This window comes from Enterococcus sp. DIV2467a (assembly GCF_050532945.1).
Lineage (GTDB): Bacteria > Bacillota > Bacilli > Lactobacillales > Enterococcaceae > Enterococcus > Enterococcus faecalis.
In genome coordinates this window covers 2,473,701-2,589,043 of the sequence record NZ_CP172896.1, presented here as the reverse complement: position 1 = coordinate 2,589,043, position 115,343 = coordinate 2,473,701, and the positions used below count along the sequence as shown (strand labels likewise).

Here is a 115,343-nt window from a genome sequence, read left to right as displayed (position 1 = left end):
CCGGTACGTTCTTGACCTACAAGTAAACTAGGATAAAAAATCACTGCTTCGGCGACTTCTTGGTGGATTAGTTCCTCCGCTGCCAATTTGGCATCCATATATTTTCTCAAAGGGAAAGGAACAGTATTGGCTGAAATAAATAAAAACTTAGCTGGCTTTTTTTGTTGTGCTAAAAAAGAGCTGATTTTTTTCACTGGCGTCAGAATTAGCCGTTGATAGGTTTTCTTTTTTCGTGGATTTTCAAATAAAATACCTACTGTATCAATGACCCAGTCAGCACGCTGGACTTGTTCTTGCCAATTCGTGTCACGAGTAACATCGGAGCATACCCACTGCACTTGGTGGCTCCAAGATGCGGAGAGCGTGGCAGGCTTTCCATGACGTGAAACACTGATGACTTGATGTTGGCGTTGGACTAAAATTTTCGCGATTTGTTGACCTAAAAAACCGCTACCGCCAAAAATAATGACTTTCATGGCAAGCCCTCACTTTCAATTGTTTCTTCTAGTGTACCTTAAATAAAAAAAGAAGCAAAAAATCTCGATTGCGCATAGTTTAGTTATAAATAACATAAAAATAACCTTTTTAGATTGTTGAAATACAAAGACCCAACAATGGTTATTTATTGTCGTGAAATAAATAAAAAAATGAACAAAAATGAAATAAATCAGACTAAAGGCCTAGAGAAATGCCCTTGTTTCTTGAATTCAAGCATGGTTAAATAGTTATAAGTGAACGACCGAGCAATTTAGTTTGTTGGGGAAAATAGACAGAATGAGGAGATGAAACGAAGAAAATGAAGAAGAAAACGATAATTATATTGGGGGCAGTTGCTGTAATTGCGGTTGGGGGCATCGTAACTGTGAATGCGTTAAATAAAAATGCACAACAAGTAGCTGTCAAGCAAGCGCCTAAAGATGACTGGGGAATTGACTATTTTGATGTTCCTGACTTGCAACAAATTTATATTAACGGTGTCATCCAACCGGAACAAATGGAAGCCTTTGCGCGCGATCAAAAAATAACAAAGGATCCAGAGATTAAGGTGAAAAACGGCGATGTCGTAGATGCAGGCACAGAATTATTTACTTATGAAGATGAGGCGGTCACAAAAGAAATTGAGGCACAACAAAATAGCTTAGCCAAATTAGAAACGAAGCGGGCGAATATCTATAATAAGTGGAATCGGGCCATTGATAAATTTAATAAAACTAAAGAAGAAGACCGCACGATATCTGGTGATGATTTAAATGAACAATATCAAACAGAAGTCGATGCGGTAGATGAAGAGATTACCTTTACCAATGAAACCTTAGCGGATTTAGGAGCGAAGCAATATATTTCCACAAAGGCTAATTTCAAAGGTCGCGTATCAATTCCAGAAGTAAAAGATGCCAATTCACCGATTTTACGGTTAACTTCAGAAGATCTTTATTTAGCTGGAAAAGTGAATGAAAAGGACTTGACTAAAATTAGTGTTGGGCAAAAAGCTAAACTAACTTCTGTTTCCAACGATGTGGTTGTGGATGGCTCAATTTCTTACATCGATGATAATCCTCCTGAAGGCAACAGCGATGCCGCGAGTGGCAATCCAGAGGGCGGCACGACGATGTCTAGTTATAGCGTCAAAATTGCGTTGGCCAATTTAGACAAAGTTAAAAATGGCTACCATATGCAAGCAACCATTGATTTAGGCGATTTAGGGGCGATTGAGTTACCGAAAAAAGCGATTCAAAAAGAGGGTGAACAGGCCTACGTTTTAGTGAATGATTTTGGAACCATCATTCGTCGTGATGTCCAAGTCGGGCAAGAAAATGGCGACAAAATGGCGATTGAATCTGGCTTAGAATCAGCCGACCGAGTGGTTATTTCTTCAAAAAAACCAGTAAAAGTCGGTGATATTGTGGAATCAGATGCAGCGATTGCTTCTGATGAATCAGCAACCAACGAATCAATGACTGATGCGTCGAAATAGGAGGGCTTGATGGTGGAAGCAAACAATACAAATCAACCCCTCATTGAATTGCGGGGCATTAACAAGTTCTATCCAGTAGGTAAGGAAAAACTACATGTTTTAAAAGAATTGAACTTGACTATCCATCAAGGAGAGTTCATTTTAATCATGGGGAAGTCCGGTAGCGGTAAGACAACGCTGATGAACATTATTGGTTTCTTGGATCGCTTAACAGACGGAAGTTATCATTTCTCAGGAACAGATGTTTCAAAATTGTCTGAAAATAAAAAATCAGCCTTTCGCAATGAATATCTAGGGTTTATTTTTCAACAATTTTTCTTGATTAATTCCTTAAATGTTAGTCAAAATGTTCAATTGCCCTGTGTTTATGAAGGAAAAAAAAGCCGCGCTGAGAAAAAAGCGATTGCTGAAAAATACCTAAAAATTGTCGGTTTGGAAACAAAAGCCAAATCAAAAGTTACTGAACTTTCTGGAGGACAGCAACAAAGAGTAGCCATTGCTCGTTCCTTGGTGAATGATCCATTATTGATTATGGCTGATGAACCGACTGGGGCATTGGATAGTGAAACGGGTACAGAAATCATGGAATTATTGAAAGAATTGAATGAACAAGGCAAAACAATTGTCATGGTGACACATGATGAAGATATGAAAAAATATGCCTCACGAGTGATTCATATGAAAGATGGTCGCTTTTTGGAAGAAGAGGTGATTAGATGATTGCTAATTTATTTGTTAGTACTTTTTTAAGCTTAAAGGCACATAAGTTGCGGGTATTTTTAACGATGGTCGGGATTATTATTGGGATTACATCAGTCGTAACGATTTCTGCGCTAGGTGAAGGGATGAAGCGTCAAGTTGTGAAGGCATCCAGTGCAGTGAACGCGGATGTTTTGAAGATTCATTATACAATGTCGGATGGTAGCAGTGACAATTTTATGTCCTATGAAGAGCCAGATTATACGTTTAGCCGAGTGGACTTGAAAAAATTACAAGACATTCAAGGAATTGAAAGTATTTATCCTCAATATGGTGAATCAATGATGGGGGGCGGAGACAATTTGTTTGTACCAATGGATTATTTTGGGGCGCAGGCGAATTTATCCATTACGTCGGCTAAAGGGCAGAATGATATTTTATATGGTCGTGATTTTCAACCGAGCGATGCAAATACAGATGCGATTGTCTTAAATCATGATATCTTTGAAGCGCAAATTCGGCTTGATGATCCTAGCCAACTCATTGGAAAAGCTGTTTCAATTGGTGGTTATATGTACAAGGTGATTGGTATTTTAGCACCAAAAGATTTAGATAGTTTGGGTATGAATGATGATTGGGCAACTGCTATGAGCAGTTTTGTTTCTCGAGAATCATACAATAAATTAGCGAAAACAAAAGCAATTAGTGGCATCAATATTAAGGTTCGTGAGGGAGCGGACCGGGAAGCAATTTTAGGACAGGCAATCACCATTTTAAGTGAAAATCATCCTGAAGTGAAAGGAACGTTTAAAGAAAATGACCAAGACCAACAACTCCAACAACAAATGGAAGAAATGGTCACGGGTATGACGATGTTTCTGATGGCAATTACTGCAATCTCCCTATTAGTCGGGGGAATTGGCGTCATGAACATCATGTATGTGTCTGTCACGGAACGGAAACGAGAAATCGGGATTCGTCGGGCCATTGGTGCTAAACCACGAGTCATTTTATTCCAATTTTTAATGGAAGCAGCGTTTATCACATTGATTGGTGGTTTGATTGGTGTCGGCTGCGGCTACTTATTGGCAACTGTGGTCGGTGGGTATATTTCGATTACGCCAATTATTACGCCGTCCATCTTTGCCATTTCAACATTGGTTTCGGTCTTCACAGGTATCTTTTTCGGAATTATTCCAGCAATTGGTGCCTCGAGGATGGATCCGATTAAAGCGATTTATAATTAAAAAGATATATTTTTGGTTTTTTCTAAACAGTTCAAATAATCTGAAATTAGATTGTTTGTTAAAAAAGAATGTGGTATGCTTTTATTGTGACTGTAGTCATAATAAAAGCATATTGTTTGCTTAGGAGGAAAGTGAATGAAAAAAAGATTGGTATGTTATTGGTATGTTGTGTAGGATTACCTGTTGTTGCGAATGGAGAAGAAAATTTTGATATCCAAAATATGGAAGCGGTTTCTATTGAGTATACACCAGAGCAACAACAAATATTAGAGCAATTGAAAGAAAAGGAACAAGAGTATCTAGAATATGGGGAAAATGCTCCTATTGAAGCGGATGTGAAAAGTAGACAAAGAGCTAGAATTGGTTCTTGGAGTTGGCGGGATGGTGTTATTTGCGTAACAGATGCTGGCTCTAGTTTATTAGTTACAAATTCATGGCACGCGGCAATTGTTGCACCTCAAAAAAATTATGTAGTTGCTGAAGCAGAAGGTGTTGGAAAAAAAGTTAGGTTAGCTAAAGGTGATTGGGGAAGTAGGTTTTCAAGGAATAGAGTTTGGCAAGTAGGGGTTAAGAAAACTAGCGTTGCACAGGATTGGAATGCTGGTTATTGGGCTGGTAGACAAGTAGGAAAGCCTTATAATTTGAATTTTTGGAATATTAAGCAAACTAAAAGTTTCTATTGTTCACAGTTAGTTTGGGCAGCTTATTATTATACTGCTGGTGTCGATTTGGATAAAACAGATAATAATATCGGTTCATCTTGGGCAGTGCATCCAGGTGAGTTTATCAACAATTCACAAACAGCTATCACGTATAGGAATAAATAAATGTTTCAAAGTAAAAGAAGGTGTTTAATGATAGCTGGTGTTTTTCTGATTATAATAAGTAGCATAGGAATAAAACTTTTTTTATTTTCGTTCAATCGACAAAATTTTTCAATAATAAAAGCAACCGATTTATATATAGTAACGAGTAAACGAATCATCAGCTTGCGAAAAGAGAATCAACGATTGGAAAAATTAGAGGAACAAAAGATACAAACGTTGGATGCTGCGTTACCAGATTTTTCAAAGGCGGAGTTTTCTGGACAAAGGCTGATTTTTTCTAATGGTTATTCCAAAAGTTCTACGCAAAGACAAGGAATTGTTTCGATGGATTTTAAGAAAGGTGGTATTCATTTAAATAAAACACCTTATTATGCATATACAGGGAGCGGTTTCACTCTTAATTACTATTACACTTTTCAGGCAACAACAGAGGACGGTGGGTTATATTCTTTTGATACTGAAGGGAATCCAGTTAGTTCATACGTGTTTAATGAATCTACAACACCAGTTACGCAATTTTCAGGAACACAAAATAAGCTATATGTCGTCGCTAGTCAGGAAGCCAAGGAAAAACAACTTTATGAGAATACGTTGTTCATTTTTAAAGAAGGAGAAAATTTGACATTAACAGACGAAATATTTTTAGATACAAACCCAGAGTATGTTTATGGTTTTACTTCTTCTGTGATTGTAAATAATCAAATTTACTTGCCGATAACGGCTCATAGAAACCGAGTAAGTTATGAAAATGTGCCAGATAATCGAATTATGCAAATGGGTTTAGATGCTAAAAATCAACGTTTTATTCAATTGACAGAGAATTTTCCTAACCTAATTTACAAAAGTAGAACGTCCGAATATTTGATTATTGATCACGAGCCAAATGCATTAGGGAAAGTGGGGCTGTCAATTGTTAATCTTGCCACGGAAGAAAGTTATTTTTTAAATATTAATGGACAGTTAAAGACGGAAGAATTAGAAGAATCTATGATTTATAGTGTAAATACAACGAAAGATAATCAGTTGTTGGTTTTAGCTGGTCAGACGCTTCTCAGATATGATTTGGTGACAGGAAATTTGCTTTCGGAAACAAAAGTTCTTGAAAAAGAAGAACAAGGTATTTATATTTGGGTTAATCATTGAAAAAGAAGGACCGCCTGATAAGTTTCTCAGGCAGTCCTTCTTTTTATTTCATGTCACTAAGAATTTTCTGAATCAATTCTTGTTGAAACTCTTTGGTATATTGTTCGGTGAGTTTCGCTTGTTCTTCTTGGGACATTGATGGATTCGCCATCATAGCAGCCATCATTTTTTTGCCAACTGTTTCAGTCCCTTCTTTTTTGATATCAGCGGCATGTTGTTCCATATATTCGCCTAATTTTTTGGCTTGATCAGCACTTAAAACTAGCCAGTCACTAGCAATGTTGAAGGTGTTTTCTTGTTTTGCAAATTGGTTATCGTTGTCAGCAAGGCCAAATAGTGTTTTGGCCCAGGACTCTTGATAGGACCATTTCGTCGTTTTTTGGACTAATGTGGCTTTTTGAGCATCTTTTTGAACTGTGTTTGTGACGTTTTCCGTTCCTGTTTTTTGTAGTTTCTTTTTATCTGGTGTGTTGTACAAATAAACTTTTTCGGAACCATCGCCCAACGGCTGGTACAATAACATGTTGGGGCCATCTATGCTTGAACTACTGCTTTTTAGTTCAAACGTTTTGTCCTGAGTAACTTCGGTCATACCAAAATGATCTTTATCGTTTAAAACGATAAGACTTAACGAAGCTAAGAAGCCTAAACCAAAAATAACCATACAGCATTTATGCCAAACTTTTCGGCCAAATACATTTGTGTAGGCAAAGCCTAACACGCAAAGGATTAAAAGGAAAATAATCATTATTTCATTGCACCTACTTCCTTAACAGGCATCGCTTCTTTTTTATTTAAGAAGAAAGTAATCGCCAAGCCGAGAACGCCAAAGATTGTTGCCACGAAGAAGGCTGCGTGATAACCGTTTAGTGTTGCGTTTGTTGCTTGGTCGCGATAAGTGAGTGGGGCTGTTTTTAATAAGTCCGATGCAGGTAAGCCGTCTTTGGTAACATTTGTTAAAACACTAATCAAAACAGCTGTTCCAATTGAGCTGGCTACTTGTCGGAAGGTGTTGTTTACAGCAGTTCCGTGACTTAATAAATTCATTGGTAAAGCATTCATGCCAGAAGTTGTCACAGGCATCATGACCATCGAAATACCAAACATCCGAATCGCATATAGGACAATGATATAAATAATAGGTGTTGCTTTTGTTAAGAAAGCAAACGGTAACGTTGCAGCTGTTAAAATAAACATCCCAGTAATCGCAAGACGACGGGCACCAATTTTATCAAAAATGCGACCAGTTACTGGCATCATAAGTCCCATGACTAACGCTCCTGGTAAAAGCATTAACCCTGAATGGAAGGCAGATTCGCCACGAATATTTTGGATATACAAAGGTAAAACCATTTCGGCGCCAATCATTGCCATGTTGGTTACGCCAGATAAAATGGCTGCAACAGTAAAGACTTTTGATTTAAAAACGCGTAGTTCTAAGAAAGGTTGTTCTAAATGCAATTGTCGATATGTAAAAAGACATAAAACAATCGCACCAACAATTAAGAATCCATAGACTTGTGGGCTACCCCAACCTTTATCACCAACGCTTGAGAAGCCGTAAAGTAAGCTACCAAAGCCGAGAGTAGAAAGAATGACCGATAAGACATCGATACTTGGATTAGATAATTGGATGACATTTTTCATTAAAAATGAAGCTAAAATTAGGACTAAAACGACAATTGGAATGACCATCCCAAAAAGGTCACGCCATGTATAAGAATCAATAATCCAACCAGATAATGTTGGACCTAAAGCGGGCGCTAATCCGATAACAATTCCCGTTGTGCCCATGGCAGCGCCACGTTTTTCAGGCGGGAAAATTGAAAGCATAATTGTTTGTAAAAGAGGCATAGATACGCCGACCCCTGCGGCTTGAACAAGGCGTCCAGTCAATAACATGCCGAAGTCTTGAGCTACAAAACAGATGATGGTTCCGATTAAGAACGTTGACATCGCTGTTATGTATAATTTTTTTGAACTAAATTTGTTAATCAACCAAGCACTGATGGGAATCATAATGCCGTTCACAAGTAGGAATCCAGTGGTTAGCCACTGTACACTTGAAGCTGAGATATCAAATTCTTTCATTAATGTAGGTAAGGCCGTCGTTAAAAGTGTTTGGTTTAAAATCGTACAAAATGTTCCGATTAGTAAAACACCGACTAGTAACGACCGGTTATAAGGTTTTCCGTGAATATCCACAGGTTGTTGTGAAGTCACATATATCGCTCCTTTTTCTGTAAGTTTCAAATTAAATTGCATTAACTACTTTACAACTAATTAGAATCTTTGTCAACTTACTTGACAAAGGTGTAAAAAAAACTACAATTAAGGAAAGGATAAGGGAAAGGAAGTTAAACTAATGTGGTCAAAAATGATTCAGCGTTTGTTAAATGAAGAAAATTTGTTGATAGGAATTAGTGAACTAAGTGAAATTGCTGAAGTTTCGCCACGTCAACTTCGTTATTGGGAAGAAAAAGGGTATATTTCTTCCATTGCGAAAGACGCAAACGGTCCACGGAAATATCGGTTACATACAGTCGTCAAAGTGCATTGGATCAAGCGTTTTTTAGATGAAGGATATACGTTACAAAGTGCGGTGGAAAAAGCAGAAGAGCAGCATCGTAATGTGGGGATGACGAAAAAAATCTTTAGTCAAATGTTTCATGGTATCTCAGAAGTTTGTCCCAATTACGTAGCGATTGATTTGGGCGATTTCGATGAAGAACAAAAATTATATGTCGTATTTAATGAAACCACAGAAGTCAGTGAGTATCTTTTAATTCCTAAGGATGCAGATGTTTCTGATGAGTTAAAGAAAAGAAAATAAGAATGAAATAGGACTGGGAGAAAGACCTGAAGTGAAAGTAAAACGTTACTGAATGAATCTTCGAGTTCTTTTTTTCTTGCAATTTCTTTATTTTTATATATAATTTCTTATATGGAAAAGGAGGGTTTCGATGAAAGAAACAAAACCTTACGGAACAGTCTTGTTAAAAGCGGCTAAAATCATGGACTGTCTAAGTTTACAACCCGATCAAACCTTACAGGAAATTGCAAAGAATACCGAAATGACAGCATCAACGGCAATCAAAATTTTAGAAACCTTAACATTAATTGGCTATGTTCAAAAAGACACGAACAAGACGTACCGCTTAGGAACAAAATTGATTCGCTATGCGAATCAAAGTGTGGAGCAAATCGATTTAGCTGAAATTGCGGTACCTTATTTAGAAAACCTTCAAAATACGGTCGATGAAACCATTCATTTAGGGATTTTAAATAATAATGAAATTCTGTATATCAATAAATTAGAACCGAAAAATCAAACGATTCGCATGTCCTCGAAAGTGGGAATTACTCGACCTTTGTATAATTCGGCCATGGGTAAAGCCGTTTTAGCAGAATTTTCGGAAGAACAAGTGCAACAATATTTAGACACGCAGACATTAATTCCCTATACCGAAAATACGATTACCAATCCCTTGCGTTTGAAAAAAGAATTAAAACAAGTGCAACAAACGGGGGTTGCTTACGATGATGAAGAAATTGAACAAGATATTTTCTGTAGCGGAGTATCTTTAATGAAAGATGGCGAAATTGCGGGTGCTTTTAGTGTAAGCATGCCGAAATATCGTTTGACAGAGGAAAATAAAACGACGATTAATCAAGCCCTTTTGGCAACAAAAGCAGCGATTGAAGCGAAATTATAGTAGAAAAAGAAAGACAAACAAAAGTCGATTGGGATTTTTGTTTGTCTTTCTTTTTTTATTTTTGTAAAAACGTTTGCATTTTCTTTTTTTATCTGTATAATGAAGTTGTGAATTTCTTTATAATAAATATATATTTCTAAATAAGAAATGAGGGAGTCTGTTGAAGCGAGTATCAATTTTACAAAAATTAGAAAATGCTGGCGTGATTGCTGTGGTTCGCGGAAAGACAAAAGAAGAAGCACTAAAAGCTAGTCAAGCCATTGTAGCAGGCGGTATGCGGGGGATTGAGTTAACCTTTACTGTTCCTCAAGCAACAGAAGTGATTCAGGAATTAGTTGCGTTATACCAAGAGAATCCTGACGTAGTCATTGGTGCGGGGACAGTTTTGGATGCTACGACTGCTCGTTTAGCTATTGTAGCAGGGGCTGAATATATTGTGAGTCCAAGCTTCGATGAAGAAACCGCTAAAATTTGCAATTTATATCAAGTTCCTTACTTGCCAGGCTGTATGACCATCACAGAAATGAAAGAAGCACTGAAAAGCGGAGCAGATATTATTAAACTATTTCCGGGAAGTGTTTATGGACCGAGTGTTATTTCGGCATTTAAAGCGCCATTGCCTCAGTTAAATATTATGCCAACGGGTGGTGTCAGTTTGGAAAATATGGCCGAGTGGTTTGCTGCAGGTGTGACGGCCGTCGGTGTTGGTGGCAATCTGTTAGCGCCAGCAGCAACTGGGGATTTTGAAAAAGTTCGTGAGGTTGCCCAAGCCTATATGGAAAAATTCCAAGCAATCAAAGGGGTGTAGGCACATGGGGAAAGTCGTAACATTGGGAGAAATCATGTTGCGTTTGTCAACGCCTGTCGGAATACGCGTAGCACAAACAGAAAATTTCGCTGTACATTACGGCGGTGGTGAAGCGAATGTAGCGATTTCGTTAGCGAACTATGGCCACCAAGTGACTTTTGCTAGTAAAGTGCCCGATAATTCATTAGGAGAAGCCGCCAAAAAGCATTTAAGTCGTTATGGGGTTTCAACGGAATTTGTACGAACTGGCGGAACACGCCTAGGAACATATTACTTGGAAACTGGTACAGGAGAACGAGCAGCCAGTGTTGTCTATGATCGCGCCTATTCAAGCTTTGCTCAAATCGAAGAAATGGAATGGGACTTACATGAGCTGTTTTCAGGAGTAGAGATCTTTCATATTTCAGGAATTACAGCGGCGTTATCAAAAACGTGGCAAAGTATGACGGTTGCGCTAGTTAAAGCAGCGAAGCAAGCAGGGTGCCAAGTAAGTTTTGACATTAATTATCGAGGGAAACTTTGGTCCCAGAAAGAAGCGAGCGTGGCATTGAAGTCCATTCTTCCATTTGTTGATATTTGTTCAGCTGGGGTATTAGATGCTCGTTATTTATTGGAGATTCCAGAACCAGAGGAAGAACTTGAAGACGCATTAACGTGGTACTACCGAAAAATGCAAGAACGTTATCCCAACATTCAAGTATTTTATTCAACCAAACGTCAAGTTCATTCAGCGACAGATAATGAATTAATCGGAACGCTATGGTACAAAGGTGCGTATTATACGTCCAAATGTCATCGATTACAACCGATTGTTGACCGTGTCGGTGCCGGTGATGCGTTTGCTGGTGGGGTTTTACATGGCATATTAGCTGCCTATGATCCACAAACCTGCATTGATTTTGCGACAGCGGCTAGTGCGTTAAAACATACTGTCCATGGTGATTGTAATCAATTTAGTCAAAAAGAAGTCCTTGCTTTTTTGGCAACGGGCTCAGGAAAAATAAATAGATAGGAGATTTTAGTTATGCAAAATATGGAAACACGTTATACACATAGTCCGGCGGATATCCGTCACTATTCAACAGAACAATTGAGAGATGAATTTTTAGTAGAGAAAGTTTTTATTCCAGGTGCAATCAGCTTAACCTACACACATAATGATCGGATGATTTTTGGTGGTGTGACACCGACCACAGAAGAATTAGAAATTATTTTGGACAAAGAATTAGGGGTTGACTATTTCTTAGAACGCCGTGAACTAGGGGTTATTAATATTGGGGGACCAGGCTTTATTGAAATTGATGGCGCCAAAGAAACAATGAAAAAACAAGATGGCTATTATATTGGGAAAGAAACAAAACATGTTCGTTTTTCTTCAGAAAACCCTGATAATCCAGCGAAATTTTACATTAGTTGTGTGCCAGCACATCATAAATATCCCAACGTAAAAATTAGTATTGATGAAATTACCCCAATGGAAACGGGTGATCCATTAACATTGAACCAACGTAAAATTTACCAATACATTCATCCGAACGTTTGTGAAAGTTGCCAGTTACAAATGGGCTACACCATTTTAGAACCAGGTAGCGCTTGGAATACAATGCCTTGTCATACACATGAACGTCGTATGGAAGCGTATGTTTATTTTGATATGGAAGAAGATACGCGGATTTTCCACATGATGGGTAAACCAGACGAAACGAAACATTTAGTAATGAGTAATGAACAAGCAGCTATTTCACCAAGCTGGTCAATTCATTCTGGGGTTGGTACAAGTAATTATTCCTTTATTTGGGCCATGTGCGGAGAAAATATTACGTACACAGACATGGATATGGTTGCAATGGATCAATTAAAATAAACCAAAGAAAGAGGAGAAAACATGGAATTTAAAATGAATGATTTTCAATTAGATGGAAAAGTAGCGTTAATTACAGGTGCTGTTTATGGGATTGGCTTTGAGATTGCGAAATCCCTAGCTGAAGCAGGAGCAACAATTGTTTTTAATAACTTATCTCCTGAATCAGTTGAACAAGGCTTGGAAAATTATCGGGCCGCAGGGATTGAAGCACGTGGTTATGTGTGTGATGTCACTGATGAAGAGCAAGTTCAAGCGATGGTCGCTCAGATTAAAGAAGAAGTCGGCTCTATTGATATTTTAGTCAATAATGCGGGAATTATTAAACGAATTCCAATGGTGGATATGTCAGCAGAAGAGTTCCGTCAAGTGATTGATGTTGACTTGAATGCGCCATTTATTATGGCAAAAGCGGTTATTCCAGATATGATTGAAAAGGGTCATGGCAAAATTATCAATATCTGTTCAATGATGAGTGAACTAGGTCGTGAAACAGTTAGTGCGTACGCGGCAGCAAAAGGCGGACTAAAAATGTTAACGAAAAATATTGCTTCTGAATATGGACAATATAATATTCAATGTAATGGGATTGGACCTGGCTACATTGAAACGCCACAGACGGCGCCATTAAGAGAAACAGGGCATCCATTTAACGAATTCATCTTGGGACGAACACCTGCTAATCGTTGGGGCACACCAGCAGACTTAGCTGGCCCAGCAGTTTTCTTAGCATCTAACGCTTCTGACTTTGTTAACGGACATATCTTATATGTCGATGGTGGAATTTTAGCTTATATTGGAAAACAACCATAAATAAGTAACAAAAAGCGGACATACCTAAAAAGGATGTCCGTTTTTTGTTATTTACTCATTGATTGAATTGGTAAAAACCGTATCTAATTTTAAAAAAAAGTCAATTTTTGACAGTAATTCGTCAAGATTAACTATATAATTTGCTAACATTCCTTGCTAAACTAAAATTACAAAAAAATGAAAGCGTTTCATTTGCGCTGGTGGGATGGAAAAGGAGTTTTGATTGCCGATGATTATTAAACAGGAACAATTCATACCAAAAGATACAGTAGAAACAACGATTGACTTATTAATTAGAAATTTAACAACGATTAAAGATAACACAGGTGAATTTCTGTTAGATTTTGATGGTTTAAAAGTTGATGACAAAAGTTGGACGATTTGGAACTGGCCGCAAGGCGTTGGGTTGTATGGTATATATAAGAATTATCGAAATACTAAAAGTGAAAAAGCTTTACAAGTAGTTAACGACTGGTTTGAAGGTCGGATGCAAGAAGGCGCGCCGCCTAAGAATGTGAATACGATGGCTCCGCTTTTAACAATGGCTTATCTATATGAAGACACTAAAGACTCTAAATATATACCTTACTTAGAGCAATGGGCGGAATGGGTGATGGAAGAAATGCCCCGAACGAATGAAGGGGGCTTGCAACATGCGACATATGGACCAGAAAATAAAAATCAATTATGGGATGATACGTTAATGATGACTGTCTTACCTTTGGCAAAAATTGGTAAGTTGTTGAATCGACTCGATTATTTGGAAGAAGCAAAGCATCAATTTTTAATCCATATTAAATATTTACAAGATAAAAAAAGTGGTCTATGGTATCACGGTTGGACTTTTGAGGGAAATCATAACTATGCGGAAGCACTGTGGGCAAGAGGGAACTGCTGGATTACGATTGCTATTCCAGAAATTATTGAAATCTTAGAGTTGCCAAAAGGAGATAGTTTACGGGAATTTTTATTAAGTACCCTCAATGCGCAAGTGGCAGCTTTAGCGAAATACCAAGATGAATCTGGTTTATGGCATACATTAATTAATGATTCAAATTCGTATTTAGAATCTTCTGCTACAGCGGGATTCGCTTATGGGATTTTAAAAGCGGTTCATAAAAAATATATTTCTTCTGAATATGAAGAAGTGGCAAACAAAGCAATTGCTGGCTTACTAAATGAGATTGATGAAACGGGAGAAGTACAACATGTGTCAGTTGGTACAGGAATGGGTGATAATTTAGATTTTTATCGCACAATTGGAATGACAGCGATGCCTTATGGTCAATCATTAACAATCCTATGTTTGACTGAATTGCTTGTTTCTTATTGCTAGAAAAGTAAGGAGAAAAGTTCATGAAAAAAAGAAAGGTTTTATTTACAGCAGTTATGGTATTGGCAGGATTACAGTTGCTAAGTGGTTGCGGCAAAACAGAAGCTTCGGCAAATGATACGGTAGTCTTGCGCTATGCGTATGCTAGTAATAGCCAACCAGTTATCGATTCTATGAAGAAATTCGGGGAATTGGTAGAGGAAAAAACAGATGGTAAAGTTCAAATTGAATACTTTCCAGATGGTCAATTAGGGGGAGAAACAGAACTAATTGAATTAACACAAACAGGTGCAATTGATTTTGCAAAGGTCAGTGGATCAGCATTAGAAAGTTTTTCTAAAGATTATTCTGTATTTGCCATTCCGTATATTTTTGATAATGAAAAACATTTTTTTAAAGTAATGGATAATCAAGCGCTAATGCAACCAGTGTATGATTCTACAAAAAAATTAGGATTTGTTGGTTTAACTTATTATGACTCTGGTCAACGAAGTTTTTATATGAGCAAAGGGCCTGTTACATCTCCAGATGATTTGAAAGGTAAAAAAATTCGGGTCATGCAAAGTGAAACCGCCATCAAAATGGTAGAACTTTTAGGAGGTTCGCCAGTACCTATGGGTAGTTCGGAAGTATATACTTCTCTACAATCTAATCTAATCAACGGTGCAGAGAATAATGAGTTCGTTTTATATACAGCTGGTCATGGTGGTGTGGCTAAGTATTATTCTTATGATGAGCATACTCGAGTGCCAGATATTGTGATTATGAACGAGGGAACAAAAGAACGTTTGACAGCGAAACAAGAACAAGCGATTGAAGAAGCAGCAAAAGAATCGACCGCTTTTGAAAAAACGGTCTTTAAAGAAGCGGTTGAAGAAGAAAAGAAAAAAGCACAAGCAGAATATGGTGTTGTGTTCAATCAAGTAGACAGTGAACCATTCCAAAAACTTGTTCAACCGTTGCATGAATCATTCAAAAATAGCTCAGAACATGGCGAACTGTATCAGGCTATTCGCCAGTTGGCGGACTAATTAAGGAGGTAATTATGACAGGTTTTAGAAAATTTTTAAATCGACTTTTAGAAATACTTGGATCAATCATTCTTGCTGCAATGGTTTTGGTCGTTTTGTACCAAGTGTTTGCCCGGACAGTGTTAAAAAATCCTAGTACCTTAACAGAAGAATTTGTTCGCTTTGCATTGGTCTGGCTGGCGATGTTAGCTTCTGCTTATGTGGTTGGAAAAAAGGGACATTTAGCAGTAACTTTGTTAAGTGAAAAATTACAAGGGAAACAAAAACGTTTTTTAGAATTTATTGTTCAATTGTTGTTCCTACTTTTTGCAGGAGTGATTATGATATTTGGCGGTTGGAATGGTGTAGTAATTACGTTAGGACAAATTTCACCATCTTTGGCAATTCCTATGGGTTATGTCTATTTAGCCGTTCCAGTAGCAGGTGTTTTGATGTTTATTTATAGTTTGATGAATTTGCTAGAGTTATTCACGCAATCAAAAGATTCTTAATGCGTTTATAGAAGAAAAAGAATAGGAGTAAAAATATGGCTTTAGAAGCAGGCATTATCTTATTTGTAGTTTTTGCAGTCTTATTGGTAGTTGGTATGCCAATTGGTATGAGCATTGCGGCATCTTCAATTGCAACATTGTTATTAGTAATTCCTTTTGAAGCAGCTGCATTTACCTCAGCTCAAAAAATGGTCTCTAGTTTAAATAGTTTCTCTCTCGTAGCAATTCCGTTTTTTATTTTTTCTGGTGTGATTATGAATAATGGGGGAATTGCCCAAAAGTTGGTAAATTTTTCTATGTTATTTGTTGGTCGTGTTCCCGGCGCGCTAGCACATACTAATGTGTTAGGGAATGCATTATTTTGTTCGATTTCTAGCTCTGCAATTGCAGCATCGACTGCTATTGGTGGCGTACTAATTCCGCAACAAGTAAATGAGGGCTATGATCGGAAATTTGCAACGGCTGTAAATATTGCCTCTGCTCCTACAGGAATGGTTATTCCACCAAGTACAGCGTTTATTATGTATTCATTGGTGGCTGGTGGGGCCTCTATTTCTTCTTTATTTTTAGGAGGTTATTTGGTAGGTTCTTTGTGGGCGTTAGGAATTATGGTGGTAGCTTATGTTATTGCAAAACGTCATAATTATCCTACTGTGGCAAAAGCAAAAAAAGGAGAAGTCAGCAAGGTTCTGCGAGAAGCGGTTCCCAGTGTATTGTTAATTGTCATTATTATTGGTGGTATTTTGACGGGGTTATTTACAGCGATTGAAGCATCAGCAATTGCTGTTGCATACTCATTATTGATTTCAATGTTTTACTACAAAACAGTGAAAATAAACGATTTACCTAAAATGTTAAAAGAGGCTGTCTTGATGAGTGGAACCATTATGTTCTTGTTGGCAACTTCTTCAATGATGTCTTTTGCGATGGCTTTTACAGGGATACCAGAAGCAATCAGTACAGCTATTTTAGGAATCACAGACAATAAATACTTAATTCTACTATTAGTAAACGTTGTCCTATTGTTTGTGGGAATGTTTATGGATGTTGGTCCAGCTATTTTGATTTTTACGCCAATCTTTTTACCAATTGTTATGAATGTTGGGGTGGATCCAGTTCATTTTGGTTTATTTGCGATTATGAACTTGTGTGTTGGTTCAATTACACCACCTGTTGGAACAGGATTATATGTTGGTGCTAGTGTTGGGGGTGTTAAAGCTGAGCAAATGCTGAAACCACTAGTTCCATTTTATCTGGTAATCTTAGCAATTTTACTTTTAATCACATATGTACCTGAACTTGTCATGTGGTTACCAAATCTAATTTCTTAATTCAATACAAATTGTCTAACAACCCCAATTGAGCGAAATATAAGTTGTTCAATCAACTAGATTTGGTAATTTACTATAAAATATTGAGTTTAGGAGGCATAGAAATAAAAAATCTCTCTATGACATTATGTGTCATAGAGAGATTTTTTAGAAGCCACTTTTACGGTATTGACTAGGAGTTAATCCAGTTCGCTTTTTAAATAATCGACTAAAGTAGGCATAGTTTTCTAAACCAACATCTACAGCAATTTCTTTCACTGTTTGATTAGAATAGCGTAGTAAATCTTTTGAATAAGAAATTTTTTTACTAATTTGATATTTAATTGGCGGTAATCCAATGTATTTGGAGAACTCTTTGTTCAATTGATATTTATTTAAATGAAAGAGTTGAGCCAAGTCTTCTAAAGAAATTGTTTCTTTGAAATGTTGATCAATGTAAGCTTTCATTTCCAAAACCAATGATGGAATCGTTTCGTAGGTAAAGTCTTGACGATACTTTTGCAACAATAATTCGTTCAGTAATTGATGAATTAAGACGGAAGATTGGTAATCAGTTTGCGCATGTTGTAAATCTTGTAATTGTAATAATTGCTGAATGATTAAATGAATAGGATTATCTTCTGGAAGCTGATTAGTGGAGAAAACTGGTGAACCATTTTTCATAAATTCTTGGAAAAAAGCACCAGAATTTCCTCCTTCAAAATGAATCCAGTCCATTTCCCAAGGATCTTCGCTGGTTGCTTGATAGTATTGATAATCCCGACAGTCAATAAAGAATAAATCACCTCTCTGTAAGCTGTATGTATGATAACGATAGCGTAATTCCCCAGTACCATTTAGCGTGAATTTAATTAAGTATGATGGTAAATGTGCCCGCTCCGTATAATAAGGGCGCGAGGCTTTAAACTGTCCAATTTCCTGTATGTAATAAAAAAGTGTGCGACTTTTGCTGCTAGGTGTCAAAATATGTCGCTTAGAATCGTCTGACCAAGAGTAGTCGGCTTTTTCCCAATAATCCATAAGAACCTCCTAATTACCAAGATAGTACAATTATATCTCAAAATTGTGAGAGGTGAAAGCGCTATTTTTTGTTTATGATGAATACATAAAGTTAGTCTAACGTACAAAAAATAAAAATAGTGAAAGGATTGACAACTATCAACAAAGTGAAAAAAGAACAAGTTGAAAAACGAATCTATTTAGCGGTTGATATTGGCGCTTCTAGCGGTCGCATAATGAAAAGTCAATGCTTAGCGAATGGTCAGATAACAATAGAAGAAATTCATCGTTTTAAAAATGGTTTTCATCAAAAAGATGGGTATCAGCGTTGGGATATGGCTAGTTTAGTTCATGAGTTACTGCTTGGTCTGCAAAAAGTTAAACAATTAGGTATCAAGGAATGCTTTATTGGAATTGATACTTGGGGTGTTGACTATTGTCTGCTGGATCAATCTGGACAACTTTTGGACGAACCGATTGCTTATCGAGATGGACGGACAGAAGCAGCTGTAACAAATTTTTCAAAAGGCTATTCATTAGAAAAATTGTACCAACAAACGGGGATTCAAGTTCAACCTTTTAATACCATTTTTCAGTTATTTGTAGAGGAAAAGGAACGTTTGGCTGCAGCCAGCCAATTGTTGTTAATCCCTGATTACTTAGGTTATGTCTTTACTGGAAAAGCAGTCATCGAAGCCACCAACGCCTCCACCACGCAACTGTTGAATGCTGGAATGAAACAATGGGAAAGTGAATTACTGGATTTCCTAGGAATTGATGAAACACTATTTCCAACATTAGTAGAGCCGGGCACGATTTTAGGCGACCTGCAAACAGCGGCTTTTCCAGACTATGATTTACCAAATGCAACGTTGATTACGATAGCTAGTCATGATACAGCTTCAGCAATTTTAGGTACGCCAGGCATTGGCGATGACTGGGCGTACATTAGCAGTGGTACTTGGTCTTTATTAGGCATTGAAACGACTGTTACAACAATTTCTGCTGAAGCTTTCCAAGAAAATTACACGAATGAATGGGGCGCCCAGAACACAATTCGTTTCTTAAAAAATATTATGGGTATGTGGCTAATTCAAGAAGTGGCACGGCACCAAAACTACCAATATAGCTATGCTGAATTGGCCGCCTTAGCTGAAAAAGAACCAGCATTTCAACAATTTATTGATGTAAATGATCCTCGTTTTTTAAATCCGGGAAATATGATTACTGAATTACAAGCCTATTGCCGTGAAACACAACAAACAGTTCCTGAAAGCCCTGGTGAACTCGCTCGTTGTATTTATGATAATTTAGCATTGTGTTACAGCGTAGAACTAGAAAAATTAGCTCAATTAACAGGAATCGAACGGAAAATTACAACTTTACATGTTGTCGGTGGTGGTTCCAATAATCGTTTATTGAACCAGCTAACTGCTGATGTTGCTAATGTTACAGTGAAAGCGGGACCTGGGGAAGCAACTGCTTTAGGTAATCTTTTGATGCAGATGATTGCAACAGGTGAACTTAAAGATATTCCAGCAGCTCGTACTTGTATCCAAACATCTTTTCCCACGGAAATCTATCAAGCAAATCCAATTGATTCAACAATAAAAAATCGCTATCAAGCATTTATGAAAAGGAGTTCATTATGACAACCATTACACAAAAATATGAAGAAGCGAAAGAAAAATATGCCAGTATTGACGTAGATACCGAAGCTGTATTGGAAAAAATGGCTGATGTCAAAATTTCAATGCATGTGTGGCAAGGAGATGATGTGAGAGGCTTCTTAAGTGAGGATGAACTTTCTGGCGGTATTTCAGTTACAGGGAATTATCCAGGCGTTGCTCGAAGTCCCCAGCAACTACGTCAAGATTTAGAAAAAGCGTTTTCTTTAATTCCAGGAAAACACAAATTGAATTTGCATGCTATTTATTTAGACACAGAGGAAAGGGTAGATTTAAACGAACTGGAACCAAAGCATTTTGAACCATGGGTGACTTGGGCAAAAGAAAATGGCTTAGGATTGGACTTTAATCCAACCTTTTTCTCGCATCCAATGTACCGCGATGGCTTTACTTTAGCTCATCCGAATCCGCAAGTTCGAGACTTTTGGATTGAGCATGGGAAACGTTCACGAAGAATTGCTGAATATTTTGGAAGAGAATTAGGACAAGTAGCTGTCAATAACTTTTGGGTGCCAGATGGCTTTAAAGATAACCCAGTTGATCGTTTAACGCCGAGAAAGCGGCTAATGGCTTCGCTAGATGAAATTTTTTCAGAGGAAATTGATCCAGCTTATACAGTCGATGCAGTGGAAAGCAAGCTCTTTGGGATTGGTTCAGAAGCCTATACAGTTGGGTCTCATGAATTTTATATGGGCTACGGTTTAACGCGGAATAAATTAATTTGTTTAGATGCTGGTCATTTTCATCCAACAGAAGTGATTTCTAATAAGTTATCTTCATTATCCTTATTTGGCGAAGGAATGCTATTACATGTCAGTCGTCCAGTTCGCTGGGATAGTGACCACGTTGTCATTATGGATGATGAATTGCAAGAGATTGCCAAGGAGTTAGTTCGCAATGATTTATTAGGAAAAACACACGTGGGCTTAGATTTCTTTGATGCCACAATCAATCGTGTTGCCGCTTGGGTGATTGGCACCCGCAATACACAAAAAGCGTTAATGAAAGCGATGCTTGAGCCAACAAACGTCTTAAAAGAAACTGAATTGATGGGAGATTTTACCACACGTTTAGCCTTAACGGAAGAGTTAAAAGACTTTCCATTTGCCGATATCTGGAACTACTACTGTCAAGAAAATCACGTACCTATCGGCTTAGATTGGTTAACGGATGTTCAAGAATACGAAAAAGTGATTTTACCAACTCGTCAATTGCCAACAGGTAAAGATAGTTGTCGTTTTTCATAAAATTAACAAACGAGAGGAACTTCTAAAATGAAAAAAATGAACGTGTTACAAGCACCATTTGTGGAAGAAATGGTCAAAACGACCAAAAATTTATATCGTTTAGGTTGGGATGAACGAAATGGCGGAAATATTTCGTATTTATTAAAAGAGGAGGAGATTTTACCTTTTCTAAATCCAACACAAGTGCTCCGAAAGATTCCAATGAAATTTGATGCAACGAAATTAGCAGGAAAATATTTTATCGTGACAGGCTCAGGAAAATATTTTAAAAATGTCTGTGATGCACCAAGCGAAAACTTAGGGATTTTACGAGTTAGTGAAAATGGCCAGGAATTAGAACTATTGTGGGGCTTAGAAGATGAAGCTGTGCCAACGAGTGAATTACCTAGCCATTTTATGAGCCATATTGCTCGTTTAGCTGTTGATCCAGAAAATCGCATTGTCATGCATAATCATGCGAGTCATTTATTAGCAATGAGTTTTACCCACGAATTAGATGAAAAAGTCTTTACTAGAACATTATGGCAAATGTGTACCGAATGTTTAGTAGTATTTCCAGACGGTGTTGGTATTATTCCGTGGTTGGTTCCTGGAACGAATGAAATTGGTGCAGCAACGGCTGAAAAAATGAAAGAATCTCGTTTGGTTTTATGGCCGCAACATGGTATTTATGGTACTGGCCGTGATATGGATGAAGTATTTGGTTTAATTGAAACTGCCGAAAAAGCCGCTGAAGTGTACACTTATGTTTGTGCGCAAGGAGGCGTTCGCCAAACAATTTCAGATGCAGATTTATGGCGCTTAGCAGAAGCGTTTGGTGTGACACCGAAAGTTGGCTATTTGGAAGAGAAAGTATCAAAACGGAGAAAGCTATGATAAAAAAAGCCTTTTGTATGCAAGTATATCCTGATCAACATGCCGAATATCAACGACGTCATGAGAAGTTATGGCCAGAAATGCGTCAAATGCTGAAAGAACATGGGGTAATTAAGTATCAAATTTTTTTAAATCCTGAAACCAGTACACTTTTTGGTTATTTAGAAATAGAAGATGAAGCTCGCTGGGAGCAAATAGCACTGACGCCAATCAATCAAAAATGGTGGAACTATATGGAAAATATTATGGAAACAAATCCGGATTGCTCGCCGGTGATGACTGAATTAAGAAAAGTTTTTGAATTATAATTTAAAATAGAACAGTTTGTTATAGTGAATCGTATGGTTGTGCACAAAACAACTTACTTGAGTGGAGTTGATTTTAAGAAATTGTTCTGGAACTTACAAAGAAAGCCTTTGTGGTAACAGCTGTTCCAGAAAGTAATAAATTGTACCAACATTAGCTGTAACTGTTTATTCAAAAAATAGTTAACTTCTAAAAAAAGAGGTGAATCTTGTTGAAGAGTGTAAAAGAAATCCGGAAATCACAAGTAAATAGTATGATTTCAGATCAATATGAGATCTTTCATGTAAAAGATATGGTTAGTCCAGAAAAAACCATCTATCATTACCACGATTTTTATGAAGTCCATTGTACGTTAAAAGGGGTAGCAACGTTCTTTTTAGATGGACATCAATTTGATGTTGAAGCAGGGACCGTTTTACTCATTCATTATCATGATTTACATCGAATTATTAAGCAGAGTACTGATGATTTCGAACGAATGTATATTTTTTTAACACCTGATTTTTTACAACAACGGTCTAGTAAACGGACAAACTTGTCTGCTTGTTTTCAACATTTTGGTCAGCGTCGTAGTAAAGTTATCAAAGTGGATGTAGCAAAATTAGCAAACTACTTGACCCCGTTAGATCATTCTCCTTTGCCAGAAGAATATGGTGCGGATGTTCGTTATGAACAACAACTGTTAGACTTTTTAATTTACTTAAATCAATTAGTTCTGAAAGAAGAGAATGAGAGCCAACCAAAACAAATGATTGAAAATGAACGAATTGAAGCAATGATTACCTACATTTCTCAAAATTTGGATCAACCATTAACCTTAGAACAGATGGAAAAAAATTTTTTTGTGACTAAGTATTATGTAACGCGGGAATTTAAGAAACATACAGGATTTACTTTCCATCAATTTGTGCTGAAAAAGAAATTACTTTACGCTAAACAGTTATTAAAAGAATATCGCAGTGCTAGTGATGTTTACCTGAAATGTGGATTTAAATCATATCCACACTTTTTGAAATCCTTTAAAAAAGAGTTTAATATGACACCAAAAGAATTTTTGGTGCAACATAAGAATAATCAGATCATTCATTTTGATCATTACGAAGAATCTATCAAGAAAGTGAGGCTTGAATAAAATGTTGACACTTGCAGTACGTGCCCATGATGTTGGCACCAAAATATCTCCTGTGGAATTAGCTAAAAAAATTGCTGAAACGAACATAACTTCAATTCAATTTACCTTAGGTATTTCTTATCCAGAATATGCAAGTGCTGCTGTTCTATCTCCAGGACTAGGAAGCCAATTGAAGAATATTTTCGAAGATGAAAAGATTACGATTAGTGTCCTAAGTTGTTATATTAATCTGATTCATCCAGATTTAGAAGAGCGAGAAAAACGACTGCATCAATTTGAAACATACATTCGTTACGCTTCAATGTTTGGGGCAAAAATCGTTGCAACTGAAACAGGCAGTATATATGAAACGATTTATTACACTGAAGATAATTATACAGAAGAAGCCTACGAAGAAGTTTTATTTTCTGTTAGAAGATTATGTCGAGAAGCTGAAAAGTATGGGATAATTGTTGGGATTGAACCAGGAATCAATCATCCAATTCATACAATTGAAAAAATGCAACGATTGATTGACGAGGTTGCTTCAACTAATTTAGGCATTATTTTGGATCCTACCAACTTAATTCGAGTGGATATAGATAAAACGTATTTGGAAATAGTAGAAGAAGCGTTTGAGTGTTTTGGTGAAAAAATCGTTGCTTTTCATTTGAAAGATTTCATTATAAGAAATCAGCAGATATTTCCGGTAGCCATTGGCGAAGGGCAGGTACCTCTTAAAGAAACCATTCAATTTTTGAATAAACATAAGCCCGGACTGTTCACTATTTTTGAGGAAACACCATTTGAAAAAATAGCAAGTGCCTATCAAAAAGTTTCGCAATATCATTCCATTTAGATAAAAATGTGCAACAAAAAACATCTCGATTTTTTGAGATGTTTTTTGTTGCTTAATAAGACAAAATATAAAGTATACTTGCCTTAAAAACTCACATAAAAGAAAGAAGCAATCGCCACAGCAAATGAAATAATAGCAAACACTAAGCTACTCCATAGTCCTAACAGAATAAATGGTGAGGTTCTTTTGCCGCCCTCTTTCTTTAAGTAGGAAAATGTCCGTCCAGTAACAATGAATTGCCAGATACTAATCAATAAAAAAATACCGCCAATTAAGTAACGCATGTCCTCGTCCTCCTTCTATTTAGTATACCACTTGATGAAAACGTTATCAAAACGCTGTATAAAAAAGTTGCCTTTCAAAAAAGAGAAAGGCAACTTTTTTGACGGTTTAACGGACGTCACCCATTAAGTTTTGGATTGGTTTTTTCACAATGAATAAGAGAATCCCAGCAACGACAGCTACAAGTCCGACAATCCCAAAATATGCTGACTCTGTTCCAGGTGTATAGAAACGAGCAATTTGAGCGTTAATGGCTTGTGAAGCGGCATCTGCTAATAACCAAATAGCAACGGTTTGAGCTTCGAAAGCTTTCGGTGCTAATTTTGTAGTAATCGATAAGCCAACGGGAGATAAACACATTTCTCCGACAATCATAATGAAGAAACTAAAGAATAACCAAAGTGGACTCACCCGTCCTTCGGTACCATAAAGTAGACCTGGCAACATTAATAAGACAAAGGAAAGACCAGCAAAGACTAGCCCTAGTGAAAACTTCACAACTGTTGATGGTTGACGTTTACCTAGTTTTGTCCATAATGTAACAAAAATAGGGGTCAAAATAACTACGAATACAGGATTTAATGATTGGAACCAGCTAGCGGCAATCGGGAAGCCAAACAAACTCGTTTGCGTCCGTTCATTTGCAAATAGAGCAAGAATAGACGAACCTTGTTCTTCCAATGACCAGAAAACAATTGCTGCTAAGAATAATGGCAAATAAGCCAGAACTTTTGGTTTTTCTTCAGCAGTGACATCTTTAGACGTTAACATTTTGCTGAAATAATAAACTGGTAACAGGATTCCTAACACGCTGATGGTATTAATAAAGAAATCAATTGTTAAATGTCCTGTGACATAGGCGCCACCAAAAATAAGTAAAGCAACGACAATTGCCAACATAAATGCTTTAGCAAATTTCTTTTGCTCTTCTTTAGACATTGGATTAGTTGGGGCCTGACCAATCCCAGCAAGAGATTTACGTCCTTGGAAATAATATTGTAGTAGCCCGAAGAACATCCCTACTGCGGCAACTGAAAAGCCTAAATGATAATTATATTCTTGTCCTAAAGTTCCGACAACAAGGGGAGCGATTAAGGCTCCGATATTAATCCCCATGTAAAAAATGGAGAAGCCTGCATCTCTACGTAAGTCAGTTTTTGAATAAAGATGGCCAACCATCCCTGAAACGTTTGGTTTTAACATCCCAGTCCCAAACACAATCAACATAATAGAAACGAATAAGGCGGGGACACCAAATGGGGTAGCGAGAACAATATGTCCAGCAATGATTAGCAAACCACCAATAAAAACAGTTTTCCTTGAACCTAAGACACGGTCAGAGACCCAACCGCCAATGATACTGGACATGAAAACCATTGATCCATAAATGGACATGATGGCTAAGGCAGTTGCTTTGGGGAGACCTAAACCGCCATTGGCTACGGTATCGTAAATGTAATACATTAGAATAGCACGCATGCCGTAGTAACTGAAACGTTCCCACATTTCTGTGAAGAACAGTGTTGCTAGTCCTTTCGGTTGTCCCAGAAAGGATTTGTCTAATTTCTCAAGTTGTTCTTTGTCACTCATAGATAAAACTCCAATTCTTATAATATTCAGAATATTTGATAATAAAATGACTTAAATGTAGATTCATATATTTTATTACTCATAGATTGGAAAATAGAAAGAGAAAAAACTGATTATGTTTTTAAATAACAAGCGTTCGAGCGATTGTTTGTTTTTTATTCGTGAATTATGATAAAAATGAATATTTATTCTGCTTTACTTTCAATAATTTGTTTTCACAGTCGTTTTAGCTGTTCTTTTTTTGAATAAGATTAAAATGAATAAATAACAAGCAAAATATAAGATTTTTTTGTTTAACTCTTTTTGTTTCAATAGGAAGTGCTTAGTGTTTTTTCAGAATCGAAAAATGAATACGACAAAAAATTTAACTATATATAGAAGGAAAAATAAAAATAGTGAATGATAAAAAAATTCAAAGAAAACACCTGTTCTTTTTAGGCGTGAATTTTTGAAAAAAACATTCTCATGTCTAGTATCTTTAACATTTTGTTACTTTTTGACTGAAACGAATGTAAAAAAACCGACATTTAATGGCTAATCAAGGGTTAGAAAACGGTTTCTCGAAAATAAAATCCTGTTTTTTTAACTTTTTTTCGCAAAATATAAACAGGATAATATCAAGCTTCCAGCAGCTTTTTATTACAAAATGTAACAAAACCGACATTCTAGTAATAAATTGTCACGAGATATTCACCTACGGCCGGCCATTCGATGATAAAGTATGTGAAGTCGTTTCGATAAAGCGAAGCAGACGTGGTTGTTGCCGAGTGCTAAGAGCAACAATCAAATATTTTTAATTACAAAGGAGAAACATACATGAAATCAATCAAAACGATTTTACTTGGAACAACTTTGGCCGCAGGTTTAGGATTATTCTTAGGAACAGACGCAAACGCAGAAAGCTTATATACAGTTAAAGCAGGAGATACTTTATCAACAATTTCTCATCAATTTGCAGGAGACAATAGCTTAATTCAAAAAATTGCTTCTGATAACAAATTGCCAAACCTTGATTTAATTTTTGAAGGAGAACAATTAGTTATTCGTTCAGAAAAAGAAGTTGCTAATACTCCAGCACCAGCTGTAGAAGTTGCACCAGTTCAACAAGTAGTTGAACAACCTGTTGCACAACCAGTACAACAAGAAGTACAACAACCTGTTGCTCAAGAAGTAGCGCAACCAGCAGCACCTGCCGCAAGCAGTGATGCAAAAGAATGGATCGCACAACGTGAATCTAGTGGTTCTTACGATGCAACAAACGGTCAGTATATCGGTCGTTACCAATTATCTGCCTCTTATTTAAATGGTGACTATTCACCTGCCAACCAAGAACGCGTGGCAGATCAGTACGTAGCAGGTCGCTATGGTTCATGGGATGCAGCTAAATCATTCTGGTTAGCAAATGGTTGGTACTAAAATTAAATAAACGAAGTAATCTAATTACTTATTAAAAACCATAAACAAAAAAACAGTAACCTGTAAAGATTACTGTTTTTTTTGTCGATTTGTTAAGGTACAACGCCCCACGCTCGTCAATTGGTGGTCTGCGTTATATATTTTTGCTTCCCAAACTTGAAGGGTCTTTCCCGAGTGTTCGGGCGTCGCAATCACGGTAAGGCTACCATCATGGACACTACGAAGATGATTTACTTGTAAGTCTATGCCGACAGCAAAAGTGTTTTCAGGAACGTTTTCGTTCGCACCTAAACTACAGGCAGTTTCAATTAAGACGCCGTTTAAGCCCCCGTGGACAAGGCCATAGGGTTGTTTATGCACGTCTTTTACCGCTAAAGTAAGCTGACATTTCTCAGCAGAAACATGTTGAATCGTGATGCCTAAATACTCTAAAAGATGAATAGTAATCAGTCCTTTCTAATAAAAGAGAGAATAAAAGGTTTTTTATTTATTATACAGGAATGAAGAAAATTTGAAATAGCCATGTTTTTTCTTAAAATTCAAGCGACTTTTTCTCTAAAGTGCCGATTCTTGTGTATAATAGAAAAGATGAGATTAATGAAGGAGGTTTCCTAATGAGAAACTGGACAACAATTAAAGAATATGATGAAATTTTATTTGAGCAAGCAGGCAAAGTAGCAAAAATTACTATCAACCGCCCGCATGTTCACAACGCATTCACACCAAAAACAGTCATGGAAATGATTGATGCATTCAACATTAGTCGTGATAAAGACGATGTCGGGGTTATTATTTTAACAGGCGCAGGTGACCAAGCATTCTGTTCTGGTGGCGATCAAAAAGTTCGAGGTAATGGTGGTTACGTTGGCGAAGACAATATTCCACGTTTAAATGTGTTAGATTTACAACGGTTAATCCGTGTCATTCCCAAACCAGTCATCGCAATGGTGAAAGGCTGGTCCATTGGCGGCGGCAATGTTTTACAATTAGTTTGTGATTTAACAATTGCGGCTGAAAATGCTAAGTTTGGGCAAACAGGACCAAATGTCGGTAGCTTTGATGGTGGATACGGCTCAGGTTACTTAGCGCGTGTTATCGGCCATAAAAAAGCAAAAGAAGTTTGGTTTATGTGTAAACAATATTCTGCTCAAGAAGCTTTAGATATGGGCTGGATTAATACAGTTGTTCCATTGGAACAAGTAGAAGATGTGACAATGGAGTGGGCAGAAGAAATGTTAACCAAAAGCCCGATTGCTTTACGGATGATTAAAGCCTCTTTAAATGCCGATACAGATGGCTTGGCTGGTGTGCAACAATTAGCTGGTGATGCGACACTTCTTTACTATACAATGGCTGAAGCACAAGAAGGCCGAGATGCATTTAAAGAAAAACGGACACCAGATTTCGATCAATTCCCTAAATTCCCATAAACCAATGACTTGGTTAAATAAACAAGTACAAAAACGTCCCGATCATCCTGCTTTTTATTTTCAGGATGAATCTTGGACGTTTTTAGAAGTGCAACAAGAAGTCAGCCAGTGGGTAGCCACATATCAACAGGTGCTTGCACCAGAAGAAAAACGTGTGGCTTTATTCAGTAAGAACAGCAAAGAGTTGTATTTTTCAATTCTAGCCTTATGGGAATTGGGGAAAGAGTTATTATTTTTAAATACGCATTTGACACTTGCTGAACTGACTTTTCAGTTAAAAGATGCGCAAGTTAAAACGATTATTGGTGCGCCTGAAACGCAGGCTTTGTTAGAGGAGATTTCTTTTGTCGACGTTCAGCCAATGATTAAAAAACAGCATAGTCTTTCACATCAGGAGTTTCAACAGCCAAGTGACTTAGAGTCGGTGGCTTCTATTATGTATACATCTGGAACTACAGGACAGCCTAAAGGGGTCTTGCAACGGTTTAAAAATCATTTGGCCAGTGCTAGAGGCACTCAAGAAAATATGGGGATTACTGCTGAAGATTGTTGGTTGTGTGCAGTCCCATTATTTCACATTAGCGGATTGTCGATTGTTGTTCGACAACTCGTCTTAGGTTGTAGTATTCGCCTTTACGATAAATTTGATGAACAGCAAGTGACACAAGATTTACAAGAAGGCCGTGGAACCGTCATTTCAGTGGTTGCGACAATGTTACAACAATTATTGTCTGTCTATCCTGAAGCTGGCTACAGCGCCAGCTTTAAAGGAATGCTATTAGGCGGCGGACCGATTGCTCCGGATAAATTAGCGCAGTGTGAGGAAAAAGGGATTCCAGTCATTCAATCTTACGGGATGACGGAAACGTGTTCGCAAGTTGTTGCCTTGAAATTTGAAGATGCGGCGCTGAAAATCGGCTCTGCTGGGCAACCGTTAAAAGATATGCAGATCAAAATTGTTGATGAACTAGGACAAGAACAGCCAGAAAAGCAAGTCGGGGAAATTTTACTTAAGGGACCAAACGTTGTTTCAGGTTACCTTAACCAGCGTCAACCTGAAAAATGGACAGCAGATGGTTGGTTTAAAACAGGCGACATGGGCTATTTAGATGCACAAGGGTACCTGTATTTGGTTAGTCGTTTAAGTGAACTCATTATCTCTGGTGGTGAAAATATTTACCCCACTGAGGTTGAACAGGTGTTACAGGCGATAACAGGAATTAAAGCAGCGGCAGTTGTAGGAGAACCAGATGCGCAATGGGGAGCCGTCCCAGTTGCATATGTGATTAGTGACCAAGAAATCACCTTAGCGCAAATTCAAGACCAGTGTTCACGAAAACTGGCAAAATATAAACGACCGAAACGCATTTATTTTTGTCATTCTTTCCCGCAAACAGCAAGTGGAAAGATTGCCAAACATCGTTTCATGACAGAAGAAAGAGAGGCGTTTTTAATCAGATGAAATTGCCTGATGAATTACGACAAGCCTATCAGAAGAATGCCCGTCAGTTCAGTTGGGTTTTTCCATTAGAAACAGAACAAACAGCCTTGGCAATTTTTGCCGCTGGTGAAAAGGCATACCAAGGAGAACGTTTTTTTTGGCAAACGCCGAAAAAAGATTTTGCTTTGGTTGGCTTCGGATATGAAACTATCTTAAAAGGCGCAGAAACAGAAACGCATCAATTGAACAACTTTTTAAAAAAAGATGCGGCAACTCGTTTTCAAAATATGTCTATTTCTGGTACGGGGGCTCTTCTGTTTGGCGGTTTGCCTTTTGATACAGAACAAACGCCTACTGAGGCCTGGGGAGAGTTAGGGGAAGGTTGGTTTTATCTACCAAGTATTCTATTTACTTTTTCAGGTTCACGTATTTATGGAACGCTGAACTTTTCAGGTTCTAGTGAACAAGAAGTCGAGGAACGTTGGTCGACTTTGGTGGCTCAGTTTGATCGCTTGTTAGCTACCTGTGAGGAGTTGCCAGCTGTAGCGGAAACAAAGATTGACAAGGAAGAAGTTGCCGTGACTGAATGGCTACAAGCTGTCAACGAAACAGTAGCAGTCTTAAGAGAAGATGGCCCTTTAAAAAAAGTGGTTTTGGCTCGACAACTTGCTGTGAGCAGTCCTGAAAAAATTCGAAGTAACCAAGTGCTCGTTAATTTAATGGCACAACAACAAAATACGTATTTGTTTGCTTTAGAAGCCAAAGACACAAGTTTCATTGGTGCAACACCAGAACGACTTCTGTTGGGTACTAAAGAAACGTTTGCGACCGCTTGTATTGCAGGAACCATTAAAACGGGTCAAACACCAGAAGAAACGAAAGCTTTAGGAGCACAACTTTTACAAGACCGCAAAAATACCGGAGAACACCAAATTGTGGTGGAACGTTTAGCGAAAGAGTTGGCGAAGATGACGACTTCTGAAAACAGTATTCAAGCACCCATTATTTTGGAAAATCGAGATGTACAACATCTTTATGTGCCAATCTCGGGTCAACGTAAACCGGGAATTTCGTTCTTGGAAAGTGTGATGCAGTTACACCCAACGCCAGCTTTAGGCGGTGAGCCCAAAGAGTTGGCAGTCGAATGGATTCGACAATATGAGCCAGGGAGTCGTGGGTTATATGGTGCGCCAATCGGTTGGATTTCAGGGAATGATGATAGTGGCGAGTTCGCTGTGGCCTTGCGTTCAGGTGTCTTTGCTGGTCAGCAAGGCGTTCTTTATGCAGGTTGTGGTATCGTTGCTGATTCTCAAGCAGAGCTAGAAAGAGAAGAAACGAAAATAAAATTTCAACCGATGTTACGAGGAATTGGAGGGCAGGTTTAATGAATCATCAAGAAACAATGACCGATTATTTAATGGCCTTTATTGAAGGCTTAAAAAATAGTGGGGTTGAACAAGCAGTCATTAGTCCAGGGTCCCGTTCCACACCACTGGCTTTATTACTTCATCGGGAAACCGCAATCCAAACTTTTGTCGATGTCGATGAACGTTCCGCTGCTTTTTTTGCTTTAGGATTAAGTAAAGCGAGTCAAAAACCAGTGGTCTTACTTTGTACCTCTGGAACAGCAGCTGCAAACTATTATCCAGCAATTTGTGAAGCCAATATTAGCCATGTGCCTTTAGTCGTTTTAACAACAGATCGGCCGCATGAGTTACGTCAAGTTGGTGCTCCTCAAGCCATGGACCAATTACAAATGTATCAAAATCACGTGAAATTATTTGTTGAAATGGCTTTGCCAGAAGCAACAGAAGAGATGTTGAATTACGCCTATTGGCAAGGCGCTAAAGGAGCAGCATTCGCGCAACAAACGCCTGCAGCACCTGTTCATTTGAATTTTCCTTTGCGGGAACCATTATTACCTGACTTAGAGAGAAAAACAAAGAGTTCTCAACAAACGGCTTTATTCGCTGGTCAATCAATCCTTTCTACAGAACAAGTGCAACAGTTGGCGGATCAATGGTACCAGAAAAACGGCGTTTTGGTTGTCGGTGGCAGTCATACAGAGGAAGAAGCGGCGTTATTTATTCAATTAGCCGAAGCTTTGAAATGGCCGTTACTAGCGGATCCTTTAGCAAACATTGTGACACATGGGCAAAATAGTGAAGTTGTTATTGCACACAGTGATCTGTTTCTAAATGTGGCGACCTTGCCACAAGAACCAGAAGTGGTAGTGCGTTTTGGTTCGCTGCCAATTTCTAAAAACATCATGTTATGGTTGAAACGCTTAGCAACGACAGAGACTGCTTTTTATTTTGTGGACGAAAATGGGCAATGGCAAGAGCAATTGAAAAAATCACAAACAGTTATTCAGGCAAAGGAAACCACGTTTGTAGAACAACTGCTAACGGTTGTCAAATCAACAGAAGCGACTTGGTTAGCACAATGGCTCTTGCTAGAAAAAACGGTCTCTGAAGTTCTTCTAGAAACGCTGAACGCGACAGAATTAAATGAAACAACAGCCAGCTTAGCTGTTCACCAAACAATGAAAGAGAACGGTCAGTTATTTGTATCTAATAGTATGGCTATCCGCTACTTAGATCGATTTATGGATAGTCGCCCTTATCGGATGTTTGGAAATCGCGGCATCAACGGGATTGATGGGATTGTTTCAACTGCTTTAGGAATGAGTGCCATAGCACCGACACAGCAAAACGTTCTACTGATTGGTGATTTAGCGCTATATCATGATATGAATGGTTTATTTTTGGCTAAACGTTATCAGTTGCCGTTAACAATTGTTTTATTAAATAACAATGGTGGCGGGATTTTCTCTTTTCTATCTCAACGAACTTTACGTGAGGACGATTTCGAGCCTTTATTTGGAACACCGCTTGATTTAGATTTTTCGTTAGTTGCTGAACTTTACGGTGCTTCGTATCAAGAAGTCAAAACAATCGCGGAGCTCAAGCAAATTTTACAAACAGCGGCTGAAGAACCACAATTTCAAGTGATAGAAGTCAAAGGAAATCGCCAAGAGAATGTTCATTTGTACGAATCAATTTTAGCTGAAATTGGTAGACGAGTAGAAAGACAGGGGATTTCATGGAACGGTTAATTCGGGGGATGCAGTACCATTATCAATGGTTAACACCTTTTGATGCAAAGCGAACGACATTAGTCTGTTTACACGGTTTCACAGGAACGTTAGCCACGTTTGCAGCCGTTTTTCCCAGTCAAACACCTTATAACGTTTTAGGCATTGATTTACCTGGGCATGGCGCGACTGCTAGTTTGGTAGCACCAGAGCGTTATACCATGAAACAGGTTTGCCATGATCTTGCTGAACTAACCGAATCGCTAAATTTGCCTTGCTTTTGTTTATTAGGCTATTCAATGGGCGCTCGAACAGCTTTAGGTTTTGCATTACATTATCCACAAAAGGTACAGCATCTTTTATTGGAAAGTGGATCACCAGGTTTGGCCACCGCCGCAGAACGTCAGGCTCGTATCTGTCAAGATCATCGTTTGGCGGAACGTCTTTTAGAGGAACCGCTGGTGGATTTTATTGATTTTTGGCAAGAATTACCGTTATTTCAAACGCAAAAAGCCTTGTCTGTGGCACAGCAAATGGCCATTCGTCAGGAACGTTTGAGCCAATCGGCCTTTGGATTGGCTAGTAGTTTGTGGTATATGGGCACAGGAGCGCAAGAGAGTTACTGGGAACGTCTAGCAGAATTGCAGCCGATTCCTACCGATTTATTGGTAGGCGGCGAAGATCAAAAATTTATTGGGATTGCGAAAAAAATGCAGGTACGTCAACCGTTGTTGAGGCTGACAATTTTTCCTGAAGCAGGACATTGTATCCATTTAGAACAACCAACGATTTTCTATGAAAAGGTGACAGCGTTATTGGAAGGAGCTATCTGAATGAACATTCAATCAATTGAAACCTATCAGGTTCGTTTGCCTTTAAAAACGCCGTTTGTCACGAGCTATGGTCGCCTGGAAGAAAAAGCGTTTGATCTATTTGTAATAACAGATGAGCAAGGAAATCAAGGGTTTGGCGAATTAGTGGCTTTTGAGCAACCTGATTATGTGCAAGAAACGTTGGTAACCGAACGCTTCATCATCCAACAGCATTTAATTCCGTTACTTTTAACAGAAGCGATTGAACAGCCGCAAGAGGTTTCAACAATTTTTGAAGAAGTTAAAGGACATTGGATGGGAAAAGCTGCGTTAGAAACTGCCATCTGGGATTTATATGCCAAACGGCAACAGAAGAGTTTAACTGAATTTTTTGGACCAACGCGGAGGAAAATTCCTGTAGGGATTAGTTTAGGGATTCAAGAAGACTTACCTCAATTGCTTAAACAAGTTCAGTTAGCTGTAGAAAAAGGGTATCAACGAGTGAAGCTGAAAATTCGTCCCGGTTATGATGTGGAACCTGTTGCTTTGATTCGTCAGCATTTTCCTAACTTGCCTTTAATGGTCGATGCAAATTCAGCGTATACATTGGCAGATTTGCCTCAATTGCAACGTTTAGATCACTATCAATTAGCGATGATTGAACAGCCTTTTGCTGCAGATGATTTTTTAGATCACGCACAATTACAAAGAGAACTGAAAACAAGAATTTGTTTGGATGAAAATATTCGTAGTCTCAAAGACTGCCAAGTGGCGTTAGCATTGGGTAGTTGCCGTAGTATCAATTTGAAGATTCCTCGTGTAGGTGGGATTCACGAGACGTTGAAGATTGCCACATTTTGCCAAGAAAATGATTTATTGGTTTGGTTAGGTGGTATGTTTGAGTCTGGTGTTGGTCGCGCATTGAATTTGCAATTTGCGTCACAGCCTACCTTTTCCTTTCCAGGTGATATTTCAGCAACGGAACGCTATTTTTATGAAGATATCATCACGGAACCTTTTATTTTAGAGCAAGGGACAATGACCGTGCCTCAGGGACTTGGTATTGGTGTTACACTTTCCCAGACGAATTTGCTAAAATACAGTCAGTATCAAAAAATCATGTAATGATAACAAAATTGCGCCTATGACTATGCAGAGAAGCATAATCTAGGCGCAATTTTTTATTTTTCTAATTGACTCGCTGCGGCTTCATCCAAGAGAACCGTTAAATTTGGATGGAGTTGAAGAATAGAGGCAGGATACGTTTCTGTGACAGGTCCTTGGAGCACTTGTTTGACCATCTGAGCTTTTTGTTCACCATTTACAATTAGGACAAGATGCTTAACTTTCATGATGCTGGCTGGCCCCATCGTAACAAAGGTCATGCCTGGCTGCATCATTTCAGGAACAAACCAAGGCTCTGAACCAGTGACGGTCACTTGGTAGGTTTCATTTTTAAAATGAGTGGTAGTGGGCATGTTCCCACAAAAATGACCATCTGCTCCTAAGCCAATTAACATCAAATCTAAGCCGCCTGCGTCAGCAATCCGTTGTTCTTGTTGTTGAAAGTTTTCAACAGTTAATGGATGGATGTTTTGCTCAGATATTTCCGCAGGTGTCAAATACAGCGTCCGCAAATCTGTCAGAGTAATGCCTTCCTTTTGATGAGGAACGGGGATTTCATCAAAGTTATAATAATGAACATTATCAAAGTCAGATGAGTTTTTCACAATCGAGGCTAATTTTTGGTAAACAAGTGCTGGCGTTTTACCAGCGGTAATTGATAAATTCACTCGTTTATCTTGGCTCATCGTGCTTAGAAGTAACATTTTTGCCCATTCGCTCATCGTGTCGAAATCTTGTTTAATTAAAATTTTCATACTTGCTCACTCCATTCTTTGAATAAGCTAAGTATAATTTGTGGGAACCATCCCATGTCAAGCTCTTCACAAAAAGGATTTAATTAACGGTAGGCAAAAGAAAGAGGAGCAGCCGTCAAAACGATGGCTGCTCCTCTTTTTAAAACTTAAGATAACCTACAACGAGTTAACTTTTTAGCTTTCTGTTCCACTTGCTCCAACGCTGGTCTAAACGTTCTTTTGACCAACACTGTTTAACAAAGAATTTTATTTTATTGTTCTTTCAACCATTTTTCTAGTTGTAAACGTTGCACTTTCATAGTAGCTGTGTGAGGGATTTCATCAAAAGCCATAATGATAGGTTCGTTTAAATGTGGTAAATCGGCTACTTGTGTCCACCAAGCATCCCAATCCATTTCTTCCCCAGGGACAACCGCTAAAATTGGCTGAGGTTCATTTTCTTTGCCACGGACAATAATCACTTCTTCTAAGAAATCTAATGCATCCAATAAATGATCTTCAATAGCTAAATTACTGTCGATGTTTTTAATTAGATCTACTTGGCGATCTTTCAAGAATAAGTGGCCGCGTTCATCTAACATCCCGTAATCGCCGCTGTCCCACCATTCGCCGTAGACATTTTCTGCAAAGCGGGCATCTTCTTTGTAATACGTTAAGGCCCGTCCTTTTGATAAAAATTGGATATGGCCGTCCGTCATTGCAGGTAAAACTTGTCCTTTTTCATCGGTAATTCGAGCTTGTGTTAAATCCTCTAAACCAACGCCCATGTCACGAGCATCTGAATCTTTTAGGGATTCTAAAGTATGCGCTCGTAAGATCATTGGCCCGCATTCGCTTTGTCCATAAACTTGTAGGAAAATTGGTTCATTGGCAGCAGATGCTTTTAAGAAAGCCACCATTGTAGCGTTATTAATTGCATCAAAAGTAGAATGATAATAATGGACACTAGCGAAAGCTTCAGGTTTTTCTTTGGCCAAACGAACCCATTGAACGAAGTTATTGGGGTGTGTTTCTACAGCGATTGGTTGATAGGTGCTGAACATTTCAGCGACTTTTTCGCTCGAAGCGTTTGCTAAAGGCATCATAGGGAAGCCCATGGCCATTAAAGAAGACACGCCAATGTTAAAACGAGAATGAACTGGCGAAATATGAAAGCCAACTAATTTCTTTTCAGCAATTTTTGTAAAAATGGTTTTTTGCCACTTTGTACGCCAACCCATAGAGTGATTGGAATGACAGATAAGTTTAGGAATACCTGTTGTTCCAGAGGTGTGAGTCATGTAGGCAATTTCGTCTTTAGTCAGTTCGTCTTGATGAACTTCCGTGGCATCAGCTTCTAAAAGAGAAGCAACCGAAAGTTTTTTATTGTCAGAGCTGTTACGAACAGCTTGAACTTTTTCAGCAGTCACATCATCAAATAAAATATAAGGATCTTCTAAACGATCAACGAATACTTCAATTGTTTCAAAAGGTAAATGATATGAAACCATTACAGGAACGGCTGCTAGATATGAGGCTGCAACAGCTAGTAAATACGTGTCGAATTTAGGACTTTTATAAATAATAATTTTGTCGCCTTTTTTTACACCTAAAGCGGCTAATTGATATGCCCGTTTCAAAATTTCTTGATGGCTTTCACCATAAGTTGTTTCTAAGCCAAGTGCAGGAAAAGCAGGCAAAGATTCATCAAAAATAATTGGAACAGTTGGTGTTTTTTCTGCGGCTTCTTGATAGTTTGTGTAGAGGTTTAATGGTTGATAATCAAGTAAGTGTGTCAAGGGAAAGTCTCCTTTGTAAAATAGTTTGTGTACAAATGTACAAGTTCACTTTATCCTATCATAGAATGGGTTCTTTTTCTACGTCAAAAATACAACGTTAAATGTTATTTTTTATTATTCACAAGCACAACGTTTGCTGTATCTGGCAAAGTTTCCTACAATAATTATGTAAGTAACAAGTTCTCAGAAGTGTAAAACTTTACAAAGGAGAGGAATTTACATGAAAAAAATCTATGAAACAACTATCATTAATACGGGTGGACGTGCAGGAGAAGTTCACTCACCGGATAAATCATTTTCTTATGCGGTTGCTTCGCCAGGTGTTAAGAAAGAAAATACAACAAATCCAGAACAATTATTCGCAGCGGCTTACAGTGCTTGTTTTAACGGTGCATTAGAATTAGTGATGGATCAAGAAAAAGTCGAAGGTAAAAGTACAGTAACTGCACGTGTATCCTTATTCCAAGGAGAAGATGGATTTAGCGTTGGTGCTGAATTAGAAGTTCATATTGATGGGGTAGATCAAGCTAAAGCAGAAGAACTTGTTAAAAAAGCCCACGAAATTTGCCCATATTCTAAAGCAACAAGAAATAATATAGATGTTAAATTAACAGTGATTTAATTAAAAAAGAAGCGTTTTGTCTATACGACAAAGCGCTTCTTTTTTAGATAACAGTCCACAAATTATACATATTTAAAAAAATAACTAAAAAAACAACTAAACTATAAATTTGGGCGACCCGTTGTTGGGATAATTTTTTACTGAAAAGACCTCCGACATAACCACCGAATAAAGCGGCAGGAATAATAGCCCAAAGCATTGTCAAATCAAAAACCGCAAACCCTGTGGTCAAGCCGATATTGCCAAGTTTGGCGAGTTGGGAGAAAAAAATAGTAATGATGGAATAGACAGTTGCTGATTTGATATCCATTCCAAAAAAGAGAATAAGGCAAGCTACATTAATGGGACCGCCACCGATGCCTAAAAAGGTTGACAGAATCCCTAAGCCTAATCCAACAATCAGAAAAATGCTCAATCCGTTGAGGTGTAAGTGCCAGTTGGAAAATTGATTGTAGAGAAGAACCAAAACCAAGGTCAGCAACATGATGATATATTGGATTAGTTGTACTTTTTCTTCATTTGGCGCTAGTGCAATCGCCTGATTAAGAAGTAAATCACCTAACATGCCGCCGACTAAGGAACCAAACGAAATACTCGCGGCTTTTTTCCATTCAATTTGGACACCATTTTGATACTGTTTATAAGTCGAAGAAATGGACATGACAAAAACAGCGACACTTGAATAGAACGCAATACTATTTAACGAATGGAACCCAAGAAAATCCAAAACAGGCTTAATAATGACGCCTCCACCCATCCCAGAGAGCGCCCCAACTGTATTGGATAGAAAAATAGTTATGAAATAAATCAGCAAAACCCGCACATAATCACTCCTAAACCGTTTTCTTTTAGTATAGCACAAAAATTATATAAGAAATGTAATTTCATTTAAAAATATTTTTAAAAAGAACTTGAAATGATATTTCTTTAATGGTATTCTACAAATACAAAAAAGAAAACGCATTCAAGGAGGATGAGAAAGCATGACAGTATCGATTGGTATTATTTTGATTTTATGTCTTTACACAGTTGTTGGTGTACTTGACCAAATTTCTATTCAGATTGGTCCATATACACCATTGTTTGCTGCAACGTTTACTGGCCTAGTCTTAGGGGATGTTCAAACAGGTTTGATGATTGGGGCAACGCTTCAATTGATGACATTAGGCGTAGCGACTTATGGAGGAGCAACAGTCCCAGACTTTCTTTCAGGGGCCATTATGGGAACGGCTTATGCAATCATTTCAGGGAAAGGGGCAGAGTATGGTATCGGAGTTGCGGTTCCGATTGGGTTATTATTGACACAACTAGATATTTTAGGCAGAATGGCTAATACGTTTTTCCAACACAAAGCAGATCGCTATGCGGAAGAAGGCAATTATAAAGGGGTCGAGCGTTGCAATGTTTTAGGAATTTTTCCTTGGACGATTTCTCGTGTCATCCCAGTTTTTATTGGCCTAGCTTTTGGTGAACAAGTTGTAAACGCTATCAATAATTGGATTCCTATTTGGGTGATGAATGGGTTAAAAGCAGCAGGCGCTATTTTACCAGCGATGGGGATTGCTATTTTAATGCGTTACTTGCCAATTAAAACATACTGGCCTTATTTTATTATTGGGTTCGTGTTACTTGCTTATGGGGCCCAATTCTTCTCAGTTTTAGGTGTCGCACTGGTTGGCTTGGCTTTAGCAGCGATTTATGTGATGAATCATAACAAAGGCGGCGCAGCTACAACAAGTGGCACGGTTATTTACGAAGATGATGAGGAGGTTGAGATTGATGACTAACAAATTAACAAAAAAGGATATTAATAAAGTTTACGTCCGTAATCTTTTTGGCTATCAGTGGGGCTGGAACTATGAAAAAATGCAAGGACTTGGTTACGCTTGGGTGATGATGCCTGCATTAAAGCGACTATACAGTGAAGATCCAGTAGCTATGAAGAAAGCCTTGAAGACACATCTTGGCTTTATGAATACAACGCCAGCCATGTCGCATTTAATTGTCGGAGCTGATATGGCTTTGGAAGAAGAAGTCGGCATTGAAGATGAAACGGCCATTACTGGCTTGAAAACAGGTCTAATGGGTCCGTTTGCTGGTGTTGGTGATACCATTTTTATCGCGATTTATCGTGCGATTGTTTTTTCGATTGCAGCTTACATGGCGCAAGGGGGCCAGGTTGTTGGGTTACTGATCCCGTTAATTGCCGGAGCAGTGGTCCTATGGGTTCGCTATAAATTCACTTGGATTGGTTACCATCAAGGGAAAAAAATTGCGACAGAATTTGCGGATAAAATGAAATTGTTTACGCAAGGTGCAGCCATTTTAGGGTTAACGGTGGTCGGCGGTTTGATTCCTTCGGTAATTACTTACAAATTAGATTTAACTTATAAAATGGGAGACGTAACATTATCTGTTCAAGAAATGTTGGATAAAATTTTACCCGCATTAATTCCTTTAGGGATTGTTCTTTTATCCTATTGGTTACTAGGGAAAAAGAAAATGAATTCAACACGGCTAATCTTTGTTTTAATTTTAATTGGGATGGTTTTAGGCAATTTACAACCAATGTTGGCTTGGGTTGGCGGTTTATTTTAAAAAAATAGTATATAATAGGAGAGATTTATTATGACAATTGTACATGCAAGAGTAGATGAGCGTTTAATTCACGGACAAGTTGCAACCGTTTGGACGAATACGGTTGGCGCACAAAGAATCATGGTAGTAAATGATGCCGCTGTCAAAGATCAATTACAAATTGGTGCCTTAAAAATGGCCAAACCTGCAGGAGTTAAATTATCCATTTTATCAAAACGTAAAGCGATTGAAAAAATTTTAGCAGGCAATTATGATGAAGAAAAAGTCTTTTTAATTACGAAAGACATTGCAGATATGGCGGCTTTAATTGATGGCGGTGTTCCGTTGCAGAGCTTCAATGTCGGCAATATTTCTCAAAAAGAAGGCAGTCGAGCAATTAAAAAATCTGTTGCATTAACCGATGAAGATATTCAAACCGTTCGTCGTTTAACAGATAATGGGGTGACTATTACCGCACAGATGATCCCTTCTGAACCAAACGAAGCAATTTTAACTTTCATAAAATAGAAATGGAGATGAGAAGATGGAGCCAATCCGTTCAATCAGACAAAAATATAAGGACTTTTCCAAAGTAAATAAGAGAATCGCAGACTATATACTGAAGGATCCGACCCGTCTTCTCTCATTAACAGCAAACGAAATTGCTAGCAATAGCGAAACTTCTCCGGCGTCAGTTACCCGTTTTTCTAAACAATTAGGGTTTGACAGCTGGGAAGAGTTAAAACTATCCATTGCAGCGGTACAAGCTGCCAGTAACGGTAAAAAAGATATTGATCCAATTGTAGCGGCGGATGATTCGGTGGATACTATTTGTATGAAAGTGGAATCTTTATTAAATGCTACGATTGAGGATTTATTTTATACAGTGGATAAACAAGCCTTGGAACGAGCAATCGCGCATGTTAAAAAAGCGGAAAAAATTCATTTGGTTGGAATTGGTGCCTCTTCTTTAACGACTTATAATCTTTATCACAAGTTTAACCGCGCTGGTCGCCAAGCAATTTTTAATTATGATAGTCACATGATGTTGGAGTTTTTAAATTATGCAACGGCACAAGACATTTTGATCACGGTCTCCTATAGTGGTTTGACAAAAGAAGCCTTAATCGCCTGTGAAATTGCCAAAAATAGAGGTGCAACGGTTATTTTTATTACCAGTAACGATGGAGAAAACGTGCGATCATTGAGCGATGAAGTTCTTTTAGTCCCCAATAATGAGCACCTCATTCGAGTTGGGGCTATTTCATCGATTGCTTCGTCAATGGCAATTGGCGATGTTCTGTATTTAGGTTCAATTCAAGATGATTTAGACACAGAAATTGAACGTAATATGATTGAAACGAGTCAACTTGTCAGCCGTCTAAAAGAGAAGTAGGGGTGTGCAAGCAAATGAACTTAGAAGGATTAACGACAGAAGCCAGAAATGAAGCAACTAAAAAGATTGACCAAGTGTCAACATTAGAAATGGTAACTTTAATAAATCAAGAAGACCAAAAGGTAGCACAAGCAATTGAAAAGGTGCTTCCGCAGATTGCTGCAGCAATTGATGCAGCGGCAGAACGATTTAAAAAAGGGGGCCGTTTAATCTATTGTGGTGCAGGAACGTCTGGACGTTTAGGTGCTTTGGATGCGATTGAATTAACGCCCACATATAGTGTGTCGCCAGAACGCGCATTTGGTATTTTAGCTGGTGGTGAAAAAGCAATGTATCAAGCAATTGAAGGCGCTGAAGACTCGAAAGAATTAGCTATCGAAGATTTAACACAACATCAATTGACTGCCCGAGATGTCGTAATTGCGATTGCTGCTAGTGGTCGGACACCATATGCTGTTTCCGCAATTGAATACGGAAAAAAAGTGGGCGCTCTAACCATTTCAGTTACCTGTAATAATCAAAGTCCGATGAATCAATTGGCGGAAATTGGGATTGCGCCAATTGTAGGACCGGAAGTCATTACAGGATCAACTAGAATGAAAGCGGGTTCAGCACAGAAAATGGTGTTAAATATGTTTTCAACAGGGATTATGGTTAAAGTAGGGAATATCTATCAAAATTTGATGGTCAACGTACAACCAACGAACGAAAAATTAATTCAACGTGCCACGAATATCATTAAAGAAGCAGCAGAAATCGAGGAATCGCAAGCCAAAGAATACTTGGAGGCAGCACAGCTAGAAGTGGCACCAGCCATTGTAATGGCGAAAGCCCACGTTGATTTTCAAAAAGCCAAACAACTATTAGCAGAACATGACGGACGGATTTCAGAAGTTTTAGCATAGAAGTGGTGAACAATGAATCAAATCGCAATTCAAGAAACAATTCAGAGACTGATTAATCAGCAAGTCGTTCCGGGTGTCGCTTGGGGGACGATCACAGAAGATAGCTTATCAGAACAGTATACGGGCTTTTTAGGTAATACTGGTCCATTTGCAAGACAAAAGATTTCATCAGCTAGCCTGTATGATTTAGCGTCCTTAACGAAAGTTATTGGGACAACAAATCGAATGTTACAATTAATCGATACAAATCAGCTTACTTTTTCAACCACTGTGGGGGAAATCCTACCTGATTATCAAGGACTATCTTGTTCGATTGGGGAGCTTCTACTGCATCAGAGCGGACTGCCAGCTGATGTTGTCGATAAGAAAAATGTCACAAAAAAAAGCTTGCAAGAAATCATTTTAACGCATTCGTTATCTGAACGAGGGAAAACCACTTATTCTGATTTAGGGTATTACTTATTGGGAGAAATTATTCAAGTATTGGATCGCTGCTCATTAGAAGAGAGCTTTCAAACATACGTATTTCAACCAATGAACCTACAGCATACAAGTTTTACGGTCAGCGATTTTGCCCAGGCAGTGCCCACAGAGATTACAAAACAACGCGGCGTTATTCAGGGAGTGGTCCACGATTCGAAAGCCTATCAACTAAAAGCGCCAATTGGCAGTGCAGGTTTATTTGCAACTTTACCAGATTTACTCACTTTTGTTCAGTGTTTTATGAACAATCGCTACCCGTCTGGCAAACCATTATTTTCTGAAAAAATGTTCGATGCTCTCTGGTCTATGAACCAAGGGGGACGTACATTTGGTTGGGAAGTGAAAAAGACGCAAGCAGGGGCAGGCTATTTGTATCATACTGGCTTTACTGGAACGGCGATTGGTATGAAAAAAGAGACCAAAGAAGCCCTAATTTTGCTGACGAATCGGATTCATCCCACTCGTGAAGAACGTGGCTTTCTGAAAGCACGAACAAAAATTTATCAGCAGTATTTTTAGGAGGATATGATGAAACCAAAATTAATTTTAATGAGCCATGGACGGATGGCAGAAGAAACCTTAGCTTCTACTCAAATGATTGTCGGGGAATTAGCAGACGCTGCGATTGTGTCAATGACTGCAGAAGATGGCTTGAGCGGCACGCAAGCAAAACTGGCAGCAATCTTAAAAGAAGCTGGCGATGTCCCGACGCTTGTATTAGCTGACTTAAAAGGAGGAACACCTTGTAATGTGGCTATGATGGCCATGGGCACTTATCCGCAATTGCGAGTAGTCGCCGGACTTAATTTAGCAATGGCAATTGAAGCAGCCGTCTCACCTGTGGAAAATGTGGATGAATTAGCTGCATATTTAACGCAAATTGGCCAATCTGCGGTGACCACGATTGACTTACCTGAATTAACAGATGAAGAAGAATTTGAAGAATAGAAAGAGGTCGGGACGGAACCGTTTAGCTCCGAGAAATAAGAAGGAATTTCCGAAAATTGCTTTTTAATTTTTGGAGAATTTCGGCTTATTTCCGAAGGAGTTGGTTCTGTTCCCGCCGTTTATCAGGTTTTGAGCCTGGAACAAAAATCCAAAGTGATTTTTGTCCCAGGCTCTTTTTTTAAGAACCAGGGATATTCCGTGGTTCGTTTTTGGTTGTGACAAAGAAAAAGAATAGACTCAGTAAAATAACTAGGATGCCATCGTTAAACATCGGATTTACGAAGTTTAAAATAGCACTTAAGATGACTGGCACGGTAGCACAATACGTAATAATTTTTAAACAATCAATCAAACGTAAAGAATAAAAACGTAATTTTGAATAGAGAGATGCACCGATAGCGGCAATCAGTAAGTCTAAAACTAAACCGATTAGAACAGGGTAGATAGCCACTAAAAAGACAATGAGTTTTGTCCACCAAGGGATTGCTGCTTCACTTAGCGCAGTCTTGATACTCTGAGCGTTAACGCCATCTAAGGTTCCTTTACTATAGGGGAAGATAAATTGGTCGGTGCCTAGAATTGATTCAGTTGCTCCTGAATTCGGTAAGGCGACTACAAATTCATCTTGTAAAAAAGCCAAACCAAACGCATTACCAATTAAATCCTTTCGGACATCAGCGGCTGTACGTTTTCCATCTGGATCAAACGTAAAAATAATCGAGTCGGTTTGATAAATAAAACCAGATTCTTTGGCCTTTGTTTGCAACGTGCCATTTTCAATAGAAAAGTCAGGCAACTTTTCTGCAATTTTTTGGCCATCTTGTTGCACCTCTTGTAGCACAGAAAAGACTTGTTTGGTAATAGGTAGTGCTAAAATAGCACTTAAAAAAACAGCATAGAGAATTACTTTCCAAAACGCCATTTTTTTCGCATGCCGTAATTCTGAAACTGAAAAAAAGGCCTGCTTAAATAATTGCAATGTATTCATTTATTTACTCCTCACATCATTCTTCTACAGGTCATTCTAGCGAATTTATGAGGGAAACACAAGGTAATCTCCCTCTTTTGTAAAACTTTTCTTTTGGCAAGCAAACTATTTTGTAGAAAGCGGTTCACTCTGTTATCATAATAGTTGTATGAAAGACGTATGTTACATACTAAAAAATAGGGGGATTTAAAAAATGACTTACACATTACCAGAATTACCATATGCTTATGATGCATTAGAACCTTACATTGACGTGGAAACAATGCACTTACACCATGATAAACACCACAACACTTATGTGACTAACTTAAACGCAGCGATTGAAAAACATCCAGAATTAGGCGAAAAATCTGTAGAAGACCTAATTTCAGATATGAATGCTATTCCTGAAGATATCCGCACAGCCGTTCGTAACAATGGTGGCGGTCACGCAAACCATACATTCTTCTGGGAAATTATGGCACCAAATGCTGGTGGACAACCAAATGGCGCTATTAAAGAAGCAATTGATGAAACATTTGGTAGCTTTGATGAAATGAAAGCTGCTTTCAAAACAGCTGCAACTGGCCGCTTTGGTTCAGGTTGGGCTTGGTTAGTTGTGAATAACGGTAAATTAGAAATCACTTCAACACCAAACCAAGATTCACCATTAATGGATGGCCAAACACCTGTTTTAGGTCTTGACGTTTGGGAACATGCGTATTACTTAAAATATAAAAACGTTCGTCCAGATTACATTGAAGCATTCTGGAACGTTGTTAACTGGGATAAAGTAAACGAACTTTTTGCAGCAGCAAAATAAGTTTGCCAATTGTGAAGGAAAGAGTCAAATGACGGCTGTCATTTGACTCTTTCCTTTTACAAATCCAGGGTCGAAATAGTTGTTCGTTTATGGCATACTAAAGTAAGTAGGAAAGATAACGGATACATAAAGAAGGAGCGAAAAAAATGAATGTTATGATGCAAAAAGTACACGGGTCAGAAAATGATTTCTTTTTATTGGATGAAACACAGTTTGAGCGTTCTTTAACCGTTGAGGAAATTGAGCAATTGCGCATCCAGTTATGTTCGCGGGAAACAGGATTATTGGCGGGAGCAGATGGGTTACTTTTGGTAGGAGAAGGGACTCACGGCACGTCCAATGCTAGAATGCGAGTGATTAACAGCGATGGTAGTGAAGCAAGCATGTGCGGGAACGGCTTGCGTACGGTTGCCCGTTATTTAGCTGAAAAAAACCAAGAAAAATCATTTACAGTTGAAACAATGTTTGCAGATTTGAAAGTACGTCAAGCCCCCAATTTAGCTGAAGAAGTAGCGACTTACCAAGTGGAAATTTCACCAGTAAGTTTTGAAGCAGTCACTATCCCAATGCATTTAGGGGTCCAAACATTAATTGATGAAATCGTACCAGCCTTATCTAACACCATTCGCTTTACAGCGGTAGCAGTGCCTAATCCGCACCTTGTAGCATTTGTGGATCATGAAACCTTAAATGGTCCAGAATTTGAACGAATCGCTACCTATGTAAATAATGAAAATCCATATTTTCCAGAAGGGATAAATGTGAGTTTTGTTGAAATTCTTGGCAAAAATCAACTATTTGTTCGAACGTATGAACGTGGTGTAGGTTTTACAAGTGCTTGTGGGACAGCTATGTGCGCAAGTAGTTTACTTTATACGTTATTGAAAGATGGTGTTTTTTATGAAGAAATAACCGTCAAAAATGCTGGAGGTATGGTGAAAACAGTCGTCCACGAAACGTCAGATGGCAGTTATTGGATGGAATTAATTGGGAATGCCACGATTACGCATTTGATTGAAGGATCACTGACTGATTTACTAAATGGTGCATTTGAGAAAATAACTATCACTGAAACGAATGAACAGAAACATTATCAAGAATTTCTGCAAACACTTTCTCAAAAATAACAATTGTTCCTTGATAAAGCGCTCTTTTATTTTACAATTGTGTTAAGTTCTTGTTCCAAAAAATAAAAAATATTGCTTGAATAAGCAAACTATGAGAAAATAAAGGGCATGAATTAAGAATTATTCTTAGATAAACGAGGAAGTGTCTTATGAAACTATGGAAAAAAGTAGTACTGGGCTTCTTGAGCGTCTTGCTAGTGGTAGTAGCTGGGGTATGTGCTTACGGGATTAAGATGTATTCAGATGCCAATTCAACAATTAATGGGATCTATCAATCAGTTAACCGTAAGTCCAATAAAGGAGCCACGGCCAATATTGATGCGCAAGAACCATTCTCTGTTCTTTTAATGGGGATTGACACAGGCGATTTAGGCCGAACAGAACAAGGTCGTTCAGATACTACAATGGTTGTAACCATCAACCCGAAAGAAAACAAGTCCACAATGATCAGTTTGGATAGAGATATTCTAACAGATATTGTTGGAAATGACACACAAGACAAATTGAACCATGCCTATGCATTTGGTGGCGCCGAAATGGCGATTAATACAGTCCAAGAATTACTGGATATTCCCATCCATCATTATGTATCCATCAATATGAAAGGGTTAAAAGACCTGATTGATGCGGTAGGCGGTATTGAAGTAGATAATACGATTGGTGAATTTACGTTGGACGGTATTACTGTTCCAGCAGGTAAAATCAAGTTAGATGGCACGACAGGTTTGGCTTATGCGCGGATGCGTCACGAAGATCCTGAAGGAGATGTGGGTCGTCAACGCCGCCAACGAGAAGTTGTTGAGAAAATTGTGCGCAAAGTCATGAGTTTTGACGGTGTTTCAAAATATCGAAAAATTCTTGATGCTGTTGAAGCCAATGTAAAAACAGACTTAACTTGGGATGACATGATGGACATCCAATCAAAATATTTGTCTGCCTTTAAAACAATTGACTCTGAACAATTACAAGGATACAGTGCAACTATTGATGATATTTATTATCAAGTCCTAGATCCAAATAGTTTATACAAAACACAAACAACACTTAGAAAACAACTTGGTTTAAAAGAACATGCTTCTGAACGTGAAAAAGATTTAGCCTTTTATAATCAGTTTAGCTATGCTGTTACAGATACTGCACTGATTGGTGAATCTGGTGATTCAAGTGTCAATAGCTCTACTAGTTCGAGTAGCACAGCGGACACCACAGCCGGACAAACAGAATACAACGGCAATACGCAACAAGCAGCAGAAGGAGCCTATGATCCGAATACGTACGTTGACCCAAATACGTACACAGATCCAAACGCTTATGCTGATCCAAATACGTATGTGGATCCCAACGCACCACAATATTAATCTGTTAAACAAGCTCGAAAACTTCTATTTCTGATGGAAATAGAAGTTTTTTTCTTTTATTCTAGAAATTTTTTTCAGAAGGTGTTATAATTGGACTATACCAAAATAAACCGTAAGGAGCGTGTCAAAATGCAAATTATCCGTGTAGCAAATGCAGAAGAAGGCGGCAAAAAAGCGTTTGAATTAATTAAAGAAGGTATGAACAATGGTGCGAAAGTTTTAGGCTTAGCAACAGGTAGTACACCAGAAACATTATATAAAGAAATGACAGCAAGTGATGTCGACTTTACAGAAATGACTTCTGTAAACTTAGATGAATATGTTGGTTTAGGTGGCGAAGATGAGCAAAGTTACCGTTATTTCATGAACAAACACTTATTTGACAAAAAACCATTTAAAGAAACATTTGTACCAAATGGTAAAGCAGAAGATTTAGATGCTGCTTCCGCAGAATATGAAAAAATTATCGATGCACATCCAGTAGATATCCAAATCTTAGGTATTGGTCAAAATGGACACATTGGTTTCAACGAACCAGGCACACCTCTAGATAGCTTAACACATGTCGTTGAGTTGACTGAATCAACAATCAACGCAAACAAACGTTATTTTGACAAAGTAGAAGATGTCCCAACACGTGCTGTTTCTATGGGGATTGGCTCAATCATGAAAGGTAAAAAAATGATTTTAATGGCTTATGGCGAAGCAAAAGCAGAGGCCATTAAAGGAATGATTGACGGACCAGTAACAACAGACATGCCAGCAAGTGCATTACAAAACCATCAAGATGTTGTTGTAATCATTGATGATGCAGCTGCAAGTAAATTATAATCGTTGATGAAAAAGGACTTGAAACATAAGGATTTTCTTATGTTTCAAGTCCTTTTTTTGTTATACTGGAAGTAATAGAAGAAGAGGTGAAAAGGATGTTACAGCTAACAATTCCAGAAATTATTTTACGGTTAGTCCTAGCGATGGTGATGGGTGGCGCAATTGGTTTTGAAAGACAATATAAGAATCGCCCAGCAGGGATGCGCACTCACATTTTAGTTTGTATGGGCGCGGCTATTATTGCGTTAATTCAGTCGCAAATTGCAATCAATGCATTGAAAGATGCGTTAGCTAATCCGGCTTTGACGGGGGTCATTCGTTCAGATCAAGCAAGATTGATCGCACAAGTTGTAAGTGGAATCGGCTTTTTAGGTGCTGGAACCATCATTGTAACGAAACAAAGTGTCACAGGATTGACGACAGCAGCGTCACTATGGACCGTTGCTGGTTTAGGGATCGCGGTGGGCATGGGCTACTATACGATTGCCTTAACAAGTTTTATCGGTGTATTATTTGCCTTAACCATTGTCAAACGAATTATTCACGTACCAACAATCAAAAAATTAGAAATTCGCTATCAACATAAACAAGAAACCAAAGAATTTATTAATCAGTATTTTGAAGAAAAACATATTGAAATTTATGATGTGAACTTCAATGTTTCTTGGGTGGATGATACAAAAATCTATACGAATATCTATACTATTGATTTGCCTAAAGGCCTAACGTATGCCGATGTTATCGAAGATCTATCTGTTTCAAATAATGTAACAAAATTACGATTGATTAATGTGTAGAAACATCTATTTATAATTAATGACAAGAGGTCGGGACAGAACCGTTTAGCTCCGAGAAATAAGAAGGAATTTCCGAAAATTGCTCTTTAATTTTTGGAGAATTTCGGCTTATTTCCGAAGGAGTTGGTTCTGTTCCCGCCGTTTATCAGTTTTGAGCGTGGAACAAAAATCCAAAGTGATTTTTGTCCCACGCTCTTTTCTTCTAGGGCCTAGGACTGATTTTTTAAGTTTAATATTTCAAAAAGATTACAAAAGAGTTATGATTGTATTACGAGTTAGAAAGAAAGGTGATATGTAAGATGAATAAAAAAAATAAATTTCTTAGTATTATTGTTGTTGTCGTTGTGATTATTGGTGCATTTGTGATGAAAGCTTATAATCAATTGATTACTTTAGATAATAAAGTCGAAGCAGAATGGTCACAAGTAGAGAATGTAATGCAAAGACGGGCTGATTTAATTCCGAATCTTGTCAGTAGTGTTCAAGGCAGTATGACTCAAGAAAAAGAAGTTTTAAAAGAAATAACGGAAGCACGTAAAGCATACGCAGGAGCAAAATCTTCTTCTGAAAAAGGGCAAGCAAATGAGCAAATTGAAAAAGGATTAGGTAATTTTGTTACAGTATTGAATGAAGATTACCCAAAGTTAGCTTCTTCTGAAAATGTCAAAACCTTAATGACTCAATTAGAAGGATCTGAAAATCGAATTTCTGTTGAACGCCGTAACTATATACAAGCTGTTGAAACATATAACCAACAGATTTCAAAATTCCCTGATAAAATAATTGCAAAACTTTTAGGATTTGAGAAGAAAACTAACTATGTTGCGACAGAGCAGGGAAAAGAAGTGCCACAAGTGGAATTTAAATAAAAAATTTGTAGAAAATTTGGGTTAAAAAGAAAGAAGTGAGGAAGGTTGGATAAAAAAGTCGAAAAAATTCAAGAAAAAGTTCGTTTGTTTTATAAAAAGCATCAGCGGAATACAACGATTGTTGTGGTAATTAGTTTAAGTATGATTTTAATATTAGGAATGGCTACTTGGTATGAAGGAAAGGGAATCTCCTATGAAGCAAAACAAACTGCACTGAGAGAGAAGCAACATGCCTTACAAAAAAAGAGAGACGATATTTTAGCAGGGAAAATGACTGAAGCGTCAACCCAGACAACAATAAATAACTTTTCTAAACAAGAAATAACTGGTGAAAATGAATTAGTGACAATTACTGGAACGAATGGGCAGTTGAACATTAATGATGCTAATATCTATGTTTCAGATAATGCAGGTATTGTCTCAAATCAACTTAAACAGAAAATGTTTCAATTGAATCAACAATTGTTGGAAAATGCGAATGGCGCACAATTTATGCTTATTACCGTTCCTGCGTTACCTAGTGGGGAATCTGTTGAATCTTACAGCAATAAGATTGCTAATCAATTAGGTGTAGGGGATCGTGAAAAAAATAATGGTGTGGTTTTTCTAATGGCAATTGAGGATCGCGAGTCTCGCTTAGAAGTTGGATATGGCTTAGAGAGTATTTTAACGGATAGCTATGCGGATGATATTATTAATAATGAAGAAGTAAAAGAGGCTTTTAGAGACGAGGATTATAATACAGGTCTCAATAAAATTATTGATCAAGTATCGGCTGCAATCAATTCAAAAACCGCACAAGTGGATAATGAATTAACAAATATACAAACAGAGTTAAACACTAATACAACGAAAAGAAATGTTCTTTTAATGGCAAGTATTGCTGGGATGCTCATTTGTGCTGTTTATATTTTACAAATTTTAAGAACAAGAAAACTTGTTAAAAAAATGTATCAAGATTATTTGAATTGTTTACCAACAAAGGCTGTCCTAAATAACTCAGAACAGACAAAGGAAGTATTAAATAAGATGAAAAAGACTTCTTTTTATTGTTTATATCTTAATGGAGCAACGTTATTTGCCACAAAAGGGAAAATAAGACGTGCCACTAAGCGTGGTTCTTTACTAAGTATATATCCAAATGCAAAAAAACAATCTTTTGGGCGTTTATTAGTAGGAGATACTTTATATAGTTATGATGGTAGTGTTTTGACGTATGCTTATTTAAACTCACAATACAATCCGTCTAATCATAGTAGTTCTGGTAGCGGCAGTGGTGGTTCATTCGGTGGCGGCTCATTCGGCGGTGGCGGTGCCTCAGGAAGTTGGTAAAATAAAAAGCTAGAAACGTTAATCGTTTCTAGCTTTTTGCTATTTATCTAAACCGTAAAGATAGTCATCATCTTTCATGGCTTCAACTGTTCCTAGTAAATAGCCATTTCCTACTTGAGAGAAGAAGTCATGGTTGCTAGTTCCTGTCGAAATACCATTCATTACAATCGGGTTCACATCATTGGCTGTATCCGCAAATAAGGGATCCATACCTAAGTTCATTAAAGCTTTGTTGGCGTTGTAACGTAAAAAGGTTTTTACTTCTTCGGTCCAACCTAAGTCATCATATAATTCTTCTGTATAACGTTCTTCGTTTTCGTACAATTCGTAAAGTAAATTATACATCCAGTCTTTTAGTTTATCTTGCTCATCTTCTGGTAATTCATTAAATCCTAATTGGAATTTATAGCCAATATACGTGCCGTGCACTGATTCATCACGGATAATCAATTTAATAATTTCAGCGACGTTCGCTAGTTTATTGTTTCCTAAATAGTAAAGAGGAGTGTAAAACCCAGAATAGAATAAAAACGTTTCTAAAAATACACTAGCAATTTTTTTCTCTAACGGAGTGCCGTTTTTATAAATTTCGTTAATCCGTTCTGCTTTATATTGCAGATGTTTGTTGGTATTTGTCCACTCAAAAATATCATCAATCTCTTTTTTTGTATTTAATGTACTGAAGATAGAAGAATAACTTTTGGCATGGACAGATTCCATGAATTGGATGTTATTTAAGACGGCTTCTTCATGGGGCGTCCGCACATCATTTCTCAGTTGATCCATGCCGCTTTCTGATTGAACAGTATCTAATAAAGTTAAACCGCCGAAAACGTAGCCGACAGTAGTTTTTTCTAAATCGGAAAGAGTCCGCCAATCATCTAAGTCATTGGATAACGGAATCCGTGTATCTAACCAAAATTGTTCGGTTAATTTTTCCCAAGTGGATTTATCAATGACGTCTTCAATGGCGTTCCAGTTAATTGCTTCATAATACGTTGCCATGGTTATTCCTCCTGTATGCTGGGACAGCAGTCTGTTTGACTAGTTGTCTCGTTTCTTCGCTTAAAACGTTCTACAGAGTCCAAATAGGAGCATGCAGCCGTTCTTCTTTGTCCAGTATATCTGAAAATGTCCTGTTTAAAAAGAGAACATTCCTAAAAAATAAGACGCTCAAGCAGAACGCCTTATTTAAGTGCTTTTCATTAAATCACGCAAGACTCACATTGATTGCTGCCAATTTCTTCAGCATCATCTGTAAATGTACGAATATAGTAAATTGATTTAATCCCTTTGTTGAACGCATAATGACGTAAAATGTTTAAGTCACGGGTTGTTTGTTTTGGTGTTTCTTTCCATTCATACAAGCCTTCAGGGATTTCTGAACGCATAAACAAGGTTAAACTCATTCCTTGATCAACGTGTTGTTGCGCTGTTGCGTAGACATCAATCACTTTGCGCATATCCATGTCGTAAGCAGAAGTATAGTAAGGGATTGTATCATTAGCTAAATAAGGCGCTGGATAGTAAATCTTACCAATTTTCTTCTCTTGACGTTCTTCAATCATGCGAGTAATTGGATGAATGCTGGCACTAGTATCATTAATATATGAAATTGAACCATTTGGCGCTACGGCTAAACGATTTTGATGATAAAGACCATCTTTTTTCACAGCATCGCGTAACGCAGCCCAATCTTCAGCCGTTGGAATCTGAATGTCTTTGAAAATTTCTTTCACTTTATCAAATTTTGGTGTAAAGTTGCCTTCAATATATTTATCGAAGTAAGCACCAGAAGCATAATCTGATTTTTCAAAATTATGGAAGACTTGGTTACGTTCTTTCGCAATTTGGTTACTTTCCATTAAAGTCCAGTAATTTAATAACATGAAATAAATGTCTGTAAAGTCTAATGATTCTTCAGAGCCGTATTCCATATGATTTTTAGCGAAGAAGGTGTGTAAGCCCATTGCGCCTAGTCCGATTGTATGGCTTAAACGATTTCCATTTTGGATAGTTGGCACGACATCAATTTCAGAAGCATCTGTTACAAAAGTTAACGCACGTGTCATAGCGCGAACAGATTTTCCAAAGTCAGGACTTTCCATTAAATTAACAATGTTAGTTGAACCTAAGTTACAACTAATATCTGTTCCTAAAACTTCATATTCTTGTTTCCCATTAATAACAGAAGGCGTTTGAACTTGAAGAATTTCAGAACATAAGTTACTCATGATAATCTTGCCATCAATCGGATTGTTTTTGTTAGCAGTATCAATATTGATGATATAAGGATAGCCAGATTCTTGTTGTAATTTAGAAATTTCATTTTCTAAGTCACGGGCTTTAATTTTACGTTTACGTATGTTTGGATTGGCCACTAGGTTATCATATTCTTTGGTAATATCTACATAGGAATAAGGCACACCATATTCACGTTCCACACTATAAGGACTAAATAAATACATATCTTCGTTGTTACGCGTTAATTCGTAAAATTTATCTGGAACAATAACACCAAGAGACAACGTTTTTACACGGATTTTTTCATCAGCGTTTTCTTTTTTAGCAGATAAGAACATTTCAATATCTGGATGGAAGACGTTTAGATAAACCACACCAGCACCTTGACGTTGACCTAATTGGTTAGAGTAGCTAAAGCTATCTTCAAATAATTTCATAACAGGGACAACACCACTTGCTGCGCCATCATAACCTTTGATTGGTGCGCCCGCTTCACGTAAGTTGGAAAGAGTAATTCCTACGCCGCCGCCGATTCGTGATAATTGAAGGGCAGAATTAATTGAACGCCCAATGCTGTTCATATCATCTGTTACTTGAACTAAGAAACAAGAAACCAATTCACCTCGACGTTTACGCCCAGCGTTTAAGAAAGAAGGTGTGGCTGGTTGATACCGTTGATGGATCATTTCATCCGCCAATGTTAAAGCCAACTCTTCATCGCCATCCGCAAAATACAAGGCATTAAAGGCAACTCGATCTTCATATGTTTCTAAATACTCTGTTCCGGCGTTGTTCTTTAAAGCGTATTGAGAATAAAATTTATAAGCCGCCATGAAAGACTTGAATTGGAAATGTTGTTCATCTAAGAAAGCATATAATTTTTCAATAAAGTCCATTGAATATTTTTTGATGAATTCAGTTTCAATAAAATCTTCTTTCATTAAAAAGTTGATTTTTTCTTCAGCAGAGCTGAATTTACGTGTATTCGGTTCTACATTTTCTTTAAAGAAGGCTGCGAGTGCTTCTTTATCTTTATTTAAAGGGATTTGACCATCAACAGGACGGTTAATCTCGTTATTCAGTTTGAAATAGCTGACATCTTTAATTTCTTTTAGACTCAATTTCTTCCACTACTTTCTTAAAGGTCTCCACGTCTTCGTCTGTTCCGCTAAACTCAAAGGAGTATAGAAGCGGAACGTGGTAATCGCGGGCAATATCTTTGGCGGTATAGACAAATAATTCAGCAAAATTACGGTTGCCCCCACCAGCTACACCAACTAACAGTTCTTGATTACTTTTATAATCAAGAAAGTCATTCACTACCTCTGTAATTTCTGCATCATAGGTAGGAATGACAAGAATAAAAGGCTCATTTATTTCAAAAAAAGGATTCGCTGGCTCAAGTTCATAAGCAGGCAAATCCAATTTTTTAATAAAGCGCCTTGTTTGACCGGTGACTGAAAAATAAACAAGTTTCATCTTAGCTAGCCAATTGTTTTAATTGGTCTGGACGGAAGCCAACAACGGTTGTTGCTTCAGATGTGATTACCGGTACGCTTTGGAACCCTTGTTCTTTTAACCAGTCGATAGCATCTGGTTGTGCGTCGATATTGATTTCTTCAAAAGCGATGTTATTTTCACTTAGGAAACGTTTCGCCATTTTACATTGGATACAGTTATTTTTTGAAAAGATTTTTACGTTCATTGAAAGTTCCTCCTCTTTTTTTCTACATAGACTAGTATAAATCTATGTAGAAAAAAGTCAACACTTTAACACTATATATTGTGGTGCGTTTTTCTCATAATACTAGTTTTTGTGTTTTTGAAAGAAAAATGAAAACACGTGAATCCTCGTTTTTGGGAGGAAAAACACATTGGTCAGTGTTTGACAAACAAAAAAATTAAAATTTTGAAAGAGAACATTTAGTGAAAAAACACTAAATATTGTGTTGACATTTGAGTTAGGCACAAGAAGAAAAAATAAGCGGATTTGTTATTGAATGAGTGAAATTTTATAGTAGCTAGTAACATAAAAAACAAGAGCTGACTTTTTTCAAAAATGGTAACCTGAAAAAAGTGTCTCTATATAGAAAGAAAATAGGAGATGCATCCAGAAATTCATTGACTTTCCGTGTAAGCAAGCGTATTCTTTTAATTGAGAACGATTCTCATTTTCGTTTGAAACTTTTTCACATGGAGGAAAGTAAATGATTACGTTAGCGCAGGCAGAAGTTGGGAAAGTCTATACAGTCGAAAGCGTCCAAGCAGATGTTCAGACAAAGAAACATCTGAACAATTTAGGCGTCGTTGCAGGCCAAGCAGTTGTCCTTGTCAATTATCAAAATCAAAATGGTATTGTTTTATTACATAATAGTCGAATTGCGCTGACAGATACGATTTTACAAGCGATTCATGTGGAGGAGCGCTCGGCGAATGAGAAAGTTTGGGTCTCCTTGGATACCTTGAAAGTTGGAGAACGCGCTACAATAGTAGGTATCCACGGACAAGGAGCGGTGAAACGTCGGTTGATGGACATGGGCTTAACAAAAGGAACAGTAATTTTTATTCGCAAAGTAGCTCCTTTAGCTGATCCAATTGAAATCAATGTACGTGGCTACGAACTAACGTTACGAAAAAGTGAAGCGGAACTAATCTTGGTTGAAAAGGAGGAAAGCGAATGACTCAGCAAATTGCACTAGCCGGCAACCCTAATAGCGGTAAAACGACAACGTTCAATATGTTAACAGGAGCCAACCAATATGTTGGAAACTGGCCAGGGGTGACTGTGGAACGCAAAGAGGGGGTGGCAAAGAAAGATAAGACACTCATTATTCAAGATTTGCCAGGGATTTACTCTCTTTCTCCTTATACGCCTGAAGAAATTGTGGCACGAGATTATCTTTTGGAGGACCAACCTTCAGTGATTTTGAATATTCTCGATGTGACCAATTTGGAACGGAATCTTTATTTAACAACACAATTAATTGAAACTGGATTACCGGTTGTTTGTGCGTTAAATATGATGGATTTGTTGGAAAAAAACGGCCAAACATTGAATAGTGAAAAGTTAAGTTATGGCTTAGGCGTGCCTGTCGTTGAGATTAGTGCTTTGAAGAATCGTGGGTTGGATCATGCTTTAAAACAAAGTAAGCAGCGAGCGAATGCCATAGAGACAGAGGTTATTTATCCTTCTTATGATAATCGCTTAGAAGCAGCACTTGCTGAAATTGTTGATATTTTAGGGAATACTGTTCCTGAAACGCAACAGCGTTGGTATAGTTTAAAACTTTTTGAACGAGATGTTCGAACCAAAGAGCAATTATTATTGAGTTCTTTTCAAGAAAAAGAAATTGAAGAAGTCATTCAAATTACTGAAAAAATCTTTCAAGATGAAAGTGAAGCGATTATCATCAATGAACGCTATGCCTTTATTGCTCGATTAATTGCTTTGTGTGCGACGAAAAAAACAGAAATGACATTTACTCACAGTGATAAGATTGACCGAGTGGTAACCAATCGGTGGTTGGCGTTGCCAATCTTTGCGTTTGTGATGTGGTTGGTCTATTATTTGTCTATTCAAACGGTTGGTACAATGGGGACAGACTGGTTAAACGATGTCTTTTTCGGGGAATGGGTTCCTCAATTTGTGGGAAATTGGTTGGCGCAATGGCAAGTAGCGCCATGGATGCAAAGTTTAATTTTAGATGGGATCATTGCAGGTGTTGGGGCTGTGTTAGGATTTTTACCACAACTGGCCGTCCTGTTTTTATGTTTAGGTTTTTTAGAAGATTGTGGCTATATGGCACGGATTGCCTTTGTCATGGATCGCTTGTTTCGGAAATTCGGCCTATCTGGTAAGTCGTTTATTCCAATGTTAATTGCGACAGGTTGTGGGGTCCCAGGCGTGATGGCTAGTCGAACGATTGAAAACGAACGCGATCGGCGAATGACTATTATGGTCACGACTTTTATGCCATGTTCGGCGAAGTTGCCAATTATCGCTCTGATTGCAGGTGCATTTTTTCCTAACCAAAGTTGGGTCTCGCCCTCTGCTTATTTCTTAGGGGTTGCTTCCATTGTGTTGTCAGGGATTGCTTTAAAAAAGACCAAGCATTTTTCGGGAGATCCAGCACCATTTATTATGGAACTTCCCGCCTATCATTTGCCACAGCTTAGAAGTGTGGTTCGGCATGCCTATGAACGATGTCGCTCATTTGTAAAAAAAGCAGGAACGATTATTTTTGTTTCCAGTATTCTCATTTGGTTCATGTCACATTATTCTGTGACGTTTCAACCCGTTCCAGAAAGTCAAAGTATTCTAGCATTTCTAGGTAAAGGGTTGGCGGTGCTATTTATCCCATTAGGCTGGGGTAATTGGCAAGGGGCAGTTGCCACAATTACAGGATTGATAGCGAAAGAAAATATTATTGGTACCTTAGGCATTTTATTTGGCAATGTGAAAGATGTTTCTGAAAACGGGGTAGAAGTCTGGGGCGCACTGCAACACACCTTTACGCCAGTCGCGGCCTATTCGTTCTTAACTTTTAACTTATTATGTGCACCTTGTTTTGCTGCAATTGGCGCAATTCGTCGTGAAATGGGAGACCTCAAATGGACATTAGGAGCCATTGGTTATCAATGCGGTTTGGCTTATATGGTTAGTTTTGTGATTTATCAATTGGGCCATGTGTTAGTCGAAAAAGGCACACTAACTCTGGGGACTTTTTTAGCGATGGGTGTTGTTTTAGCTGGATTTTATTTCCTTATAAGAAAACCAAAGCCAGGCAAAGAAAGTGTCCAAGCAATCACTTCTTTAGAAAGAGGGTAATAACGGATGGCAACAATTATTTTATCCATTTTAATTTTTGGAACAGCAGGAATCATCACCTATCGACGAATCAAAAAAGGGGAAAGTTGTGAAGATTGTCAAACAGCTTGTCCTGTAAAAAAAGAACAATCTTCACAAGAATAACAACTGAAAAAAATTCCCTCTTGTATAAATAATAGCGGAGTGCTACAATATTGAGGTAGCTGAAAAGCCATTTTATACAACGGGGGCATAGCTCAGTTGGTTAGAGCATCTGACTCTTAATCAGAGGGTCTAGGGTTCGAATCCCTATGCCCCCATTGGGTGCCAAACCCACGAGAACGGTATTCTGTCGGCGTCTTAGGACGTTTCGAAGACGGAGTACGCGTTCTCTTTTTTTACATAAAATGTCGTGTGTCGTGAGAGATACACTAGTTAAATCGGTTAAAGAATGCTACGCTTAGAAGAGAGAAAAAGTATGTTATATAAAAAAAGTTAAAAATTTTTCAGGCTAAAAAAGCGAATTTAACAAAAAGCGCACTTTTTGGTTCCTATGAAACGAAAAAGTACGTACTATACAGCATGTACGGCACGGTATATGATGATATCAGAAAACGTTAAAGGAGCGAATCAAATGATTACATCACTAGCAGATACAGTAACATTAAACAACGGCACTAAAATTCCAGGAATGGGTCTCGGGGTATTCCAAATACCAGATGAAGAGACAGCAAAAGTGGTCGAAGAAGGGATTATCAATGGTTATCGTTTAATCGATACAGCGCAAATCTATGGCAATGAATCTGGCACAGGAGCGGGAATTAAAGCAGGCTTAGCGGCAACTGGTTTGAACCGTGAGGACTTATTTGTTACCTCGAAAGTTTGGAACGCGCATATTTCCTATGATGAAACAATTCAAGCTTTCAATGATAGTTTGGAACGTTTAGGTTTAGATTATTTAGATTTGTATTTAATTCATTGGCCAGGAAATAATTCTTACAAAGAATCATGGCAAGCTTTAGAAACTTTATATGCTGAAGGAAAAGTGAAAGCAATTGGTGTCAGCAACTTCCAAGTTCATCATTTAGAAGATTTACTTTCTTATGCAAAAGTTGTTCCGGTAATTAACCAAGTGGAACTACATCCAAAATTGGATCAAAAAGAAGTGCGTAATTTCTGTGAAAAACATGATATCAAAGTCCAAGCTTGGTCACCATTGATGCAAGGCCAATTATTATCTAATGAAACCATTTTGGCGATTGCTGAGAACCATAATAAATCAGCAGCCCAAGTGATTTTACGTTGGGATATTCAACAAGATATCTTATTAGCCGTGAAATCTGTCCACAAAGAACGGATGATTAGCAATGCAGCGGTCTTTGATTTTGAACTAAGTGCAGAAGAAATGGCACAAATCAACCAATTGAATGAATCGTTACGTGTGGGACCAGATCCAGACACGTTTGATTTCTAAAAATTAACTAGGAGGAGATACAATGAGTGAAGCAGTTAAAGGTTTTTCAGTAGTCAACCACGTGGGGATTACAGTCAGTAATTTGGATGAATCAGTGAAGTTTTATGAAGCATTAACAGGAACAAAAATCGTAAATCGTGATGAAATTGGTGGAAAACGGATGGCCCAAACACAAGGATTAGATGATACATTAATCAAGTATGCCAATGTGCATCTAGAAAACATCAATATTGATTTATTAGAATATGTTAAACCAAAATCAGAAAAAGCTTCTTATTCCAACGAACAAATTAGTGCAATGCATATGTGTTTCGAAGTGGAAGATATTGATGCAGCTGTTGCACGTTTAAGAGCGATTGGCGTAGAACCTGATGGAGAGCCGATTACATTCCAAGAAGAAGATGGCTTGAAGAGCGGTTTTGGTACAGGGGTTGCTTACTTTACCGATCCAGATGGTACAAATTTAGAATTGATTGCTCCTAAAGGTCCATTTACACGAAATTAAGTTAAAAGACTTTCAAACAAACATCAAAAAGCCCCCCTCATTCTAGTATCACTAACTAGAATGGGGGCTCTTTTTATTTTTTGAGACAGAAGTCGCTAAAGAAAAGATATTCCAAATCCGTAATTGATGGTATACTAAAACGTAACAAATAAAGGAGGAAGACAATTGATTCTTAGCGTCTTAACAGTTATTTATTTTATTAATGCAATTATTGCGGGAATTACCATTTTGTTAAAACCTCGAGATGTAGCAGCAATTTGGGCATGGCTACTCGTACTGATTGCTCTACCCGTTTTTGGTTTTTTCTTATATTTATTCTTTGGTCGAGGTTTAACCGACAAAAAGAAATTTTATTTGCAACAAAGTGATTTACGGGAATTAGAGAATTTCCAGAATTTCCAAGAAGAAAGTTTTGAACTTTATAGTCAAAAGATGCCGACGGAGGAGCAACAACAGTTTACAGACTTTTTTTCCTCGTTAAATAGGATGCCTCTGACTAAGAAAAATGATGTTGAAATTTTTACGGATGGTACGGAAAAATTCAATGCGTTGATGGCGGACATAAAAAAAGCTCAGCACTCCATTCATATTGAATATTATGCCTTTGTAACGGATCATATCGGCACTAAAATTTTGAACTTATTAGAAGAAAAGGCGGCTGAAGGGGTTGAAGTGCGGTTGCTTTACGATGCCTTTGGCTCAAAGGGCACCAAGGTTCATCATTTGAATGAATTGAAAAAAAACGGTGGTTTTGTCCAAACGTTTATTACTTCTCAAAAAGCACTTTTGAAGTTTCGTTTGAATTATCATGATCACCGGAAAATTGTTGTTATTGACGGAAAAGTAGGCTACATTGGCGGCTTTAATGTTGCCGATCAATATGCTGGAACGACTAAAAAGTTTGGCTATTGGCGGGATACGCATTTACGGATTCAAGGGCCAGCAGCCTCATTACTGCAAATGCGTTTTTTAATGGATTGGAACGTCTCTTCCCCCGAGAAAAATCGTGTGGCGTATCAATTGGATTATTTCTTTAAACTTGAAGCATTGGTGCCAGAGGCAAATACATCCATTCAGATGATTGCCAGTGGTCCTAACAGTGACCGTGAACAAATTAAATTGGCCTTTATTAAATTGATTACTTCTGCCAAGAAAAGAGTCTGGATTCAAACGCCGTATTTAGTTCCTGATGATAGTGTCTTGGCTGCTTTAAAGGTTGCTGCGGCTTCAGGGGTAGATGTTAAAATTATGATTCCAGATAAGCCCGACCATCCGTTTATTTATCGAGCAACACAGTATTACGGCCGCTTATTGATGAAAGAAAATATTGAAATTTTAATTTATAACGGTGGTTTCTTACATGCGAAAACAATGATTATGGATGATGAAGTCTGCACAGTTGGTTCAGCCAATCAAGATATCCGAAGTTACAAATTAAACTTTGAAGCAAATGCTGTGTTATATGATAAAAAAATCATTGATCAATTAGAAGCAATTTTCTTAGAAGATCGAAAAAAATGTACAACAATGACTCCAGAAGTTGTTCGCGACATGTCAAAATGGTTGATTTTTAAACAGCAAATTTCACGATTATTTTCACCAATTCTTTAAAACTGTTTTTCACAAAATGACGAACTTCTGATCCGAAGTTCGTCATTTTTCTTCGGGAATTCTATAAAAGTATAGAAAATCACAAAAAAAGTCAAAAAAATTTTAAAGAATATTTTTTAAATTTTTTCGTTATTTTTTTATCTTTAGTTGCTGTTAAAACAAATAAATATTATTGTTAATTTGTTATTTTATTTTTGTGAAAAAGGGACATCTTTTATAAAAGTAAAAAAAATTAAGCAAAGAGTGTTGACAAAAAAAACGAAAAGGAATATGCTACATGTACAAGTTAAATACAAAGCAATGACAGAAAAGCAGTAGAGAAATAACCACTGTTACAGAAAGCTAGTGGCGCTGGAAACTAGTACACGTTATTTATCGAATTACATTCTTGAGCTTCTGCCTACAGGGCACGGGTAACAGCGTTATTTGTTAAGAGGTATATAGTATTTTAAATAAACTAAACTATGTATAAATTTGGGTGGTACCACGAGAAATTCGTCCCTAAGTCGTTTCGACGGCTTAGGGATTTTTTGTATTCTTTTTTTGAATACGTGGCAGACCAAAGAAAATTTCGTGAACCCGTGTATACATATAAATAAACACGGAATATCGTGTAAAAACAAGTGTGTTAATCGTTTGTTTCGTTAAATGAACGATTTCCTATAAAGAGATAATTATAAATATGGAGGGTGATAACATGAATATCATTGACGAGCTAGCATGGCGTGATGCAATCAATCAACAAACAAACGAAGAAGGACTAAGAGAACTTACAGAAAATACGAGCATTTCGCTATATTGCGGTGTCGATCCAACTGGAGATAGCATGCATATTGGACATTTAATTCCTTTTATGATGATGAAACGATTCCAATTAGCAGGTCATCACCCATACATTTTAATTGGTGGCGGAACTGGAACAATTGGTGATCCAAGTGGACGAACAACCGAACGTGTCTTACAAACGATGGAAGCTGTGCAACATAATGTGGACAGTCTTTCAAATCAAATGAAAAAATTATTTGGTAAAGATGCTGAGGTAACAATGGTGAACAACTACGATTGGTTATCAGAACTATCTTTATTAGATTTTTTAAGAGATTACGGGAAAAACTTTAATGTCAACACGATGTTGGCAAAAGACATTGTCGCTAGTCGTTTAGAAAGTGGCATTTCCTTTACAGAATTCACATACCAAATTCTTCAATCAATTGACTTTTACACATTGCATAAAAAACATAATATTCAATTGCAAATTGGTGGCGCTGATCAATGGGGCAATATCACTGCAGGATTAGATTTGATTCGTAAAAAAGAAGGACCAGAAGCCAAAGTATTCGGGTTAACCATTCCTTTAATGCTAAAAGCAGATGGTACAAAATTTGGGAAAACAGCGGGTGGCGCTATCTGGTTAGATCCTAAGAAAACCTCACCATTTGAATTCTACCAATTCTGGTTAAACCAAGATGATCGTGATGTCATCAAATACTTGAAATTCTTTACTTTCTTAGATAAAGAAGAAATCGATGCGTTAGCTGAAAAAGTTGAAAAAGAACCAGGTAAACGTGAAGCACAAAGACGCTTAGCTGAAGAAGTGACACGATTTGTTCACGATGATGCAGCATTAGAAGAAGCGCAAAAAATTTCAGAAGCTCTTTTCTCAGGCAATATTAAAGACTTAACGATTGAGGAAATCGAGCAAGGGTTAGAACATGTGCCAACTGTTGAAATTACCAAAGATGCTAAAAACATCGTAGATTGGTTAGTTGACACAGAAATCGAACCATCAAAACGTCAAGCTCGCGAAGATGTGAGCGGAGGAGCTATAAGTATTAACGGTGACCGAGTTACCGATTTAGATTTTGCAGTCGATCCAACACAACATTTCGATGGAAAATTCGTTGTTGTACGGAAAGGGAAGAAAAATTACTTTTTAGCAAAAGTAATGGATTAGAAATTGATAATAATTTCACGAAGAGAAGACGTGTGATTATTTGATCAAAGTTAAAATTCTATTTCTCCTTACAGGTAGTGGTGAAACCGTTAATACACCTAATAAGAGTGGGATTGTACACACAATCCCACTCTTATTTTTTTATATAATGGTTCTGACAAGACACCTTGTGAAAAAATTATAAAATTAAAGAGCTATGATAACCATTGTTATTTTTCTTCTTTACACTTTAGCCGTTTGGGTGTAAGTTGTGAATGCAAAATCTAATTCATTAAAATTTGTAAGGAGGAATTTTCGTATGAAAAACGAAAAATTAGCAAAAGGCGAAATGAACCTTAATGCACTATTCATTGGGGACAAAGCCGAAAACGGACAATTATATAAAGACTTGTTGATCGACTTAGTAGATGAACATTTAGGATGGCGTCAAAACTACATGCCACAAGACATGCCAGTTATCTCTTCTCAAGAACGCACATCTGAAAGCTACGAAAAAACTGTCAACCATATGAAAGATGTATTGAATGAAATCTCTTCTCGCATGCGTACACATTCAGTTCCATGGCATACAGCAGGTAGATATTGGGGACATATGAACTCAGAAACATTAATGCCTTCTCTATTAGCTTATAACTTTGCAATGCTATGGAACGGGAACAACGTTGCCTATGAATCTTCTCCAGCAACTTCTCAAATGGAAGAAGAAGTAGGACATGAATTTGCTCACTTAATGAGCTACAAAAATGGTTGGGGACACATCGTTGCTGATGGTTCTTTAGCTAACTTAGAAGGCTTATGGTATGCCCGTAACATTAAATCATTACCATTTGCTATGAAAGAAGTAAAACCAGAATTAGTTGCTGGCAAATCAGATTGGGAACTATTGAACATGCCAACAAAAGAAATTATGGACTTATTAGAATCAGCTGAAGATGAAATTGATGAAATCAAAGCTCATTCAGCTCGTTCAGGTAAACATTTACAAGCAATCGGTAAATGGTTAGTCCCACAAACTAAACACTATTCTTGGTTAAAAGCTGCTGATATTATCGGTATCGGTTTAGATCAAGTTATCCCAGTACCAGTTGACCATAACTACCGTATGGATATCAACGAATTAGAAAAAATCGTTCGTGGCTTAGCAGAAGAACAAATTCCAGTGCTAGGTGTTGTCGGTGTAGTTGGTTCTACTGAAGAAGGTGCCGTTGACTCAATCGATAAAATTATTGCTTTACGCGATGAATTAATGAAAGACGGTATTTACTATTATGTACACGTTGATGCTGCTTATGGTGGTTATGGACGTGCCATCTTCTTAGACGAAGACAACAACTTCATCCCTTACGAAGATTTACAAGATGTTCACGAAGAATACGGTGTCTTCAAAGAGAAAAAAGAACACATTTCAAGAGAAGTGTATGATGCATATAAAGCAATCGAATTAGCAGAATCAGTAACAATTGACCCTCATAAAATGGGTTATATCCCTTATTCAGCTGGTGGTATCGTTATCCAAGATATCCGTATGCGCGACGTTATTTCTTACTTCGCAACTTACGTATTTGAAAAAGGTGCCGATATTCCTGCGTTACTAGGTGCTTATATCCTTGAAGGTTCAAAAGCTGGTGCAACAGCTGCTTCTGTATGGGCTGCACATCACGTTTTACCTTTAAACGTTGCAGGTTATGGTAAATTAATTGGTGCTTCAATTGAAGGATCACATCATTTCTATAACTTCTTGAATGATTTAACATTCAAAGTTGGCGACAAAGAAATCGAAGTCCACACATTAACTCATCCAGACTTCAACATGGTTGACTATGTGTTTAAAGAAAAAGGCAACGATGATTTAGTAGCAATGAACAAATTAAACCATGATGTATATGACTATGCATCATACGTTAAAGGAAATATTTACAACAACGAATTCATTACTTCACATACTGACTTTGCTATTCCAGATTATGGCAACAGCCCATTAAAATTTGTAAACAGCTTAGGATTTAGTGACGAAGAATGGAACCGTGCAGGTAAAGTAACTGTGTTACGTGCTGCTGTAATGACTCCATACATGAACGATAAAGAAGAATTTGATGTTTACGCTCCTAAGATTCAAGCTGCTTTACAAGAAAAATTAGAACAAATTTACGACGTAAAATAATTGAATCTTAAACGGAAAAAAGAAATGGTAACCGAACGAGGGAACGTTCGTCTGGTTGATTTATTTAAGAGATAAATCAACCAGACGGCTAACCTCTTAACCAATTCTTTGTCTGGGTAAGAGGCAGTCGAATGACTGTTTTACTCAGCGTATAACAGTCATTCATGCTCCTTATCCAAAATCTTATAAGGAGTGTACAAAATTGGATAAACAACAAGTTAAAAAAATTGAATTAGGTACTTTTATCGGTTTAACAATGGCATTGTGTGCAACTGTACGTAGTATCCCAACACTTGCTGCTGTTGGTTGGACATTAATTTCTTACACAATTTTCGCGGTCTTATTCTTTGCTGGTCCAATCGCATTGATATCTGGTGAATTATCTACGATGCTTCCTCAAGAAGGTGGCCCTCAACTTTGGGTTAAAACTGCCTTAGGTAGCAAATGGGGTTTTGTTGTCGCTTGGTTACTATGGGTGCAAATGTTCCCAGGAATGGTAATGGTTGCTTCTACATTAGGCCCTTTGCTAGGTAATACATTTGGTAATGTTCACTTAGGTGAAAATCATTGGTTCGTATTAGGTTGTATCTTAGTGATTTACTGGATTATTACAATCTTGAACTTGAAATTTGACATGGCGAAAGTTGGCGGAAATATTGGTGTTTGGCTAGGTGTTTACATCCCAGTATTAGTTATGTTTGTTTTAGGTCTTCTTTCAATGATTAAAGTAGGCTTAACACCTGGTGGCTATTTAGGTGCCTTCTCTTGGTCAAAAGTTTTACCAAACTTAGAAAATATGGACACATTTAAATATCTAGCAGGGATTGCGTTTATCTTTGTTGGGATTGAAATGTCTTCTGTTTATATTCCTCGTTTGAAAGATGCAACAAAAAATTATACAAAAGGCGTTTTCATTTCATTAATTGGTTTAGTTTTATTAAACGTTATTAATGCAATGTTTGTTGCTAATATTGTTCCAAATGGCAAAATGGAATTGTCTAACATTACACAACCAATTTTGCTTTATTGTGACGTTTTAGGTTTACCAACAATTATTGGTAATATCTTTAGTTTCATGGTCTTCTTAGGTGTGTTATTACAATTATCTGCTTGGGTTACTGGACCATCAAAAACAATTATTCAAGTTGCTCGTGATGGCTTATTGCCACCAAAATTTGGTTTCCATCGCGAAAATAAATATGGCGTTTCTCGTAACGTTGTGTTAACACAATCTGTGGTTATCTCATTATTCGCTTTACTTTATGGGGTAATGGATGATGTCAACGCTGTATTCTTAACTTTAACAAATGCAACAACAATTATTTATAGTATTGTGTATGTATTGATTGCGATTTCCCTAATTAAATTACGTAAATCTCAACCAGATACACTACGTCCTTACCGAATTGGTAAAAAAGGTAATGGCTTAGCTTATTTAGTGGCAGCAATGTTAATTTTTAGTGTTATCATTGTTATTTTCGCCACATTAGGTACAACAACCGTGACTGATGCAGTCTTAGTTGCATTAATCACTATTGTCATGTTTGTGATTCCGTTAATCATTAATCGCTTTAAAAAAGCAAGTTGGGCAACGGAAGTAAAAGAAGATTTAGGTGAATAAAAAGGCCAGCAATTATTTTGCTGAGTGCCTCTTCATCTGATGACTATAGTAAATTGTCGTTTGGAAACTGAAGCAAGTTCGATTATTGCTTCAGTTTTCGCTTTCCATAAAAGGAGGTTTTCATATGAAATCAACGAAACCCACTGTTTCGTTCGCTGAAAGTTTAGGCATTTTGGTTGCCTTGTTAGCGATTCTCGGGTACTTAATTATTGGTCAAAAATTAACCCCTCACATACCGATTCTTTTTGTATTCATGTTGTTGTTGCTTTATGGCAAATGGAAAGGATTTTCTTGGGATGAGATCCACGAAGGCATTGTGGAAGGGATTAAACCAGGGATCATTCCGATTATTATTTTCTTGTTGATAGGTGTCTTAGTTGCTACTTGGATCTTGTCTGGGACGATTCCAACAATTATGGTTTATGGTTTTAAAATTATCTCAGTGAAGTTCTTCTTACCAACCGTTTTTGTGGTCTGTGCACTAGTTGGTGTGACGGTAGGGAGCTCCTTTACGACTGTTTCAACTATGGGGATTGCCTTTCTAGGTATTGGACATATTCTTGGATTCGACAATGCGATGACAGCTGGTGCAGTTGTTTCAGGTGCCTTTTTAGGGAACAACATTTCACCGTTATCTGATACAACAAACTTAGCTGCTGGAATTGGTGGCGTGAACCTTTTTGAACATATACTAAACATGATGTACACTGTTATTCCGGCGTTTATTATTTCGATTGTCGGCTATATCTTCTTGGGGCATCAATCTGGTTCGGCGGATTTACAATCGGTTGATGCAATGGTCCAAACGTTACATCAAGGATTCTGGATTTCACCGATTACATTGTTGCCAGTAGCGGTTTTATTCTTATTCGCCTGGAAAAAGGTACCGGCTATTCCAACGTTACTAGTCGGCTCTACAGTGGCGGTCATCTTAGCTTTTATAAATGATCATCACCTAAGTTTAGCGAAAGTTTCTACCATCTTAATGAGTGGTTATGTGGCAGATACAGGGGACCAAAGTATTGATACACTTTTATCTCGTGGTGGGATTGAAAGCATGTTAGGTTCTGCTGCGTTGATTATTTTGGCATTAGGTTTGGGCGGCTTGTTGATTAAGTTTAACATCGTGGCTACTTTAATTGATAAAATTAAAGGCTATGTGAATAATCCAGCTAAATTAATCGCTTTAACTGCTTTAAGTTCTGTGGGAATTAACTTACTAGTTGGCGAACAATATTTGTCAATTATTTTACCAGGGGAAACATTTAAATCCTCATTTACTCGTTTAGGTATTGATAAAAAATATTTAACTCGTACTTTGGCAGATGCTGGGGCGGCAGTCAACTCGTTAATTCCTTGGGGAGTTAGTGGTACCTTCATTATGGGAACGTTAAAAGTTGGTGCACTAGAATACTTACCGTATGCCTTTTTCCCATTGCTTTGCCCTATTATCACCGTCATTCTGGGGATATTCTTAAAAAAACAACAAGGGGAAAACAAAAAAGCACCAGGGACTAACGTTGAATTGTGAGTTTTTTCAGATAATTAAACAATTGGTTACGATTGAACCTCAGTGTATCTACTGATTGGTTCAATCGTTTTTTCGTCACAGATTTTTACAATTCTTCATATAATCTTTGAAGCTCCTTAAAGGCAATTTAATTATTCTAAGTTATGATACAAAGGATCAATCAAATAGGTGGATGAACGTGGTGTTAAACTCATAGAGACTAACAGTAGTTTATTCTTGCTCAATGTTGAGGTGTAGGTTCGAATCCTACCGTCCACTTTCTGTTATTTAAACCAACTTAGAACGAAACACAAACAAGTGACGGATACACATGATTAAGGTACAATAAGGGTAGGGAAAACAAGGAGGAATTCTTATGAAAAAGATAGGGCTTATTTCTAGTGCTTTTCTTTTAACCCTTGCTTTAGCAGCATGCGGCGGCGGAAAAAGTACAGAAAATACGGATAGTCGTTCCAGTGCTGCGGAAAGTACCACAGTCGAGAGTACAAAAGCATCTGCTACAAAAGAATCAAGTAGCAAAGCAACAACAAAATCTAGTGATGCGAAACCGTCAGGAACAACAACAGCTGATTCGAAAGCAACAGCTTCTTCTACGAAGGAAGCGGCAAATAATGGCTCAGCAGAGAAGCAATCACCAGCGAAAAATGCGAATCCAGATGACCAAGCCAACCAAGTGCTTAACCAGCTAGCAAACATGTTTCCTGGTCAAGGCTTACCGCAGGCAATTTTAACGAGTCAAACGAATAACTTTTTAACTGCAGCGACAACTTCACAAGCGGATCAAAACAATTTCCGTGTTTTATATTATGCAGAAAAAGAAGCGATTCCAGTGAATGATGCACGTGTCAATCAGTTAACGCCAATTAGTTCTTTTGAGAAAAAAACATATGGCTCTGATGCCGAAGCAAAAAATGCAGTGAACCAAATCATTGACAATGGCGGTCAACCAGTAGATTTAGGTTACAATATTACTGGGTATAAACAAGGGGCGGCAGGTTCTAGTTACTTATCTTGGCAAGAAGGCAATTGGAGTTTAGTCGTACGGGCCTCAAATATCAATGGTGAATCGCCTGATGATTTAGCGAAAAATGTTGTCAACATTTTGGAACAAGAAACATTACCAGCACCGAATACCGTTGGTCAAATCACACTGAACGTGGCAGGAACCACTGACTATAATCGCAACTCAGTAGTTTGGCAAGCCGGTACAGTCGTTTACTCTGTCCATCATTTTGACCCAATTCAGGCAGTGAAGATGGCAACATCGATTTAAATAATCAAAAGAAAGCGTGCAACAATGCCCATTGTCGCACGCTTTCTTTTATTATTTTTGTTCTGTATAACCTTGTGACTCCACCAATTCTTGGCTTTTCTTCATGCTAATTCCCTTAGAAGAATCTCCATCAATCTGGATACCATCCACTTTTTTTGCTTTATCATAATCAAGTTTTTCATAATTAATCGTCAATTTTTCGATGGCTTGTTTGTCCTCATAGGTCAGTTTGTAATCAAGCCCTTTGATGTCCTCATATTGTTTAGAAACGGGTTCCAACGCTGTTTTTGCCTCTTCTTTTGTAATCCCCAATTTGTCATAAGAAACAATGTTTTTAGCCGTTTGCGTTAAGACTTTATCTCCTTGGTACGTATAGGTTAAGGTGGAATCAATCCCATCTTGTGGCGAACCTACAAAGGTTTTTGTCTCTATTTTTGAACCGCAACTTGCAAGAAAGAATACCCCAATAAAAATTAAAAATACGCGTAAAAACTTTTTCATTTCTAGATAACCTCCTTTAGCTGTTTATTCTTGACTGTAACATAACACGGCAAATAATTACTGTTAAGTAGAAAGCTTGTGAGAAGTCCAGCAAATAAAAAACTTGCCTCTTCTCATAAAAATGAAGAGGCAAGTTTTTTATTTAGTAATATCACTTAAATCTGGTTGTGAGTGGGCCAACCGACTGGCAGCCGCAGCCGCAATTGCGCCCACGATATCATCCAAGAATGTGTGGACATGTTCGCCATCATGCGCATTTAACTCTTTTAAAATGCCTGGTTTTACCTTGTCGATATACCCATAGTTCGTAAAACCGATAGATCCATAAACATTTACAATGGAGAGCGCCATAATTTCATCAATGCCATAAAGCCCTTCATCTTCCGTTAAAATTTCTTGTAACGGTGAGAGTAGCTTGTTTTCTTCTGCCAGAATATCCAGTTGGACACCTGTAATAATCGCGTTGTGTACTTCACGCTTTGTTAACACGGCATCAACACTTTCTAAACAAGTATCTAATGTTAAATTGTCAATATAATCTTTTTGTAAAAATAACACAAGTTCAGCTAAATCATTCATTGTTACGCCACGTTCTTGCAATAAACGACGTGCGCTATTTTCTAACGTATCTCCTTGGATTACCATTTTTTGTCCTCCTAATTTCTGCTTTAGTTGAAGTTCTTCTTTCATGGTACCAAAAAGAACGATAAAGGGGAATTAGAATCTATTTTGGTAGAGAATAATTTAGTTGAAGTGTTATTTTTAGTTAAAAATTACTAAGCGTTCGGTTGTAACGATGCCATCACTTGTTTTAATTGTGTCACTGATTTTTGGAAGAGTTCTTTTTCAGCGGCATTCAGATTCAATTCAATAATGTCAGTCACACCTTGATTGCCAACGACTGCAGGAATCCCTGTAAATACATCTTGTTGCCCATATTGCCCATCTAAGTAAGCTGAGACAGGTAAAATAGCTTGTTCATTATTTAAAATGGCTTTAACAATGCGTGCAGTACTCATACCAATCCCATAATAGGTCGCTTGTTTGCGATCGATAATTTCATAAGCTGTATTTTTCACTTTATCAGAAATGATTGGTAAATCGTCACTAGTTAAGCGCTCTGTCGTATCCACAATTTCTAAAATAGGTTTGGTACCAATCATGGTATGAGACCAGACAGCCACTTCAGAATCCCCGTGTTCGCCAATAATATAGCCGTGAACATTGCGTGGATCAATCGCTAAACGTTGAGACAGTTCTTTGCGGAAACGAGTTGTGTCCAAAGTTGTACCAGTTCCAATTACTCTTGAAACAGGTAAACCAGAAGCTTGCCAGGCCACATAAGTCAGTACATCGACAGGATTTGAGGCAATCACTAAAATTCCATCAAAACCAGATTTCATGATATTGTTAACAATTGTTTTCATAATTTCTGCATTGATTGAAACCAAATCTAGACGACTTTGCCCAGGTTTTTGATTAGCGCCAGCTGTAATCACGACGATATCGGCATCTTGGCAGTCTTGATAGTCGCCAGCCCAGACGTTTACATTTTCTTGACCCCAAGACACACCATCTAATAAGTCAATTGCTTCGCCTTCAGATTTGGCTTTGTCAATATCAACTAAGATTAATTCATTCGCAATCCCTTGGTTGATCATGGAATAGGCAATACTTGTGCCAACAAAACCAGTACCAATAATTGCGACTTTTTTGTTAAATACTTTCATCGTTCATCTCTTCTTTCTGTAATATTTCTTTCTTAGTGAATTATATCACGAACTTTTTAGGTGTGGTTATACCAATCTGTAATAGTCTTTATTAACAATTTAAATAAGGGAAGCGTGCTTTTTTTGTTATGATAAGAGTAGGAAAATAGAGGAGATAAGGAGGCAAAATGACAACGACAACAGTGTATTATGCAAGCAATAATGAAAAACAGCCGAACTGTTTTCAACTAGTTATCGGTAGCTGTAGCTATGAACTTCCAAAAATAGAAATCTACGAAATCTTGGAATGTGTCGCTTCAGCATATGGCTATCAAAAAGAACCATTCATTGAAGAACAAACAGAATGTTTTGTTAAAGGCAACCGTTGTATACATGTTTCCCAACAAGCGACGACGTTGACTTTTGTTGTGAATGATCTGCGTTTAGTAATGGAAAAACAATGCCGGAATCACGAAGAAGTCTTTCGAGAAGTAAATCATATTTTATTGAATATTTTTGAGGAGACCCCTTGTGTTTTTCTCGAAAAGTAGGAAAGAAGGATTAAGATGAAACAGGTGAAAATAACAACTACCTCAGACTTGATTAATGGCGGCTGCAATGCCTGTCCGAATGTGAAGTGTACGAATTATCTTGTTCATGTAGAAGATGAAACAATTGCGTTAGAAACGCTAACCGTTGCAGATTTAGTAACTTTATTAGCACTCAAAGAAGGGTTTCGTCAAAAATTAGTTATGGAAATGTTCGAAGAATATACGGTGTTTGAAAGGGAAACTCATCAAGTTGTATTCAAGGAAGAGGAAACGAGAATTCTTTTTCAATCAAAAAAACAGACCATTCAAAGCACTCTTTTGTGTAAAGAGCCACAACAAGTGTTCCAAGAAACCCAGCAAATTTTACACCAACTATTTGAGTTAGAACCTTTTGAATTTGAATTGGTAGAGGAAACTGATGAATAAAAAACAGGAAAACGATTTAGCGAAAGCTAAGTCGTTCTCCTGTTTTTTAGGTTTGTCGTTCACGAATTTTTTCAACGATTCGGTTATAAACTTCAGAGAAGGAAGTATTGGCATGGTGATCGGTCTGGACAATGAAAATTTTTCGAGAAGCAAAGGACTGATCAATTGGTTGCCAAGGGATCTCATCGGAAATAGATAATCGAGAAACAATTGATTGCCCAATGTTATTTTTTAGCAATTGTAACAGGACTTCGTTGTTGTTTAATTCGATAATTGGTAAGTTGATGCTGTGTTCGTTGAGATAAAGCTCATTGAAAAAACGTAAGCCAGAGTTCTTTTCTCTTAAGAGCCAAAATTTTGAAGCGGCATCTCCTGCTAGAACTAGTTGATCTTCATAAACAATTTCTTTGTGTAGATTTTTGGTTTCAATGGGTTTTTCAATTAGTCCAATGTGGGCATGATTATTTTGAACCATATCCACGACTTCGTTTGAATTCATCAGTTGAATCGAAAAATTGATGAGTGGAAAAGCGGTAACCAAACTCTCCATAATATCTGGCAGTAAATAAATAGCAACTGTATTTGAAGAGGCTATAATGCAGTCTTCTTTAAAATTCTCTTTTTCTGCAGCTTGCGCAAAAGAAGTAGTTAAGCTTTCAATAATCGAGAGCATTTTTGGATATAAAAAATCAGCTTCTTTGGTTGGAATAACCGATTGTTTTCCATTACGATAGAACAGCTTGATCGAAAAGTGTTGCTCTAATTTCTTGATTTGCAAAGAAACAGTTGGCTGAGAAATATACAATTGTTTGGCCGCCGCACTAAAATTTTTGGTTTCATACACAGCAATAAATGTTTTGATCCATTCGAACATAAAATCGCCTCTTTCTATTTACTATCTTAATAGTTGGTATTGAAAATATTTATTTTACAAATATAAATATTTCATTTAGTATAATAACATACTTTTGATTAATATCAATAATAATAAATAAAGACGGAGTGTGACTACATAATGGTAGAAAGTGCGAAAAAATTCTTGCGGAAAGTCCCGATTCCCATTTGCGGACTAATTTTAGGGATGGTTTCTTTGGGGAATTTACTTTATTCCTTGGGATATGCAACAATTGGGACCATTTATTGTGTACTTGGCAGTCTCTTAATGATTTTAGTTATTTTAAAAATTATTTTTACAATGAAACATGCATTAAGCACCTTAGATGATCCAATTATTGCTTCGGTATCACCAACATTTACAATGGCTTTAATGGTTATCTGTGTTTTCTTAGATCGGATATTTACCAATGCTGCTTGGATTAATGTGTTGTGGATTGGCGCAGTGATTTTACATTTTATTTTAATGATTTATTTTGTAGCGGTGCATATTTTTCCAACAAAAATCGAACTGGAACATATTTATCCAAGCTGGTTTATTACGTTTGTCGGCATTGGCGTTATTCCTAATACTTCTCAATTGTTTATCAATGAGTTGGGAAAAATTGTTTTTTGGGTAGCGTTGTTCTTTTATTTACTCTTGTTACCAATTTTAATCAAGAGAATTACGAAGTCGAAAGAAATGCCTGAATCGACCATTCCTTTATTGACGATTATGACAGCGCCAGGTTCGTTATGTTTAGCTGGCTATATTTCAATGGGTGGTCATTTGTATATGCCATTAGTTGTTTTCTTGCTAATTTTATCTCAATGTATTTATGGGATTGTAGTAGTGAATCTATATAAAATTATGCAAGTGACATTCTATCCAAGTTATGCTGCCTTTACATTCCCATTAGTAATTTCTGCGACAGCATTAGTCAAAGTTAAACCTTTATTTGCAGAAAAGGTAGGCCTAACGAGTCTGTTAAATATTTTGTCTACTTTTGAACTTTTATTAGCTGTGGCTATTGTAAGTTATGTGTTCATTCGATATTGCATTTTTTTATTCCAAAGAGAAAATAACACGAAAAAAGTGGAATTAAATTAAAAAAGAGAGGAAGCAAAGAGGTGAAGAAACTATTAATTACTGGAGGAGCTGGCTTTATTGGTTCTAATTTGGCTAATTTTTATAGTCAACAGTATCAAGTTTTTGTGATTGATGATTTGTCCATGGGGCGAGTGTCAAATTTGCAACAAACTGAGCAGTTGGTTTTTATTAAAGGAAGTGTGACGGATCAGCAATTATTGGACGAAGTACTTTCAAAGCATTCGTTTGAGTATATCTTTCATCTTGCGGCCGTGGCAAGCGTGGCAAGTTCTGTGGCACAGCCTCTAGAGACCCACGAGGTCAATTTTTTAAGTGTATTGAAAATACTGGAATCAATAAAAAAATATCAAAAAAAGCTCAAACGTTTTGTTTTTGCTTCGTCGGCAGCCGTTTACGGTGCAGAGCCAACGTTGCCTAAAAGAGAAACTTCGGTGATTTGCCCTTTGAGTCCCTATGCTATTGATAAGTTTGCTGCTGAACGTTATGTTCTCAATGAATACCATTTACACGGGGTACCCACGAGCGCAGTTCGCTTCTTTAACGTCTATGGTCCCAATCAAAATCCTGCTTCACCCTATTCTGGTGTCCTGTCCATTTTGATGGATCGTTATATCCAGTTAGAACAAGGGCAAGCGAGCCAATTTCAAATATTTGGAGATGGTCAGCAAACACGTGACTTTATCTACATTGAGGATGTCCTAACTGCATTAAATTTAGTAGCAACCAAAAGTGAAGCGTTGGGACACGTTTATAATGTGGGTACCGAAGTTGCCATTTCCCTTAATCAATTAATTGAAGAAATGAACCAATTAGTGGGACTTTCTTTGCCAGTTTCTTATCAAAAGGAACGAGATGGCGATATAAAATATTCTCTTTCAGATAGTTCTGCTTTGAAAGGCTTAGGTTTTTCACCCGTTTATTCAATTCAAGAAGGACTTCAAAAATATCTTAAGTTTACCCATAATACCCAAAATAGATAAAAAAAGACGAGACTTATTTGTTAAGTCTCGCCTTTTTTTGTGCAAATGTTTCGCCCCAATGGCAGAGTGAAGAGAGGGCATCGTAAAGAGCATATCCTTCCGGAGTGAGCGTATATTCCACACGAGGGGGCAGTTCGTTAAAGGATTCTCGATGGACTAGGCCATCTTTTTCCATTTCTCTCAAGCGATCTGTCAGGACGCGCTGAGTGATTCCGTCGAGCGCACGCATCAATTCACCGTTGCGCTTGGTTCCTTGGAATAATTCATCCATTAATGATAATTTCCATTTGCCGTTAATGGTGGAAAGGGCTAAGTTGATACTGGTTTGTTTATCAGTTGTCATAGTTTCTCCTTGTGACACGTAATGGTTACTTTTTTCTTCCTAGGTGAATAAAAAGTGCGTACTTTTTTTCTCCATCATAGTGAGTAATAATAACTATGTCAAGTAAGGCAAGAGGAAGGAAGAAGAAATATGATGTATCAAGATGTTGTTCGCAGCCGCCGTTCAGTTCGGGATTTTATGCCAGATGTTGAGATTCCTAAAGAGGAATTAATGGCCATAATTGAGGAAGCGATGTTCGCGCCAAATAGTACCAATTTAAATTCATGGCGTTTTTTAATTGTCACAGAAAAAGAACAAAAAGAGGCCCTTTACGAAGTTTCGATGCAACAACCAGCAGTTAAAGGGGCAGCGGCGGTGATTATTTTATTAGGTGATTTGACTGCTTATACAGTGGCCAATGCAGATGAAATCAGTGCTAAAGCTGTCGCACAAGGAACGATGACGGAAGAAATTCGTCAAGGAATTAATGAAAATGTTTCTTGGTACTATGATGTTAGCGAAGAACAAAAAAGAGAGTGGCTAATGTTAGACCAAGGCTTAGTTGCAATGCAGCTGATGCTTTCTGCAAAAGATCGAGGCTATGATACTGTGGCGATGTCTGGGTTTGAAACGGAAGCTGTTCGCAAGTTATTTAATATTGAGGATCATTTAGTGAACGGACTGATTATTCCGATTGGTAAAGCTCAAACACCCGGCTTTGAAACAGTCCGACGAGATGTTTCAGAAGTAGTAACTTGGTTAGATTAAAAAGCTAAACAGTTCTGCAATTGCTGTTTATTAGATTTTGAGCGTGGAACAAACATCCAAAGTGATTGTTGTCCCACGTTCTTTTTTTGTTGATCATCCGCTTTTGAGAATGGCCAGAGAAGACGTTTAGTGAACCAATTTTGAAAGAAAGTGATACACTAGAAGAAAAAGAAGTGGGGCGACCTTATGCGTTATGTCATAATGCAGTCACGAGATATTCGTGAAAATTTAGCAACGGAAGATTATCTATTAAACACTCTCTCTTTTGAAGAGCCCTTAGTGTTGTTTTATATTCAGGAACCCTGTGTTATTTTAGGCCGAAATCAAAATGCTTATGAAGAAATTGACTTAGCTTATGCTAGAGAGAAGGGAATCGTTATTACTCGCCGTTTATCGGGCGGTGGTGCTGTTTATGATGATCTCGGGAATGTCAGCTTTAGTTTTGTTGTTCAGGAAGGACATCAAGCTTTTGGGGATTTTAAAGCGTTCACTAAACCAATTATTGAAGCATTACATAAAATGGGCGCAACGGGGGCCGAGATTAGCGGTCGCAATGATTTATTAATTGATGGGAAAAAATTTTCTGGCAATGCCATGTATACAAAAAAGGGGAAGATGTATACTCATGGTACCTTGATGTATGATGTTGGTTTGGCAGAAGTTCAACGTGTCTTAACTGTTTCTAAGAAAAAAATTGAATCAAAAGGGACAAAATCTGTTCGGGGACGCGTAACCAATTTACGGCCGTACTTAGACGAAAAATATCAACAATTAACCATTGAGGAATTTCGCAATCGTTTACTGATGGAGCTCTTTGATGTCGAATCTCTAACTGAAATTGCGGAGAAAGAATATGTCCTAACCAAAGCAGATCAGCAGGAAATTAGGAAATTGGTCGCTGAAGTGTATGGCAATGAAGCTTGGATTTTTGGTGAAGCGCCTAAATTTACGATCAAAAAAGAAGAAAAGTTTAAAGGCGGCATTGTGGATGCACGTTTGACTGTTGAAAAAGGTAAAATAATTGAGTTAACGATTTATGGTGATTATTTTGCCAAAAAAGAGACAACGGAAATCGTTGCAGCTTTATTAGGTGTGGACTATCAGTATTCATCAATTTGGCAAGCATTAGCAGCGTTTAACTTTGAAGACTACTTTGTAAATATCACTAAAGAAGAATTTGTTCATTTATTGGTGGATTAATAAACGTGCTGGGACAAAAGTTAAAGAATCTTTTGTCCCAGCACGTTTATTTAATGATGGTTGGCTCTCGCTAGAAAAATTTTCCATGAACATCCCAATTGCCAGTATCTTTGGCTTTTTTCAATGTTTGCATTCGACGGAAGCCAACAGGATGATCGGATAAGAAGTTACTCAATTTAAGCCAGATGGTATCATCATGTAAATCAATACTGTGAAAGTATTCTTCTAAATCCACACGACTGCCCATGTATTTTCCTGAAAATAAATAAATCATGCTTAAAGCACCTTCTTCTGCGTAGTATAAACCTGCGCGATCAGCGGTATATTCTTGCGTTCTTGTAAAACTTTTATCTAACGCAACTGGTTTCAAAATAATGGATAACATTAGTCGCCATAAATTAGTGTGCCCACATTTATGGTGTCCTAGCTCGTGTGCCAAAATAAAGCGAATCAGCGAAAAATCGCCTGTATTGTACGCGATGTCCAACAAATCACTGTGAATGACAACATAGCGTCTGTGTAAAGAGCATTTTGCCGCAAAAGCGTTTAAGACACCATTCCCGTTGATTAAATAAAGACGTGGCATCCTTAATTTTTTAGTGCCAAAGCCCATTTCTTTTGCCAAATCAATATACAAGGAATAAATTTCTGGTATATTGATTTTCTGTAATTTCCACTCCGTTAGAAGCAGTATCCATGTACATATAACGAATGGTAAAAAAAGCAATGACTGGCGCAATTGGCGCAATTAAGACAATTAATAACCAGTCAGGAATCGGCAAATCACTCAATATCAATAAAGCGACTAACCCCAATGCGAAAAACAATAAAACAAAACCAATGATAATCATTGGTAATTCAAAACGATAACGTAACTTAGCAACAGAAATTTCTTTCTTTTTTTCCTGCGGTTGACACATAAACATTCCTCCCCAAACATTTCCCAAACACTTTTTCAAATAAAATGACTTATCTGTTACTTCTAATATACCATTGGTTAATCGATAATGACAATGGTGGGAACTTGAATAAAGGTAATTATATCAAGTGATTAATGAAAGGGACTCGTTGTACGCAGGGAATTGGTCTATCTTGATTAAATAAAATTTTAATAATCTAACTGTTTTAGACGTAATAAAGTAGTTTCTGGAGTTAATTTTTTAATAACATACAAACGCAAAATCGCATGTTCAATTTTTTGTTCTTCTGGCGATAGCGCCGAATTTATATAGGATAACTTCTCGATTAAATAGGTTAAAAATGAGCCAGCGCCTTGGCTGCCCACTAAAAAGCCCATTTCTTCCGTTTCGGTTAATTGTTGTTTTTTTAAGTGGTAAATTTCTTGTGCAAGTGCCCCCGAGATAATGATTTCATCTGTTTGCTTGTTCAAATTTGTTAGTAAGTCGCTTTTTGTTGCTACTGTAACAGTTTCCATTGCACTCATCCTTTGCTTTTATATGATACATCTAGTATAACATGGTCTCACTTTTTTTATTTTTCCTCTTGCTCTGGTACGCGTTTCATAAGGTAAGCTATGTGTATCAAAATATTGGAGGGCATGAAAATGAATGTTATAGTGGAGATAAGCGATAGACTTGGTATGGATTACTATTTTGTCTCGGTGACTACGACGGCCAAAAGTCTGCAGTTAAATAGTCCCAAAAAATACTATAAGATTTGGCATCAAGAAATTCCGTACCATCAGATAACGGAGTGGCACTTGACACAGCAGGAGGATATTCAGGAAATTTCTTTTGCTTGGCAGGAGACCTTTTATCGTTTTGTTGATTACGGGACAGGGATTGTGCCTTATTTAACTCAATTTTGTAAAGTAATGGGGTGAAAGTATGACAACAATTCGAGAAATTGCGCGCCTTTCAGGATCTTCAGTCACGACTGTTTCGCGTGTGATTAATCATCATCCGTATGTTTCTGAAGAAAAACGACTGAAAATCCAAGCAATTATCGATGAGTTGGGCTATAAGCCCAATATATTAGCGAGAAATCTTAGCTTTGGGAAAAGTAATACATTAGGTGTCATGGTTCCTTATACGAATCAACCTTATTTTGATGCTATTTTAAGTGGGATTATCCACCAAGCATTTCAGCAAGGGATGATGGTCAGTTTGTTACCAACGGATTATGATAAAGAAGTTGAAAAAAGTTACTTGGAAAAAATGGCCACGGGTGCGTTTGATGGCATGATTGTTTTGTCAAAGGCAAATCCTTTAAGTGTGTTTGCTCCGTATAAAGAGCAAGTTGTTTTTTGTGAAAAAATAGAAGACCCTAGTTATGCTAGTATCTATATCGATCGTTTAACCGTTTATCGGCGGGTTTTCCAAGCGTTGAAACAACAAGGATGTAGTGAAGTGGCAATTACGATTAACCGTGCACCAGAAAAAAGTACAAGCGCACGCTATTTAGTTGACGCATATCAGGAAATTTATGGAGTGATTCCTGAAAATCGGTTATTTAAGGACTGTTTAACCTATGAAGATGGGTGTGAAGTAGGACGACACTGTGGGCAAGATCCAACGCTCCAAGCGGTTGTGACCAACGGTGATGAAATTGCTGCAGGGATTCAAGCCGTTATTGAAAGACCACTCTTTTTAGTGGGACAGGAGCAAACTTTATTAAGTGAAATTTTAAATTTTTCAACAATCTGTCATCCATTAATGGAATTAGGGGAAAAAGCCACACATTTATTTCAAGAAAAACGGCCGAAAACGATTCAATTGACTTCTACATTTATTAATCGACAACCAGATTTTTCTTTTTCTTAGAAAAAAGCTGGTTGTTTTTTCTTTGGTAGAATAAGGTTTTTCACTAAAAAATAAAAAAACTTACAAAAAGTAAGACAAAAAGATTTACTTACTTTTAGTAAGGTGGTATAGTAAGCATGTAAACAAAATTAAATGAATTTACTGAGGAAATTCGAAAGGATGAACATATTATGTCAAAATTTACTGAAATGATGAAAAACCGTCGTTCAATCTATGCTTTAGGAGAAAACTTACCAATTTCAAAAGAAGAAGTAACTGCTTTAGTAAAAGAAGTTGTTAGAGAAAGTCCAACAGCTTTTAACTCTCAAACACAACGTGTTGTGTTCTTATTCGGCGATGCTCACAAAAAATTATGGACAATGACTGAAGACGCCTTAAAACCATTAACTCCAGCAGAAGCATTTCCAAACACACAAGCTAAATTACAAGGTTTTGCAGCTGGTGCGGGCACAATTTTATTCTTTGAAGATACAGATATCGTGAAAAACTTACAAGATAGCTTCCCATTATATGCGGATAACTTTCCTGTTTGGTCTGAACAAGCAACTGGTTTAACACAAGCGAACGTTTGGACTGCCTTAGCGCAAGAAAATATCGGCGCAAACTTACAACACTACAACCCAGTCATTGACGAAGCGGTTGCTGCAGAATGGTCAATTCCTGCAAACTGGAATTTACGTGCACAAATGGTCATTGGTTCCATTGAAGCGCCAGCTGGCGAAAAAGAATACATGGAAGATAGTGCTCGTTTTAAAGAATTCAACTAAATCATTGCTTTAGTAAAACGAAGAGGAAAGGAGTGAAAGCAAATGGTTCAAGCATTACCAAGTAATATTGGGATTCAACAAGTCACTTTGAAAGTGGCTGATTTAGATAAAATGGTAAACTTTTATACGAAAACAATTGGCTTAAAACTTTTAAAACAAGGAGAGGGACGTGCTTGGCTAGCGCCACAAGGCACCAACGATGCAATTCTTGTCTTAAAAGAACTAACAGCTGGGGAAGAAAATCAGGGTACCACTGGCTTGTACCATATTGCTTTCCTGCTACCAACCCGCAAAGATTTAGGCAATATGTTGCTGTGGCTTTTGCAGGAAAATGTGCAAATTGGCGCAGCAGATCATGGCTATAGTGAAGCCCTTTACTTAAGTGATCCAGAAAATAATGGCATCGAAATTTATTGGGATAAACCAGAAGAAGTCTGGGATATTCGTCCAAATGGTGAAATTATCGGTGTGACAGAAGAATTAGACGGTGATAGTTTAGCTGCAGAAGCTGACGGTCACTGGCTAGGAATTTCCGAAGGTTCTAAAATTGGGCACATTCATTTGAAAGTGGCCGATTTAGATGCCACTGAAACGTTCTATAAAAACTTAGGGTTTGGCTTAAAGTCTAACTTTGGTCAACAAGCGAAGTTTTTTGCAGCGGGTCAGTACCATCATCATATTGGGACAAATACATGGAGCGGCAAACAGCTGCCAACGATTCAAGAAAATCAATTTGGCTTAGAAAATTACACCTTCCGTTTACCAACTGCGGCAGATTTAGAGATCGTCCAAGCCAATGCGGAAGAAGCAAAGTTACATTTTATTGCCAAAGATCATTTACTTGCGTTAGAAGATCCTAGCGGCATGATTATTCAATTTACCTATTAAAACCACTCTCAAACTAGCCCTTCGTTAGAAAATGAAGGACTAGTTTTTTTGTCTTGTTTGCATTATTTTGCATTTGTTTGCAAAATAATGCAAAAGATGCTATCTTTACTTAGAAGAGGTGAGGAAACATGTTGATTGAAGAACGTTTAGCCAAGATTCAAAAAATAGTGAATGAACAAAAAAGTATTTCCATGGAAGCGTTAGCGGAGCAAGTCTCCGTTTCAAAAGATACTATTCGACGAGATTTAATTCGTTTAGAAAAGGAAGGACATTTAAAGAGAACGCACGGTGGCGCTATCTCAGTGCAGTCTGAAGCAACTATTTATGATTATGCTCAACGAATAATGAAGCATCCAGAGAAAAAACAAGCCATTGCCCAAAAAGTTTGGGCAAATATTCCCAAACAAGCGTCCATTTTTTTTGATTCATCAACCACGGTGGAAGCAGCTATTCGAGCGATGGAAAATAGTCCGATTCACGCGATCACGAACTCTCTCAGTCATGCGCTACTTCTAGCGCAAATGGATCAGACAAAAATTACAGTATTACCTGGGCAACTGCATAAACAACAACTCTTTTTGTTTGGGGCAGAAACAGTCGCTAAGGTTGGGGAATTTGCCCCCGACTATACATTATTAGGTGTGTTTGCGTTATCTGAACAGGGATTATTTATTCACACAGAAGAAGAAGGTCAAGTCAAACGGCGAATGATTCAACAAGGCAAACAAGTCATTGCCTTAGCAGACCAAACGAAATTAAACAAAACGGGTTTATTTAAAATTTGCGAATTAACAGAAATTGATTGTTTAGTGACAGATACACGACCTGATGAAAAATTCTGTGAGCAGTTAGCGCAAGCAGGCGTAACGTTGATTGTCGCAGATGAATAATGGAGGATAATAATGAAGCGAAAAATTAATTATACACATATTGCTGAACCTACTGTTTTTGAGAATGTTTTTCCAACGTATTTGACGAATGAAACGATGATGGCGCGTAAGCAGAAAGTATTACAACGAATGGAAACAGAAAAATTCGATCAATTAGTTTTCTATGCAGACAAAGAGCATGGCAGTAATTTTGAATACTTAACTGGCTTTATTCCGAGGTTTGAAGAAGGACTCCTTGTGTTAAATAAGGATGGTGCGACGACACTTATTTTAGGCAATGAAAATTTAAAACTGTGCCAACATGCCCGCATCTCAGCCGATTTAATTCATTATCCAGCTTTTTCGCTACCTAATCAACCAATGGCTGGGGAACAAAAGTTGTTGCAGATTTTTGAAACGCTTCTCGATGAAACTGCTCAAAAAATAGGTATCGTTGGTTGGAAAATGTTTACGACACAACAGCAAGAACCCGCTACGATGTTTGATGTGCCACATTTTATTGTCGAAGCACTGAAAAAAGCGCTACCTAAAGAAGCTCGTTTACTAAATGGGACCCACTTATTGATTGGAGCAAAGGGGGCCCGCACAACAAATAATGCCAACGAATTGGCGCACTATGAATATGGGGCGAATTTGGCTTCTCGCAGTATGTTAAAGGCCTTAAATGCAATTGAAGTAGGACAGCGTGAAACGGACATTGGGGCTTTGTTAAATGATGAAGGTCAAACGCCGACGGTAGTAACCATTGCGGCAACTGGTCAACGTTTTGAATATGCAAACATGTATCCGACTGCCAAAGAAATTCAGTTAGGTGATGCCTTATCATTAACTACAGGCTACAAAGGCGGCTTGTCTAGCCGAACAGGTTTTGTTATTGAAAACGAGCAGCAATTGCCAGAAGCGCAACGTGATTATTTAGAGCGCGTAGCAAAACCCTATTTTCAAGCTGTCGTTCACTGGCTTGAAACCATTCGAATCGGACTGTTAGGACGAGAAATGTACCAAGCGATTGAAGAACAGTTACCAAAAGAAATCTATCACTGGCATTTGAATCCTGGGCATTTAGTTTCGGATGATGAATGGATGTCGTCGCCTATTTATCCAGATTCAGCCATTCGCTTGGAAAGTGGCATGCTCTTTCAAGTGGATATTATTCCTTCTGTACCTGGTTATACAGGGGTGAGTGCAGAAGAATGTGTGGCTTTGGCTGATGAAACATTGCAAAAAGAGATTCAGCAAACTTATCCAGACATGTGGCAACGGATTGCGACACGCAAAGCCTATTTAAAAGAGACATTAAAGATTGATTTACCATCGGAGGTTTTACCAATGTCTAATTTAGTTGGTTACTTACGGCCTTTTTATCTAGCTAAAGACAAAGCTTTGTGTGTAGAAAAACCAGCTCCTAAATGAGTAGGTCCCTTTTTTTGAGTTTCTTTTGGGTCCTATTTATAATTAATATAGCGAAGGAAGAACACCAGAAGAGAGGCGTGATGGTAAATGCACTATCCTGAACATCTGAAAAAAGCAGTTTTAGCTAAAGCAAAAGACTTACCATTAGAAGGGTTTGTGGAAGGTCAAGGTCCGCAACAGCCAAAAGTGATGCTGATTGGGGAAGCCCCTGGAAAAGAAGAAATTAAAGAAAACGTACCATTTATAGGGCGTTCAGGTCAATTGTTGATGGAACAATTACAACAAGTTGGCTTAAGTCGTGAAACGGTGTATATCACCAGTGCGGTTAGGAGTCGACCTTTTTCTGTAAAAACGAAGCAGATTGCAAAAACGGGAGAAAGAGTAACCAAATTTCCTAATCGAACGCCAACCAAAGAAGAAATCAAAATTTTTGCGCCTTTGCTTGATTGGGAAATCGCTGTTTGCCAACCTGAACTAATTTTGACACTGGGGAATATTGGGTTGCAACGACTTTTAGGACCAAAGCCAACAATCACTGCAGTGCACGGAACGGTCATTCAGTCGCCCATTCAAACATTTGATGAGCAATCACAAAACTATCATTGGACGCAGAAAACCTATCAAATCATTCCACTCTTCCATCCAGCGGCTGTCTTTTATAATTATCGTTTAAAAGAAGTCGTGAAAGAAGATTGGCAAGTGGTTCAAAAACAACTGCAACTGCTTAAGAAAGTTTAAAATGAGAAAAATAAAAGGATGGTTGTTTTTTCGAAGAGAGAATGCTACCCTAGAAGTATCAATAAATAGACAGATTATTTAATCGCTGGGTTGAATAATTGAAGGATTCTGATTTTTGCGTAAGCCTTGAAGCAAAAAGAATGAGTCCTTTTTTTGTTAGAAGGAGATTTGGGTATGGAGCAAACACAGCAAAACCATTTTACTGCGTTGTTTTATAAAAATGTTCTGTTAGGAATTTTAAGTATGGCGGCACAATCAATTTTTATTTTGGCGGACACATTTTTCATTGCAAATGGAATCGGCACCGAGGCGTTGGCGGGGCTTAACATTGTCTTACCACTCGTTAATATTATTAATGGATTAGGTTGGATGTTTGGCGTTGGCGGCGCTACGTTGTTTTCGACCACGGTTGCGCAAAAAGAAATCAAAAAAGCCAATCAGTATTTTAGTTTAACGATTGGGTTAGTTTTCGTTATAGGGAGTCTCTTTACTTTAGTGAGCTTGATTTTTTCCAATCAAATTATTCGGGGACTTCAGGGGACCGGTGTCTTGTTTGGTTTGGCAAAGGAATATTATATGATTTACCTTAGCTGTTCATTATTATTTATTTTAAACAATTGCCTGATTACTTTTTTAAGAAATGACCATAATCCTCGTTTGGCAACGATTGCTTTTGTCAGTGGGGGAATTGTCAACATTATTTTGGATTATGTCTTTATTTATCAATTTGGGTGGGGTATGGCAGGTGCGGCCATTGCAACGGTGATGTCACCGTTAACAAGCTTAATCCTGATTACGTTGCATAAGTGGTCGCCGCAACGAGTTTTACGTTTTGAAAAGTTTAAAGTGAAATTTCAGGATGTTCGAGAAATTATGTCGATTGGTTTTTCCTCCTTTTTAAATGAATTTTCTTCGGCCTTTGTCATGTTTTTATTTAATATTGTTTTGTTAAACTTAGTTGGTCATGTGGCGATTTCAGCTTATGCGATTGTTGCCAACCTCAATATTATTGTGATTGCCATTTTTACAGGGATTGGGCAAGGGGCGCAACCATTACTCAGCCGATACTATGGTTTAGGGGAAACGAAGGTGTTGCGTAAATTTGTTAAACTTAGCTTTATTACGTACTTGGTTGCCGGCTTCCTGTTTTTTTTAATCAGTCAAGTGTTTACGGGACAAATTATTGAGGTCTTTAATAGCGAAGGGAACGACCAGTTGGCGCAAATTGCTAGGACAGCCATCCGCTTATATGCGATTTCCTTCTTGTTTACAGGATTGAATTTTATGGGGATTTATTACTTTTCGGCAGTTCGTAAACCGAAAATGGCGCTAATGATTTCCTCTTTGCGTGGATTCTTTTTAATTGTGCCAGTTTTATTTATTTTGGTGAAATTACTAGGATTAACCGGTGTTTGGTTAGCCATGCCCGTAGTTGAATTTGTTACGTTTGGACTAATGCTTGTGGGCTACCTTGCGTATCGAAACTATTTGAAAAAAAGAGAAGCAGTAACCTGATGTTGGTTACTGCTTCTTTTTTGCTTAGTTTACATAGTTTTCAGTTAAAGTCATGAATTGTTCCACATCTTTTAGGACTTGATCAATGCCGGCTTGCCAGAAATCAGGTTTTGTTAAGTCAACATTTAAATGTTTTTTCGCTAATTCTTCGCTTGTCATCGAAGCAGTGTCTCTTAATAACGCAATGTATTGGTCTTCAAAAGAGCTGCCTTGTTGATTGGCATACGCATAGATACCCATGCTGAATAGATAGCCAAAAGTATATGGGAAATTATAGAAAGGCACATCATCAATAAAGAAGTGCAATTTGCTCGCCCAGAAATGAGGATGATAACTGCCAAGACTATCTTTGTAGCTTTCTTTTTGCGCCGCTAACATTAATTCAGTAATATCTTCTTCCGCTACTAAACCTTTTTGGCGCGCTTGATAAAAATTATTTTCAAAGATAAAACGCGCATGAATGTTCATAAACATGGCAATGGCATTTTGCATTTTTGTGTCTAAAAGGTTAATCTTTTCAACGTCTGATTTGGCCTCTTTTAAGGTGGCGTCAGCAACAATCAATTCTGCAAAGGTACTAGCCGTTTCTGCTACGTTCATGGCATACTCTCGATTCAATGAAGGTAAATCCCACATCACGCTACTATGGAAAGCGTGACCTAATTCATGGGCTAAAGTAGCTACTTCGTTGATTGAATTGCCAAAGGTCATGAAAATACGCGACTCTTGTGTTTCAGGTAATTCTGTACAATAACCCCCAGGACGTTTGCCTGGACGATCTTCAGCTTCAATCCAACTTTTTTCAAAAGCCATTTGGGCAAAATCAGCCATTTTTGGACTGAATTTACGGAAATTTTCTAAAATAAAGGCAGCGGCTTGATCAAAGGAATACGTTTTTTCTTCTAAATCACCTAAAATAATTGGCGCATCTTGGTCTTGCCAATCCATTTTTTCTTTACCGAATAATTGCGCTTTGCGCGTTAGAAAGTCGACGAATGGTTGTTTATTTTTTTGGATGGTTTCCCACATAACCGTTAATGTTTCTTGACTCATTCGATTATAGTTTAAGGGATTTTCTAAATAATCTGTAGTGCCATGCAATTTGTAATCAGATAAACGGAACCCATCCAAGTGATTTAGGGTGTCTGCTAAAATTGAAGCTTTGCCACTCCAAGCTTTCTCCCAGGCTGTAAACAAACGTTGACGAACCTTTTTATCAGGATCTCCCATCATGCGGTTAAAGGCTTGGCCTGCAGATAGTTCTGTCACAGAGCCATCTTTTTCTTCAAAAGGAATCACAATGGAAGCAACAATCGTATCGTAATGTGTACTCCAAGCATTTAAACCATCTAGAGAAAGCGTATTGATGATATTTTCTTCTTGTTCGGAAAGCAGTTTTTTTCCATCACGGCGTAATTCATTTAAGCGAAAAGCCATTGTTTTGAACGGTTCTTCGGCTAACAGGGCTTGCCAATGTTCTGCTGAAATCTCGGTGATTTTTTTAGTAAAAATGGTTTCAGCTAATTGAATCGCTGGCAACAGATTGTATAAATCGCCTGATAAAATTTTGGCCTTGGTATCATTAGTATTAGCAGAAATTAAAGCAGTTAAAAAACTATTACATTGTGAAAAGCCATTTGAGATTTTCCCTTGTAACGTTAAGATTTCAGCAAATTGTTCTTTGCCTTGGGCACTTTCTGGTGTCCATTCTGTGATTAATTGATGGTACTCTTTTGTCTGTTCGGTTAATTGAGTCATTCGTTGGCTAAGTTCTTTGGACTCGCTCCCATTGGGGAAAATACTGTCTAAATCCCATGTAATAGAATAGGTCATATCCAATCCTTCTTTCATTTTTTTCTTTTCAGTATATCATAAGACCTAAGAGAAGTTGTTTCTTTTTCCCTCGAAACCGACTATAATAAAAAAGAATTTTCCGTGGCAGACACGGGGCAACTTGAAACCAAGAAAAGAGGATTATATGAAAAATTATTTGAAAGATAGTAATTTATATTTAGTCATTGCGTTTGTTATTATGGCCATTTTATTTTTCAGTTCATCACAGACGTATGAACAGCAATCACAAGTTGGTCTTTTAGATAAACTTCTGGGCAGTCATCCTTTTGAAGAACAATTAAAAAACATTTCTTTTCAATATGCTGGCAGTGAAGTGAGCATTCAAGCTAGTGGTTATAGTAAATTTGTTGAATTTTTTATTCGTAAGGGAGCCCATTTTGGTACGTATTTTCTATTAGGTGGTAGTTGGTTTATTGGATTAGTGCCAAGAATCAAAGGTCTGTTTTTAACAGCTGTTGTTTCCTGGCTAGCTGCTACTGGCTATGCAGGTTTAGATGAATTTCATCAAATGATCACAGGCGGAAGGACCCCTCTTTTTCAAGATGTTATGTTGGATGCCATGGGTGCTTTGACAGCCATCGTTATTTGTTTGGTGGTTCATGGTTTGAAGAAAAATAAAAAAAGAAGACGCTAATTTAGAAGAGCTTCGTTTATTCGTCAGAAAGATGGATAAGCGAGGGTCTTTTTTTGGTAGCGCTTGTTCCTAACTGAAAAGAAGAGTAGAATAAAGGAGAATAGTAACGAAAAGTCAGGAGGAATCAAGGATGTCAGGACACAGCAAATGGAGCAACATTCAAGGGCGTAAAAATGCGCAAGATGCCAAACGTGGGAAAATTTTCCAAAAAGTTTCAAGGGAAATCTATATGGCGGCAAAAGCAGGTGGCCCTGACCCCGCAATGAATCCTGCTTTACGTTTAGCAGTCGATAAAGCTAAGTCAGCCAATATGCCCAATGATAATATTGCTCGCGCCATAAAAAAAGCCAGTAGTGCTGGTGAAGGGGAACATTATGACGAGGTAACTTATGAAGGATACGGGCCAGGTGGCGTGGCAGTTTTAGTTCATGCACTAACAGATAACCGCAACCGAACGGCCACCAATGTTCGCGTCGCGTTTACTCGAAATGGTGGCTCTTTAGGTGAAACGGGTTCGGTGAATTATATGTTTGATCGTAAAGGCTATATTGTCATTAAGAGAGAAGATCATGCAATTGAGGAAGACGACATGCTAGAAGTCGTTTTGGAAGCAGGCGGCGAGGATTTAGAAACATCACCAGAAGTATTTGAAATTTACACAGTACCAGAAGATTTTACAGCGGTTCGCGATGCTTTAGAACAAGCAGGTTATTCATTAGCACAAGCTGAATTAACAATGGTTCCGCAAACCTTACTAACCTTGAACGATGAACAAAAAGCGCAATTAGAGCGCTTGGTTGACAAGTTAGAAGACGATGATGATGTGTCAGAAGTATTTACCTCTGCAGAAAATCTATAAAATAAAGGGATGCTTGGCGTCCTTTTATTCATAAAATGAAAGCGGATACAGAGTGGAGGGCATTTTGAAAAAGAGAATTTGTTTACAAGCAATCAGGGAAGAAGCGGAAGCCTATTATCGTAACGGTGATTTTTATTGCTCGGAAGCGATTGTGGCGACCATTCGGCAGCACTTCGATGCGGAGATTCCCATTGAAGCTGTGGCCATGGCTTCTGGGTTTCCTGTAGGTGTTGGAGGAGCGAAGTGTATTTGTGGTGCTCTTTCAGGCGGGGTTATGTGTCTGGGCTACTTTTTTGGTCGGACAGAAGCCAAAGGAGAACAAGTAAATAAAACGATGGCTTTAGCCAACGAATTGCATCAAAGTTTTCGACAAAAGCATCGAGTGGTTTGCTGCAGTATTTTGACAAGTAAAATGACGATGGGTTCACCTGAACATATGGAACAATGCATTGGCTTTACTGGAGAAATCGCTGAAACAACCGCAAAAATTATTGCACGAGAACTTGCTTACGAATTAGTCTAGTAAAAAATGAGAGAGGAGCAACCAGATTCATTCACCTGAATCTGGTTGCTCCTCTCTCATTTAATGCGTAATCAATTAACCAAGTACTTTTTCATAAGCTTCCACTTGAGATAAGACACGTTGGAGCTGTAATTCATTTTCAATATAGTTGATTGAATTACCTAAATCTTCTTGGCGGTTTGTTTCTAAACGATCGACTTCTTTTTTTGCTTCGTTCAATAAGTGTAGAACTTCTTCCTTAGATAACATGTACTCACCTCCTTGCGCAGTTCATCTACTATTAGTGTACTCCTTTTTTTCAAAAAAGGGCAATAATAGGATATTAAAAAACAAAAATAGCGGTTCTAACCGCTATTTTTGTTTACTCATGGCGTTGTTGTGCTAAAATCGCTTCGATTCGTTCTCTTTGATCTGCCAAAAAGTGAGGCAAATAAAGGGGGATTTCATCAAAGTTTGAGCTTTGATTTTCATAGGCTTCGGCATCTAGCAGGCCTTTTTGTGTGGCTACTTCAAATAACAAGTGGTTCGGTTCTCTAAAATACAATGATTTGAAAAATTCGCGGTCTTTAATTCCTGAGTTTGTAAAATTCTTTTCCTCTAACAGGCTATCAACTTGCGTTAATTCTTGCGTATCTTCCACCCCAAAGGCGACGTGATGAACGCCACCAATTCCTTCAATGGCAAGCGGATTGGTACGGTCATCAATGATGTGCACCTCTTGATAAAACTGTGGATGATGATTTTCCAGAACGGTTACTTCATGCGCAGTTTCAAAAAAAGGTACTGTTTCTTTTTCATGCCAATGTAAATAATCCACTAAAGGTTGTTTGGTAGCTGCGGCATATTGGACGCGTAATTGAATTGCATCAATGCCTAAAATTGCATGTTCTACTGGAATTTCAGAATGCTCAGCTGGAAAATAATCTTCCGCATTTTCAAATTCACGTAACGGAACAAGCGCCATTTGCGTATTATCGGGCGCTTCAAAACGCAAAATTGGGTGTTGGTTAAATGTTTCCACACCATAGTGGCAGATACCCGCTTGCTCAAGACGTTCTGCCCAAAAATCCAAAGAGGCGCGCGTTGGTACTTTTAAAATAGTTCGTTCAATTGTATTTGTCCCAAAGGATTGATCTTGGCCATCATTCAATTCAAAAAAAGTTAATTCGGTACCTGTTCGTTGCTCATTATCTGAGAAAAACAAGTGATACATGGTGTGGTCATCTTGGTTGATCGTTTTCATTAGTAATTTTAATCCCAGTGTATTATGATAGAAGTCAAATGTAGGCTTTATCAATCGATTTAAAATAGAGATGTGATGAATTTGTGCATACATAGTAAAATTCCTTTCTTGGAGGTTTATTAAATGAAACAATTTTTTCAAAAAGGGTCGAAACCTAATCAATTAGTTGTCGCTTTCCATGGTACTGGTGGCAATGAATATCAATTATTAACCACCATCGCAACCCTTTACCCAGAAGCGAGTGTTCTAAGTTACTTAGGAACAGAAGGTGTAGGCGAACAGCGACGCTTTTTTGCGCCATTAGTCAATGGAGCATTACCTCGTGCTAACTTTGATGAGCGAGTGACGGCGTTTCTAGAAGAAGTTTGGCAACCGCAAAAGTTATACGATGAAGTTATTTTTATAGGGTACTCTAACGGTGCCAATTTTATTTTAGGCCTATTAGAAAAGAACCCGACTATTGCTAACACTGTTATTTTACTGCATCCAAGCAATTTAGGCTATCAATATGTATCTGGTGAGTTTGCGACAAAAGTGATTGTCACAACAGGGGCTCAGGATGAGTTGAGTATTCCGGGACAAGTTCTTTCTTTAGCTAATCAATTAAAGAAACATTTCCCAGTCGACTTTTTGCTCGTTGATGGCGGTCATGGCTTATCAGAAGAAGAAGTAACGAAAATAAAAGAAGTTCTTTAAAAAACAAGCTGCAACCTTTGCTGATAAGTGGTTGCAGCTTGTTTTTTTCATGTGTGTTTAAATGATTTAGTTCTTTTTATTAATGAAAGCTTCCGCAAGGGCAAAGTCTCCTGCGTAAGGTTCATCTACGCCGTTTACTTTTTGATAAAGGTCGGCGCCTTTACCAGCTAAGACAATCGCATCATCAGCCGTTGTGCTTAAAGATAATGCGTGAGCAATTGCTTCGCCACGATCTAAAACGGTGTAAACAGGCATTTCTTTGGTAATATGGGCTTGAATTTCTTGGCAAATTTTTGCTGGATCTTCACTGGCTGGGTCATCGGTTGTTAGGACTGCAACATCAGCCAATTCAGAAAGAACCCTACCAAAGTCTTTGCGGCGAGAAATCGCTTTGTCTCCCGTGCTACCGACAAGAACAATTAAGCGGCCGTCAGGATGTTCTTCACGGACAAAGGTTAAAAGATTCTTCAAACTGTCATAGTTATGAGCGTAATCAACATAGACGGTTGCACCGTTGGTATTCGTTAAAGATTCCATCCGGCCAGGGACGGTGGTTGCTGCGATCCCTTGTTGACACTCTTCTTTTGAAGCTCCCACAAGGACACTAGCAATCGCCGCACTTAACGCATTACCTTTGTTAAAATCACCACCTAAACGAAGGTGATAAGAGCCAGCCAATCCTAACGCATCTGCAGGACTTTCAACGATAAAACGTAAGGAATCCTCTGAAGAAACAGCGAATGAATAGTCAACTTCTGAAGCTGGCTGACTGCCATAGACAATGGCAGGGACTTTTTGCTGTTGTGCGGTTTCTTTAAGTAATGGAAAATAATCAGCTTCGTGATTCAACACAATGACTTTAGAATGTGTAATCAATTGACGTTTGCAATAAAAGTAATCGTCAAAGGTTGGATGTTCAATTGGACTGATATGGTCGGGGGTAATGTTTAAAAAAATGCCGACATCAAAAAATAACTTGTAGACACGATTAGTTTTGTAGGCTTGGGAAGAAACTTCCATAATAAAATGAGTCATCCCGTTAGCAACAGCGGTTGCCATCATTCGATACAAGTCCAAAGATTCGGGTGTAGTCAAGGCAGATTTAAAGAATGTTTTGCCATCTAATGTCGAATTCATGGTAGAAAGCAAGGCTGTTTTTTGTTGTGTAGCAACATCTAAAATATATTTGGTGAAATAAGCCGCTGTTGTTTTACCTTTGGTTCCAGTAAAGCCAATCAGTTTTAATTTATTTTGTGGATAATCATAAAAAGCCATGCTTAACACAGCCATTGCTTTTTTAATGTCAGTCACGATAATTCCTAGTTGTGCTGGAACCTCATAAGGCACCTCAGAAACATAGATTTCTAGGCCGTCTTTTACAGCATTTTCTAAATAGATTTCTTTAAAGTTTAATCCTTTACAAAAAAAGAGTGTTTCTGCTGTTACGTCTCTCGAATCGTAAGAAAGAGCCGTTACTTCTCGTTGACCTAACGTGTCGGAAAGAGTCAAGTGCCAGCCTTCTGGTGAAATAAATTCTTTTAATAAATCTTCTTTTTCTAAGCAATCGCGAATTGCGAATAATGAAATCGTCACTTTTTTTGCCTCCAAACGTTTCAACGAAATTTCAAAACTGATGTCATTATAGCATTATTTTTCTTTTAAAAAAACCATCTCGTTAGCGTGAGAAAATCCATGAGAAATGTTAAAATAGGATAATTCTTCGAGAAAGTCGTTGCATATCCCAAGATGAACAATTAAAATAAAGAAAGCATACTCAAAGAATATTGGAGGACAAAATGATCAATCAACCAAATTCAGTTGATCAACCAATCCTGACGAACCAAGAAAAAATGGTCAAAGGCTCAGCTTGGATGACAGCTAGTAATATTATCTCCCGCATGTTAGGGGCGATTTACATCATCCCCTGGTACGCTTGGATGGGCGAGCACGGAAACGAAGCGAACAGTTTGTTTTCAATGGGGTATACGATTTATGCCTTATTCCTAATGATCTCTACCGCCGGAATTCCAGGTGCGATTGCCAAGCAGACCTCGCATTATAATTCATTGAACGAATATAAAATTAGTCGACAGCTTTTTTATCGTGCCTTACAACTAATGGGTGGCTTAGGTGTGGTTTTTGCTATTGTGATGTATTTGGCATCTCCGGCATTAGCAGCTTTGTCTGGCGGAGGACCTGAATTAGTTCCAACGATGCGTTCATTAAGTTTAGCCGTTTTAGTTTTCCCAAGCATGAGTGTCATTCGCGGTTATTTCCAAGGAAATCAAGAAATGATGCCCTTTGCTTTATCACAAATTGTTGAACAAGTAGCACGAGTTTTTTACATGTTATTAACTGCTTTTATTATCATGAAAGTCTTTGAAGGTAATTACGTTACAGCGGTGACCCAAGCCACTTTTGCGGCATTTATTGGGATGCTCGCAAGTTTTGCGGTTTTAGGTTATTACATGTACAAACAAAAACCATTATTTGATTATTTAGAAGAACACAGCGCCAATGAACATGAAATTGCTCCAAAAGAGTTATTGATTGAAACTTTTAAAGAGGCGATTCCTTTTATCGTAGTTGGCTCAGGGGTGACGGTCTTTAAACTTGTCGATCAGTTTACTTTCTCAAACTTTATGCGTTTGTTTACGGATTATTCAGATACCCAATTACGAGAGCTTTTCGGTATTTTTAATGCCAATCCGGACAAATTAACCATGATTGTCGTGGCTTTAGCGACTTCGATTTCGGCTACTGGATTACCGTTAATTACAGAAGCGGTCACCTTAAAAAATCATCGTGAGTTAGCGCGTTTGATTAGTAATAATTTACAACTTTTTGTGTTTGTAATGTTGCCAGCAACGTTCGGTATGATTGTTTTAGCGCAACCACTATACACTGTTTTTTACATGCCAGATGCTTTAGGTACTTCTTTATTAGTGCAAGCTTGTTACGCTAGTTTATTCTTGGGCTTGTATATGTTAGTGTCAAATATGTTGATGGGGATGTATGAAAATCGTGACGCAATGCGTTATTTAGGAATTGGTTTAGCAGTGAAATTAATCGTGCAATTCCCCGCAATCCGTTTATTTGAAGTTTACGGTCCGTTATTAGCAACGATGATTGGCTTTACGGTTTCTTGCGTATTGATTCTAAGAAGAATTCGTCAAGTGACACGTTTTAATTACAAATTAACCTTACGGCGAACATTGTTAATGTTCTGTATTACAGTCATCATGATGATTATCGCTTTGATTTTCCGTCAGTTCTTGTATCTATTTTTAGATCCAACTAGACGTTTCCAAGCCTTCATTATCGTTGTAATTGTGGCTGCTGCAGGAGGCGCTTTTTATGGCTATTCGGTCTTGAAGATTCGCTTAGCTGATCGTTTATTAGGGAAAAATGCCGCAAAATTACGTGCAAAATTCAATATTAAATAATAGCTGATTGAACTCCTTTCAGCAGATTCTCTTAAGAGACAAGGCTTGAGACATCGATCGATTCGATTTATGTCCCAAGCTATTTTTTTAAAGGAAAGAGGAATGACGATGCGTTTAGATAAATTTTTAGCCGATGTTGGTATCGGTAGTCGTAAAGAAATCAAACAATTGTTAAAGAAAAAAGTCGTTACGGTGAATGGTGACGTCGTAAAAGAAGCCAAAACACAAGTAAATGAAGAAACAGATCAAATTGCCTTGATGGGAGAAATTCTTACGTATCAGAAATTCTTTTATTACATGTTGCATAAGCCACAAGGTGTCATTTCTGCGACGGAAGATCAGCGAGATGAAACGGTAATTGACTTGTTAACTGATCAGGATTACCGTGCCGACTTGTTCCCAGTTGGTCGCTTGGATAAAGATACCGAAGGCTTGCTTCTATTAACAAATGATGGCCAGTTAGCGCATCAATTATTATCCCCCAAAAAGCATGTGGATAAAGAATATTTAGCTGAAGTTGAGGGACTTGTGACAGCGGAAGATTGTCAACTGTTTGCGCAAGGATTTGCCTTGAAAGATGGAGAAATGGTTAAACCAAGTCGTTTAGTCATTGAGACGATCAATGAGGAAGAAGGGACTTCCGTAGTCCGTTTAGTGATTCAAGAGGGAAAATTCCATCAAGTCAAACGGATGTTAGCCACTGTAGGCAAACCTGTGACGTATTTAAAACGATTACGAATGGGCGAACTATGGTTGGATGAAACGTTAGAACTAGGGGAATATCGGCCCTTAACAGAAGCCGAATTGCAACAACTACAACCTAAACAATCATACCTCAATTAAAATAAACAAAAACCCAGCCCTTTCTGCGGAAAAGATAAAAATTTTCTCGAAAAATAGTGTCGGGTTTCTTTCTTTTTCTGCATAAAATGGTATGATTGACTATGTAGAACTTTATGAATAGGAGTGACAACAAATGACAATTGATTGGACAAAAGAAGTCGAAGCACGTAAAGACGACTTATTAGAAGATTTACAAAACTTATTACGGATCAACAGTGAACGTGATGATGCACAAGCAACACCTGAAGCGCCCTTTGGACCTGGGCCAGTTGCTGGCTTAAAACACATGTTAGCGTATGGTGAACGTGATGGCTTTACGGTGAAAAATGTCGACAATTACGCTGGACACATTGAATATGGTGAAGGCGACGAAACGTTAGGGATTTTTGGTCATATGGACGTTGTTCCTGCTGGTGATGGTTGGGAAACAGATCCTTATGAACCAGTCATTAAAGATGGCAAAATTTATGCACGTGGTGCAAGCGATGATAAAGGCCCAAGTATGGCTGCTTATTACGCAATGAAAATTATCAAAGAATTAGGCTTACCCGTGTCTAAAAAAATTCGTTTCGTAGTAGGAAGTGACGAAGAAAGCGGCTGGGGCGATATGGATTACTATTTCCAACATGAAGAAGCGCCAGACTTTGGTTTCTCACCAGATGCTGAGTTCCCAATTATTAATGGGGAAAAAGGAAATGTGACGATTCGTTTAACTTTCCGAGGCGGTAACGGTGCTGATTATAAATTAGAAAGCTTCAAATCTGGCTTACGTGAAAACATGGTTCCGGGAACAGCAGATGCTGTTGTAACGGCTGCTTCAGCAGACGAAGCGGCTTCACTAGCTGCTAGCTTTGAAACATTCATCAAACAAGAAGCAAAAATTTCAGGTAACGCAGAACTTTCAGATAAAACAGTGACTTTCCATGTAGTTGGTAAAGGTGCTCACGGTGCTAGCCCACAATCTGGAATTAACGCAGCGACTTTCTTGGCAACTTTCTTAAATGATTACAGCTTTGCAGAAGGCGCATACAGCTTTATTAATACCATTGCTGAATTTATCCATGAAGATTTTTATGGCGAAAAATTAGGTGTGGCTTTTGAAGACGAAAAAATGGGTAAATTGACAATGAACGCTGGGATTGTTAACTTTGATCCAGAAAATCCTGAAAATAGCTTAGTAACATTAAACTTCCGCTATCCAAAAGGAACTTCAGCAGAAGAATTACAAGCAAAAGTTCAAGCAACAGTCGGTGAAACGGTCACTGCAACACAAGGAGATCGCAACCAAGAACCGCATTATGTACCAGTTGATGATCCATTGGTGGCAACGTTACTACAAGTTTACGAAGACCATACAGGCGAAAAAGGCCAAGAACAAATCATTGGTGGCGGTACTTATGGCCGCTTATTAAAACGTGGTGTTGCCTATGGCGCAATGTTCCCTGGCTACACAGACACAATGCACCAAGCCAACGAATTTATGGAATTAGATGACTTATTCCGAGCAGCTGCTATTTATGCAGATGCGATTTATCGTTTAGCGAAGTAAAGTAAAAAAGCTGTTTTCGATTTTCGAAAACAGCTTTTTTTGCAATTTTTGTCTTTTAAAAACCCAAAATCAGAACCGTCAATTTACTGAAAATTTCTTGCAAATCAAAGGATCCCACGATACGATAAATAGGAGAAAACGCAATGAGTGAAACACTTATTGTTAACTATTTAATCAAAGGACGTGTGAAAATGAACGTAGAAGAATTAGTTCAAAAAGCAAAAGATTTAATTGGAGAAGGTAACGTGGAACATGCGCAACAATTCATTGAAGAACATAAAGATGAATTAGGCGAACACTATCATAAAATTACAGCGATGTTAGCTGATACAACGACCGATGGTTTGTTTGATAAAATTAAAGGATTGTTTCAATAGTTGAAAAAAATCTGAGATAAAAGTGTTTAGCTCCAAAAACCAAGTAGGTACGATGATTTAATCTGTTCATGCTTCACAGTGAAACATTGCAACTCTCGCCGTTTAACAGTTTTTGAGCGTGGAGCAAAAATCCAAAGTGATTTTTGTCCCACGCTCTTCTTTTTTTATTTAACTTTTAACCATTGTTTTGGCAACACATACGCAATTGGATTAAAAAGATAATCCGCTCCCCGTTTCACCACAGGCATATTCGTAATAGCTAAAATGAAGAGGGCTAAGAAGAAAAGTGCCAGGATTCGGAAAGTAAACCATTCTTTAAAGAGTGTGTCTAATTGCAAACCACTTTCCAACAGAATAATTAAGGGCATATGCAAGAGATAAGGGTAGAGGGTATCTTTTCCGAGGGCGCTTAAAGGTAACTTTCGTTTCGGCAATAATGCAAACCAAGAAAGAGACACCAATGCTGCAGCAACGTAAAAGAACAGCTGAATGAAACTACTGTATTCAAAGGCCGGACTAATTTCAGCGTAGGAAGCCCAACCAGTTAAGAAGCCCCAAAATTTCGTTGCCAATGACCATTGACTATTTACAAATAAAAAGGAGGGTTCTGTTGCAAAGTTTTAAATAAAGAATAAAATCCCTTACGGTATCTATGATTTAAGCTGGGATTCCCAATAATACCTTGATTTCAGTACAGACCGAAAACCCGAAGAGAGTACCTTCTTTTCGGGTTTTCTTATATAATCCTCGAATGGCTTCCATGCCTTTAATCGTGGTAGAGGCAGTGCGTAAACTTCGATAGAATTTATTGCGTCTCTTTACTGGACGATGGTCTTGTTCAATCAAATTATTCAGGTATTTAATGGTACGATGTTCTGTCCCTTGATAAAAGCCGTATTCTTTTAGTTTCTTAAAGGCACTTGTAATAGAGGGGGCTTTATCTGTGACTACAACCTTCGGTTCATCAAACTGCTTCACTAACCGCTTAAGAAAAGCATAGGCTGCTTGTGTGTCCCGTTTTTTACGTAACCAAATATCCAAGGTTAAACCATCTGCATCGATGGCTCGATACAAATAATGCCATTTTCCTTTAATTTTGATGTACGTTTCATCCATTTTCCATGAATAAAAGGATTGTTTATTTTTCTTTTTCCAAATTTGATAGAGTAGTTTGCCATATTCTTGCACCCAACGATAAATCGTCGTATGAGAAACGTTAATGCCACGATCATATAAGATTTCTTGAACTTCACGATAGCTAAGGTTATAACGAAGATAGTAGCCCACGGCTACAATAATCACATCCTGCTGAAATTGCTTTCCTTTAAAATGATTCACCGTCATTCCTCCTGCTATCTTTTTCTATTATTCTACCTTATTTGATAGTAGATTTAAAACTTTGCAACAGAACCATTTGATAAAAAAGAGTATTGGGTGTACTATTTTAGTGACTGAATTAGTATATAGGAGGAATTGATTATGTGTACAGCAATTACTTATGTATCAAAAGATCATTACTTTGGAAGGAATTTTGATTATGAAATTTCTTATAATGAGGTGGTTACTATTACGCCGAGAAATTATAAGTTTTCATTTCGAGAAGTTGGAAATTTAGATCATCATTTTGCAATAATTGGAATTGCTGCTGGGATTGCTGATTATCCGCTTTATTATGATGCAATAAATGAAAAAGGATTAGGAATGGCTGGATTAAACTTTTCAGGCTATGCAGATTATAAAAAAATTGAAGAAGGAAAAGAAAATGTTTCTCCATTTGAGTTTATTCCTTGGGTATTGGGCCAATGCTCTACTGTAGATGAAGCAAAAAAATTATTGAAGAATCTTAATTTAGTAAATATTAATTTTAGTGATGAACTTCCGTTATCCCCTCTCCATTGGCTGTTGGCTGATAAAGAGCAATCTATTGTGGTTGAAAGCACGAAAGAAGGCTTACGTGTATTTGATAATCCTGTAGGCGTATTAACAAATAACCCAACATTTGATTACCAATTATTTAATTTAAACAATTATCGTGTACTTTCAACTAGAACTCCAAAAAATAATTTTTCAGATCAAATAGAGTTAGATATTTATAGTAGAGGAATGGGTGGTATTGGGTTGCCAGGAGATTTATCATCAGTATCTAGATTTGTAAAAGCAACTTTTACTAAGTTAAATTCTGTATCAAGAAGTTCAGAATATGAAAGTATTAGCCAATTTTTTCATATTTTAAGTTCTGTCGAACAACAAAAAGGATTGTGTGATGTTGGTGATGAAAAATATGAGTATACGATTTATTCTTCATGTTGTAACCTGGAAAAGGGAATTTATTACTATCGTACGTATGACAATAGTCAAATTACTGCTGTGGATATGAATAAGGAAAATTTAGAGAAGGATAGCTTAATTGTTTATCCAATGGTGGAAACACAACAAATTAACTATGCTAATTAATTTGTTGTAATTCTTGTTTTTATAAGTATTTTCGAAATGAGTTTAAATAAACGGGAATAATAGAAGAGTAGATTTAAGTTATTGATAACTACTAGGTAATTGATGATAAATTAAACAAATTAGATGCTTTAAGGAAAGATGACAAAAAAAGTACAGTATTACATGAAAAAGTGGATTTTTGAGAAAAAAAGGGTTTAACAATTAATATCAAAAACAACTATTCTTATAAAACGAATAGTTGTTTTTTTGTATTCATATTTTCTATAAAAAAATGAATAGTAAACGCTTGTAATTTTTTAATAAGAAGAATAGCTTGTTATAAGAGTAACTACGATTGTCCGCATAATTTTTTTGAAGTGTAAAAAAAATATAGAGTTATAAATGTGATAGGTGTATTAGTATTTATTTAAAAGACTAAAAAATGTGAAGGAGTTTGAATCGAAATGAAAAAAGTATGTGCTATTTTAATGATTTCTGCGTCAGTTTTAGGAATGGTGCCCAGTAATGTACCAATTTTTACAGCAGAAATAAATTATGCGCATGAAAATGAATTACAAATGAATCCGTTTGTTATAGCGTTTGTCGATAAAGTGAAGGGTTCTGTTGCAAAGTTTGAAAATCAAACGCGCCCTCTCTGAACTCCAAATATCTTAGGCTGGTATTCCCATTAATACCTTGATTTCAGTAGACACCGAAAAGCCGAAGAGCGTTCCATTTCTTCGGTTCTTTTTATATATTCCTCGAATGGTCTCCATGCCCTTAATCGTGGAAGAGGCTGTACGGAGACTTTGATAAAATTTATTCCGTCGTTTAATAGGTCGATGGTCTTGTTCTATTAAATTGTTAAGATACTTCACAGTTCGGTGCTCTGTCTTAGTATATAAACCCACACTCTGTAACTTTCTAAAGGCGGAGCCAAGAGAAGGTGCTTTATCGGTCACAATTGCTTGCGTATCCCGTTTCTTTCGTAACCAGATATCTAAGGTTAAGCCGTCCGCATCAATTGCACGATAAAGATAATGCCAACGTCCCTTAATTTTGATATAGGTTTCGTCCATTTTCCATGAATAGAAGGATTGTCTATTTTTCTTCTTCCAAAGATCATAGAGGACTTTGCTGTACTCTTGCACCCAACGATAAATCGTAGTATGACAAACATTTATTCCACGATCATATAACAATTCCTGAACTTCACGATAGCTTAGATTGTAACGCAGGTAGTAACCAACAGCGACAATAATGACGTCTTTTTTGAATTGTTTGCCTTTAAAATGATTCATTACTCTGTCTTCTCTGTCTTTTTTCTCAATTTTACACTAAAATAGATTTTTTGGAAAACTTTGCAACAGAACCTTTTTTTGCAATAGAATTACTAATGGGAAAACAAATTAATGCGATAACCAGACCGATAGCAATTTCGTGAAAAATAATTGTTATTAAGAATAAAACTATACTAGATATGAATAAACTTAAAACATGTATTTTATCTTCTTTCATAGGATCCTCCCGTTATTGTCATACAATAGTTGTTTGATTTATATTTTAAATTATCAATAAAAGAAAAGCTAGGAAAAAAGCATTCAAACGAAAACCCAGTTAATACAGATACAGGCGTTGTGATTGTCGCAGTTGAAGATAGTAAACCGATTATTCAATTAGCAGACGGAACAACAAAGAAAGTTGAAGCTAAAGAAATTGGAGCAGACGTTCAAAAAGACGGAACAGTAACGGTTAAAGGTTCAGACGGAAGAATGAAAGTTTTACCAAAAACAGGAGAAACAGAAAATATTGCATTGTCTGTCCTAGGTTCATTAATGGTATTAGGATCAGCATTCATTTTTAAAAAGAGAATCTAATTAAGTATTTATAAAAGCATGGTCGCAAGTTTTACACTCTCCTACTTGAAGTTTCCGAATGAAAACTCTATAATGAGAAATGTGAAAATGTTCACTTATTATAAATTAAGTTTGGAGGCTTTTATTTATGAAAATTGCAATTGCAGGGGCCGGCGCGATGGGTTCCCGGTTCGGACTGATGTTGAAACAAGGTGGTAACGATGTTTTGCTAATCGACGGCTGGCAGGAGCATATCAATGCCATCAAAGAAAACGGATTGAAGGCTAATTATAATGGCGAAGAAATTACTGTTAAAGTCCCAATTGTTAATCAGAATGAGGTGCCCACTGGTGAGCAATTTGATTTGATTATCTTATTCACGAAGGCAATGCAGTTGGAAAAAATGCTGCAGGATGTTAAACCATTAATTGCTGATCACACAGAAGTTTTGTGTCTTTTAAACGGTATCGGTCATGAAGACGTAATCGAAAAATTCGTACCGATGGAAAAAATCTTTATCGGCAACACCATGTGGACTGCTGGTCTAGAAGGTCCCGGCAAGGCTAAATTATTTGGCAGCGGGTCTGTTGAATTGCAAAATCTAGGTATTGGCCAAGAAGAATCAGCGAAAAAATTGGCGGAAACTTTGTCCGCGTCTGGTTTAAATGCCAAATATTCCGACAACATTCATTATTCAATTTATCGTAAAGCTTGTGTCAATGGTACGATGAATGGCTTATGCACGATTTTAGACGTCAATATGGCGGGGCTTGGTGCAACCAAACCTGCTCATGACATGGTAGTGACTATTGTTAACGAATTTGCAGCTGTTGCTGCCAAAGAAAACGTCAACTTAGACATTCCCGAAGTAATCGAACATGTAGAAACTTGTTTTGACCCGACTACGATTGGTATGCATTTCCCATCGATGCACCAAGACTTGATAAAAAATAACCGTTTGACCGAGATTGACTACATCAACGGAGCCATTTCTCGTAAAGGTAAAAAATATGGAGTAGTAACTCCTTACTGTGATTTCTTAACGCAACTGGTTCATAGTAAAGAAGAAATTCTAGGAGCAAAATAGTAATCATTAGAAAGAGGATGAGAAAATGGAAGAAAAATTAACTCCAAAAATATTTTTAAATAAAGTATTAGCGGGTACCGCAACGGGGATCATCGTAGGGTTGATTCCTAACGCGGTATTGGCAGCAATTTTGAAATTATTTAGTGAAAATACCTTAGCAGTAACGATCACACAAATGGCAGTTATTTTCCAACTAGCTACTCCACTATTGATTGGCGCTTTGATTGCGGTGCAGTTTGGCTTCAAACCAATGCAAATGTTAGTAGTTGCCGGTGCAGCTTTCGTTGGCTCCGGTGTTGTGAAATTCAATCCTGACACAGCTACTTATATCGGTGCTGGTACCGGAGACATCATCAATACCATGATTACTGCATCAATCGCTGTCGGCATGATCTTGTTGATCGGCGAAAAATTTGGGTCCGTGGCAATTGTTGCAACACCAATCGTTGTTGGTATCGGCGCTGGTCTAATCGGCTATTATTTATATCCTTACGTAACCAAGATTACTGCCGCTATCGGTGACTTAATTAATACCTTTACTACTTTGCAACCAATTTTGATGTCAATCTTGATTGCATGTTCCTTTGCTTTCTTGATTATCTCACCGATCTCTACAGTTGCCATTGGTATGGCAATTCAATTGAACGGTGTTTCTGCTGGTGCAGCCGCTATGGGTGTTGCCGCAACAACAGTTGTCTTGGTAGTTAACTCTTGGAAAGTCAACAAACCAGGGGTTACTTTGGCCATCGCATTGGGTGCTATGAAAATGATGATGCCAAACTTGTTTAGGAAACCAATTATCTTGGTGCCATGTCTATTCACCGCTATCATCTCAGCAATTCCAGTAGCGTTATTCTCAGTCTCAGGGACTCCTGCTTCTGCTGGTTTCGGTTTGGTAGGGTTGGTAGGTCCGTTGGCTTCATTGGACGCCGGTTTGAGTATTATTCTAATATTAATCAGCTGGTTTGTTGTACCAATCGTAGCTGCTTTCGTAGGTCAAATCTTATTTGAAAAAATCTTGAAATTGTATGATCGTAAAGATGTTTTCGAATTTTTAGGATAGTCAACTAGAAAAAGTGTGAGCCTTGTGCTCACGCTTTTTTGTGCAATTGAAGTTGGTGAATCTCAGCGAAAAGAGAAAGGTACCTTAAATAGTGTGTTTCTGGTCAATAGCACAATGAAATATCTAAATACATTATGAACTGCTTTTCGTTTTATGAAGAGCAGTTTGTGCTATTTGAGAAATTGCTCAATTTAATCATTAAGTAGTTTCATCAATGGTGACTATGCTACTGCAATTCTTGTTGTACCAACCGGGAGCGTCAATAATTTTGTGTAAATAACTCGTCCTTCTGCAAAATAATGGGTTACTCAGTAAACATTGAAGCTAATGTATCCGTCACTTGTTGGAAGCCTTTATGGCTTCTATTTAAGAATTTTTGATTGTATGTATCAAAGATGGATACTAGGAAACGCTCTAGTGATTCTTCATTTTGAAACTGCTCTTTTCTGCGGCTGTATTTCTTGATTTGTTTATTGAAAGATTCGATTAAATTAGTTGAGTAAATGCTTCGGCGGATACCAGGCGGAAACTCATAAAAAGTCAATAAATCTTGATTTTTTATCAGTGACTGCGTCACTTTAGGATAAGTTTTCTGCCACTTCTCAATCATACTCCCTAAAAAGGTATTTGCCTCTTCCTTTGAGCTAGCTTGATAAACAGCCTTAAAATCATCACAGATTTCTTTTCGATCTTTGACACGTACTTTATGAGCAATATTACGGGAAACGTGAACACAGCAATGTTGGTATTTAGCTTTAGGATAAATCTGGTGAATCGTATCTTTCATGCCTTTTAAGCCATCGGTAATAAACAGTAAGACATCATGAACCCCTCTGGAGTAAATGTCCTGTAACAACTCATTCCAAACGTAGGTCGATTCAGTCGGAGCAATCGCATAACTTAGTACTTCTTTAGTGCCGTCTTCTCGTATACCAATGGCAATATAGATTGCTTCTTTGGAGACGGTTTGCCGTTTTAAAGGAATATAAGTAGCATCCATGAAAATAGCGACATACTTATCATTTAGAGTTCTAACTTTAAATGCATTTACTTCTTCAGTCTGCGATTTCCGACATGGTAATACCTTTTCGGAAGAGGTGAATGACGGTCTCCTCTAAGGTATCATTCGTCCGTCTATAAGCAGGAACAGTCTGTTGCTTGAACTCGCCGTTGCGGTCGCGCGGAATTCTGTGAATGTGTTGTGGTAACTCTATTCTACAGAAGGGACTTCCTTTTTTCTATTTACACAAAATATTTTACACTCTCTTAAAATATCCACATTTTTAAACTTTGTTATTTCAATTATGTAGTGTATTATTGATATATAAAACAGGAGGGAATGTTGTATAATGGCCAGAGCTACAAGAATTAGGATGAATGATTCAAAAGGTTTTTCAAATGATGTTACAGAAATTAAAGATATTTATTTGACTGGTGTCAAAAAACCCGCATATTACTCAAAAGAATCAATTTATGATTTTATAAAAGGCGGAAATACTGTTGATGTTAACATTCCTCCATATCCTAAATTAATCCTTGCAATGAGAAATGGACAGCGATATGTTCGATCTGAACCGAATGATACACCAAATGATAATTTGCTAAAATTGCCTAGAGATTAATTTTCATGACTACGGTTAATCACGTAGTCTTTTTTCATTTTAATGATTAATAGTACTAACCTAAGAAGATTTAAATACCTTTAAAAAGCAGAAACATTAGTGGGATGCCATTTATTCAAACAATAAATAATTTGAGTGCTAATATTTTTAAAGATTCTATTATAAAATATGAGATAGCTTAATTATAATAATTTAGTTTACATAAGAGCGCTTAGCCTAAGTAGTAGTTATACCCAGCGATAGAAGTGCTTGATTTGTGAAAAGGCGTTGGTATAATTAGTAGCCTTAGTTGTAGCAACACTTTTGGTCTTTAATATATTGCGAAATAGAATCAATTAAATATCAAATGATTATATAATCATTTGATATTTAATTGATAATTATAGATAAGCGATATTTATTAACCAAAGGAGTTTTCTATGAATAGAAATAAAAATCTTTTCATTTATATAGGTATAATTTTTCTACTTGGAATTTTTGGTATCATATTATTCAGAGGGACTATGTTTTCTTATCAGAAAAATGTAAGTAATTTTTCTGTAATTCATCCAAATTCTATAAATAATTTGCGTGAAGGAAGCATTATTTATATTGGTAGAAAAACTTGCCCTACTTGTGTTTCGTTTGTCCCTAAATTAACTGATACCATAGGGAAAAAAAGAATATGGCTCCTATACTAGAAATACGGACAGATTGTTCGCTATAATCTAGTAAAGGAGCCCCTGAGACATATCTAAATAAACGGTAGGAACAGACGATTTCCCATGCTTCGAGGATCGGAGTTAAACACTTCTGTCCAATCCTCACTAATCGTATACTGTCCAAAACATTTAGGTAAATACAGGTTGAATGTACTATGTTGTACCCAATATTTCCTTGTAATAGGTGGAATGTAAGGGTTGACATTTAAAAATTTATATAGTAACATGGGTTCACAGATGCAGGAGTGTTACTGATCCATAGTCAGGCACCACCAAGTTAAAAAACGAAGTGATTCTTAAGTTATTCATGAAAGAAGCTTGGTTTTAGGATTTGGTGTTTTTTTTTGTCTTTCAGGAGGTGAGAATAATGATCGTAGTAAAAACACTGAATAATAATATTGTTTTAGTTCAAGATCAAATGGGAAATGAAAAAGTTTTATTTGGTACAGGAATAGGGTTTAAAAAGAGACAAGGGGATTCAATCGATGAAAGTTTAATTAGCAAGATTTTTACTCCGAATGCAGAGGAACAAACGGATCATAAAATTGACAATTTTCAACCTGAAATTCTAAGCGTTTCTGCTAGAATTATTGAATCAGGTGAACTAATTCTAAATCAAAAATTCGGTACAGGCCTACTATTTTCTTTAGCAGATCACCTGACATTTTCAATATATTCTATCCAAGAAAATGATAATCCTATCAAGTGGGAAGTTCCTCATTTATACTATAAGGAATATCAAATAGGTAAAAAAGCATTGGAAATTGTTCAAAACGAAATGGGCGTAACCTTACTGCCAGAAGAAGCTTCTTTTATTGCTCTGCATTTTGTCAATGCACAAATCGATCAGCCAAATATGGTCGATACCTTACAAATTACTGAGGTTATCAAAAAAATTGTTAAAAGTGTGCAGACAATCTTTGACACTATTCTGGATAAAACGACTGCCGATTATTCACGATTTATTACTCATATTCGTTATTTCATTATTCGACAAAAAAATAGTCAAGAATCTTTAAAAATGGATAAACAGATTAGAGAACTTATTCAAGAAAGGTATATGAAAAGTTATGCTTGCGGACTGATTATTAAAGAGATGCTAGAGAGGGACTATCAGTGGAAAATCTCAGAAGATGAATTGGTTTACTTAGTGATTCATATTGAAAGAATTACAACAAAATAACATAAAGGTGTGTTATCTGAACAGAGCATAAGCCTAAACGGAATTTTTTCGTTTGGGCTTTTTCTCGTTCTTAGGAGGGAAAGAATATGGAAAATCAACTGTTAGCGCAACAAATAATTACTCTCATAGGTGGGAGCGAAAATATTTCTCAAAATTGGCATTGTATTACACGTTTGAGATTTAATCTGTTGGATGATGCAAAGGTTAACATGAAAGAAATTAATCAATTAAATGGGGTGATAGGCAGTCAGTTTAGTGGAGGTCAATATCAAATAATCATCGGTGCTAAAGTAGCAGAGGTCTTTCAGGAAATTGATAAGCAATTAGCGAACTCAAATAAAGAAAAGACAACGGATAACAAGAAAAAAATGAATGTCTTAGATACTATTTTTGATGTCATTAGCGGTATTTTTACCCCTTTAATGCCCGCAATTATTGGTTCTGGTTTAATTAAAGGGTTGATGGCTCTGTTTGTCGTTTTTGGCTGGTTGTCTGTGGAAAGTTCATCATATGCAGTATTAAATGTATTATCTGATGGAGTCTTTTATTTCTTGCCATTTTTAGTAGCTATGACTGCAGCGCGTAAATTTAAGACCAAAGAATCATTAGCAGTGGCTTTAGCGGGAATGTTAATGTATCCAACATTAGTAAATGGTGCAGCAGATGGTACAAGCCCACTATCAATGTTTGGACTATCGATTCCATTAAATAACTATTCTTCTACTGTACTGCCTATTATTTTAGGTGTTTTGTTATTGAGCGTTGTGAATAAATGGATGGATAAAATTGTTCCTAAAACGGTTAATATTGTATTTAGTCCAATGTTATCGTTATTGATTACAGCACCGATTTTATTAGCATTCGTTGCTCCGCTAGGTAATTTTTTAGGTAAATATTTGGAACAAATCTTTACAACTTTATTTAATGTCACAGGACCGTTAGCAGGACTGTTAATGGGAGGACTAATGCCTCTAATTGTTTTGACAGGAATGCACTATGCTTTTTTCCCTGGAACATTTGCCAGTCTTCAAAAGTTTGGGTATGACATTATGTTGCTACCGATGAATTTGGTCGCCAATAGTGCACAAGCTGGGGCTGTTTTAGGGGTCTCTCTCAAATCAAAAAGGGCAGAAACCAAGTCTTTGGCATTTTCAACGTTTATTCCAGCAGTCTTTGGCATTACTGAACCTGCAATTTATGGAGTTACTTTACGCTTGAAAAAACCTTTCTATGCTTCTTTAATTGGAGGCGGGGTCGGCGGAACAATTTTTGGTTTTTTAGCTGTAAAAGCAACCGCATTTTCAATTCCTGGTATTACAGCATTACCAACCTATATTATGAAAAACTCCAATAATTTTATTTATGCTGTGATCGGTTACATTGCAAGTTTTGTTGTTTCTTTCGTTTTGACTATGCTTTGGGGATTTGAAGAAGATGAAAAGGAGGAAACAACGGATAAAAAGACATCTAGTCTAAAGTCAATTCCACAAGAATCGAACCAACCTATTGAGATTTTTTCGCCTATGAAAGGGAGTTTAATTCCTTTAGAAGCTGTTTCTGATGAGACTTTTTCTAGTGGAATGATGGGAAAAGGGGTAGCAATTAAACCATTAGGGGATACGATCTATGCTCCTTTTGATGGTGAGATCACCATGACCACTCCAACAAATCATGCGATCGGGTTGCGTTCGGTTAAGGGGGCGGAAGTGTTGATTCATGTAGGGATCGATACGGTAAATTTACAAGGAAAATATTTTGAGCGATTTGTTTCAGAGGGAGAAACGATAAACAAAGGGCAACCTTTGCTTAGGTACAACCTGAAAGAAATTGTTGATAAAGGGTACGATGAAACAACAATGGTTATTGTCACTAATAGTGCAGAATTTCTAGATATTATTATTACAGGCGATGAAAATGTAGAATCAAAAACATCAAGATTAATGATGTGTATTCAATAAATAAAAAAGGAGAAATAAAGTATGAACGCAAATCAAGGATTTAAAAAGGGATTTTTATGGGGCGGCGCTACAGCGGCCAATCAAATTGAAGGAGCCTATTTAGAGGGAGGAAAAGGATTGTCTACTTCCGACTTTGCAGCATATAAAGATCCTTATGCTTCTGGGACGGTGAACAATTTTACGTTTAATGTTACGTCAAGTGAATTAGAAGAGTATACAAAGCATTCTGAGAAGTATCTATTTCCAAAACGTTGGGGGATTGATTTTTATCACCATTATAAAGAAGATATTGCGTTGTTTGCTGAGATGGGGTTTAAGTGTTTCAGACTATCGATTTCATGGGCGCGAATTTTTCCTACTGGTTTAGAAAATGAACCGAATGAAGAAGGATTAGCATTTTATGATGCGGTCTTTGATGAGTGCGCTAAGTATGGTATCGAACCTCTAGTAACAATGTCTCACTATGAAATGCCAATTGAGTTAACCAAAAAATATAATGGCTGGATTAGCCGAGAACTGGTCTCTTTATTTGAAAAATATGCAAAAGTTATTTTAGAAAGATACAAAAACAAAGTCCGTTATTGGATTACATTTAATGAAATGAATATGAATTTAAACAGTTTATACACTGGAGCTGGAGTTCTGGAAGATTTGGTGGAAAATTCGTTAGAAGCTGCTTACCAAGCATCTCATCATCAGTTTTTGGCTAGTGCATTAGCTGTAAAAGCGGCGAAAGCAATTGTCCCTAATGTTGAAATTGGCTGTATGATCAATCAAATCGAAGCATATGCTCATACGACGAAGCCAGAAGATCAGTTACAGGCAGTAAAATCTAATCAACTGAATATGTTCTATCCAGATGTTCAAGCGCGTGGCTATTATCCAAGTTATATTTACAGTTATTTTGCTGAAAATAATTTGACAATTGATATTGAACCAGAAGATGCTGAAATTTTAAAAAACGGTACAGTAGACTTTGTTGCGATCAGTTACTATATGTCTCACGTGGCTGAAGCAAGAGAGGATGCATCTAAGTTAGCGGGAACATTTGACAGTCCAATTAAAAATGAGTATTTAGAGTTATCACAGTGGGATTGGCCAATCGATCCAATTGGGTTGAGAATTTCTTTAATTAAGTTGTATGATCGTTTTCAAAAACCATTATTTGTATGTGAAAATGGATTGGGAGCAAAGGATGTATTAACCGAAGATAAGAAGATTCATGATGATTATCGAATTGACTACATGAGTAAGCATGTTCAGCAAATGCGTGAAGCAGTGAAAGAAGGCGTTGATTTGATGGGGTATACTCCTTGGGGGTGCATTGACTTAATTAGTTGTGGGACATCGCAAATGTCAAAACGATATGGGTTTATTTATGTCGATCAAGATGACACAGGAAAAGGCAGTTTAGAGCGTTATCGCAAAGATTCATTCTACTGGTATAAAGAAGTGATTGCTTCTAACGGAGAAAAAGTATAAGTCCTGAAAAGTAGCAAGAAGAAAAAGAAAAATGACTTTGAAAAAATATAGGTAGGAAAATTTTTTATCTCATACGTAAAGCGATTGGGACAAACATCCATGAGAGCGATCGATCTCATGAGTGTTTGTCCCAAATCCTTTTTGCCTATGTTTTTGATAGAAAAAATTCGATTAGATCAAACGTTTTTTCCGCTCT

113 protein-coding genes, 1 tRNA gene, 3 pseudogenes and 1 other annotated feature (1 of these 118 only partly in view) are annotated in these 115,343 nt (G+C 37.5%); of the genes and pseudogenes, 86 read left to right on the top strand and 31 right to left on the bottom strand.

Annotated elements, in window-relative coordinates:
• Positions 1 to 476: the 5' portion of an NAD(P)H-binding protein gene (locus IGL80_RS12235; RefSeq protein WP_002358396.1), read on the bottom strand. The gene continues 163 nt to the left of window position 1, outside the view; the window shows 476 of its 639 coding nt (coding positions 1–476); the start codon lies at positions 474 to 476; its stop codon lies beyond the left edge, outside the window.
• Positions 477 to 796: 320 nt separating this feature from the next.
• Here IGL80_RS12235 and IGL80_RS12230 point away from each other — a divergent pair, with 320 nt between their 5' ends.
• From IGL80_RS12230 to IGL80_RS12210, 5 genes are all read left to right on the top strand, one after another.
• A complete protein-coding gene (locus IGL80_RS12230) occupies positions 797 to 1,975 on the top strand; it encodes an efflux RND transporter periplasmic adaptor subunit (RefSeq protein WP_002358397.1) in 1,179 nt (392 codons plus the stop codon).
• A 9-nt stretch (positions 1,976 to 1,984) separates the two neighbouring features.
• Entirely contained in the window at positions 1,985 to 2,695 is a 711-nt protein-coding gene (locus tag IGL80_RS12225) for an ABC transporter ATP-binding protein (protein ID WP_002397014.1), read from the top strand.
• Complete coding sequence (locus tag IGL80_RS12220; RefSeq protein WP_002358400.1) at positions 2,692 to 3,921, top strand: ABC transporter permease; 1,230 nt, start codon at positions 2,692 to 2,694, stop codon at positions 3,919 to 3,921. The genes IGL80_RS12225 and IGL80_RS12220 overlap by 4 nt, the downstream gene beginning before the upstream one ends.
• A gap of 131 nt (positions 3,922 to 4,052) precedes the next feature.
• The gene (locus IGL80_RS12215) at positions 4,053 to 4,748 is read left to right on the top strand and encodes a YiiX/YebB-like N1pC/P60 family cysteine hydrolase (RefSeq protein WP_002358401.1); all 696 of its coding nucleotides are present in this window, start codon (positions 4,053 to 4,055) and stop codon (positions 4,746 to 4,748) included.
• 183 nt (positions 4,749 to 4,931) lie between these two features.
• Positions 4,932 to 5,891, top strand: coding sequence for a hypothetical protein (locus tag IGL80_RS12210; RefSeq protein ID WP_223302462.1), 960 nt, complete (start codon positions 4,932 to 4,934; stop codon positions 5,889 to 5,891).
• 43 nt (positions 5,892 to 5,934) lie between these two features.
• Here the strand turns inward: IGL80_RS12210 and IGL80_RS12205 are convergent, their stop codons facing one another.
• Both IGL80_RS12205 and IGL80_RS12200 read right to left on the bottom strand, forming a co-directional pair.
• Positions 5,935 to 6,639: a DUF4811 domain-containing protein gene (locus IGL80_RS12205; protein ID WP_002358403.1), complete on the bottom strand. Its 705-nt coding sequence runs from the start codon at positions 6,637 to 6,639 to the stop codon at positions 5,935 to 5,937.
• Positions 6,639 to 8,156, bottom strand: a complete 1,518-nt coding sequence (locus tag IGL80_RS12200; RefSeq protein WP_002385351.1) for an MDR family MFS transporter — start codon at positions 8,154 to 8,156, stop codon at positions 6,639 to 6,641. Before IGL80_RS12200 ends, IGL80_RS12205 begins: the two co-directional genes overlap by 1 nt.
• Positions 8,157 to 8,256: 100 nt before the next feature.
• Between IGL80_RS12200 and IGL80_RS12195 the strand changes: the two genes are divergently transcribed.
• From IGL80_RS12195 to IGL80_RS12150, 10 genes are all read left to right on the top strand, one after another.
• A complete protein-coding gene (locus tag IGL80_RS12195) occupies positions 8,257 to 8,724 on the top strand; it encodes a MerR family transcriptional regulator (protein ID WP_002383688.1) in 468 nt (155 codons plus the stop codon).
• 130 nt (positions 8,725 to 8,854) lie between these two features.
• Positions 8,855 to 9,607 (top strand): IclR family transcriptional regulator, encoded by a 753-nt coding sequence (locus IGL80_RS12190; RefSeq protein WP_002355294.1) that lies wholly within the window; start codon positions 8,855 to 8,857, stop codon positions 9,605 to 9,607.
• A 160-nt stretch (positions 9,608 to 9,767) separates the two neighbouring features.
• On the top strand, positions 9,768 to 10,415 hold the full coding sequence (locus tag IGL80_RS12185) for a bifunctional 4-hydroxy-2-oxoglutarate aldolase/2-dehydro-3-deoxy-phosphogluconate aldolase (protein WP_002367887.1): 648 nt from the start codon (positions 9,768 to 9,770) through the stop codon (positions 10,413 to 10,415).
• 4 nt (positions 10,416 to 10,419) lie between these two features.
• The gene (locus IGL80_RS12180; protein WP_002403812.1) at positions 10,420 to 11,427 is read left to right on the top strand and encodes a sugar kinase; all 1,008 of its coding nucleotides are present in this window, start codon (positions 10,420 to 10,422) and stop codon (positions 11,425 to 11,427) included.
• 12 nt (positions 11,428 to 11,439) lie between these two features.
• Positions 11,440 to 12,279, top strand: a complete 840-nt coding sequence (kduI, locus tag IGL80_RS12175; protein ID WP_002355301.1) for a 5-dehydro-4-deoxy-D-glucuronate isomerase — start codon at positions 11,440 to 11,442, stop codon at positions 12,277 to 12,279.
• Positions 12,280 to 12,300: 21 nt separating this feature from the next.
• Positions 12,301 to 13,089, top strand: coding sequence for a gluconate 5-dehydrogenase (locus tag IGL80_RS12170; protein WP_002358407.1), 789 nt, complete (start codon positions 12,301 to 12,303; stop codon positions 13,087 to 13,089).
• 229 nt (positions 13,090 to 13,318) lie between these two features.
• On the top strand, positions 13,319 to 14,425 hold the full coding sequence (locus IGL80_RS12165; protein WP_002385348.1) for a glycoside hydrolase family 88/105 protein: 1,107 nt from the start codon (positions 13,319 to 13,321) through the stop codon (positions 14,423 to 14,425).
• Positions 14,426 to 14,445: 20 nt separating this feature from the next.
• Positions 14,446 to 15,453: a TRAP transporter substrate-binding protein gene (locus IGL80_RS12160; protein ID WP_002358408.1), complete on the top strand. Its 1,008-nt coding sequence runs from the start codon at positions 14,446 to 14,448 to the stop codon at positions 15,451 to 15,453.
• Between the two features lie 14 nt (positions 15,454 to 15,467).
• Positions 15,468 to 15,944: a TRAP transporter small permease gene (locus tag IGL80_RS12155; RefSeq protein WP_002358409.1), complete on the top strand. Its 477-nt coding sequence runs from the start codon at positions 15,468 to 15,470 to the stop codon at positions 15,942 to 15,944.
• A 35-nt stretch (positions 15,945 to 15,979) separates the two neighbouring features.
• Positions 15,980 to 17,275: a TRAP transporter large permease gene (locus IGL80_RS12150; protein WP_002358410.1), complete on the top strand. Its 1,296-nt coding sequence runs from the start codon at positions 15,980 to 15,982 to the stop codon at positions 17,273 to 17,275.
• A 147-nt stretch (positions 17,276 to 17,422) separates the two neighbouring features.
• Here IGL80_RS12150 and IGL80_RS12145 read toward each other — a convergent pair whose 3' ends face one another.
• Entirely contained in the window at positions 17,423 to 18,295 is an 873-nt protein-coding gene (locus IGL80_RS12145; protein ID WP_002355307.1) for a helix-turn-helix domain-containing protein, read from the bottom strand.
• A gap of 119 nt (positions 18,296 to 18,414) precedes the next feature.
• On the opposite strand from IGL80_RS12145, the gene rhaB reads away from it, so the two are divergent.
• From rhaB to IGL80_RS12115, 6 genes are all read left to right on the top strand, one after another.
• On the top strand, positions 18,415 to 19,926 hold the full coding sequence (gene rhaB / locus IGL80_RS12140) for a rhamnulokinase (protein ID WP_430598367.1): 1,512 nt from the start codon (positions 18,415 to 18,417) through the stop codon (positions 19,924 to 19,926).
• Complete coding sequence (gene rhaA / locus IGL80_RS12135; protein ID WP_002358413.1) at positions 19,923 to 21,209, top strand: L-rhamnose isomerase; 1,287 nt, start codon at positions 19,923 to 19,925, stop codon at positions 21,207 to 21,209. The genes rhaB and rhaA overlap by 4 nt, the downstream gene beginning before the upstream one ends.
• Positions 21,210 to 21,236: 27 nt before the next feature.
• Complete coding sequence (rhaD, locus tag IGL80_RS12130) at positions 21,237 to 22,085, top strand: rhamnulose-1-phosphate aldolase (protein WP_002391529.1); 849 nt, start codon at positions 21,237 to 21,239, stop codon at positions 22,083 to 22,085.
• Positions 22,082 to 22,393 carry an L-rhamnose mutarotase gene (gene rhaM / locus IGL80_RS12125; RefSeq protein ID WP_002358416.1) on the top strand — a complete coding sequence of 104 codons (312 nt, stop codon included), beginning with the start codon at positions 22,082 to 22,084 and terminating at the stop codon, positions 22,391 to 22,393. The genes rhaD and rhaM overlap by 4 nt, the downstream gene beginning before the upstream one ends.
• Before the next feature lie 251 nt (positions 22,394 to 22,644).
• On the top strand, positions 22,645 to 23,523 hold the full coding sequence (locus IGL80_RS12120) for an AraC family transcriptional regulator (RefSeq protein ID WP_002358417.1): 879 nt from the start codon (positions 22,645 to 22,647) through the stop codon (positions 23,521 to 23,523).
• Position 23,524: 1 nt separating this feature from the next.
• A complete protein-coding gene (locus tag IGL80_RS12115) occupies positions 23,525 to 24,361 on the top strand; it encodes a sugar phosphate isomerase/epimerase family protein (RefSeq protein WP_002358418.1) in 837 nt (278 codons plus the stop codon).
• A gap of 83 nt (positions 24,362 to 24,444) precedes the next feature.
• Here IGL80_RS12115 and IGL80_RS12110 read toward each other — a convergent pair whose 3' ends face one another.
• Together IGL80_RS12110 and IGL80_RS12105 are read right to left on the bottom strand one after the other, a co-directional pair.
• Positions 24,445 to 24,645 (bottom strand): hypothetical protein, encoded by a 201-nt coding sequence (locus IGL80_RS12110; RefSeq protein WP_002355314.1) that lies wholly within the window; start codon positions 24,643 to 24,645, stop codon positions 24,445 to 24,447.
• Between the two features lie 106 nt (positions 24,646 to 24,751).
• Positions 24,752 to 26,233: a peptide MFS transporter gene (locus IGL80_RS12105; RefSeq protein WP_002355315.1), complete on the bottom strand. Its 1,482-nt coding sequence runs from the start codon at positions 26,231 to 26,233 to the stop codon at positions 24,752 to 24,754.
• 816 nt (positions 26,234 to 27,049) lie between these two features.
• Here IGL80_RS12105 and IGL80_RS12100 point away from each other — a divergent pair.
• The gene (locus IGL80_RS12100) at positions 27,050 to 27,649 is read left to right on the top strand and encodes a LysM peptidoglycan-binding domain-containing protein (RefSeq protein ID WP_002355317.1); all 600 of its coding nucleotides are present in this window, start codon (positions 27,050 to 27,052) and stop codon (positions 27,647 to 27,649) included.
• Between the two features lie 69 nt (positions 27,650 to 27,718).
• Here IGL80_RS12100 and IGL80_RS12095 read toward each other — a convergent pair whose 3' ends face one another.
• Positions 27,719 to 28,099, bottom strand: coding sequence for a PaaI family thioesterase (locus IGL80_RS12095; protein WP_002358420.1), 381 nt, complete (start codon positions 28,097 to 28,099; stop codon positions 27,719 to 27,721).
• A gap of 164 nt (positions 28,100 to 28,263) precedes the next feature.
• Between IGL80_RS12095 and menB the strand changes: the two genes are divergently transcribed.
• From menB to menC, 6 genes are read left to right on the top strand one after another with little or no spacing between them, the layout of a single operon-like run.
• On the top strand, positions 28,264 to 29,079 hold the full coding sequence (gene menB / locus IGL80_RS12090) for a 1,4-dihydroxy-2-naphthoyl-CoA synthase (RefSeq protein ID WP_002358422.1): 816 nt from the start codon (positions 28,264 to 28,266) through the stop codon (positions 29,077 to 29,079).
• A gap of 4 nt (positions 29,080 to 29,083) precedes the next feature.
• The gene (locus IGL80_RS12085) at positions 29,084 to 30,541 is read left to right on the top strand and encodes an o-succinylbenzoate--CoA ligase (protein WP_085366528.1); all 1,458 of its coding nucleotides are present in this window, start codon (positions 29,084 to 29,086) and stop codon (positions 30,539 to 30,541) included.
• Positions 30,538 to 31,905 carry an isochorismate synthase gene (locus tag IGL80_RS12080; RefSeq protein WP_002404647.1) on the top strand — a complete coding sequence of 456 codons (1,368 nt, stop codon included), beginning with the start codon at positions 30,538 to 30,540 and terminating at the stop codon, positions 31,903 to 31,905. The genes IGL80_RS12085 and IGL80_RS12080 overlap by 4 nt, the downstream gene beginning before the upstream one ends.
• Positions 31,905 to 33,638 carry a 2-succinyl-5-enolpyruvyl-6-hydroxy-3-cyclohexene-1-carboxylic-acid synthase gene (gene menD / locus IGL80_RS12075; RefSeq protein ID WP_002358425.1) on the top strand — a complete coding sequence of 578 codons (1,734 nt, stop codon included), beginning with the start codon at positions 31,905 to 31,907 and terminating at the stop codon, positions 33,636 to 33,638. The genes IGL80_RS12080 and menD overlap by 1 nt, the downstream gene beginning before the upstream one ends.
• Complete coding sequence (gene menH / locus IGL80_RS12070; protein ID WP_002404646.1) at positions 33,626 to 34,450, top strand: 2-succinyl-6-hydroxy-2,4-cyclohexadiene-1-carboxylate synthase; 825 nt, start codon at positions 33,626 to 33,628, stop codon at positions 34,448 to 34,450. Before menD ends, menH begins: the two co-directional genes overlap by 13 nt.
• Complete coding sequence (menC, locus tag IGL80_RS12065) at positions 34,451 to 35,554, top strand: o-succinylbenzoate synthase (protein ID WP_002358428.1); 1,104 nt, start codon at positions 34,451 to 34,453, stop codon at positions 35,552 to 35,554.
• 56 nt (positions 35,555 to 35,610) lie between these two features.
• Here menC and IGL80_RS12060 read toward each other — a convergent pair whose 3' ends face one another.
• Together IGL80_RS12060 and IGL80_RS12055 are read right to left on the bottom strand one after the other, a co-directional pair.
• A complete protein-coding gene (locus IGL80_RS12060) occupies positions 35,611 to 36,309 on the bottom strand; it encodes a glucosamine-6-phosphate deaminase (protein WP_002355326.1) in 699 nt (232 codons plus the stop codon).
• A 251-nt stretch (positions 36,310 to 36,560) separates the two neighbouring features.
• Positions 36,561 to 38,087 carry an AMP-binding protein gene (locus tag IGL80_RS12055; protein WP_085366516.1) on the bottom strand — a complete coding sequence of 509 codons (1,527 nt, stop codon included), beginning with the start codon at positions 38,085 to 38,087 and terminating at the stop codon, positions 36,561 to 36,563.
• Between the two features lie 220 nt (positions 38,088 to 38,307).
• Here IGL80_RS12055 and IGL80_RS12050 point away from each other — a divergent pair, with 220 nt between their 5' ends.
• Positions 38,308 to 38,709 (top strand): organic hydroperoxide resistance protein, encoded by a 402-nt coding sequence (locus tag IGL80_RS12050; protein ID WP_002355332.1) that lies wholly within the window; start codon positions 38,308 to 38,310, stop codon positions 38,707 to 38,709.
• 43 nt (positions 38,710 to 38,752) lie between these two features.
• Here the strand turns inward: IGL80_RS12050 and IGL80_RS12045 are convergent, their stop codons facing one another.
• The gene (locus tag IGL80_RS12045) at positions 38,753 to 39,523 is read right to left on the bottom strand and encodes a sulfite exporter TauE/SafE family protein (RefSeq protein ID WP_225621055.1); all 771 of its coding nucleotides are present in this window, start codon (positions 39,521 to 39,523) and stop codon (positions 38,753 to 38,755) included.
• 169 nt (positions 39,524 to 39,692) lie between these two features.
• Here IGL80_RS12045 and IGL80_RS12040 point away from each other — a divergent pair, with 169 nt between their 5' ends.
• From IGL80_RS12040 to IGL80_RS12010, 7 genes are read left to right on the top strand one after another with little or no spacing between them, the layout of a single operon-like run.
• Entirely contained in the window at positions 39,693 to 40,496 is an 804-nt protein-coding gene (locus IGL80_RS12040) for a PTS mannose/fructose/sorbose/N-acetylgalactosamine transporter subunit IIC (protein WP_002358431.1), read from the top strand.
• Positions 40,489 to 41,307, top strand: coding sequence for a PTS system mannose/fructose/sorbose family transporter subunit IID (locus IGL80_RS12035; protein WP_002355336.1), 819 nt, complete (start codon positions 40,489 to 40,491; stop codon positions 41,305 to 41,307). Before IGL80_RS12040 ends, IGL80_RS12035 begins: the two co-directional genes overlap by 8 nt.
• Positions 41,308 to 41,337: 30 nt before the next feature.
• Complete coding sequence (locus IGL80_RS12030; RefSeq protein ID WP_002355337.1) at positions 41,338 to 41,814, top strand: PTS system mannose/fructose/N-acetylgalactosamine-transporter subunit IIB; 477 nt, start codon at positions 41,338 to 41,340, stop codon at positions 41,812 to 41,814.
• Between the two features lie 16 nt (positions 41,815 to 41,830).
• Entirely contained in the window at positions 41,831 to 42,682 is an 852-nt protein-coding gene (locus IGL80_RS12025; protein ID WP_002355339.1) for a MurR/RpiR family transcriptional regulator, read from the top strand.
• Between the two features lie 14 nt (positions 42,683 to 42,696).
• Positions 42,697 to 43,587: an N-acetylmuramic acid 6-phosphate etherase gene (gene murQ, locus IGL80_RS12020; RefSeq protein WP_002355340.1), complete on the top strand. Its 891-nt coding sequence runs from the start codon at positions 42,697 to 42,699 to the stop codon at positions 43,585 to 43,587.
• A 12-nt stretch (positions 43,588 to 43,599) separates the two neighbouring features.
• Positions 43,600 to 44,589: a serine hydrolase domain-containing protein gene (locus IGL80_RS12015; protein WP_002355341.1), complete on the top strand. Its 990-nt coding sequence runs from the start codon at positions 43,600 to 43,602 to the stop codon at positions 44,587 to 44,589.
• Positions 44,590 to 44,598: 9 nt separating this feature from the next.
• Complete coding sequence (locus tag IGL80_RS12010) at positions 44,599 to 45,018, top strand: PTS sugar transporter subunit IIA (RefSeq protein WP_010708253.1); 420 nt, start codon at positions 44,599 to 44,601, stop codon at positions 45,016 to 45,018.
• A gap of 178 nt (positions 45,019 to 45,196) precedes the next feature.
• On the opposite strand, the gene IGL80_RS12005 is transcribed toward IGL80_RS12010, so the two are convergent.
• Positions 45,197 to 46,006 (bottom strand): DUF1189 domain-containing protein, encoded by an 810-nt coding sequence (locus IGL80_RS12005; protein WP_002358434.1) that lies wholly within the window; start codon positions 46,004 to 46,006, stop codon positions 45,197 to 45,199.
• Between the two features lie 193 nt (positions 46,007 to 46,199).
• On the opposite strand from IGL80_RS12005, the gene IGL80_RS12000 reads away from it, so the two are divergent.
• The 7 genes from IGL80_RS12000 (at position 46,200) to IGL80_RS11970 (ending at position 53,122) form a co-directional block, all read left to right on the top strand.
• Complete coding sequence (locus IGL80_RS12000; protein WP_002358436.1) at positions 46,200 to 46,808, top strand: superoxide dismutase; 609 nt, start codon at positions 46,200 to 46,202, stop codon at positions 46,806 to 46,808.
• A gap of 146 nt (positions 46,809 to 46,954) precedes the next feature.
• Positions 46,955 to 47,935 (top strand): diaminopimelate epimerase, encoded by a 981-nt coding sequence (gene dapF / locus IGL80_RS11995; protein ID WP_002358438.1) that lies wholly within the window; start codon positions 46,955 to 46,957, stop codon positions 47,933 to 47,935.
• Positions 47,936 to 48,084: 149 nt separating this feature from the next.
• On the top strand, positions 48,085 to 49,293 hold the full coding sequence (locus IGL80_RS11990; RefSeq protein WP_002393688.1) for an LCP family protein: 1,209 nt from the start codon (positions 48,085 to 48,087) through the stop codon (positions 49,291 to 49,293).
• Between the two features lie 129 nt (positions 49,294 to 49,422).
• Complete coding sequence (gene nagB, locus IGL80_RS11985) at positions 49,423 to 50,124, top strand: glucosamine-6-phosphate deaminase (RefSeq protein WP_002355352.1); 702 nt, start codon at positions 49,423 to 49,425, stop codon at positions 50,122 to 50,124.
• A 95-nt stretch (positions 50,125 to 50,219) separates the two neighbouring features.
• Complete coding sequence (locus IGL80_RS11980) at positions 50,220 to 50,921, top strand: MgtC/SapB family protein (protein ID WP_002355354.1); 702 nt, start codon at positions 50,220 to 50,222, stop codon at positions 50,919 to 50,921.
• A 299-nt stretch (positions 50,922 to 51,220) separates the two neighbouring features.
• Positions 51,221 to 51,790 carry a LemA family protein gene (locus IGL80_RS11975; protein ID WP_002386098.1) on the top strand — a complete coding sequence of 190 codons (570 nt, stop codon included), beginning with the start codon at positions 51,221 to 51,223 and terminating at the stop codon, positions 51,788 to 51,790.
• 45 nt (positions 51,791 to 51,835) lie between these two features.
• Positions 51,836 to 53,122 carry a TPM domain-containing protein gene (locus IGL80_RS11970; RefSeq protein WP_002404643.1) on the top strand — a complete coding sequence of 429 codons (1,287 nt, stop codon included), beginning with the start codon at positions 51,836 to 51,838 and terminating at the stop codon, positions 53,120 to 53,122.
• A gap of 39 nt (positions 53,123 to 53,161) precedes the next feature.
• On the opposite strand, the gene nrdF is transcribed toward IGL80_RS11970, so the two are convergent.
• From nrdF to IGL80_RS11950, 4 genes are all read right to left on the bottom strand, one after another.
• Complete coding sequence (gene nrdF / locus IGL80_RS11965) at positions 53,162 to 54,127, bottom strand: class 1b ribonucleoside-diphosphate reductase subunit beta (protein WP_002355357.1); 966 nt, start codon at positions 54,125 to 54,127, stop codon at positions 53,162 to 53,164.
• Between the two features lie 200 nt (positions 54,128 to 54,327).
• Positions 54,328 to 56,487 carry a class 1b ribonucleoside-diphosphate reductase subunit alpha gene (gene nrdE / locus IGL80_RS11960; RefSeq protein WP_002358443.1) on the bottom strand — a complete coding sequence of 720 codons (2,160 nt, stop codon included), beginning with the start codon at positions 56,485 to 56,487 and terminating at the stop codon, positions 54,328 to 54,330.
• A complete protein-coding gene (nrdI, locus tag IGL80_RS11955) occupies positions 56,468 to 56,845 on the bottom strand; it encodes a class Ib ribonucleoside-diphosphate reductase assembly flavoprotein NrdI (RefSeq protein WP_002355359.1) in 378 nt (125 codons plus the stop codon). Before nrdI ends, nrdE begins: the two co-directional genes overlap by 20 nt.
• A 1-nt stretch (position 56,846) precedes the next feature.
• A complete protein-coding gene (locus IGL80_RS11950; RefSeq protein ID WP_002355360.1) occupies positions 56,847 to 57,071 on the bottom strand; it encodes a redoxin NrdH in 225 nt (74 codons plus the stop codon).
• Positions 57,072 to 57,573: 502 nt separating this feature from the next.
• On the opposite strand from IGL80_RS11950, the gene IGL80_RS11945 reads away from it, so the two are divergent.
• The 12 genes from IGL80_RS11945 (at position 57,574) to IGL80_RS11890 (ending at position 72,303) form a co-directional block, all read left to right on the top strand.
• Positions 57,574 to 58,047: a ferrous iron transport protein A gene (locus IGL80_RS11945; RefSeq protein ID WP_002355361.1), complete on the top strand. Its 474-nt coding sequence runs from the start codon at positions 57,574 to 57,576 to the stop codon at positions 58,045 to 58,047.
• A complete protein-coding gene (gene feoB, locus IGL80_RS11940) occupies positions 58,044 to 60,194 on the top strand; it encodes a ferrous iron transport protein B (RefSeq protein WP_002355363.1) in 2,151 nt (716 codons plus the stop codon). The genes IGL80_RS11945 and feoB overlap by 4 nt, the downstream gene beginning before the upstream one ends.
• 6 nt (positions 60,195 to 60,200) lie before the next feature.
• A complete protein-coding gene (locus IGL80_RS11935) occupies positions 60,201 to 60,338 on the top strand; it encodes a hypothetical protein (RefSeq protein ID WP_002355364.1) in 138 nt (45 codons plus the stop codon).
• Between the two features lie 81 nt (positions 60,339 to 60,419).
• A tRNA-Lys gene (locus tag IGL80_RS11930) sits at positions 60,420 to 60,493 on the top strand.
• A gap of 278 nt (positions 60,494 to 60,771) precedes the next feature.
• Positions 60,772 to 61,647, top strand: coding sequence for an aldo/keto reductase (locus IGL80_RS11925; RefSeq protein WP_002392650.1), 876 nt, complete (start codon positions 60,772 to 60,774; stop codon positions 61,645 to 61,647).
• A 22-nt stretch (positions 61,648 to 61,669) separates the two neighbouring features.
• Positions 61,670 to 62,152: a VOC family protein gene (locus IGL80_RS11920; protein WP_002358628.1), complete on the top strand. Its 483-nt coding sequence runs from the start codon at positions 61,670 to 61,672 to the stop codon at positions 62,150 to 62,152.
• A 165-nt stretch (positions 62,153 to 62,317) separates the two neighbouring features.
• Positions 62,318 to 63,763, top strand: coding sequence for a cardiolipin synthase (cls, locus tag IGL80_RS11915; protein ID WP_002361214.1), 1,446 nt, complete (start codon positions 62,318 to 62,320; stop codon positions 63,761 to 63,763).
• Positions 63,764 to 64,054: 291 nt separating this feature from the next.
• Positions 64,055 to 64,269, top strand: a binding site (T-box leader).
• 191 nt (positions 64,270 to 64,460) lie between these two features.
• On the top strand, positions 64,461 to 65,717 hold the full coding sequence (gene tyrS / locus IGL80_RS11910) for a tyrosine--tRNA ligase (RefSeq protein ID WP_002355444.1): 1,257 nt from the start codon (positions 64,461 to 64,463) through the stop codon (positions 65,715 to 65,717).
• Between the two features lie 298 nt (positions 65,718 to 66,015).
• Positions 66,016 to 67,878, top strand: a complete 1,863-nt coding sequence (tdc, locus tag IGL80_RS11905; RefSeq protein ID WP_002355450.1) for a tyrosine decarboxylase — start codon at positions 66,016 to 66,018, stop codon at positions 67,876 to 67,878.
• Positions 67,879 to 68,080: 202 nt separating this feature from the next.
• On the top strand, positions 68,081 to 69,499 hold the full coding sequence (gene tyrP / locus IGL80_RS11900) for a tyrosine-tyramine antiporter (RefSeq protein WP_002355453.1): 1,419 nt from the start codon (positions 68,081 to 68,083) through the stop codon (positions 69,497 to 69,499).
• 124 nt (positions 69,500 to 69,623) lie between these two features.
• On the top strand, positions 69,624 to 71,030 hold the full coding sequence (nhaC, locus tag IGL80_RS11895) for a Na+/H+ antiporter NhaC (protein ID WP_002358632.1): 1,407 nt from the start codon (positions 69,624 to 69,626) through the stop codon (positions 71,028 to 71,030).
• 355 nt (positions 71,031 to 71,385) lie between these two features.
• Positions 71,386 to 72,303, top strand: coding sequence for a hypothetical protein (locus tag IGL80_RS11890; protein WP_002358633.1), 918 nt, complete (start codon positions 71,386 to 71,388; stop codon positions 72,301 to 72,303).
• A 51-nt stretch (positions 72,304 to 72,354) separates the two neighbouring features.
• Here the strand turns inward: IGL80_RS11890 and IGL80_RS11885 are convergent, their stop codons facing one another.
• The 3 genes from IGL80_RS11885 to IGL80_RS11875 form a co-directional block, all read right to left on the bottom strand.
• Positions 72,355 to 72,804 (bottom strand): YehR family lipoprotein, encoded by a 450-nt coding sequence (locus IGL80_RS11885; protein WP_002355456.1) that lies wholly within the window; start codon positions 72,802 to 72,804, stop codon positions 72,355 to 72,357.
• A gap of 138 nt (positions 72,805 to 72,942) precedes the next feature.
• Positions 72,943 to 73,449: a phosphatidylglycerophosphatase A family protein gene (locus IGL80_RS11880; RefSeq protein WP_002355457.1), complete on the bottom strand. Its 507-nt coding sequence runs from the start codon at positions 73,447 to 73,449 to the stop codon at positions 72,943 to 72,945.
• Positions 73,450 to 73,580: 131 nt separating this feature from the next.
• The gene (locus IGL80_RS11875; protein WP_002358635.1) at positions 73,581 to 74,534 is read right to left on the bottom strand and encodes an L-lactate dehydrogenase; all 954 of its coding nucleotides are present in this window, start codon (positions 74,532 to 74,534) and stop codon (positions 73,581 to 73,583) included.
• A gap of 167 nt (positions 74,535 to 74,701) precedes the next feature.
• On the opposite strand from IGL80_RS11875, the gene IGL80_RS11870 reads away from it, so the two are divergent.
• Together IGL80_RS11870 and IGL80_RS11865 are read left to right on the top strand one after the other, a co-directional pair.
• Positions 74,702 to 75,064 (top strand): DUF4809 family protein, encoded by a 363-nt coding sequence (locus tag IGL80_RS11870; RefSeq protein WP_002358637.1) that lies wholly within the window; start codon positions 74,702 to 74,704, stop codon positions 75,062 to 75,064.
• 15 nt (positions 75,065 to 75,079) lie between these two features.
• Complete coding sequence (locus tag IGL80_RS11865) at positions 75,080 to 75,490, top strand: DUF4809 family protein (RefSeq protein ID WP_002358638.1); 411 nt, start codon at positions 75,080 to 75,082, stop codon at positions 75,488 to 75,490.
• 46 nt (positions 75,491 to 75,536) lie between these two features.
• Here the strand turns inward: IGL80_RS11865 and IGL80_RS11860 are convergent, their stop codons facing one another.
• The gene (locus IGL80_RS11860; RefSeq protein WP_002358639.1) at positions 75,537 to 76,364 is read right to left on the bottom strand and encodes a LysR family transcriptional regulator; all 828 of its coding nucleotides are present in this window, start codon (positions 76,362 to 76,364) and stop codon (positions 75,537 to 75,539) included.
• A 141-nt stretch (positions 76,365 to 76,505) separates the two neighbouring features.
• Here IGL80_RS11860 and IGL80_RS11855 point away from each other — a divergent pair, with 141 nt between their 5' ends.
• Positions 76,506 to 77,474: a TDT family transporter gene (locus IGL80_RS11855; RefSeq protein ID WP_002355462.1), complete on the top strand. Its 969-nt coding sequence runs from the start codon at positions 76,506 to 76,508 to the stop codon at positions 77,472 to 77,474.
• A gap of 20 nt (positions 77,475 to 77,494) precedes the next feature.
• Entirely contained in the window at positions 77,495 to 78,454 is a 960-nt protein-coding gene (locus tag IGL80_RS11850) for a GDP-mannose 4,6-dehydratase (protein ID WP_002358640.1), read from the top strand.
• 13 nt (positions 78,455 to 78,467) lie between these two features.
• On the opposite strand, the gene IGL80_RS11845 is transcribed toward IGL80_RS11850, so the two are convergent.
• Positions 78,468 to 78,815 (bottom strand): winged helix-turn-helix transcriptional regulator, encoded by a 348-nt coding sequence (locus IGL80_RS11845; RefSeq protein WP_002355464.1) that lies wholly within the window; start codon positions 78,813 to 78,815, stop codon positions 78,468 to 78,470.
• Between the two features lie 111 nt (positions 78,816 to 78,926).
• Here IGL80_RS11845 and IGL80_RS11840 point away from each other — a divergent pair, with 111 nt between their 5' ends.
• Together IGL80_RS11840 and IGL80_RS11835 are read left to right on the top strand one after the other, a co-directional pair.
• Positions 78,927 to 79,544, top strand: coding sequence for a nitroreductase family protein (locus IGL80_RS11840; protein ID WP_002355466.1), 618 nt, complete (start codon positions 78,927 to 78,929; stop codon positions 79,542 to 79,544).
• A gap of 186 nt (positions 79,545 to 79,730) precedes the next feature.
• On the top strand, positions 79,731 to 80,744 hold the full coding sequence (locus IGL80_RS11835) for a lipoate--protein ligase (RefSeq protein ID WP_002358641.1): 1,014 nt from the start codon (positions 79,731 to 79,733) through the stop codon (positions 80,742 to 80,744).
• 70 nt (positions 80,745 to 80,814) lie between these two features.
• On the opposite strand, the pseudogene IGL80_RS11830 reads toward IGL80_RS11835, so the two are convergent.
• Positions 80,815 to 81,670, bottom strand: a pseudogene (locus tag IGL80_RS11830) (M48 family metallopeptidase).
• 182 nt (positions 81,671 to 81,852) lie between these two features.
• Positions 81,853 to 82,188, bottom strand: a complete 336-nt coding sequence (locus IGL80_RS11825; RefSeq protein WP_002358645.1) for a hypothetical protein — start codon at positions 82,186 to 82,188, stop codon at positions 81,853 to 81,855.
• A gap of 114 nt (positions 82,189 to 82,302) precedes the next feature.
• Between IGL80_RS11825 and IGL80_RS11820 the strand changes: the two genes are divergently transcribed.
• From IGL80_RS11820 to IGL80_RS11785, 8 genes are all read left to right on the top strand, one after another.
• Entirely contained in the window at positions 82,303 to 82,587 is a 285-nt protein-coding gene (locus IGL80_RS11820; protein WP_002364844.1) for a hypothetical protein, read from the top strand.
• Positions 82,588 to 82,591: 4 nt separating this feature from the next.
• On the top strand, positions 82,592 to 83,527 hold the full coding sequence (locus tag IGL80_RS11815; protein WP_002355472.1) for a LacI family DNA-binding transcriptional regulator: 936 nt from the start codon (positions 82,592 to 82,594) through the stop codon (positions 83,525 to 83,527).
• Positions 83,528 to 83,697: 170 nt separating this feature from the next.
• The gene (locus tag IGL80_RS11810) at positions 83,698 to 84,294 is read left to right on the top strand and encodes a nitroreductase family protein (RefSeq protein WP_002358646.1); all 597 of its coding nucleotides are present in this window, start codon (positions 83,698 to 83,700) and stop codon (positions 84,292 to 84,294) included.
• A 42-nt stretch (positions 84,295 to 84,336) separates the two neighbouring features.
• On the top strand, positions 84,337 to 85,182 hold the full coding sequence (locus IGL80_RS11805; protein ID WP_002358647.1) for a VOC family protein: 846 nt from the start codon (positions 84,337 to 84,339) through the stop codon (positions 85,180 to 85,182).
• Positions 85,183 to 85,310: 128 nt separating this feature from the next.
• The gene (locus IGL80_RS11800) at positions 85,311 to 86,072 is read left to right on the top strand and encodes a DeoR/GlpR family DNA-binding transcription regulator (protein ID WP_002375902.1); all 762 of its coding nucleotides are present in this window, start codon (positions 85,311 to 85,313) and stop codon (positions 86,070 to 86,072) included.
• A gap of 12 nt (positions 86,073 to 86,084) precedes the next feature.
• Entirely contained in the window at positions 86,085 to 87,485 is a 1,401-nt protein-coding gene (locus IGL80_RS11795; RefSeq protein WP_002358648.1) for a M24 family metallopeptidase, read from the top strand.
• Positions 87,486 to 87,572: 87 nt separating this feature from the next.
• Positions 87,573 to 88,223, top strand: coding sequence for a uracil-DNA glycosylase (locus IGL80_RS11790; protein ID WP_002355481.1), 651 nt, complete (start codon positions 87,573 to 87,575; stop codon positions 88,221 to 88,223).
• A 174-nt stretch (positions 88,224 to 88,397) separates the two neighbouring features.
• Positions 88,398 to 89,738: an MATE family efflux transporter gene (locus IGL80_RS11785; RefSeq protein ID WP_002358649.1), complete on the top strand. Its 1,341-nt coding sequence runs from the start codon at positions 88,398 to 88,400 to the stop codon at positions 89,736 to 89,738.
• A gap of 24 nt (positions 89,739 to 89,762) precedes the next feature.
• Here the strand turns inward: IGL80_RS11785 and IGL80_RS11780 are convergent, their stop codons facing one another.
• Complete coding sequence (locus IGL80_RS11780; protein WP_002394654.1) at positions 89,763 to 91,589, bottom strand: M3 family oligoendopeptidase; 1,827 nt, start codon at positions 91,587 to 91,589, stop codon at positions 89,763 to 89,765.
• 127 nt (positions 91,590 to 91,716) lie between these two features.
• Between IGL80_RS11780 and IGL80_RS11775 the strand changes: the two genes are divergently transcribed.
• The 3 genes from IGL80_RS11775 (at position 91,717) to IGL80_RS11765 (ending at position 93,608) form a co-directional block, all read left to right on the top strand.
• Positions 91,717 to 92,226 (top strand): VanZ family protein, encoded by a 510-nt coding sequence (locus IGL80_RS11775; RefSeq protein WP_002355488.1) that lies wholly within the window; start codon positions 91,717 to 91,719, stop codon positions 92,224 to 92,226.
• Positions 92,227 to 92,356: 130 nt separating this feature from the next.
• On the top strand, positions 92,357 to 93,085 hold the full coding sequence (locus IGL80_RS11770) for a YebC/PmpR family DNA-binding transcriptional regulator (RefSeq protein ID WP_002358651.1): 729 nt from the start codon (positions 92,357 to 92,359) through the stop codon (positions 93,083 to 93,085).
• 52 nt (positions 93,086 to 93,137) lie between these two features.
• A complete protein-coding gene (locus IGL80_RS11765; RefSeq protein WP_002384891.1) occupies positions 93,138 to 93,608 on the top strand; it encodes a C-GCAxxG-C-C family protein in 471 nt (156 codons plus the stop codon).
• Between the two features lie 75 nt (positions 93,609 to 93,683).
• Here the strand turns inward: IGL80_RS11765 and IGL80_RS11760 are convergent, their stop codons facing one another.
• Complete coding sequence (locus tag IGL80_RS11760; RefSeq protein WP_002355495.1) at positions 93,684 to 93,857, bottom strand: hypothetical protein; 174 nt, start codon at positions 93,855 to 93,857, stop codon at positions 93,684 to 93,686.
• 112 nt (positions 93,858 to 93,969) lie between these two features.
• Complete coding sequence (locus IGL80_RS11755) at positions 93,970 to 94,944, bottom strand: ring-cleaving dioxygenase (protein ID WP_002358652.1); 975 nt, start codon at positions 94,942 to 94,944, stop codon at positions 93,970 to 93,972.
• A 30-nt stretch (positions 94,945 to 94,974) separates the two neighbouring features.
• Between IGL80_RS11755 and IGL80_RS11750 the strand changes: the two genes are divergently transcribed.
• On the top strand, positions 94,975 to 95,547 hold the full coding sequence (locus IGL80_RS11750) for an alpha/beta hydrolase (RefSeq protein WP_002358653.1): 573 nt from the start codon (positions 94,975 to 94,977) through the stop codon (positions 95,545 to 95,547).
• Positions 95,548 to 95,613: 66 nt separating this feature from the next.
• Here IGL80_RS11750 and IGL80_RS11745 read toward each other — a convergent pair whose 3' ends face one another.
• Entirely contained in the window at positions 95,614 to 97,140 is a 1,527-nt protein-coding gene (locus tag IGL80_RS11745) for a UDP-N-acetylmuramoyl-L-alanyl-D-glutamate--L-lysine ligase (protein WP_002373306.1), read from the bottom strand.
• Positions 97,141 to 97,343: 203 nt separating this feature from the next.
• Here IGL80_RS11745 and IGL80_RS11740 point away from each other — a divergent pair, with 203 nt between their 5' ends.
• From IGL80_RS11740 to IGL80_RS11725, 4 genes are all read left to right on the top strand, one after another.
• The gene (locus IGL80_RS11740; RefSeq protein ID WP_002364837.1) at positions 97,344 to 98,993 is read left to right on the top strand and encodes a putative polysaccharide biosynthesis protein; all 1,650 of its coding nucleotides are present in this window, start codon (positions 97,344 to 97,346) and stop codon (positions 98,991 to 98,993) included.
• 108 nt (positions 98,994 to 99,101) lie between these two features.
• Positions 99,102 to 99,836 carry a pseudouridine synthase gene (locus IGL80_RS11735; RefSeq protein WP_002355501.1) on the top strand — a complete coding sequence of 245 codons (735 nt, stop codon included), beginning with the start codon at positions 99,102 to 99,104 and terminating at the stop codon, positions 99,834 to 99,836.
• A gap of 133 nt (positions 99,837 to 99,969) precedes the next feature.
• Positions 99,970 to 101,385, top strand: coding sequence for a dipeptidase PepV (pepV, locus tag IGL80_RS11730; protein WP_002358655.1), 1,416 nt, complete (start codon positions 99,970 to 99,972; stop codon positions 101,383 to 101,385).
• Between the two features lie 143 nt (positions 101,386 to 101,528).
• Positions 101,529 to 101,762: a hypothetical protein gene (locus IGL80_RS11725; protein ID WP_002355504.1), complete on the top strand. Its 234-nt coding sequence runs from the start codon at positions 101,529 to 101,531 to the stop codon at positions 101,760 to 101,762.
• A 164-nt stretch (positions 101,763 to 101,926) separates the two neighbouring features.
• Here IGL80_RS11725 and IGL80_RS11720 read toward each other — a convergent pair.
• Both IGL80_RS11720 and IGL80_RS11715 read right to left on the bottom strand, forming a co-directional pair.
• Positions 101,927 to 102,364, bottom strand: a pseudogene (locus IGL80_RS11720) (acyltransferase family protein); the annotation flags it as partial.
• A 55-nt stretch (positions 102,365 to 102,419) separates the two neighbouring features.
• A complete protein-coding gene (locus IGL80_RS11715; protein ID WP_010713561.1) occupies positions 102,420 to 103,100 on the bottom strand; it encodes an IS6-like element IS1216 family transposase in 681 nt (226 codons plus the stop codon).
• Between the two features lie 141 nt (positions 103,101 to 103,241).
• On the opposite strand from IGL80_RS11715, the gene bsh reads away from it, so the two are divergent.
• Together bsh and IGL80_RS11705 are read left to right on the top strand one after the other, a co-directional pair.
• Complete coding sequence (gene bsh / locus IGL80_RS11710; RefSeq protein ID WP_002355428.1) at positions 103,242 to 104,216, top strand: choloylglycine hydrolase; 975 nt, start codon at positions 103,242 to 103,244, stop codon at positions 104,214 to 104,216.
• A 443-nt stretch (positions 104,217 to 104,659) separates the two neighbouring features.
• Positions 104,660 to 104,854 carry a hypothetical protein gene (locus tag IGL80_RS11705; RefSeq protein WP_002358658.1) on the top strand — a complete coding sequence of 65 codons (195 nt, stop codon included), beginning with the start codon at positions 104,660 to 104,662 and terminating at the stop codon, positions 104,852 to 104,854.
• Positions 104,855 to 104,866: 12 nt separating this feature from the next.
• On the opposite strand, the gene IGL80_RS11700 is transcribed toward IGL80_RS11705, so the two are convergent.
• Together IGL80_RS11700 and IGL80_RS11695 are read right to left on the bottom strand one after the other, a co-directional pair.
• Positions 104,867 to 105,496, bottom strand: a complete 630-nt coding sequence (locus IGL80_RS11700) for an IS6 family transposase (RefSeq protein ID WP_002358659.1) — start codon at positions 105,494 to 105,496, stop codon at positions 104,867 to 104,869.
• Positions 105,497 to 105,527: 31 nt separating this feature from the next.
• Positions 105,528 to 105,713 carry a hypothetical protein gene (locus IGL80_RS11695; protein WP_002358660.1) on the bottom strand — a complete coding sequence of 62 codons (186 nt, stop codon included), beginning with the start codon at positions 105,711 to 105,713 and terminating at the stop codon, positions 105,528 to 105,530.
• A gap of 29 nt (positions 105,714 to 105,742) precedes the next feature.
• On the opposite strand from IGL80_RS11695, the gene IGL80_RS11690 reads away from it, so the two are divergent.
• The 3 genes from IGL80_RS11690 (at position 105,743) to IGL80_RS11680 (ending at position 108,201) form a co-directional block, all read left to right on the top strand.
• Positions 105,743 to 106,072 carry an LPXTG cell wall anchor domain-containing protein gene (locus IGL80_RS11690; protein WP_002358661.1) on the top strand — a complete coding sequence of 110 codons (330 nt, stop codon included), beginning with the start codon at positions 105,743 to 105,745 and terminating at the stop codon, positions 106,070 to 106,072.
• 127 nt (positions 106,073 to 106,199) lie between these two features.
• The gene (locus tag IGL80_RS11685) at positions 106,200 to 107,138 is read left to right on the top strand and encodes a 2-dehydropantoate 2-reductase (RefSeq protein ID WP_002335374.1); all 939 of its coding nucleotides are present in this window, start codon (positions 106,200 to 106,202) and stop codon (positions 107,136 to 107,138) included.
• A 25-nt stretch (positions 107,139 to 107,163) separates the two neighbouring features.
• Positions 107,164 to 108,201: a PTS sugar transporter subunit IIC gene (locus tag IGL80_RS11680; RefSeq protein ID WP_002358662.1), complete on the top strand. Its 1,038-nt coding sequence runs from the start codon at positions 107,164 to 107,166 to the stop codon at positions 108,199 to 108,201.
• 304 nt (positions 108,202 to 108,505) lie between these two features.
• On the opposite strand, the pseudogene IGL80_RS11675 reads toward IGL80_RS11680, so the two are convergent.
• A pseudogene (locus tag IGL80_RS11675) lies at positions 108,506 to 109,388 on the bottom strand (IS256 family transposase).
• A gap of 162 nt (positions 109,389 to 109,550) precedes the next feature.
• On the opposite strand from IGL80_RS11675, the gene IGL80_RS11670 reads away from it, so the two are divergent.
• From IGL80_RS11670 to IGL80_RS11655, 4 genes are all read left to right on the top strand, one after another.
• Positions 109,551 to 109,823, top strand: coding sequence for a DUF3892 domain-containing protein (locus IGL80_RS11670; RefSeq protein ID WP_002358664.1), 273 nt, complete (start codon positions 109,551 to 109,553; stop codon positions 109,821 to 109,823).
• A gap of 1,068 nt (positions 109,824 to 110,891) precedes the next feature.
• Positions 110,892 to 111,707 carry a PRD domain-containing protein gene (locus tag IGL80_RS11665; protein WP_002404695.1) on the top strand — a complete coding sequence of 272 codons (816 nt, stop codon included), beginning with the start codon at positions 110,892 to 110,894 and terminating at the stop codon, positions 111,705 to 111,707.
• Between the two features lie 86 nt (positions 111,708 to 111,793).
• Entirely contained in the window at positions 111,794 to 113,665 is a 1,872-nt protein-coding gene (locus IGL80_RS11660; protein WP_002358667.1) for a beta-glucoside-specific PTS transporter subunit IIABC, read from the top strand.
• Between the two features lie 21 nt (positions 113,666 to 113,686).
• Positions 113,687 to 115,147, top strand: coding sequence for a glycoside hydrolase family 1 protein (locus IGL80_RS11655; protein ID WP_002358669.1), 1,461 nt, complete (start codon positions 113,687 to 113,689; stop codon positions 115,145 to 115,147).
• Positions 115,148 to 115,343 lie beyond the last annotated feature (196 nt).

Coding starts and splice junctions, on each gene's coding strand:
- IGL80_RS12230 (WP_002358397.1), top strand. CDS start 797: ATGAAGAAGAAAACGATAATTATATTGGGGGCAGTTGCTGTAATTGCG.
- IGL80_RS12225 (WP_002397014.1), top strand. CDS start 1,985: ATGGTGGAAGCAAACAATACAAATCAACCCCTCATTGAATTGCGGGGC.
- IGL80_RS12220 (WP_002358400.1), top strand. CDS start 2,692: ATGATTGCTAATTTATTTGTTAGTACTTTTTTAAGCTTAAAGGCACAT.
- IGL80_RS12205 (WP_002358403.1), bottom strand. CDS start 6,639: ATGATTATTTTCCTTTTAATCCTTTGCGTGTTAGGCTTTGCCTACACA.
- IGL80_RS12200 (WP_002385351.1), bottom strand. CDS start 8,156: ATGCAATTTAATTTGAAACTTACAGAAAAAGGAGCGATATATGTGACT.
- IGL80_RS12195 (WP_002383688.1), top strand. CDS start 8,257: ATGTGGTCAAAAATGATTCAGCGTTTGTTAAATGAAGAAAATTTGTTG.
- IGL80_RS12190 (WP_002355294.1), top strand. CDS start 8,855: ATGAAAGAAACAAAACCTTACGGAACAGTCTTGTTAAAAGCGGCTAAA.
- IGL80_RS12180 (WP_002403812.1), top strand. CDS start 10,420: ATGGGGAAAGTCGTAACATTGGGAGAAATCATGTTGCGTTTGTCAACG.
- kduI (WP_002355301.1), top strand. CDS start 11,440: ATGCAAAATATGGAAACACGTTATACACATAGTCCGGCGGATATCCGT.
- IGL80_RS12170 (WP_002358407.1), top strand. CDS start 12,301: ATGGAATTTAAAATGAATGATTTTCAATTAGATGGAAAAGTAGCGTTA.
- IGL80_RS12165 (WP_002385348.1), top strand. CDS start 13,319: ATGATTATTAAACAGGAACAATTCATACCAAAAGATACAGTAGAAACA.
- IGL80_RS12160 (WP_002358408.1), top strand. CDS start 14,446: ATGAAAAAAAGAAAGGTTTTATTTACAGCAGTTATGGTATTGGCAGGA.
- IGL80_RS12155 (WP_002358409.1), top strand. CDS start 15,468: ATGACAGGTTTTAGAAAATTTTTAAATCGACTTTTAGAAATACTTGGA.
- IGL80_RS12150 (WP_002358410.1), top strand. CDS start 15,980: ATGGCTTTAGAAGCAGGCATTATCTTATTTGTAGTTTTTGCAGTCTTA.
- IGL80_RS12145 (WP_002355307.1), bottom strand. CDS start 18,295: ATGGATTATTGGGAAAAAGCCGACTACTCTTGGTCAGACGATTCTAAG.
- rhaA (WP_002358413.1), top strand. CDS start 19,923: ATGACAACCATTACACAAAAATATGAAGAAGCGAAAGAAAAATATGCC.
- rhaD (WP_002391529.1), top strand. CDS start 21,237: ATGAAAAAAATGAACGTGTTACAAGCACCATTTGTGGAAGAAATGGTC.
- rhaM (WP_002358416.1), top strand. CDS start 22,082: ATGATAAAAAAAGCCTTTTGTATGCAAGTATATCCTGATCAACATGCC.
- IGL80_RS12120 (WP_002358417.1), top strand. CDS start 22,645: ATGATTTCAGATCAATATGAGATCTTTCATGTAAAAGATATGGTTAGT.
- IGL80_RS12115 (WP_002358418.1), top strand. CDS start 23,525: ATGTTGACACTTGCAGTACGTGCCCATGATGTTGGCACCAAAATATCT.
- IGL80_RS12110 (WP_002355314.1), bottom strand. CDS start 24,645: ATGCGTTACTTAATTGGCGGTATTTTTTTATTGATTAGTATCTGGCAA.
- IGL80_RS12105 (WP_002355315.1), bottom strand. CDS start 26,233: ATGAGTGACAAAGAACAACTTGAGAAATTAGACAAATCCTTTCTGGGA.
- IGL80_RS12100 (WP_002355317.1), top strand. CDS start 27,050: ATGAAATCAATCAAAACGATTTTACTTGGAACAACTTTGGCCGCAGGT.
- menB (WP_002358422.1), top strand. CDS start 28,264: ATGAGAAACTGGACAACAATTAAAGAATATGATGAAATTTTATTTGAG.
- IGL80_RS12085 (WP_085366528.1), top strand. CDS start 29,084: ATGACTTGGTTAAATAAACAAGTACAAAAACGTCCCGATCATCCTGCT.
- IGL80_RS12080 (WP_002404647.1), top strand. CDS start 30,538: ATGAAATTGCCTGATGAATTACGACAAGCCTATCAGAAGAATGCCCGT.
- menD (WP_002358425.1), top strand. CDS start 31,905: ATGAATCATCAAGAAACAATGACCGATTATTTAATGGCCTTTATTGAA.
- menH (WP_002404646.1), top strand. CDS start 33,626: ATGGAACGGTTAATTCGGGGGATGCAGTACCATTATCAATGGTTAACA.
- menC (WP_002358428.1), top strand. CDS start 34,451: ATGAACATTCAATCAATTGAAACCTATCAGGTTCGTTTGCCTTTAAAA.
- IGL80_RS12060 (WP_002355326.1), bottom strand. CDS start 36,309: ATGAAAATTTTAATTAAACAAGATTTCGACACGATGAGCGAATGGGCA.
- IGL80_RS12050 (WP_002355332.1), top strand. CDS start 38,308: ATGAAAAAAATCTATGAAACAACTATCATTAATACGGGTGGACGTGCA.
- IGL80_RS12040 (WP_002358431.1), top strand. CDS start 39,693: ATGACAGTATCGATTGGTATTATTTTGATTTTATGTCTTTACACAGTT.
- IGL80_RS12035 (WP_002355336.1), top strand. CDS start 40,489: ATGACTAACAAATTAACAAAAAAGGATATTAATAAAGTTTACGTCCGT.
- IGL80_RS12030 (WP_002355337.1), top strand. CDS start 41,338: ATGACAATTGTACATGCAAGAGTAGATGAGCGTTTAATTCACGGACAA.
- IGL80_RS12025 (WP_002355339.1), top strand. CDS start 41,831: ATGGAGCCAATCCGTTCAATCAGACAAAAATATAAGGACTTTTCCAAA.
- murQ (WP_002355340.1), top strand. CDS start 42,697: ATGAACTTAGAAGGATTAACGACAGAAGCCAGAAATGAAGCAACTAAA.
- IGL80_RS12015 (WP_002355341.1), top strand. CDS start 43,600: ATGAATCAAATCGCAATTCAAGAAACAATTCAGAGACTGATTAATCAG.
- IGL80_RS12010 (WP_010708253.1), top strand. CDS start 44,599: ATGAAACCAAAATTAATTTTAATGAGCCATGGACGGATGGCAGAAGAA.
- IGL80_RS12005 (WP_002358434.1), bottom strand. CDS start 46,006: ATGAATACATTGCAATTATTTAAGCAGGCCTTTTTTTCAGTTTCAGAA.
- IGL80_RS12000 (WP_002358436.1), top strand. CDS start 46,200: ATGACTTACACATTACCAGAATTACCATATGCTTATGATGCATTAGAA.
- dapF (WP_002358438.1), top strand. CDS start 46,955: ATGAATGTTATGATGCAAAAAGTACACGGGTCAGAAAATGATTTCTTT.
- IGL80_RS11990 (WP_002393688.1), top strand. CDS start 48,085: ATGAAACTATGGAAAAAAGTAGTACTGGGCTTCTTGAGCGTCTTGCTA.
- nagB (WP_002355352.1), top strand. CDS start 49,423: ATGCAAATTATCCGTGTAGCAAATGCAGAAGAAGGCGGCAAAAAAGCG.
- IGL80_RS11980 (WP_002355354.1), top strand. CDS start 50,220: ATGTTACAGCTAACAATTCCAGAAATTATTTTACGGTTAGTCCTAGCG.
- IGL80_RS11975 (WP_002386098.1), top strand. CDS start 51,221: ATGAATAAAAAAAATAAATTTCTTAGTATTATTGTTGTTGTCGTTGTG.
- nrdF (WP_002355357.1), bottom strand. CDS start 54,127: ATGGCAACGTATTATGAAGCAATTAACTGGAACGCCATTGAAGACGTC.
- nrdI (WP_002355359.1), bottom strand. CDS start 56,845: ATGAAACTTGTTTATTTTTCAGTCACCGGTCAAACAAGGCGCTTTATT.
- IGL80_RS11950 (WP_002355360.1), bottom strand. CDS start 57,071: ATGAACGTAAAAATCTTTTCAAAAAATAACTGTATCCAATGTAAAATG.
- IGL80_RS11945 (WP_002355361.1), top strand. CDS start 57,574: ATGATTACGTTAGCGCAGGCAGAAGTTGGGAAAGTCTATACAGTCGAA.
- feoB (WP_002355363.1), top strand. CDS start 58,044: ATGACTCAGCAAATTGCACTAGCCGGCAACCCTAATAGCGGTAAAACG.
- IGL80_RS11935 (WP_002355364.1), top strand. CDS start 60,201: ATGGCAACAATTATTTTATCCATTTTAATTTTTGGAACAGCAGGAATC.
- IGL80_RS11925 (WP_002392650.1), top strand. CDS start 60,772: ATGATGATATCAGAAAACGTTAAAGGAGCGAATCAAATGATTACATCA.
- IGL80_RS11920 (WP_002358628.1), top strand. CDS start 61,670: ATGAGTGAAGCAGTTAAAGGTTTTTCAGTAGTCAACCACGTGGGGATT.
- tyrS (WP_002355444.1), top strand. CDS start 64,461: ATGAATATCATTGACGAGCTAGCATGGCGTGATGCAATCAATCAACAA.
- tdc (WP_002355450.1), top strand. CDS start 66,016: ATGAAAAACGAAAAATTAGCAAAAGGCGAAATGAACCTTAATGCACTA.
- nhaC (WP_002358632.1), top strand. CDS start 69,624: ATGAAATCAACGAAACCCACTGTTTCGTTCGCTGAAAGTTTAGGCATT.
- IGL80_RS11890 (WP_002358633.1), top strand. CDS start 71,386: ATGAAAAAGATAGGGCTTATTTCTAGTGCTTTTCTTTTAACCCTTGCT.
- IGL80_RS11885 (WP_002355456.1), bottom strand. CDS start 72,804: ATGAAAAAGTTTTTACGCGTATTTTTAATTTTTATTGGGGTATTCTTT.
- IGL80_RS11880 (WP_002355457.1), bottom strand. CDS start 73,449: ATGGTAATCCAAGGAGATACGTTAGAAAATAGCGCACGTCGTTTATTG.
- IGL80_RS11875 (WP_002358635.1), bottom strand. CDS start 74,534: ATGAAAGTATTTAACAAAAAAGTCGCAATTATTGGTACTGGTTTTGTT.
- IGL80_RS11870 (WP_002358637.1), top strand. CDS start 74,702: ATGACAACGACAACAGTGTATTATGCAAGCAATAATGAAAAACAGCCG.
- IGL80_RS11865 (WP_002358638.1), top strand. CDS start 75,080: ATGAAACAGGTGAAAATAACAACTACCTCAGACTTGATTAATGGCGGC.
- IGL80_RS11860 (WP_002358639.1), bottom strand. CDS start 76,364: ATGTTCGAATGGATCAAAACATTTATTGCTGTGTATGAAACCAAAAAT.
- IGL80_RS11855 (WP_002355462.1), top strand. CDS start 76,506: ATGGTAGAAAGTGCGAAAAAATTCTTGCGGAAAGTCCCGATTCCCATT.
- IGL80_RS11840 (WP_002355466.1), top strand. CDS start 78,927: ATGATGTATCAAGATGTTGTTCGCAGCCGCCGTTCAGTTCGGGATTTT.
- IGL80_RS11835 (WP_002358641.1), top strand. CDS start 79,731: ATGCGTTATGTCATAATGCAGTCACGAGATATTCGTGAAAATTTAGCA.
- IGL80_RS11825 (WP_002358645.1), bottom strand. CDS start 82,188: ATGAGTGCAATGGAAACTGTTACAGTAGCAACAAAAAGCGACTTACTA.
- IGL80_RS11820 (WP_002364844.1), top strand. CDS start 82,303: ATGAAAATGAATGTTATAGTGGAGATAAGCGATAGACTTGGTATGGAT.
- IGL80_RS11815 (WP_002355472.1), top strand. CDS start 82,592: ATGACAACAATTCGAGAAATTGCGCGCCTTTCAGGATCTTCAGTCACG.
- IGL80_RS11810 (WP_002358646.1), top strand. CDS start 83,698: ATGTCAAAATTTACTGAAATGATGAAAAACCGTCGTTCAATCTATGCT.
- IGL80_RS11805 (WP_002358647.1), top strand. CDS start 84,337: ATGGTTCAAGCATTACCAAGTAATATTGGGATTCAACAAGTCACTTTG.
- IGL80_RS11800 (WP_002375902.1), top strand. CDS start 85,311: ATGTTGATTGAAGAACGTTTAGCCAAGATTCAAAAAATAGTGAATGAA.
- IGL80_RS11795 (WP_002358648.1), top strand. CDS start 86,085: ATGAAGCGAAAAATTAATTATACACATATTGCTGAACCTACTGTTTTT.
- IGL80_RS11790 (WP_002355481.1), top strand. CDS start 87,573: ATGCACTATCCTGAACATCTGAAAAAAGCAGTTTTAGCTAAAGCAAAA.
- IGL80_RS11785 (WP_002358649.1), top strand. CDS start 88,398: ATGGAGCAAACACAGCAAAACCATTTTACTGCGTTGTTTTATAAAAAT.
- IGL80_RS11780 (WP_002394654.1), bottom strand. CDS start 91,589: ATGAAAGAAGGATTGGATATGACCTATTCTATTACATGGGATTTAGAC.
- IGL80_RS11775 (WP_002355488.1), top strand. CDS start 91,717: ATGAAAAATTATTTGAAAGATAGTAATTTATATTTAGTCATTGCGTTT.
- IGL80_RS11770 (WP_002358651.1), top strand. CDS start 92,357: ATGTCAGGACACAGCAAATGGAGCAACATTCAAGGGCGTAAAAATGCG.
- IGL80_RS11760 (WP_002355495.1), bottom strand. CDS start 93,857: ATGTTATCTAAGGAAGAAGTTCTACACTTATTGAACGAAGCAAAAAAA.
- IGL80_RS11755 (WP_002358652.1), bottom strand. CDS start 94,944: ATGTATGCACAAATTCATCACATCTCTATTTTAAATCGATTGATAAAG.
- IGL80_RS11750 (WP_002358653.1), top strand. CDS start 94,975: ATGAAACAATTTTTTCAAAAAGGGTCGAAACCTAATCAATTAGTTGTC.
- IGL80_RS11740 (WP_002364837.1), top strand. CDS start 97,344: ATGATCAATCAACCAAATTCAGTTGATCAACCAATCCTGACGAACCAA.
- IGL80_RS11735 (WP_002355501.1), top strand. CDS start 99,102: ATGCGTTTAGATAAATTTTTAGCCGATGTTGGTATCGGTAGTCGTAAA.
- pepV (WP_002358655.1), top strand. CDS start 99,970: ATGACAATTGATTGGACAAAAGAAGTCGAAGCACGTAAAGACGACTTA.
- IGL80_RS11725 (WP_002355504.1), top strand. CDS start 101,529: ATGAGTGAAACACTTATTGTTAACTATTTAATCAAAGGACGTGTGAAA.
- bsh (WP_002355428.1), top strand. CDS start 103,242: ATGTGTACAGCAATTACTTATGTATCAAAAGATCATTACTTTGGAAGG.
- IGL80_RS11705 (WP_002358658.1), top strand. CDS start 104,660: ATGAAAAAAGTATGTGCTATTTTAATGATTTCTGCGTCAGTTTTAGGA.
- IGL80_RS11700 (WP_002358659.1), bottom strand. CDS start 105,496: ATGAATCATTTTAAAGGCAAACAATTCAAAAAAGACGTCATTATTGTC.
- IGL80_RS11695 (WP_002358660.1), bottom strand. CDS start 105,713: ATGAAAGAAGATAAAATACATGTTTTAAGTTTATTCATATCTAGTATA.
- IGL80_RS11685 (WP_002335374.1), top strand. CDS start 106,200: ATGAAAATTGCAATTGCAGGGGCCGGCGCGATGGGTTCCCGGTTCGGA.
- IGL80_RS11680 (WP_002358662.1), top strand. CDS start 107,164: ATGGAAGAAAAATTAACTCCAAAAATATTTTTAAATAAAGTATTAGCG.
- IGL80_RS11670 (WP_002358664.1), top strand. CDS start 109,551: ATGGCCAGAGCTACAAGAATTAGGATGAATGATTCAAAAGGTTTTTCA.
- IGL80_RS11665 (WP_002404695.1), top strand. CDS start 110,892: ATGATCGTAGTAAAAACACTGAATAATAATATTGTTTTAGTTCAAGAT.
- IGL80_RS11660 (WP_002358667.1), top strand. CDS start 111,794: ATGGAAAATCAACTGTTAGCGCAACAAATAATTACTCTCATAGGTGGG.
- IGL80_RS11655 (WP_002358669.1), top strand. CDS start 113,687: ATGAACGCAAATCAAGGATTTAAAAAGGGATTTTTATGGGGCGGCGCT.